Genomic DNA, 115343 nt, shown 5'->3' with positions numbered 1-115343 from the left:
CGGCGAAATTTTACTACAACTGCGCGCCGGCACACTCGACTTACCCAACTAAGAAAGTCACGCCTGCAGACGTTGCGCCAGTGACATTGGGCGATAACCTCACCAGCAATCGTCGCACCATCAACAAATACTTTGTGCCGGATGTTCTGGAAACCTGCCAGTTGAGCATGGGTCTGACTGAACTGGCACCGGGTAACCTGTGGAACACCATGCCGTGTCATACCCATGAACGTCGTATGGAAGTCTATTTCTACTTCAATATGGAAGAAGATACCTGCGTCTTCCACATGATGGGTCAGCCTCAGGAAACGCGTCATATTGTGATGCACAACGAGCAGGCGGTGATTTCTCCAAGCTGGTCTATTCACTCCGGTGTCGGCACAAAAGCTTATACGTTCATTTGGGGCATGGTCGGCGAAAACCAGGTCTTTGATGATATGGACCATGTTGCAGTAAAAGATCTGCGCTAGTTGCGGGCGACAGCCGTGCCTGCTGCGGTGGGCATTATAAAAAATTAAGGATTTACAATGATTTTGAATGCATTCTCTCTTGAAGGTAAAGTCGCCGTTGTGACCGGTTGTGACACAGGTTTGGGTCAGGGTATGGCGCTTGGTCTGGCTGAAGCAGGTTGCGATATCGTCGGTATCAACATTGTTGAACCGACAGAAACCATCGAACGCGTGACCGCACTGGGCCGCCGTTTTTTAAGCCTGACCGCCGATCTGCGTCAAATCGATGGTATTCCGGCGCTGCTGGAGCGCGCAGTGGCAGAATTCGGCCATATCGATATTCTGGTCAACAACGCGGGTCTTATCCGTCGTGACGATGCGATCGACTTCAGCGAAAAAGACTGGGATGACGTGATGAACCTGAACATTAAGAGCGTGTTCTTTATGTCTCAGGCCGCGGCGAAGCACTTTATCGCTCAGGGTAACGGCGGCAAAATTATCAACATCGCCTCTATGCTTTCCTTCCAGGGCGGGATCCGCGTGCCGTCTTACACCGCGTCTAAAAGCGGCGTAATGGGCGTTACCCGTCTGATGGCGAACGAGTGGGCAAAACATAACATCAACGTCAACGCGATTGCACCGGGTTACATGGCGACGAATAACACTCAACAGCTGCGTGCTGATGAGCAACGTAGCGCAGAAATCCTCGATCGTATTCCGGCGGGTCGTTGGGGTCTGCCGAGCGATCTTATGGGGCCTGTCGTGTTCCTGGCGTCCAGCGCATCTGACTATATCAACGGCTATACCGTTGCAGTAGATGGCGGCTGGCTGGCACGTTAATTCGCTTTCCAGAACCGTTAAACCCTGCCCTCTGGCAGGGTTTTTTTATATTCGGATCATTAAAATCCATATTGTGGTTATAAATTATTCCATATTAAATTTCATACGTATAAATTTATTGTTTTTAATATTCTTTAATATCAATTAGTTAAATTTAATTGAGTGATTGTCGGTAAATTTTAAAATTGGAATATCCATCACATAACCATGTGGTGTAGCTATTTAATCCATGTTTTTGCCGTTTCCCGCCTGACGCTTCCTGCAAGGGATCCCTTACTTTCAATGGCATGGTTACTCTGTATCTGGCAGGAAAAAATGGTCTCAATAAATAATGATGCTGCTTTAGCGCCGCGCCCAGTGCGCGATACGCGACGTATGAATATGTTTGTTTCTATCTCTGCGGCTGTCGCAGGGTTGTTATTCGGCCTGGATATTGGCGTGATTGCTGGCGCGTTGCCTTTTATCACCGATCACTTTGTGTTGACCAGCCGCCTGCAGGAGTGGGTGGTAAGCAGCATGATGCTGGGTGCGGCAATTGGTGCGCTTTTTAACGGTTGGTTGTCATTCCGCCTGGGGCGCAAATACAGCCTGATGGCGGGCGCGATCCTTTTCGTCGTCGGATCTCTGGGCTCGGCGTTTGCCTCCAGCGTAGAAATGCTCATTTTTGCCCGCGTGGTGCTGGGCGTAGCGGTGGGGATCGCGTCTTACACCGCACCGCTCTATCTCTCCGAAATGGCCAGCGAAAACGTGCGTGGCAAGATGATCAGTATGTATCAGCTGATGGTGACGCTGGGTATCGTTCTGGCCTTTTTGTCCGATACCGCGTTCAGCTACAGCGGTAACTGGCGCGCTATGCTTGGCGTGCTGGCGCTTCCGGCTGTATTGCTGATTATTCTGGTTGTTTTCTTGCCCAACAGCCCGCGCTGGCTGGCGGAGAAAGGTCGCCACATCGAAGCTGAAGAAGTACTGCGCATGTTGCGCGATACGTCAGAAAAAGCCCGCGATGAGCTGAACGAAATCCGTGAAAGCCTGAAGCTGAAGCAGGGTGGTTGGGCGCTGTTTAAAATTAACCGTAACGTGCGTCGCGCGGTTTTCCTCGGAATGTTACTGCAGGCGATGCAGCAGTTCACCGGGATGAACATCATCATGTATTACGCGCCGCGCATTTTTAAAATGGCGGGTTTTACCACCACAGAGCAGCAGATGATTGCCACGCTGGTAGTTGGCTTAACGTTTATGTTCGCCACCTTTATTGCCGTCTTCACGGTCGACAAAGCAGGACGTAAACCGGCGCTGAAAATTGGTTTCAGCGTAATGGCCATCGGGACACTGGTGCTTGGTTATTGTCTGATGCAGTTTGATAACGGCACGGCTTCCAGTGGGCTATCCTGGCTGTCAGTTGGCATGACGATGATGTGTATTGCAGGCTATGCGATGAGCGCCGCGCCGGTAGTGTGGATCCTGTGTTCGGAAATTCAGCCGCTGAAATGCCGTGATTTTGGTATTACCTGCTCCACCACCACCAACTGGGTGTCGAATATGATCATTGGCGCAACGTTCCTGACGCTGCTCGACAGCATTGGCGCCGCCGGTACGTTCTGGCTCTATACTGCGCTGAACGTCGTATTTATTGGTATTACGTTCTGGCTGATTCCAGAAACCAAAAACGTCACGCTGGAGCATATCGAACGTAAGCTGATGGCTGGCGAGAAGTTAAGAGATATTGGGGTGTAAGTCAGATAAGCATGCCGGATGGCGGTTCAGCCTTATCCGGCCTGCGAGTGGAGTCTCTTATAGGCCGGGAAAGCGTCAACGCGACCCGGTTTTTTTAATTAGCGCCTTACCCGTGCAGAAAATCTTCGCGAATTGGGGTAAAGGTATCCAGCAGCGTTCCCGGTTTTAAGCAGACGCAGCCATGCATAATGTTGGGCTGTTTATACAGGGTATCGCCCGCCCTAACGATATGTTTCTCTTCGCCAATGGTAAATTCAAACTCACCGGACAACACGTAAGTCAACTGCTCGTGCGGATGATTGTGCATCGGGCCGATTGCGCCTTGCTCGAAGTTCACCTCAACCGCCATCATGTTACCGCCGTGAGCAAGAATGCGCCGGGTAACGCTATTGCCCAGATCGTCAAGCGTGGTCTCTTTATGAAAAATAAACATCCGGCCTTCCTGTAATTAATTAAAACAACGTTTCATTAAAGCTATATCAGAAAATTAAAAAAAGAAATGCACGCCAACAGATGTGGAAAGTTGATCACATCTTTGGTTCACTGGAGAGACAACAACGAGTCAGGGGAAATGATGAAAACGATCGGTCTGTTAGGCGGTATGAGCTGGGAATCTACCATTCCTTATTATCGACTCATTAATGAAGGGGTAAAACAGCGTCTGGGTGGACTGCATTCGGCACAGATTCTGTTGCACAGCGTGGATTTTCACGAGATTGAAGCCTGTCAGTCAAGCGGTGACTGGCAGCGAGCCGGTGAGATCCTCGCGCAGGCCGCCACAGGGCTACAGCAAGCCGGGGCGCAAGGAATTGTGCTGTGTACCAACACCATGCACAAAGTTGCTGAGGCGATTGAAAGCGCCTGTGATGTGCCGTTTCTGCATATTGCCGACGCGACGGGGCGGGCGATACAAAAGCAGCAAATGAGCAACGTGGCGCTACTGGGTACGCGTTACACCATGGAGCAGGATTTTTACCGCGGGCGTTTACAGACTGAATTTGGCATTAGCACGCTGATCCCTGAAGCTGATGATCGTCAGAAAATAAACCAGATTATTTTCGACGAGCTGTGTCTCGGTGAATTCAGCGAGGCTTCCCGCGATTATTACCTGGGCGTCATCGACCAACTGGCGAAACAGGGGGCGCAAGGGGTGATCTTTGGCTGTACCGAGATTGGTCTGCTGGTTCACACCGAGCTAAGCCCACTACCGGTTTTCGACACCGCGGCAATCCATGCGCAAGATGCGGTGGCGTTTATGCTTTCGGCTGCGGATGCAAAATAGCCTCCAGCGGGTCAATAAGCCTCGGTAGATGGGCCTGCAGATGCGCCGTAAAAGCATCAACCAGCGCCGAGGCGGGGCGATGAAGCGGGTGAATCAGGCTGACTGTAAAGGGTACCGAAATACTGAAGCGGCGGATAACGACTCCGCTGCTGGCGTAATCCAGCGCGGTCAGTGGGTTCACCACCGAGATCCCCACGCCTGCCCGTACCATTGCACAAATTGAAGCGGCGCTATGGGTTTCAATCACCATGCGGCGCTTCACCTGGTGCTCATTAAACAGGGTATCCAGTAGCTGACGGTAGCTGTCGGTGCGCGACAGGCTGATGTAGTTTTCTCCCTGAAAATCCTGCGGCGTTAACACCGCTTTCTTAGTCAGCGGATGGCCCTGCGGCAGCACGCACACTTCATCCAGCGCCAGCAATTCGGTGCGTTTCGTTCCGGCAGGCGTATGCAGCGTTTCCGTTAACCCCAGATCGTGGCGCTGCGCCGACAACCACTCTTCCAGCAGCGGTGACTCCTGCGGCACTATCTGAATATTGACCTGTGGATAGCGTGCGAGGAATGGCTGCAGCAGCGGCGGTAAAAAAGACTGTGAGAATACCGGCAGGCAAACAATCGACAATTCGCCCTGGCGAAACTCGCGCAGGCTTTCGGCGGCGCTCACAATTCTATCCAGGCCATACCACGAACGTTGCACTTCTTCAAACAGACGTAACCCTTGCACGGTTGGGTGCAGTCGGCCACGCGTGCGTTCAAACAGCGTTAATCCCAGCACTTTCTCGAATCGGGCCAGTTCCCGGCTGACGGTGGGCTGCGAGGTATGTAGCATGCGCGCGGCTTCTGTCAGATTGCCTGCCGTCATGATGGCGTGAAAAATTTCGATGTGTCGCAGGTTAACGGCGGGCATGGGCAATCCTCGAATGAATCAATCCATATCATTTTTGCATAGACTCACAATAAAACGATATTTTTTATTCTTTTCGGGCTGTGGCGTAATCATAAAAAAGCCAATACCGGAGCACACCATGCCACGCCCACTCAATAGTACTGACACTGACCTGACCGCCGACAACCTGCTGCGCCTGCCTGCCGAATTCGGCTGCCCGGTGTGGGTCTATGATGCTCAGATTATCGGCGCGCAGATTGCCAAATTGAGTCAGTTTGACGTGGTGCGTTTCGCCCAAAAGGCATGTTCGAATATTCATATTTTGCGCCTGATGCGCGAGCAGGGCGTGAAGGTTGATTCCGTCTCGCTTGGCGAAATTGAACGTGCGCTGGCGGCAGGCTTCGTACCGGGGAAAGATGAAATCGTCTTTACCGCCGATATGATTGATGAAGCGACGCTCGCGCGGGTGCATGAATTGAGCATTCCGGTAAATGCCGGGTCGGTGGATATGCTGGAACAACTGGGCCAGGTCTCGCCGGGCCATCGCGTGTGGCTACGCGTAAACCCTGGCTTTGGACATGGGCACAGCCAGAAAACCAATACCGGCGGTGAAAACAGCAAGCACGGGATCTGGTATAGCGATCTTCCCGCGGCGCTGGAGGTGATTCAGCGCTATAAGCTGAAGCTGGTGGGGATTCATATGCATATCGGCTCCGGCGTAGACTACGGCCATCTGGAGCAGGTGTGCGGCGCAATGGTGCGCCAGGTGGTTGAATTTGGTCAGGATCTGGAGGCGATCTCCGCGGGCGGTGGTTTATCAATCCCGTATCGCGAAGGGGAAGAGGCGATCGATACCGATCATTACTTTGGATTGTGGAACGCTGCGCGTGAACAGATTGCTAAACACCTGGGCCACCCGGTCGCACTTGAGATAGAGCCAGGCCGTTTTCTGGTCGCGGAAGCCGGTGTGTTAGTGGCGCAGGTACGTAGCGTAAAAGAGATGGGTAGCCGCCACTTTGTGCTGATCGATGCGGGCTTCAACGATCTAATGCGCCCGGCCATGTACGGTAGTTATCACCATATCTCAGCGCTGGCAGGGGATGGTCGCTCTCTGGAACACACCCCGCAACGGGAAACCGTGGTAGCCGGGCCGCTGTGCGAATCTGGCGATGTGTTTACCCAGCAGGAGGGCGGAAATGTGGAAACCCGACTGTTGCCTGCGGTGGTGCCGGGCGATTATCTGGTGCTGCATGATACCGGGGCGTACGGCGCGTCAATGTCGTCAAATTACAATAGCCGCCCGCTGCTGCCGGAAGTTTTGTTCGATAACGGCGTGGCGCGGCTAATTCGCCGTCGCCAGACCATTGATGAGCTGTTAGCGCTGGAATTAATCTGATTACAGCGTTGTGAAATGCCGGATGGCGCTACGCTTATCCGGCCTACGAGATTAACTGCGGGGCCTGTAGGCCGGATAAGGCGCTTGCGCCGCCATCCGGCATTTGATTACTTAAAGTATGGCCCGAGCGTTACTGAGTCACGTAGTACCAGTTTGCCGGTAAACGGTGGGATTGGCTCGACGCTCTCGCCGTTGGCCAGCCGGATAGCCTGGTCGATTGCCGTGGTTATCATGGTATCAATCGGTAGATATACGGTAGACAGCCCTGGCTCCAGCCATTTGGCGCTGGGCGCATCATCAAAACCAAACAGTGAGACGTCCGTTGGGATCCTCAGCCCGGCCTGATGTAACGCTTTTGATGCGCCTAATGCCATGTCATCGTTACAGGCGAACAGGGCGCTAAATTTCACCCCTTCCTCCAGCAGTTCACGGCAGGCCTCATAGCCTCGCGTCATCGTGGAGTCGCCGTATTTGACCTTATCGGGATCCCAGGGAATACCGTTTTTTTCCAGCGCTTTACGATACCCCATCAGGCGTGATTTACCGGTAGGCGTATGGCCTGGCACAGTGATACAAGCAATATCGCTATGGCCCTGGGAGATCAGATAATTGACCGCCTGATAGGCCGCGTCTTCCTGTTCAAAGAAAATTGCGCGATCGCGGGCCTGGCTGACATCACGGTTGATGACCAGCAAGGGCATAGCAATGCTGTTCATCAACGACATAATCGCCTTTTCACTCATATAGCGGGTATAGAGAATAATGGCGTCGCACTGCCTGTCCGCCAGCATTTGCACGGCTTCCTGCTCACGCTCTGGTGTGTCGTGTCCGTCGGTGACGATCAACTGCTTGCCGTGAGATTCCGTCTGGCGTGAAGCCTGTTGCAGCAGGCGGCCAAAGTAGAATCCATCAAATGTGGAAACTACCAGACCAATGCTGTTGCTGGTGCGGTTTGCCAAAGAGCGCGCTAAAAAATTAGGCCGATAATCAAGTGCCTGCATGGCCTTAAACACTTTCTGGCGCGTGCTCTCTTTTACCTGACCCGTGCCATTCAGTACGCGCGAAACGGTCGCTTTTGAGACGCCTGCGTGTCGTGAAACGTCCAACATCGTAGTCATAACGCTATCCTGGTTATTCGTTTGACGATGAATTCCCCGGCTCTGTCAGCGTCGAAACGGAATGGCGACGCACCAGAGTTGGGTTAAAAACGTGGGTAATTTCAGGCACGGGACGCTTCTCCGCCAGCGCGAGCGCCAGTTCGGCAGCCTGGGTTGCCATCGTCACGATCGGGTAGCGCACCGTGGTCAAACGCGGGCGCACGTAGCGGGAAACCAGCACATCATCAAAACCAATCAGCGAGATTTCTCCCGGCACATCAATGCCGTTATCATTCAATACGCCCATGGCACCAGCCGCCATTGAGTCGTTGTAGCAGGCTACCGCAGTGAAGTTTTTGCCACGGCCAAGTAACTCGGTCATAGCCTGTTCACCGCCGCTTTCATCCGGTTCACCAAACGTTACCAGGCGATCGCTGACAGGAATATTGCTCTCTGCCAGCGCGTCGTAATAGCCTTGCAGACGATCTTCCGCATCTGAAATCGTGTGATTGGAGCACAGATAGCCAATGCGCGTATGGCCTTGTTGAATGAGGTGTCGGGTCGCGAGCCAGGCGCCGAAACGGTCATCAAGGGCAACGCAGCGTTGTTCGAATCCCGGCAGAATTCGGTTAATCAATACCATGCCGGGGATTTGCTTCATGAGTGATGCCAGCTCAGCATCCGGGATAATTTTTGCGTGGACAACAAGGGCTGCGCAGCGGTGGCGAATGAGCTGTTCAATCGCCTGTCGTTCCTTCTGTTCGTTATGGTAGCCGTTACCAATCAGTAAAAAATTACCGGTGTTATACGCCACCTGCTCGACAGCTTTAACCATTGCCCCAAAAAATGGATCGGACACATCACCTACCACCAGACCGATGGTTTCAGTGGATTGTTGTGCCAGCGCACGCGCATTGGCGTTGGGGTGGTAGCTGAGTGATTCCATTGCACTCGTTACGGCCAGGCGCGATGCTTCGCTGGCTTTAGGGGAATCATTAATCACTCGAGAAACGGTGGCGACTGATACACCAGCTAGTCGGGCTACATCCTTTATGGTCGCCATGATAGTACCTGTTGTGGGTAAACGCTTACATTCCGTCAGTGTTACGGAAAATGGCTGGCTGTTCAAGCAGATTGCCCGTCAGAACGTCGCAAATGTGAGCGCACACGAGCGAAGTAAGACAGAAAATAGAAAATGCTAATTTTTGCTTACACTTTGCGATGTGCTGTTGCGATTGTTCGCTGGTGAGGGAACTGAGCAGATTGCTAGAGTTGAGATCCCAGAGGTATTGATAGGTGAAATCAACTTTCGGGTTGATCACTAGAATTACACCAGCCTGCGCAGATGCGCAGGTTTTTTTTTACCTTCAGCCTATCTGTAACAGTAACCGATAATTTACACAACTCGTTGCATTTGGGTTCATTCCTTTGCGTTTTCGCACTGGCGTATCTGGCTGCTGACGACCACAATCAAGATCCCAGAGGTATTGATTGGTGAGATTATTCGGTACGCACTTCGTACCTGTCTCTTGCACCAACCTGCGCGGATGCGCAGGTTTTTTTTCGGATTGTATTTACCAGTTACCTGTCGCGCCCATTCCCCAACTCGTATACTCTCCCACCATTGATGTTTATATAATTAATGGCACAGGGAGTTGAGATGCTATTTGGCTTTTTTCGTAATCTGTTTCGCGTGCTTTTCCGCGTTCGCGTCACGGGCGATGTCAGCGCGCTACAGGGAGAACGCGTTCTAATCACTCCCAACCATGTCTCATTTATAGACGGCATCCTGTTGGCGCTCTTTTTACCGATTCGTCCCGTCTTCGCTGTTTACACCTCTATCAGCCAGCAATGGTATATGCGCTGGCTAACTCCGCTGATTGATTTCGTACCGTTAGATCCAACCAAACCGATGTCGATTAAACATCTGGTTCGTCTGGTCGAACAGGGCCGTCCGGTGGTTATTTTCCCGGAAGGGCGTATTTCGACGTCCGGTTCGTTAATGAAAATTTATGACGGCGCGGGGTTTGTCGCCGCAAAGTCTGGGGCGACGGTCGTTCCTGTGCGCATTGAAGGCGCGGAGCTTTCCCGCTTTAGCCGCCTGAAAGGTTTGGTTAAACAGCGATTCTTCCCGCGTATCCGCTTACACATCCTACCGCCGACACAACTGCCGATGCCGGAAGCACCGCGTGCTCGCGATCGCCGCAAAATCGCCGGAGAGATGCTGCATCAAATTATGATGGAAGCACGCATGGCGGTTCGCCCGCGTGAAACGCTATACGAGTCGCTGCTGGCGGCGAAATACCGTTTTGGCGCAGGCAAAAACTGCATTGAAGATGTTAACTTTACCCCGGACAGCTACCGCAAGCTGCTGACAAAGACGCTCTTTGTGGCCCGTATTCTGGAAAAATACAGTGTCGAAGGTGAAAAAATCGGCCTGATGCTGCCAAACGCGGGGATCAGCGCAGCGGTCATTTTTGGCGCCATTGCGCGCCGACGCATTCCGGCCATGATGAACTACACCGCGGGCGTGAAAGGATTAACCAGCGCCATCACTGCGTCTGAAATTAAAACAATCTTCACATCCCGACAGTTTCTCGATAAAGGCAAACTCTGGCATTTACCGGAACAGCTCACCCAGGTGCGTTGGGTTTATCTGGAAGACTTAAAAGCTGATGTGACCTTCAGCGATAAGCTGTGGATTTTCTCACATCTGCTGGCACCTCATCTGGCGCAGGTGAAGCAACAGCCGGAAGACGCTGCGGTGATCCTCTTTACTTCTGGTTCAGAAGGCCATCCGAAAGGCGTGGTTCACAGTCATAAAAGCATTCTGGCGAACGTTGAGCAGATCAAAACGATTGCCGATTTCACCGCCGATGACCGTTTTATGTCGGCGCTGCCGCTGTTCCACTCCTTTGGCCTGACGGTGGGATTATTCACGCCGCTACTGACTGGCGCAGAAGTGTTTCTTTATCCCAGCCCGCTGCATTACCGCATTGTGCCAGAGCTGGTATACGACCGGAACTGCACCGTGTTGTTTGGTACTTCAACGTTCCTCGGCAACTATGCGCGTTTTGCGCATCCGTACGATTTCCACCGCCTGCGCTATGTGGTGGCGGGAGCGGAAAAACTTCAGGACAGCACAAAGCAGCTGTGGCAGGAGAAATTTGGCCTGCGCGTTCTTGAAGGCTATGGCGTGACGGAATGTGCGCCGGTTGTGTCGATTAACGTACCAATGGCGGCAAAATCGGGAACGGTAGGGCGCATCTTGCCTGGTATGGATGCTCGACTGTTGGCCGTTCCGGGAATTGAGGACGGTGGGCGTTTACAGCTGAAAGGTCCTAATATTATGAGCGGTTATTTGCGCGTCGAAAAACCTGGCGTGCTGGAAGTGCCGACAGCAGAGAATGCGCAAGGTGAGATTGAGCGCGGCTGGTATGACACCGGAGACATCGTGCGCTTTGATGAAAACGGCTTTGTACAGATTCAGGGGCGCGCTAAGCGTTTCGCTAAAATTGCCGGAGAGATGGTTTCGCTGGAAATGGTTGAGCAACTTGCGTTGGCGGTATCTGCAGACAAAATGCACGCCACGGCGATCAAGAGTGATGCCAGCAAAGGTGAGGCGCTGGTGCTGTTCACTACCGATAGCGAACTTACGCGTGAAAAACTACAGCAGTATGCGCGGGCGCACGGCGTACCTGAACTCGCTGTACCGCGTGATATTCGCCACCTGAAGCAACTCCCATTACTCGGCAGCGGTAAGCCGGATTTTGTTACGCTGAAAAGCTGGGTCGATGAGCCGGAAAAACAACATGAGTGAGTCAGTGCACACTAACACTTCAATCTGGTCCAAAGGGATGATGTCCGTTATCGCCGCACAGTTTCTGTCGGCGTTTGGCGATAACGCGTTGCTGTTTGCTACGCTGGCGTTGCTGAAGGAGCAATTTTATCCGGACTGGAGTCAGCCGATCCTGCAAATGGTGTTTGTGGGCGCTTACATCCTTTTTGCCCCCTTTGTTGGACAGGTGGCGGATAGCTTTGCCAAAGGCAGAGTGATGATGTTCGCGAACGCTCTGAAATTGCTGGGCGCGGCGAGTATTTGCTTCGGCATTAATCCGTTTCTTGGGTATACGCTGGTGGGAATCGGCGCGGCGGCGTATTCACCAGCCAAGTATGGCATTCTCGGTGAACTGACTACCGGCGACAAACTGGTGAAGGCTAACGGCCTGATGGAAGCCTCCACCATTGCCGCGATTTTGCTCGGTTCTGTCGCCGGCGGCGTTCTGGCCGACTGGCACGTAATTGCCGCGCTTTCTGCCTGTGCCCTGGCCTATGCTGGCGCGGTGGTGGCTAACCTGTATATCCCGAAACTGGCCGCGGCTCGTCCTGGCCAGTCCTGGCATCTGGGGAAAATGACGCGCAGTTTCTTCTGTGCGGCTTCATCGTTGTGGCGCAACGGTGAAACACGCTTCTCGTTGGTGGGAACCAGCCTTTTTTGGGGCGCGGGCGTTACGCTGCGTTTTCTGCTGGTGCTGTGGGTCCCGGTGGCGCTCGGCATCACCGATAACGCCACGCCGACCTACCTCAATGCCATGGTAGCGATCGGGATTGTGGTCGGTGCGGGTGCGGCAGCGAAGCTGGTAACGCTGGAAACCGTTTCGCGCTGTATGCCTGCGGGGATCCTGATTGGCGTCGTGGTGCTGATTTTCTCTCTTCAACATTCGCTGCTTCCGGCCTACGCATTGCTGATGCTTATCGGCGTGTCGGGTGGCTTCTTTGTGGTGCCGCTGAATGCGTTGCTGCAGGAACGGGGTAAGAAAAGCGTCGGCGCAGGTAATGCGATAGCGGTACAAAACCTGGGTGAAAACAGCGCGATGCTGTTGATGCTCGGTATTTACTCACTGGCGGTGCTGGTGGGGATCCCGGCTGTTGCGATTGGTATTGGATTTGGTGCGCTGTTTGCGCTGGCGATTGCGGCGCTGTGGATTTGGCAGCGCCGCCATTAGTCTGTTGTATGCTGTTGCCGTATCAGGCCTACAGGGAAGTTGTCTGTAGGCCTGATAAGCGTAGCGCCATCAGGCGCTAACTGTTACGGTGCAGGATAGGTATACACCTGATGCACCGCTTCAATCTCTGCCAGTACTTCTTCGCTCAACTCCAGATGCAGACTTTCAACGTTGGTTTTTAGCTGCTCCATCGTCGTGGCGCCCAGCAAAGTGCTGGCGACAAACGGCTGACGACGCACGAATGCCAGCGCCATTTGCGCGGGATCCAGATTATGGCGTTTCGCGATATCCACATAGGCCGCAATGGCTTTCTGCATCTGCTCGCCGCTGTAGCGCGTGAAACGGCTAAACAACGTATTGCGTGCACCGGCAGGTTTCGCGCCGTTCAGATATTTCCCGGTTAACGTACCGAAGCCCAGGCAAGAGTAAGCCAGCAGCTCAACGCCTTCATACTGGCTCACTTCAGCCAGTCCAACCTCAAAGCTGCGGTTCAGCAGGCTGTAGGGGTTCTGGATGGTGGCGATGCGTGGCAGATCGTGTTTGTCCGCCAGGTGCAGATAGCGCATCACGCCAAACGCGGTTTCATTAGAAACGCCGATGTAGCGAATTTTCCCGGCGCGCTGAAACTCGGCCAGCGCGTCCAGGGTATCGAGAAGGGAAACGACTGGCGCGGAGTCTGTCCAGCTGTAGCCTAACTTACCAAAGCAGTTGGTCGGGCGCTGCGGCCAGTGAACCTGATACAGATCCAGATAATCGGTTTTTAGTCTTTTCAGGCTGTCGTGCAGCGCTTCACGGATATTTTTACGGTCCAGCGCCTGATTCGGTCGAATGCCGCTGTCGTTGTTACGTGATGGTCCGCTGACCTTAGAAGCAACGATCAGCTTTTCGCGGCTGCCGTGTTTGGCGAGCCAGTTACCTACGTAGGTTTCGGTGAGGCCCTGGGTTTCAGGACGCGGCGGTACCGGATACATCTCGGCAACGTCGATCAAGTTAATGCCCTGTGCTACGGCATAATCGAGCTGTGCATGTGCGTCGGCTTCGCTGTTTTGTTCACCAAACGTCATTGTGCCCAGCCCCAGTGTACTGACTTCCAGCGAGCTGTGGGGTATACGGTGATATTGCATAGCCGTTTCCTTTTTATAATCACGACATAAGGATTATAAAAATGGCTGAGGGAAGAGAAAAAGGGAAGTAAAATTGTTAAGGCCAGCGCGCTGCTGACCTCAACCATCAGCGTTCAATGATTTGAGACACATCATCGCGGTTAATCTGCATCGCATTGCCCTGCTGATCGTGATAGCTCACCAGACCGGTATCATCGTCAATTTCTGGTTTTCCATCGGTCAGGATCATTCGACCATCTTTTGTCGCCATTACATAATCGCTGCTGCATCCGGAAACGGCAAAAGCCAGTCCTACGGCGGAAATCAAAACTGCCCATTTTTTCATCTGCTTATCCTCACATGGCCTGCGTCTGACAATAGTTTAGTAATAACGCGAAGTTGTGCAGGGTGAAAGCAGTAAAATCTTAAACTGTGAGAAGGGGTAGGTGTGGCTGGCATTCGCTCCCCTTGCGGGGAGCGATGGATTTCATCAGAGCGGATTTTTTTTATTACGCCACAGGTTCAGGGTCTCTACCGCGATAGAGAAGAACATGGCGAAATAGATATATCCTTTCGGAACGTGGACGTCGAAACTTTCCAGAATCAGCGTAAAACCGACCAGAATCAGAAACGAGAGCGCCAGCATTTTTACCGAAGGGTGGCGATCGACAAACTCACCAATCGGGCGAGCAGCAAACATCATGACGCCTACGGCAATCACCACCGCCGCCATCATGATAAACAGATGATCGGACAAGCCTACCGCAGTAATCACGGAATCCAGACTGAAGATAATGTCTAACAACATGATCTGTACAATCGCACCCAGAAAAGAGGATACGCGAGTTTTCAGACCTTCTTCCTCACCTTCAATGGATTCGTGGATCTCTTTACTGGCTTTCCAGATCAGGAACAATCCCCCCAGCAGAAGGATCAGGTCGCGTGCTGATATCGCCTCGCCAAACAGCTCGAATAACGGGTTTGTCAGCCGCGTTACCCAGGCGATAGAAGCCAGCAGTGCCAGACGCATGATCATCGCCGCCGCCAGTCCAATACGTCGAGCATGATTGCGTTGCGCTGTCGGGAGTTTGGCTACAACCAGAGAAAGGAAAATAATATTGTCGATCCCAAGAACGATCTCCAGCAGCGTCAGCGTACCGAGCGCAAGCCAGGCGTTAGGATCGGTTATCCATGCAAATAACATCGAACAAAGTCCTGCCAAAAAAAAGAAGCGGTAATTATAGGCCCGTAACGCGGCGGGTGAAAGGCCGGACGGTGCCTATTGCGCCTGGAACAAGAAATGTCGCTCAAGCAATGCGCGGGTGAAGTTCTTTTTCAGGTAAAAGCCGCGTGGCAGGGTCAGGATGGGTTCGCCGTTGGCGCCAATGGCCTCGGTAAGCGCGCGGGCGTTGGCGGCTTTAGGACGCAGTTGCAGTACTTCCCCATGGCGAGCGGTGATGCGTTCGACATGACCTAACACAATCATGTCCATTAACTCCTCCCAGTCCAGACGCAATTGCCGGTCTTCTTCCTCATTCGGGCTCCACAGCAGGGGAGAGCCGACGCGGCGCTCAGCCAGAGGGATGCTGCGTTCGCCTTCTACCGGGATCCACAGAACACGTTTGAGTTTGTGCCGTACATGGCTGGTTTCCCAGGTGACGCCGGTATTGCCGGTTAACGGCGCCACGCACACAAAGGTGGTTTCCAGCGGTCTGCCAAGACTGTCCACAGGGATCGTTTTCAGCTCCACGCCCAGCGCCGCAAAATCCTGCTCTGGTTTACTGCCCGCACTGGCACCGAGCCAGATTTCCAGCAGGACGCCAATCCAGCCTTTATCGCGCTTAAGATCCTTCGGCGTAATGATTCCCGCCATTGCCGCTAATTCTCCTAACGCGTAGCCCGAAAGCTGCCGTGCCTGGCTCAGCAACTGGGCTTCAGATTCAGGGGGAGAAAGCAACGGACGGAGTTCTGGCATCGGGTTAACCCTTAGGTGAAAAAATGAGCAGTGATTTTATACCGTATGGACAGAGTTTATCTTTTTCCACATGCTTTATTCAATTCTATGATTTATATTGGTTTTTAGATTCACGTTCGCAGAGTTGCGCAACAGCGAAGCGGGTTTTCCAATTCTGGTCACTGACAATGAACAGGATCTTACACCATGTTATCCACAGAAAGATGGGATAACTGTGAAAAACCCCCACTACTGTTTCAATTTACAGCCTTGACGTGCGACGAAAATCGAATTTTCACACAAATTGTGCCTAACTTATTGGCATAATCTGTGGATAAAACCAACGCTGGTCGATCTTTCATCAGCGTGAAGATCGTATGCGTGATGCACATCACATTTCTGTGTGTTTATCTGCGTGGATCGGTTTTAACTTTATGAATGTATAAGAGTATTTTTGATATGTGACGAATGTCTTATTCGGACTGTTCTGGGTTTTCCCATAGTAATTCCGTACTTCTTCACAACTATATCCACAGAAAAGGTGAATAAAATCGCCTTGCTTGCCCTTCTTCTGTTTATAACTCGGCCTTTAACTGTGAGTTATTCAATTGTTATTAGAATATCGCACCCTTAACAGAGTGGTTTACCGCCCCTCAGGAGTGTGAAACAATCGTTTGTATATAAGGTTTATGTTGAGGTAGTCCGGTGATTGATGACGATGGCTACCGCCCGAATGTAGGGATAGTAATTTGTAACCGCCAGGGGCAGGTCATGTGGGCCCGGCGATTTGGTCAGCACTCCTGGCAATTCCCACAAGGTGGGATCAATGCAGGAGAGACAGCAGAGCAGGCGATGTACCGGGAACTCTTTGAAGAAGTGGGTCTCAGTCGTAAAGATGTACGGATCCTTGCTTCTACTCGTAACTGGTTGCGTTACAAGTTACCGAAACGTTTGGTGCGTTGGGACACGAAGCCGGTTTGTATCGGCCAGAAACAAAAATGGTTTCTTCTGCAATTGGTCAGTAGCGATGCTGAAATCAATATGCAAACCAGCAGTACACCTGAGTTCGACGGCTGGCGCTGGGTGAGTTACTGGTATCCGGTTCGACAGGTGGTGTCATTTAAACGCGATGTCTATCGCAGGGTGATGAAAGAATTCGCAAGTGTTGTCATGGCGCTTCAGGAGAGCACTCCTAAACCGCAAAGCGCACCTGCGTACAGACGTAAAAGAGGTTAAGCTACGCAAATTATGCTCACCCGCCTGCGCGAAATAGTCGAAAAGGTGGCCAGTGCTCCGCGTCTGAACGAAGCGCTGAATATACTGGTTACCGACATCTGTCTTGCGATGGATACCGAGGTCTGCTCGGTCTATCTGGCCGATCACGATCGACGTTGTTATTACCTCATGGCGACCCGGGGACTAAAAAAACCACGTGGTCGCACTGTCGCACTCGCGTTTGATGAAGGTATCGTTGGCCTGGTTGGCAGGCTGGCGGAACCTATCAACCTCGCCGATGCGCAAAAACATCCCAGCTTTAAATACATTCCTTCGGTAAAAGAAGAGCGTTTTCGTGCATTCTTAGGCGTACCGATCATTCAGCGTCGCCAGCTTTTAGGTGTGCTGGTGGTGCAGCAGCGTGAGCTGCGTCAGTACGATGAAAGTGAAGAGTCTTTCCTCGTCACGCTCGCCACGCAAATGGCGGCCATACTTTCGCAGTCGCAGCTAAACGCGCTGTTCGGTCAATACCGTCAAACACGTATCCGTGCGCTGCCTGCCGCTCCCGGTGTGGCAATAGCCGAAGGTTGGCAGGATGCGACGCTGCCGTTGATGGAACAGGTCTACCAGGCTTCAACGCTGGATCCAGTGCTTGAACGCGAGCGACTGACTGGTGCGCTGGAAGAGGCGGCGAACGAATTCCGCCGCTACAGCAAGCGTTTTACCGCTGGGGCGCAGAAAGAAACGGCGGCGATCTTTGATCTTTACTCGCACTTGCTTTCCGATACCCGTCTGCGCCGCGAGCTGTTTGCGGAAGTGGATAACGGTTCGGTGGCCGAGTGGGCGGTTAAAACGATCATCGAAAAGTTTGCCGAACAGTTCGCCGCGCTGAGCGATAACTACCTCAAAGAGCGGGCCGGAGATTTACGCGCGCTGGGCCAGCGTCTGCTGTTCCACCTTGATGACTCTATCCAGGGGCCGAATGCCTGGCCGGAACGCTTTGTGCTGGTGGCGGATGAACTTTCAGCAACCACGCTGGCGGAGCTTCCTCAGGACCGGTTAGTTGGCGTGGTTGTCCGGGACGGCGCAGCCAACTCTCATGCGGCAATTATGGTGCGTGCGCTGGGTATCCCTACCGTTATGGGGGCCGATATCCAGCCGTCGGTGCTGCATCGCCGTACGCTGGTGGTGGACGGTTATCGCGGTGAACTGCTGGTCGATCCGGAACCGGTATTGATCCAGGAATACCAGCGTCTTATCAGTGAAGAAATTGAGCTGAGCCGCCTGGCGGAAGACGACGTCAACCAGCCAGCACAGCTGAAAAGCGGCGAGCGCGTGAAGGTGATGCTCAATGCGGGTCTCAGCCCGGAACATGAAGAAAAGCTGGGTAGCCGAATCGACGGCATTGGCCTCTATCGCACCGAAATCCCGTTCATGCTGCAAAGCGGATTTCCTTCGGAAGAAGAACAGGTTGCGCAGTATCAGGGGATGCTGCAAATGTTTAACGACAAGCCGGTGACCCTGCGTACGCTGGATGTCGGCGCCGATAAACAGCTGCCCTATATGCCGATCAGTGAAGAGAACCCGTGCCTTGGCTGGCGAGGGATCCGCATAACGCTCGATCAGCCGGAGATCTTTTTGATCCAGGTTCGCGCTATGCTGCGTGCGAATGCGGCAACCGGAAACCTGAGCATTTTGCTGCCGATGGTAACCAGCATCGATGAAGTGGACGAAGCGCGACGTTTGATTGAACGCGCCGGACGCGAAGTGGAGGAGATGATCGGTTACGAGATCCCGAAACCGCGCATTGGCATCATGTTGGAAGTTCCGTCGATGGTGTTCATGCTGCCGCATCTGACAAACCGGATAGACTTTATATCGGTCGGAACCAACGACCTTACCCAGTACATACTGGCCGTCGATCGTAACAACACACGGGTAGCCAGCATTTATGACAGCCTGCATCCGGGGATGTTGCGTGCGCTGGCGATGATTGCGCAGGAAGCCGAAAGAAGCGGTATCGATTTGCGCCTGTGTGGTGAAATGGCGGGCGACCCGATGTGCGTGGCTATTCTGATCGGTCTCGGTTTCCGTCATTTGTCGATGAACGGTCGTTCTGTCGCTCGCGTAAAATATCTGCTGCGTCATATCGATTTTGATGAGGCGCAAACGCTGGCGCAGCGCAGCCTGGAGGCACAGATGGCAACAGAAGTACGCCATCAGGTAGCGGCCTTCATGGAGCGTCGTGGCATGGGGGGCTTGATTCGCGGGGGATTGTAGGTCTGACAAGCGTAGCGCTATCAGGTATTACGGGGGATAGAGATTACCTATACAGATCTTTTACATCTTCCCGGCATCCGCTTCTAACCCCTTGTGCTATCATTCGCACCTTTGGAGCGCCTGCATTATGCAGGCGCGCTTATCAATTGCTGTCTGACTTCAGCGAAATAACAAGAACTTGTGGTGACAGATGACCAGTAGCTATCTGCATTTTCCGGATTTCGATCCGGTCATTTTCTCAATCGGACCCGTCGCGCTTCACTGGTACGGCTTAATGTATTTGGTGGGGTTTATTTTCGCGATGTGGCTGGCGACGCGCCGCGCGAATCGTCCGGGCAGTGGCTGGACCAAAAATGAAGTAGAAAACTTACTGTATGCGGGCTTCCTCGGGGTTTTCCTCGGTGGGCGTATTGGTTACGTACTGTTCTATAACTTCCCGTTATTCCTCGATAATCCCCTGTATCTGTTCCGCGTCTGGGACGGCGGTATGTCCTTCCACGGTGGACTTATCGGTGTGATCCTGGTGATGATTATCTTCGCCAAACGCACTAAGCGTTCGTTCTTCCAGGTTTCTGATTTCATTGCCCCGCTGATTCCGTTTGGCCTGGGTGCTGGGCGTCTGGGCAACTTTATCAACGGTGAGCTGTGGGGACGCGTTGACCCGAACTTCAAGTACGCCATGCTGTTCCCGGGCTCCCGTACCGAAGATATTTTACTGCTGCAAACTAACCCGCAATGGCAGTCTATTTTTGATACCTACGGCTCGCTGCCACGCCACGCCTCACAGCTTTATGAGATGGCGCTGGAAGGCGTTGTGCTGTTTATCATTCTGAACTTGTACATTCGCAAACCACGCCCGATGGGTTCGGTATCCGGTCTGTTCCTGATTGGTTATGGCGCGTTTCGTATTATTGTTGAATTCTTCCGCCAGCCGGATGCGCAGTTTACCGGCACCTGGGTACAGTACATCAGCATGGGGCAGATCCTCTCTATCCCGATGATTGTCGCAGGCATTATTATGATGGTTTGGGCGTACCGCCGCAGCCCACAGCAACACGTTTCCTGAGGAACCATGAAACAGTATTTAGAACTGATGCAAAAAGTGCTGGATGAAGGCACACAGAAAAACGACCGCACCGGAACCGGAACGCTTTCCATTTTTGGTCATCAGATGCGTTTTAATCTGCAGGAAGGGTTCCCGCTGGTTACGACTAAACGCTGCCATTTACGCTCGATCATTCATGAGTTGCTGTGGTTCTTGCAGGGCGATACTAACGTTGCCTACCTGCATGAAAACAACGTCTCAATCTGGGACGAATGGGCGGATGAAAATGGTAATTTAGGCCCGGTTTATGGCAAACAATGGCGCGCGTGGCCTACGCCAGATGGTCGCCATATCGACCAGATCACCACCGTGCTAAACCAGCTGAAAAATGATCCGGACTCTCGCCGCATCATCGTTTCAGCATGGAACGTCGGTGAGCTGGATAAAATGGCGCTGGCACCGTGCCATGCGTTCTTCCAGTTCTACGTGGCGGATGGCAAGCTCTCCTGCCAGCTGTATCAGCGTTCGTGCGATGTGTTCCTCGGCCTGCCGTTTAACATTGCCAGCTACGCTTTGCTGGTACACATGATGGCGCAGCAGTGCGATCTGGAAGTGGGTGATTTTGTCTGGACCGGCGGCGACACGCACCTGTACAGCAACCATATGGATCAAACGCATCTGCAGCTTAGCCGTGAACCTCGCGCGCTGCCGAAACTGGTTATCAAACGTAAGCCTGAATCAATCTTTGACTATCGCTTCGAAGACTTCGAAATTGAAGGCTACGATCCGCACCCGGGTATTAAAGCACCGGTAGCTATCTAACCTGTTTCATGCTGTCACAACCGACGCCCATGTGCGTCGGTTTTTTTTGTCACAAATCGCGTTCTTCGGCGCGGATTCCTGAAATATTGCAACGGCCTGTAACGCGCTAAATATTCCCCATAGCTCGCCGTAGAAACCGAATTTCCCGCTCGTTATTCATTTTCCTCACGCCATACTGGCGACATGAAAAAACAACAAGGTTACACGCTTCTCGAAACCCTGATTGCGATGCTGATTGTCGCGGCGCTTGGTGCATCTGGGCTGTATGGTTGGCAGCGCTGGCAGCAGCAACAGCGGCTGTGGCAGACCGCCTGCCAGGTGCGGGACTACCTGCTGCAACTGCGTGAAGATGCTAACTGGCGTAACCGCGATCATGTGATAAGCGTGATTCGGGATGGCACATCATGGTGTTTTGTCAGCTCTGCTGCTTCGCAAACCACGTGTCGACCCGCTTCGTCTTTGGTTTTTACATCGCCCTGGGACGACGTCGAAATGGCAGAGATAACACCTTCACTGGCCTTTTTTGGACTGCGCAATACGGCATGGGCCGGACATATACGTCTGAAAAATACGGCAGGGGAATAGCGCGTGGTGGTGTCTGGCTGGGGACGAATCAGGCTTTGCGAGCGCGATGAGGCGAGATTATGTCAGTAAATGAACGGGGATTTTCACTGCTGGAGATGCTCATTGCCATGGCGATTAGCAGTATTTTATTGCTTAGCTCAGCACGATTTTTACCGGCGCTACAGCGAGAGATTCTGCGTAACACGCGCCAGTTAGTACTGGAAGATGAAATATGGCAGCGGGTCTACACCGTGGCGAAGCATCTTCAGCGGGCGGGGTATTGCCGGGGAAACTGTGTCGGAGAGGGACTGGTGATATCGGCTAAGGGAGACTGTGTTATTGCCCGCTGGGATGCCAACAGCAATGGCGTTTGGGAAAGCAGTCCCGTGAAAGAGGCTGATTCTATTGGGTTTCGTTTACAGGACAAGGTGTTGGAAACCGTGCGTGGAGCCACCGGCTGCACTGGCAAAGGATGGGAGAAAATGACCGATCCGGCCACGATGAAGATTGAGGCATTCCAGGTTGAAAGGCTGAATTTCAGCGGATATTCCCCGCTTCTTACGCTGCGTTTGCGTGGAGTGAGTAATGACCAACCACAAAAAGTTGTTGAAGCGATCTACAGCGTTACGGGATTCAACCTATGAACCGTGAGAGAGGCGTATCCTCTCTGACAATGGTCCTGTTGCTGCTGGTGCTCGGTAGTCTGCTGCTGCAAGGCGTTAGCAGACAGGAGGCCAGTTTTGCTGCGCGTGTGGTCACACAAAGTCAGGCGCTGCAGCGTCAGGCGGTAGTGCAATCCGCGATGGAATGGGGGCGTACGCAGCCCTGGCGCTTACAACCCGCCGTACAGTGTCGGCGCGTTCCTACGCAGGATGCCGCGGTTTGCCTGCGTCTGCTTACCAATAATTTTGTGCTGCTTATTGCCCACTATGAAGAGATATCGTTATGGCGTCAGGGGGCGGTTATTGATGGCAACATAGAATTCTCGGCGCGTGGCTGGAGCGATTTTTGTCCACTAAAGGAGCAGACGTTATGCCAGATCCCCTGAACAGACAGCGTGGCTTTAGTCTGCCGGAAGTGATGCTGGCAATGGTACTAATGGTAATGATTGTGACCGCGTTGTCAGGATATCAGCGGGTGCTAATGAACAGCTTTATCATCAGAAACCAGTATCAGCAACTCTGGCGCCACGCCTGGCAGCAAACCCAGCTGTACCCGTTTTCATCGCCTGTGAACTGGCAGGTTAACCGAATGCAGACAACGAGAGCGGGATGTGTCAGCATCAACGTTATAATTTCTTCACCCCTCGGCAGGCAGGGTCAGATGACGCGTCTGCATTGCCCGAATCGTCAGTAGTCAGGAGTCGCTATGTTAAGGGTCTACCACTCCAACCGTCTGGATGTGCTGGAAGCGTTAATGGAATTTATCGTTGAGCGCGAGCGGCTGGACGACCCCTTTGAGCCTGAGATGATCCTGGTTCAAAGTACCGGTATGGCGCAGTGGCTACAAATGACTCTTGCACAGAAGTTTAGTATTGCCGCCAATATCGATTTTCCGCTGCCCGCGAGTTTTATCTGGGATATGTTTGTGCGCGTGCTGCCGGATATCCCGAAAGAGAGTGCGTTCAGCAAACAGAGCATGAGCTGGAAGTTGATGACGTTGTTGCCACAATTGCTGGATAGCGATGACTTCGCATTGCTACGCCACTATCTGACGGACGACACTGATAAACGTAAGCTTTTTCAGCTTTCCTCGCGCGCGGCTGACCTTTTCGACCAGTATTTAGTCTACCGCCCTGACTGGTTGACCCAGTGGGAAGCGGGGCGACAGGTTGAGGGACTTGGCGAGTCTCAGGCCTGGCAGGCACCGTTGTGGAAAGCGCTGGTGGAATACACCGCGGAATTGGGCCAGCCGCGCTGGCATCGTGCCAATTTATACCAACGATTTATTCAGACGTTGGAAAACGCGTCCAAGTGCCCGCAGGGACTGCCTTCTCGCGTCTTTATTTGCGGTATTTCGGCGCTGCCGCCGGTTTATTTGCAGGCATTGCAGGCACTGGGTAAGCACATTGATATTCATCTGCTGTTTACCAACCCTTGTCGCTACTACTGGGGGGATATTAAAGATCCTGCCTGGCTGGCGAAGCTGATGGCACGTCAGCGTCGGCACAGCTTTGAAGAACGGCATCTGCCGCTGTTTCGTGATAATCAGAAAGCCGAAGGATTATTTAACAGCGATGGCGAACAGGATGTGGGCAACCCGATGCTGGCCTCGTGGGGCAAGCTGGGGCGTGATTACATTTATTTGCTTTCGGAGCTGGAAAACAGTCAGGAACTGGACGCGTTTGTCGACATTACGCCTGACAACCTTTTGCATAATATTCAATCGGATATTCTGGAACTTGAAAGTCATGCCGTGGCGGGCGTTACGCTGGAAGAATATTCCCGTAGCGACAATAAACGCCGGCTTGAGCTGAACGACACCAGCGTGACTTTCCATGTCTGCCATAGCCCACAGCGCGAGGTGGAAATTCTTCATGACCGGCTGTTGGCCATGCTGGAAGCGGACCCAACGCTGACACCGCGCGATATTATCGTGATGGTGGCGGACATCGACAGCTACAGCCCATTCATTCAGTCGGTCTTTGGTAGCGCGCCAGCCGAGCGTTACTTACCTTATGCGATATCTGACCGTCGGGCACGCCAGTCTCATCCCGTCTTACAGGCCTTTATCAGCCTGCTGTCGCTGCCGGATAGCCGTTTTGTCTCAGAGGATGTCCTGGCGTTACTGGATGTTCCCGTGCTGGCGGCGCGTTTCAACATTGATGAAGAAGGGTTGCGCTATCTTCGCTTATGGGTCAATGAATCCGGGATTCGTTGGGGAATTGACGACGATAACGTGCGTGAACTGGAACTTCCACCTACAGGTCAGCATACATGGCAATTTGGTTTAACGCGTATGCTGCTCGGCTACGCGATGGAAAGCTCGCAGGGCGAGTGGCAATCGGTATTGCCTTACGATGAGTCCAGCGGCCTGATTGCCGAGCTGGTAGGGCATCTGGCCTCGCTGCTGATGCAGCTTAATCTCTGGCGTAGGGGGCTAGCGCAGGAACGACCGCTGGAAGAGTGGCTACCCGTTTGTCGGGAAATGCTTAATGATTTCTTCCTACCGGACGCGGACACCGAAGCGGCGATGACGCTGATTGAACAGCAGTGGCAGGCCATTATTACCGAAGGTTTAGGGGCTGAGTACGGCGATGCTATACCGCTCTCTCTGTTGCGTGATGAGCTAGCCCAGCGCCTTGACCAGGAACGCATCAGCCAGCGCTTCCTGGCGGGGCCCGTTAACATTTGTACGCTGATGCCGATGCGCTCCATTCCGTTCAAAGTGGTGTGCCTGCTGGGTATGAACGATGGGGTTTATCCGCGTCAACTTGCGCCGCTGGGCTTTGATTTAATGAGCCAAAAACCGATGCGAGGTGACCGCAGTCGTCGCGATGATGACCGCTATTTGTTCCTCGAAGCATTAATCTCAGCACAGCAGACGCTCTACATCAGCTACATTGGCCGCTCTATTCAGGATAACAGCGAGCGCTTCCCGTCGGTGCTGGTGCAAGAACTGATGGACTACATTGGACAAAGCCATTATCTGCCGGGCGATGAATCGTTGACCTGCGTTCAAAGCGAGGCAAGGGTAAAAGCGCACATTACCCGTTTGCATACCCGTATGCCCTTTGATGCACAAAACTATTTGCCGGGCGAACAGCAAAGCTATGCCCGGGAATGGCTGCCTGCGGCGAGTCTGTCAGGAAAAGCGCACACGGATTTTGTGCAGCCTCTTCCCTTTGAAATGCCAGAAACGCTAACGCTGGAAACGCTGCAGCGGTTTTGGGCACATCCGGTACGCGCCTTTTTCCAGATGCGTTTAAGGGTCAACTTCCGCTCTGAAGAGAGTGAGATCCCGGATACGGAACCTTTCATTCTTGAAGGGTTGACCCGCTACCAGCTTAATCAGCAATTGCTTAATACGCTGGTTGAAGAGAACGATGCTGAACGACTGTTCCGCCGTTTTCGTGCGGCGGGCGCGCTACCCTATGGGCCGTTTGGCGAAATTCTGTGGGATACGCAACGTCAGGAAATGCAGTCGCTGGCTGAACGCATTATCGCCTGTCGTCAGTCCTGTCAGAGCATGGAAATCGATCTTAACTGTCACGGCGTGCAAATCACCGGCTGGCTGCCGCAGGTGCAAGAGGATGGTTTGTTGCGCTGGCGCCCATCTTTGATAAGCATTGCGCAGGGTGTGCAACTTTGGCTGGAACATCTTGTCTATTGTGCCAGTGGCGGTAGGGGAGAGAGCCGATTGTTCCTGCGTAAAGACGGAGAATGGCGTTTTCCGCCGCTGGATGCAGAACAGGCGTTGCTGTACCTGTCGCAACTCATTGAGGGGTATCGGGAAGGCATGTCGTCACCGTTGATGGTATTACCCGAAAGCGGTGGTGCATGGATAAAAACCTGTTATGACGCCGCAAATGATGCCATGTTAGATGACGATGCAACGTTGCAAAAAGCGCGCAGTAAGTTTCTGCAAGCCTATGAAGGCAACATGATGGTACGTGGCGAAGGTGATGATATCTGGTATCAGCGTCTTTGGCGTCAACTGGATGCTGATACTCAGGAGGCTATTGTTTTACAGTCTCAGCGCTACCTGTTACCGATTTTTCGCTTTAATCAGTCATGATGATTGTATAAAAATTGCGCAATTTGATGGCTTCCACTATGATGCGCATTCTGTCACGGACTGATTCTTACAAAGAGAAGATGCTGGCTCGTTCAGCACATAGTCTTGCCCTGTTCAGGTCATGTATTTATACGTGGTTTGTAGTGAACAGGTGAATTCGTTAATGATGAGGTTTGTGAATGCCCCGCAGCACCTGGTTCAGCGCATTACTGTTGTTCGTCGCCCTTTGGGTTCCCGTAAGTCAGGCAGATACCGGTTGGCAGCCTTTAGCTGAAACCATCCGTAAAAGCGATAAAGACACCCGTCAGTATCAGGCCGTGCGCCTTGATAACGGCATGGTTGTGCTGCTGGTATCCGATCCTCAGGCCGTGAAATCCCTTTCTGCACTGGTAGTCCCCGTGGGCTCGCTGGAAGATCCGGACGATCATCAGGGGCTGGCGCACTATCTCGAACACATGTGTCTGATGGGCTCGAAAAAATACCCACAGCCGGACAGCCTGGCTGAATTCCTGAAAATGCACGGCGGTAGCCACAATGCCAGTACTGCGCCTTATCGTACGGCCTTCTATCTTGAAGTCGAAAACGACGCGCTGGTGGGGGCGGTAGATCGCCTGGCGGATGCTATTGCCGATCCATTGCTGGATAAAAAATATGCCGACCGCGAGCGTAACGCGGTTAACTCCGAGCTGACGCTGGCGCGTACCCGAGACGGGATGCGTATGGCGCAGGTGAGCGCTGAGACGATCAACCCGGCGCACCCTGGCTCGCGTTTCTCTGGCGGGAATCTCGAGACATTAAGCGATAAACCGGGCAACCCGGTGGTGCAGGCATTACAAAAATTTCATGAAAAGTACTACTCTGCTAACCTGATGAAGGCGGTGATTTATAGCAATAAACCGCTGCCAGAGCTGGCGCGGATAGCGGCTGACACCTTTGGGCGCGTACCGAACAGGAATATCGCAAAGCCTGAAATTACCGTACCGGTCGTCACTGATGCGCAAAAGGGCATCATCATCCACTATGTTCCGGCAATGCCGCGTAAAGTATTGCGCGTCGAGTTTCGTATCGATAACAACAGCGCGCAGTTCCGCAGTAAAACCGATGAACTGGTGACCTACCTGATTGGCAATCGTAGCCCGGGCACGTTGTCTGACTGGCTGCAAAAGCAGGGCCTGGTTGAGGGTATTCGCGCGGACTCCGATCCGGTGGTCAACGGGAACAGCGGCGTATTAGCCATTTCCGCGACGTTAACCGACAAGGGGCTGGCGAACCGCGATGAAGTTGTCGCGGCAATCTTTAGCTACCTCAATTTGTTACGCGAGAAAGGTGTCGATAAACGCTATTTTGACGAGCTGGCGCACGTGCTGGATCTCGATTTCCGTTATCCCTCCATCACCCGTGATATGGACTACGTGGAATGGCTGGCTGATACCATGATCCGCGTTCCCGTCGAGCATACGCTGGATGCGGTGAATATTGCTGACCAGTACGATGCGAAAGGCGTTGAGCAACGTCTGGCAATGATGACGCCGCAGAATGCGCGTATCTGGTATATCAGCGCGAAAGAGCCGCATAATAAAACCGCTTATTTTGTCGATGCGCCTTACCAGGTGGATAAAATCAGCGACAAAACCTTTGACGACTGGCAGCAAAAAGCGCAGGGCATTGCGCTGTCGTTACCGGAGTTGAACCCCTACATTCCGGATGATTTCACGCTGATTAAGACGGATAAAAAATACGCTCATCCTGAGCTGATCGTTGATGAGCCGGATTTACGCGTGGTGTATGCCCCGAGCCAGTATTTTGCCAGCGAGCCAAAGGCTGACGTCAGCGTGATCCTGCGTAACCCGAAAGCCATGGACAGCGCCCGCAACCAGGTCTTATTCGCACTTAACGATTACCTGGCAGGGATTGCGCTCGATCAGTTAAGTAACCAGGCATCGGTAGGTGGAATTGGTTTCTCTACCAACGCTAACAATGGGTTGATGCTTAACGCCAACGGCTACACCCAACGTTTGCCGCAGCTTTTTCAGGCGCTGCTGAGCGGCTATTTCAGCTACACATCAACGGACGAACAGCTGGAACAGGCGAAATCCTGGTATGCCCAGATGATGGATTCCGCAGAAAAGGGTAAAGCTTACGATCAGGCTATTATGCCGGTGCAGATGCTTTCTCAGGTGCCGTACTTCTCCCGCGACGAGCGCCGTAAGCTGCTGCCTTCCATCACTCTGAAAGAGGTGATGACCTACCGTGATGCCTTAAAAACCGGTGCGCGACCTGAATTCCTGGTCATTGGCAATATGAGCGAAGCTCAGACGACGAGCATGGCGCGGGATATCCAAAAACAGCTAGGTGCGAACGGGTCACAGTGGTGTCGCAACAAAGATGTGGTTGTGGACAAAAAGCAGTCCGTCATCTTTGAAAAAGCAGGCAGCAGCACGGATTCAGCGCTGGCCGCGGTATTTGTGCCTACCGGATACGATGAATACGCCAGTTCAGCCTACAGCGCTATGTTAGGTCAGATTGTTCAGCCGTGGTTCTACAATCAGCTGCGTACTGAAGAACAGTTAGGCTACGCCGTATTTGCTTTCCCGATGAGCATTGGCCGTCAGTGGGGAATGGGGTTCCTGCTGCAAAGCAGTGATAAGCAGCCGTCTTACCTCTGGGAGCGTTATAAAGCGTTCTTCCCGACGGCGGAAGCGAAGCTGCGGGCGATGAAACCTGAAGAGTTTGCGCAAATTCAGCAGGCGATTATTGCGCAAATGCTGCAGGCGCCGCAAACGCTGGGGGCAGAAGCCTCACAGTTAAGCAAAGATTTTGATCGCGGCAATATGCGCTTCGATTCACGTGATAAAATAGTGGCTCAGATTAAACTGCTGACGCCGCAAAAACTTGCCGACTTCTTCCATCAGGCGGTGGTTGAGCCGCAAGGCATGGCGATATTGTCACAGGTTTCCGGCAGTCAGAATGGGAAAGCAGAATATGTGCACCCGGAAGGCTGGAAAGTGTGGCAGACCGTCAGCGCGTTGCAGCAAACCTTACCCCTGATGAGTGATAAGAATGAATGATGCCGCTGAGTCCCTTGATCCACTGTGCTTGCCCCTGACGGGCGAGCGTCTGATTGAAGCCTCTGCGGGCACCGGTAAAACCTTTACCATCGCCGCCCTGTATTTACGTTTACTGCTTGGACTGGGCGGCTCTGCCGCCTTTCCTCGTCCTCTGACCGTCGAAGAACTGCTGGTGGTCACCTTCACCGAGGCGGCTACCGAAGAGTTGCGCGGTCGAATTCGTAGCAATATTCATGAACTGCGAATTGCCTGCCTGCGTGAAACCACCGACAACCCGCTATATGCCCGTTTGTTAGATGAAATTGCCGATAAAAAACAGGCCGCGCAGTGGCTGCTATTGGCTGAAAGACAGATGGATGAAGCGGCGGTGTTTACCATCCACGGCTTTTGTCAGCGTATGCTCAGTCTCAACGCCTTTGAGTCAGGCATGCTGTTCGAACAGCAGCTGATAGAAGATGAATCGCTGCTGCGCTATCAGGCTTGCGCGGACTTCTGGCGTCGGCACTGCTACCCGCTGCCCCGCGACATTGCGCAGGTGGTTTTTGAAACGTGGAAAGGCCCGCAAGCGCTGCTGAGAGATATCGATCGCTATCTGCAGGGGGAAGCGCCGGTTATCAAGGCGCCACCGTCTGATGACGAAACGCTGGCCTCCCGGCATGAACAAATTCTCGCACGCATTAACCGGATCAAGCAGCAATGGCGTGATTGTGTTGATGAGCTGGATGGCCTGATGGAAGCCTCCGGAATTGACCGGCGTAAATTTAATCGCGGTAATCAGGGCAAGTGGATCGAAAAGATCAGCGCGTGGGCGGAGGAAGAAACACAAAGTTACCAGCTTCCTGACGCGCTGGAGAAATTCTCACAGCGTTTTCTGGAAGAGCGCACCAAAGCGGGTGGGATAACCCCTCAGCACCCGCTGTTTGTCGCTATTGATGAACTGCTTAGCGAACCGTTAACTCTCCGCGATCTGGTGATCACTCGTGCGCTGGCGGAGATCCGCTCGGCAGTTGCCGAGGAAAAACGTCGCCGCGGCGAGCTGGGTTTTGACGATATGCTCAGCCGTCTGGATGCGGCGTTGCGCAGTGAAAGCGGCGATGCGCTGGCGACGGCTATTCGTACTCGTTTTCCGGTCGCCATGATCGATGAATTCCAGGATACCGATCCACAGCAGTACCGTATTTTTCGTCGGATCTGGCAGCATCAGCCGGATACCGCACTGCTGCTAATTGGTGATCCGAAACAGGCAATTTACGCGTTTCGCGGCGCGGATATCTTCACCTATATGAAGGCGCGCAGCGAAGTCAGCGCACACTATACGCTCGATACCAACTGGCGTTCGGCCCCCGGCATGGTCAATAGCGTGAATACGCTTTTCAGCCAGATGGACGACGCCTTTATGTTCCGCGAAATCCCTTTCAGCCCGGTAAAATCCGCAGAAAAAAACCAGGGGTTACGGTTTGTTTTACGCGGCGAAACGCAGCCCGCTATGAGTATGTGGCTGATGGAAGGAGAAAGTTGCGGCGTAGGCGATTATCAGAGCTACATGGCGCAGGTGTGCGCCACGCAAATTCGCGACTGGCTTAAGGCCGGGCATTCTGGCGCAGCGCAACTGGTAAGTGGCAAAGCATCCAGCCCGGTACGCGCGTCGGACATTAGCGTATTGGTTCGTAGCCGCCAGGAGGCGGCGCTGGTCCGTGATTCACTGACGCAACTGGCCATTCCCTCTGTCTACCTCTCCAACCGTGACAGCGTATTTGAAACGCTGGAAGCACAGGAGTTGCTGTGGGTGCTGCAGGCGGTGATGACGCCGGAGCGTGAGAACACGCTGCGTAGCGCGCTGGCAACGTCAATGATGGGGCTGAATGCGCAGGATCTTGAAGCGTTAAATAACGACGAAAATGCCTGGGATGCGGTGGTCGAAGAGTTCGATGGCTATCGTCAGATCTGGCATAAACGCGGCGTGATGCCGATGCTGCGTGCGCTGATGACAGCTCGCCAGATTGCGGAGAACCTGCTGGCGACGGCGGGAGGCGAACGTCGACTGACCGACATTTTACATATCAGCGAACTGTTGCAGGAAGCGGGCTCGCAGCTGGAAAGCGAGCATGCGCTGGTGCGCTGGTTGTCTCAGCATATTCTTGAACCCGACAGCAACGCGTCAAGCCAGCAGCTCAGGCTGGAAAGCGACAAGCATCTGGTCAAAATCGTCACCATCCATAAATCGAAAGGGCTGGAATATCCGCTGGTCTGGCTGCCGTTTATCACCAATTTCCGCGCCCAGGATCAAGCTTTCTATCACGATCGCAGCTCTTTTGAAGCGGTGCTGGATCTCAGCGATGCCGAGGAGAGCGTTGAGCTAGCCGAAGCAGAGCGTCTGGCGGAAGACCTGCGTTTGCTGTATGTCGCGCTAACCCGTTCGGTATGGCACTGCAGCCTTGGCGTTGCGCCGTTGGTACGACGTCGGGGCGATAAAAAAGGGGATACCGATGTGCATCAGAGCGCCCTTGGTCGCCTGTTGCAAAAAGGCGAGCCGATGGATGCCGTGGGTCTGCGTAGCGCGATTGAAGCGCTTTGCAGCAACGATATTGCTTGCCAGACTCCCGCGCAGCCTGACGGTGAACCCTGGCAGGTTGCGCAGGCTGTTAGCAGCGAACTGAGTGCAAAAATACTGCAGCGTAAGCCCGGTGATAGCTGGCGCGTGACCAGTTATTCCGGTCTGCAACAGCATGGACAGGGTATCGCGCAGGATCTGATCCCACGACTGGATATCGATGCCGCAGGCGTCGGTGAGGTTATTGAAGAATCAGGACTTACACCGCATCAGTTCCCGCGCGGCGCTTCGCCAGGTACGTTCTTGCATAGCCTGTTTGAAGATCTCGATTTTACGCAACCGGTGGATCCGCATTGGGTCGAGGAGCAACTGGCGTTGGGCGGTTATGACGCACACTGGACGCCGGTTTTGACCGAATGGCTGGACGCCATTTTGCAGGCGCCTCTCAACGAGACGGGCGTGAGTTTGAGCCAGCTATCCGCGCGTGAAAAACAGGTGGAGATGGAGTTTTATCTGCCGATTTCGCAGCCGTTAATGGCCAACCAGCTTGATGCGTTAATTCGCCAATACGATCCGCTCTCGGCGGGGTGCCCTGCGTTGGACTTTATGCAGGTTCGCGGCATGCTGAAAGGCTTTATTGACCTGGTATTCCGCCACCAGGGGCGTTATTACCTGCTCGATTACAAATCGAACTGGCTGGGCGAAGACAGCTCTGCCTATACGCAGCAGGCGATGGCCTCTGCCATGCAGGCGCATCGCTACGACCTTCAATACCAACTTTATACCCTCGCGCTGCATCGCTACTTACGCCATCGCATTGCTGATTACGATTATGAACGCCATTTTGGCGGCGTTATCTATCTCTTCCTGCGCGGCGTTGACAGTGAAAATCCGCAGCAGGGAATTTACGCGACCCGACCTGACGGAGAGTTGATTGCATTGATGGACGAGATGTTTGCCGGTGCGGTGCAGGAGACGATGTTATGACAATCCAGAAACGATTTCTGGAGGCTGTTGAGCAAAAACAGCTCCGGCCTCTGGATGCTCAGTTCGCGCTGGCGGTTGCCGGAAGTGACAACCCTGCCGTTGCGCTGGCTGCGGCGTTGCTCAGCCGTGAAGCGGGAGAAGGGCACGTCTGCTTACCGCTTTCACGGTTATCTCTGAGCGAGGACGCGCATCCTCTGTTAAGCGCCTGGCTCGCTGAAACGGGCGAGCCAGAAGACTGGGCGGAATGTCTGCTGGCTTCCAGTGCGGTAAGCCGTGGCGAGCAACCCACGCCGCTGGTGCTATACGGCGATCGCCTGTATCTGAACCGGATGTGGCATAACGAACGTACGGTAGCTCGCTTTTTCAGTGAAGTGAACCACGCCATTGAAGTGGATGAACAACGGTTGACCCACACGCTGGCGGCGCTGTTTCCTCCATCGGAGGGGGTTAACTGGCAAAAAGTAGCCGCTGCTGTCGCGCTGACCCGCCGGATATCGGTGATCTCCGGTGGACCGGGGACGGGAAAAACGACAACGGTCGCAAGGCTGCTGGCGGCGTTGATTCAAATGGCAGACGGTGAGCGCTGTCGTATTCGACTGGCGGCGCCAACGGGAAAAGCGGCTGCGCGCCTGACCTCCTCACTAGGAGCGGCGCTACGAGAACTACCGCTAACCGATGAGCAAAAGAAACGCATCCCCGATGACGCCAGTACGCTGCATCGATTATTAGGCGCTCAGCCTGGCAGTCAGCGCCTGCGTCATCATGCCGGAAACCCGCTGCATTTGGATGTGCTGGTGGTGGATGAAGCCTCGATGATCGATTTGCCGATGATGTCGCGCCTTATCGATGCACTGCCGCCGCACGGACGGGTGATTTTTCTGGGCGATCGCGACCAGCTCGCTTCCGTCGAAGCGGGGGCCGTGCTGGGGGATATCTGTGCTTTCGTCGGTGACGGGTTTACCCCGGAACGCGCCCGCCAGCTCAGTCGCCTGACCGGAAGCGCTATTCCGACAGGTACGGGAACTCAGGCTGCTGCTCTGCGCGACAGTCTGTGCCTGCTGCAAAAGAGCTACCGTTTCGGCAGCGATTCCGGAATCGGTCAGTTGGCCGCTGCGATTAATTGCGGCGATAAATCTGCGATAAAAACGATTTTCCAGCAGGGATTTAGCGACATCGAAAAACGCACGCTACACAGCAGCGAGGATTACGCCGCGATGCTGGATGAGGCGCTGGCGGGTTATGGGCATTACCTGGATTTGCTGCGCGAGGGCGCAGAGCCAGGAGCTGTCATTCAGGCCTTCAATGAGTATCAACTGCTATGCGCCCTGCGGGAAGGTCCGTTTGGCGTTAGTGGTTTGAATGAACGCATTGAGCAGGTGATGGCGCAAAAACGTAAAATACATCGTTCGACGCATAGCCGCTGGTATGAGGGAAGGCCGGTGATGATCGCGCGCAATGACAGTTCGCTGGGATTATTTAACGGTGATATCGGCATTGCCCTCGACCGTGGACAGGGCCTGAGGGTGTGGTTTGCGTTGCCGGATGGTTCTATCAAATCGGTGCAGCCCAGCCGCTTGCCTGAACATGAAACCACCTGGGCGATGACGGTGCACAAATCGCAGGGATCTGAGTTTGACCACGCGGCGTTGATTTTACCCAGCCAGCATTCACCCGTGGTTACCCGCGAGCTGGTCTATACCGCCGTTACCCGCGCGCGTCGCCGCTTGTCGCTGTATGCCGATGAGCGGATATTGAGCCGCGCCATTACCACCCGCACTGAACGTCGCAGCGGACTGTCAGCATTATTTAATGACGGCATGATGTAGATGTAGGCCGGATAAGCGTCAGCGCCATCCGGCCTAAAAAAATGTGCCAGCGATGTAGGCCGGATAAGGCTGTTATGCCGCATCCGGCAACCACTCCTATGCCAAATCCGCCATTAGCACTTTTGACCGCCGCTGATAGTTGTACATCTCTTTCTTGCTTTCCGGCAGCAGGTCGATATCCACCGGCGTGAAGCCGCGCTCCTGGAACCAGTGGATGCTGCGTGTGGTTAACACAAACAGCTTGCTCAACCCCATTTGCCGGGCCTGCGCGGCGATTCGTTCCAGCAACACTTCCCCGCGTGACGAGCTACGGTAGTCCGGATGCACTGCCACGCACGCCATTTCGCCAATTCTCTCTTCCGGGAAAGGGTACAGAGCGGCACAGGCGATGGTCAGGTTATCACGCTGAATAATCGTGAATTTGTCGATCTCCATTTCCAACTGCTCGCGCGAGCGGCGAACCAGAATACCTTGTTGCTCCAGCGGGCGGATAAGCTCCAGAATCCCGCCGATATCGTTAATGGTAGCGCGACGGATCTGCTCGGCGCTTTCCATCACGATCTGCGTACCGATCCCGTCGCGGGAGAACAGTTCCTGCAGCAATGCACCATCTTCCTGATAGCTGATCAGATGGCAGCGGCGTACGCCACTGCGACAGGCCTTCACTGCCCCACGCAGGAAGCGCACCGTGCCGGAGCTGTAATCGCCTTTCTCTTCCTGCAACTCAACGCGAGCCTGAGCTTCGTTAGGAAACAGCTCGGAAATAATATCGCCGTCATCGTTGGTGACACCCTGAGAGGAGCAAAAGCCGATCATTTTCTCGGCCTTCAGTTTGATAGCCAACTGCGTGGCGACCTCTTCTGACGTCAGGTTAAAGCTCTCACCGGTGACGGAAACGGCAACCGGGCCCATCAGCACAATTGCGCCACTGTCTAACTGGCGGTGAATGGCATCTTCATCAATACGACGAATACGCCCGCTATGGCAGTAATCTACGCCGTCATCAACGCCCAGCGGCTGAGAGATAATAAAATTACCGCTGACCACATTGATGTGAGCACCCTGCAATGGCGTATTATTCAGGCTCATCGACAGGCGGGCGGTAATATCAAGCTGAAGTAAACCCGCAGCCTGTTTGACCAGCTCCAGCGTTTTAGCGTCGGTAACGCGCGTATTTTTGTGGTACACCGGCTCATGATGATGCGCCGCAAGATTGGCATCAATCTGCGGTCGTGCGCCATAGACCACGACCAGGCGGATGCCGAGGCTATGAAGAAGACCAATGTCATTGACGATACTGGAAAAGTTTTCATGCTCGATGGCTTCGCCGCCCAGCATAATGACAAACGTTTTTCCCCGATGGGTATTGATATAGGGAACAGAATGGCGGAATCCCTGTACCAGTTCGGTTCTACGCTCCTTCACCACGGCACACCCTCATTGCATGATTATTCGTAATTTGTGTATTTTTATTCTGTTTTTGCGCTGTGCGCAAGCGTAATTTTTACCCATGCCGAAGATTTTTCTCAGTAATGCCGTGAATATAAAAAGAATGTTTACCCTTTTATAGATGACAGATTATGCGTCATTCGCTAAAGTTTCCGGTCAATTCGGACGTTTTACGTATTACCTCTAAAAAAGATTTCTTTGCTCGGGAGAAGCATGTCGGGATCCAATTCAGCAATCAGTCGCCGCCGTTTATTGAAAGGTGCGGGTGCTATGTGGCTTTTGAGCGTCAGCCAGGTGGGTCTGGCGGCCGTGAGTCAGGTCGTTGCCGTCCGTATCTGGCCTGCGTCCAGCTACACTCGCGTCACGGTAGAATCTAACCGTCTGCTGAAATACAAACAGTTTGCCCTGAGTAATCCTGAGCGTGTGGTTGTGGATATTGAAGACGTTAATTTGAACTCGGTGCTCAAGGGCATTGGGACGCAGATTCGTCCTGACGATCCGTATATTAAGTCTGCGCGCGTTGGCCAGTTTGATCCAAAGACCGTGCGGATGGTGTTCGAGCTGAAACAGAATGTGAAGCCGCAACTTTTCGCGCTGGCTCCGGTGGCAGGCTTTAAAGAACGTCTGGTGATGGATCTCTATCCCGCGAATGCCCAGGACGTTCAGGACCCGCTGCTGGCATTGCTGGAAGATTACAACAAGGGCGATCTGGATAAACAGGTGCCACCTGCACAAAGTGGCCCACAGCCGGGTAAAGCGGGGCGCGATCGTCCCATTGTCATTATGCTGGATCCGGGCCACGGCGGAGAAGACTCCGGTGCGGTGGGGAAATACAAGACGCGTGAAAAGGATGTGGTGCTGCAGATTGCCCGCCGCCTGCGAGCCCTCATAGAGAAAGAGGGCAACATGAAGGTCTTTATGACACGAAATGAAGATATCTTCATTCCGCTTAAAGTCCGCGTGGCGAAAGCGCAGAAGCAGCGTGCTGACCTGTTTGTCTCTATTCACGCCGATGCCTTTACCAGTCGACAACCCAGCGGTTCGTCGGTGTTTGCGCTCTCGACCAAAGGCGCGACAAGTACCGCCGCGAAATATCTGGCGCAGACCCAGAACGCCTCGGATCTCATTGGTGGCGTCAGTAAGAGCGGTGACCGCTACGTCGACCACACCATGTTCGATATGGTGCAGTCGCTGACCATCGCCGACAGCCTGAAGTTTGGTAAAGCGGTATTGAACAAGCTTGGCAAAATCAACAATCTGCACAAGAATCAGGTTGAACAGGCCGGGTTTGCGGTACTAAAAGCGCCAGATATTCCGTCTATTCTGGTCGAAACGGCATTTATCAGTAACGTTGAGGAAGAGCGTAAACTCAAAACGGCGACCTTCCAGCAGGAAGTTGCAGAGTCGATTCTGGCAGGGATTAAAGCCTACTTTGCCGATGGGGCGACGCTGGCGAGAAGGGGATAACAAAAAAGCGCTGAAAAGCGCTTTTTTTATGGGCAACAGAAACAAAAAAACACCCGTTAAGGTGTTTAATGTGTTGGTTGCGGGGGCCGGATTTGAACCGACGACCTTCGGGTTATGAGCCCGACGAGCTACCAGGCTGCTCCACCCCGCGTCACCGTACTGCTTATATTTTATCAAATTTGATTGGTTGCGGGGGCCGGATTTGAACCGACGACCTTCGGGTTATGAGCCCGACGAGCTACCAGGCTGCTCCACCCCGCGTCACCGTACTGCTTATACTTCATCAAATTTTAATTGGTTGCGGGGGCCAGATTTGAACTGACGACCTTCGGGTTATGAGCCCGACGAGCTACCAGGCTGCTCCACCCCGCGTCCGTGGATGCGCACTATACTCTGCTCGCATTTTCATGCAACCCTTTTTTCACCTTGATCACGTTTTTAGGGTGAAAATGAACAAAAACAACGCATTCTGGATTATTTTTTGCTCAAAATTTGCGTTCGGGTATGTATACGCATTTCATTAGGTTCGGGGGTTTGTTATCTTCGTCTCGCATTCAGGCAACATAAGACGAGAACAATGAAAGGACGTTGGGCAAAATATCTTCTGGCGGGAGCTGTAGTCGCGATGCTCGCCGCGTGTTCCTCAAAACCCACCGATCGTGGGCAGCAGTATAAAGACGGGAAATTTACCCAGCCTTTCTCACTGGTGAACCAGCCTGATGCGGTTGGCGCGCCAATCAATGCCGGTGATTTCGCCGAGCAGGTTAATCAAATTCGCAGCGCTTCGCCACGTTTGTACGGCAACCAGAGCGACGTCTACAACGCTATCCAGCAATGGTTACGTGCGGGCGGTGATACGCGCAGTATGCGCCAGTTTGGTATTGATGCCTGGCAAATGGAAGGGGCGGACAACTACGGTAACGTCCAGTTTACCGGTTACTACACACCGGTTATCCAGGCGCGCCATACGCGCCAGGGCGAGTTTCAGTATCCTATCTATCGCATGCCGCCAAAACGTGGGCGCTTACCATCTCGTGCCGAGATCTACGCGGGCGCGCTAAGCGACAATTATATTCTGGCATACAGCAACTCCCTGATGGATAACTTCATTATGGATGTTCAGGGCAGTGGCTACATCGATTTTGGCGATGGCAGCCCGCTCAACTTCTTTAGCTATGCCGGGAAAAATGGCCACGCCTATCGCAGTATCGGTAAAGTGCTTATCGACCGTGGCGAAGTGAAAAAAGAAGATATGTCGATGCAGGCTATTCGCCACTGGGGTGAGACGCACAGCGAAGCCGAAGTGCGTGAGCTGCTGGAGCAGAACCCATCGTTTGTCTTCTTTAAACCGCAATCTTTTGCTCCGGTGAAAGGGGCCAGCGCGGTGCCGCTGATTGGCCGCGCGTCCGTAGCTTCTGACCGTAGTATCATTCCTGCGGGCACAACGTTACTGGCGGAAGTCCCGTTACTGGACAATAACGGCAAGTTTACCGGCCAGTACGAACTGCGCCTGATGGTGGCGTTAGATGTGGGTGGGGCTATTAAAGGGCAACACTTCGACATCTATCAGGGTATTGGCGCTGACGCCGGACACCGTGCCGGGTGGTATAATCACTACGGTCGCGTATGGGTACTAAAAACAGCGCCGGGTGCGGGTAACGTGTTCAGCGGTTAATTGCCGGATGGTTCTTCGCTTATCAAGCCTACATTATTGAGTAGGCCTGATAAGGCGTAGCCGACATCAGGTAGTCAGACTGCTCGGTATTAATGAATTTGAGGTTCTATGTCTGTGGTTATTAGCGATGCCTGGCGCCAACGTTTTGGTGGTACGGCACGTCTGTATGGCGAAAATGCGTTGCAGCTGTTTGCCCAATCGCACGTTTGCGTGGTTGGGATTGGCGGAGTAGGGTCATGGGCGGCGGAAGCGCTGGCGCGAACCGGTATTGGCGCTATCACACTCATTGATATGGATGATGTGTGCGTCACCAATACAAACCGCCAGATCCATGCGCTGCGTGATAACGTCGGTCTGGCAAAAGCTGAAGTGATGGCGGAGCGTATCCGACAAATTAACCCGGAGTGCCGGGTGAACGTGGTCGATGATTTTGTTACGCCAGATAACGTTGCTGAATATATGAATGCAGGATTTTCGTACGTCATCGATGCGATTGATAGCGTGCGCCCAAAAGCGGCACTGATCGCGTACTGTCGGCGTAACAAAATTCCGCTGGTGACCACCGGTGGTGCGGGCGGACAGATCGATCCTACGCAGATTCAGGTCGTTGATTTGGCAAAAACCATCCAGGATCCGCTGGCGGCCAAGCTGCGTGAGCGGCTGAAAAGCGATTTTGGCGTGGTGAAAAACAGCAAAGGCAAGCTGGGCGTGGACTGCGTGTTCTCGACCGAAGCGCTGGTTTACCCGCAGGCGGATGGCTCGGTATGTGCGATGAAAGCGACGGCGGAAGGGCCGAAGCGTATGGATTGCGCGTCCGGGTTTGGCGCGGCTACCATGGTGACAGCCACCTTTGGCTTTGTTGCTGTCTCCCATGCGCTGAAGAAGATGATGGCGAAGGCCGCGCGTCAGGCCTGATTGTGTCGGATGGCGCTATGCTTATCCGACCTACGGTTCGTGCAGTGTTGTAGGCCGGATAAGACGTATCTGCGTCGTCATCCGACTTTCTGGGCCGCCTCGAGAATCGCCTCGTTTAGAGCATGCAGCCCCTGGCTACGCGAGGCGCTGAGCTGCGCGCGTAAACCCAGTTCGTCAAATAACGCCATCGGCGAACGCGCCAGTAACTCGGCTGCGGTTTTACCTTCGACCGCCGTGAGTAATACCGCCAACAGCCCGCGTACTATTCGACCTTCGCTGTCGCCGAAGAAATGCAGAGTGCCATTCTCATGAAGAGTATGCCCCAGCCAGACGCGGTTTTCGCAGCCCGAAATTTCTTTGGCCTGCGCCTTTAGCTTATCCGGAAGCGCCGGCAACTGCTTACCCAGCAGAATCAGCTGGCGATATTTATCTTCCCACTGAGTAAGCGGGATAAAGGTATTGCGTAACGTCTCTTCGGTTACGGTTGTGCCAAACGGGTGTCCGGCGAACAGAGGGCTTGTCATTAATCCACCAATATTTCCAGCGCGCGGTCGACGGCTGCGACCAACGCATCCACATCGCTTTGGGTATTATAAGGGGCAAATGAGGCGCGTAGTGTTCCGGATACGCCAAGTTCCGCCAGCAGAGGCTGTGCACAGTGTTGCCCCGCGCGCAGCGCAATGCCATATTCGGCCAGCAGAGTGACCATATCGCTGTGATGAACACCCGCGAAATCAAAGGCTAACAGACTGGAGTCCTGGCAGCGGAAGGAACGAAAGCCAGGGCGTTTCGCCAGGGCATCTTCTGCCAGCGTCGCCAGACCCCGGCTCCAGTTTTCGGCCTGTGCAACGTCGACGTCCGCCAGCCATTCGAGCGCCGCGCTTAGCCCGATAACGCCTGCAACGTTAGGCGTACCGGCTTCCAGCTTCCATGGTGCGGGCTGAGTGGTGAAACCGTCAAAACTGACTTCGCTAATCATCTTACCGCCCCCAAGCCAGGGAGACATGGCTTCCAGCAGTTCCGGCTTACCGTACAGCACGCCAATACCGGTGGGGCCATATAGCTTGTGGCCTGAAAACGCATAGAAATCAATATCCAACTGCTGTACATCGGCAGGGTAATGCACAATTCCCTGGGCACCATCAACCATCACCACCATGCCAGCCGCATGGGCGAGCGTAATGGCGCGGGCCAGATCCGGGCAGCCACCAGTGACGTTCGACATTTGCCCGAGCGCCAGAATGCGGCTGCGCGGGGTAATGAGCTGCGTGAGGCGCTCAACGTCTGGCAATAAATGGGGGGTGAGTGGGAGTTTGACGACCTTAGCCCCCGTTTGCTCCGCGACCATCAGCCAGGGAACGAGGTTGGCGTGATGTTCCGCTGCGCTAACGATAATCTCATCACCCGGTTGAAGGCGTGGACGCGCATAGCTTTGGGCAACCATGTTGATCGCTTCCGTTGTGCCGCGGGTCCAGACGATGGTTTTGTCATCCGACGCATTAATCAGGTGTGCGACTTTTTCCCGCGCGGCTTCATAGCGAGCGGTCAGGCGCTGGGCTTCAGCAAACTGGCTGCGATGGACGTTCCCGGCACTCAGGCTATAAAACTGATGGGTTGCCTCAATGACCGCCTGCGGCTTCAGCGCCGTAGCAGCGCTGTCGAGATAAACGCCAGCATCGTTGAGTGCGGGAAATTGTGCGCGAAACTGCGCGGGGTTAAAAGCGTTCATGGTATTCCTCAGTTCAGTAAACCGATCGTGGCGCAAAAAGGGCATTGATACAAGGGTTGTGCTAACCATCGGAATACTCTGGATATCCTGGCAAAGCCCGTTCAGTGTCTTATGCTAAATAGCGTTAGGCGAACAATTTTGCCTGTTACGGAGTATGTTTTTAATAGCATAAATCGCTTTAAGGAGAAGAAGATGAAAAAGACTGCCGCCATAATTTCTGCCTGTATGCTGACTTTTGCCCTGAGCGCCTGTTCTGGTTCGAATTACGTGATGCACACCAATGATGGCCGATCAATCGTAGCTGATGGTAAACCACAGACCGATAATGAGACGGGGATGATTTCGTATAAAGACGCTAACGGCAACAAACAGCAGATTAACCGTACTGACGTGAAAGAGATGGTAGAACTGGAGCAATAATAGCAGGTCGGCCATCGACGAAACGTGGACAAAAAAAAGCACCGCAATTTGGCGGTGCTACATTAATCACTATGGACAGACAGGGTAAATGTACAGGAAGTGAAAAAGGGTAGCTTTGCTACCATGGTCTGAATCGCAGACCAATTGCAAACACAACAACACAACATCACAACCGTAAGCCAAAAGCCCACCAGAACACGCATTCCGATAAAACTTTTCGTTCCGGCTTCAGGAAGTGCCGCCACTATAGGTATTTGCTGGTAGAACCTCAACGGACAATTTATAATGGCTCAGATAAAAAAAACTAATAGGTTACAGCCTGTTAGCTAATTGTTAAATTCATTTAACATCAAAGCCTAAAAGTCATGTCAAAACGATTACCACCCTTAAATGCGTTACGTGTTTTTGATGCTGCCGCGCGTCATTTAAGCTTTACTCGCGCAGCAGAAGAGCTTTTTGTGACGCAGGCCGCAGTAAGTCACCAAATCAAGTCACTTGAGGATTTTTTGGGGCTAAAACTGTTTCGTCGACGCAATCGATCTTTGCTGTTAACGGAAGAAGGTCAAAGCTACTTTCTCGACATTAAAGAGATTTTTTCGCAATTAACCGACGCGACGCGTAAACTTCAGGCACGCAGTGCAAAAGGTGCGCTTACCGTGAGTTTATTGCCCAGTTTTGCGATCCAATGGCTGGTGCCCAGACTCTCTAGCTTTAACTCAGCTTATCCGGGAATCGATGTCAGGATCCAGGCGGTGGACCGTCAGGAAGACAAACTGGCTGATGATGTTGATGTGGCGATTTTCTACGGACGCGGCAACTGGCCGGGTCTGCGCGTGGAAAAATTGTACGCAGAATATTTATTGCCGGTCTGCTCTCCGCTGTTGCTTACCGGTGATAAACCGCTAAAGACACCGGACGACCTGGCAAAACACACTTTATTGCATGATGCGTCGCGACGAGACTGGCAAGCCTATACGCGCCAGCTTGGCCTGAATCATATCAACGTACAGCAAGGACCTATCTTCAGCCATAGCGCCATGGTGCTACAGGCTGCAATCCATGGACAGGGGATCGCGCTGGCTAACAATGTCATGGCGCAGTCCGAAATTGAAGCCGGACGTCTGGTCTGTCCGTTTAACGATGTTCTGGTCAGCAAAAACGCATTTTATCTGGTTTGTCATGACAGTCAGGCAGAACTGGGTAAAATAGCCGCCTTCCGTCAGTGGATTCTGGCGAAAGCGGCCACGGAACAAGAAAAATTCCGCTTTCGTTATGAACAATAATTTACGTAGGGTATTCAAATGACCAGCCGTTTTATGCTGATTTTTGCCGCCGTAAGTGGCTTTATTTTTGTGGCGTTGGGCGCCTTTGGGGCACATGTTCTGAGTAAAACCCTCGGTGTTGTTGAAATGGGGTGGATTCAGACCGGCCTTGAGTATCAGGCGTTTCATACGCTGGCTATCTTTGGCCTGGCCGTCGCCATGCAACGGCGCATTAGTATTTGGTTTTACTGGAGTAGCGTGTTTCTGGCATTAGGTACAGTGCTGTTTAGCGGCAGCCTGTATTGTCTCGCGCTCTCTCATTTACGCCTGTGGGCGTTTGTTACCCCTGTTGGCGGCTTCAGCTTCCTCGTAGGCTGGGCGCTGATGTTAGTGGGCGCTATTCGATTGAAACGTAAGGGCGTTAGCCATGAATAAGGTTGTATTGTTGTGTCGCCCAGGTTTTGAAAAAGAGTGCGCCGCAGAAATTACGGATAAAGCAGGACGCCGGGAAATCTTCGGTTTTGCCCGCGTGAAAGACAATGCGGGTTACGTCATCTTCGAATGCTATCAGCAGGACGATGCTGAAAAGTTAGTGAAAGAGCTGCCGTTTAGTTCGCTGATTTTTGCTCGTCAAATGTTTGTGGTGGGCGAGTTGCTGCAATACTTACCGCCGGAAGATCGCATTACGCCGATCGTTGGCATGTTGCAGGGCGTGGTGGAAAAGGGTGGCGATCTGCGAGTAGAAGTTGCCGACACCAATGAAAGCAAAGAGCTGGTTAAATTTTGCCGTAAATTTACCGTACCGTTGCGTGCAGCGCTGCGCGAAGCGGGCGTACTGGCAAAGTATGAAACGCCAAAGCGTCCGGTGGTTCACGTCTTCTTTATCGCCCCTGGCTGTTGTTATACCGGCTATTCCTGGCCTGACAATAACTCACCGTTTTACATGGGGATTCCGCGTCTGAAGTTTCCAGCCGATGCGCCGAGCCGTTCAACGCTCAAGCTGGAAGAAGCGCTGCACGTGTTTATCCCTGCCGATGAATGGGATGAGCGTCTGGCGAACGGGATGTATGCGGTGGATTTAGGCGCCTGCCCGGGCGGATGGACCTATCAGCTGGTTAAACGCAACATGTGGGTTTACTCCGTGGATAACGGCCCGATGGCGCAAAGCCTGATGGATACCGGACAGGTCACCTGGCTGCGTGAAGACGGATTTAAGTACCGTCCGAATCGCAACAACATTTCGTGGATGGTCTGTGACATGGTGGAGAAGCCGGCGAAGGTTGCCGCGCTGATGGCACAATGGCTGGTCAACGGCTGGTGTCGTGAGACGATCTTCAACCTCAAGCTGCCGATGAAAAAACGCTACGAAGAGGTATCGCAGAACCTGGCTTACATTCAGACCCAGCTTGATGAACATGGTGTAAATGCCCAGATTCAGGCGCGTCAGTTGTATCATGACCGTGAAGAAGTAACCGTTCACGTACGTCGTCTGTGGGCTGCCGTCGGCGGTCGTCGCGACGAGCGATAAGGCTACAACCCAGGTCGGATGGCGGCGTAATCGCCCTATTCGGCCTGGATTGCTTCAATCAGCTGTGTATCTGAAACAATATGCGTCACATCATCCAGATGCCCAATTCTGGCCTCTCCCGAACGATTAAATTTACTTTTATCGATCAGTAATAAAGACTGCGATGCACGCTTAAGCAGAATGGATTTGAAGTCTGCGTTGGTTGCATTTGAGTCCCAGAGCGCACCGTCGCTGTCGATCCCTTCGCAGGAAAAAATAAACAGGTCAATCTCGAGTGGTTTTAGCTGCGAGATAAGCGAGGGATTAACGTAGCAACCGTATTTGCGCTCAAGACGACCGCCGGAGCTGATAAGCTGAATGTGTTCACGTTTAGCCAATTCCTGGCAGATGGGCTGGCTGTTGGTAAAAACGTGAATGTTGATGTCCGGTAACTGTCGCGCCAGATACCAGCAGGTAGAGCTGGCGTCTAAGGCAATTACCATACCTTCTTCGATCCATGCCAACGCTTCACGGGCGATATCCGCTTTGTGTGCATAGTGGCTTTTGAGTCGAATATGAAATGGGTCACCGCTGTCCTGATTTTCCCGGTGAATAACTTTGGCCCGACCGTGGTTGCGTAACACTTTTCCCTGGGTCTGTAACTCGCTGAGATCGCGGCGGATGGTCTCTTTGCTGACGTTAAGCTGCAAAGCCAGGGCTTCGGTTGTCAGGCTTTTGTGGTTAGTAAGCAGATCTACGATTGCCTGCTGGCGCGCCGCTTTCATGTTCTGATCCTCATCTAATGATGAATGCCCGTACCTGACGGGCATTCTGACCAGAGATTACGGCGTTACCCCTTTTTTTAAAAGAATATTCCCGTACTTTGCCCGCTCTCCTGTGATAACGATCGCAAACGCCTTTTGTGCTCGTTCGTAAAAGGCATAGCGGTCAATACGCGTGATGTCCGGGCAGGGGGTCTGTAATGAAAGTGCCTGACGATAGCGAGCCTCAACGTCAGGATCGAGAGTGTCACCTTCAACCGCAGCCATCATCACCAGCGGTGGGGCGTAGCTGTCCAGTTCAAATAGCGGAATAAGCGCCCGCAGCAGATCGCTGACCAGCAGACCGTCAGCGCGGATGACCTGCGGCCCCATGCTGTTGGCCGGGAAGTGGGCATCGGAAAAGATAATCTCATCGCCGTGTCCCATTTCGGCCAGCACTTTCAGTAAGTCGGGGGAAATTAAGGGAGATATCGTTTTAAGCATGTTACTCGACTCCTGTGAGTTCGGATTCGGTTTGCGGATAGAAGTAACGGTACTGATAGCGCACCTGTTCGCGCGCCTGCTCCGGGGAGGTAAATTCCCCGATGCCTGACCAGGCAAACATTGCGGCGCCTGCCACGGTAGTTTCGGCATCATCCAGCACTTTGACAGGGATCCCGAGAACGTTCGCTTTGATTTGGTTCCACAAGATGTTGCGGCTGCCCCCGCCAACTAATAGCAGTTCAGTGGCCTGGAAATGGCCGATTTTTTCCAGCGTTTGCAGATTCCGCTGCAGCTGTTCTGTCAGTCCTTCCAGCGCGGCGCGATAAAAGTGCCCACGGGTAGTATTGAGGGTAACCCCTTGCCAGCCCGCATTCTGACAGGCCAGCAGGTCGCAGTGCATCTTCACCCCTTCGGCACCAGCGGGAATATCCCGAGCTTCATCAATCAACGTTTGCCAGGGCGTGTCCTTGGTCCATAACAGCTTTCGAACCCATTCAAGCACGCCGGAGGCCAGCCACTGCATTCCGGGATTGTTAAGCCCAGCCTGACTATCCAGCTCACAGGTGGAGCCCGCATAATGGCTGAGCAGGGAGGTGTTTACCTGCGCACTGCGCACCATCAGAATTTCCCATGTGCCGGAAGAGAGTACCGGTTCATCCTGTTGGGCGCCTGCGCCAAATAGCGCAAACTGTGTGTCGTGTCCGGCAGAGATGACCGGAATACCCTCTGGAAGTCCGAGCTGGTTGGCGGCCTCGCGTTGCAGTACTCCAATTTGTTCGCCTGCTTCAACCAGGCGCGGAAACAGGCGACGCGGTATGCCTGTTGCCTGCAAAATGTCCTGGCTGAAATCACGTTGCTGGATATCCAGCATCTGGCTGGTTCCCGCCATGGTGATGTCAGTTGTGAACTCGCCGGTTAAACGTTGGTTGATAAGCGACGAGATAAACAGCCAGGCGTGCGCCTGTTCCAGTAATTGCGGGTGGTTCTCTTTCAGCCATACCAGTTTGTACAGCGTATTGAAGCTAAACGCCCCAACGCCGGAGATTTCCTGCAGTTGCTGCGGTGACATGTAGCGATGGATATTCTCCATAACCGCTGCGGTACGTGGGCATTTCCAGCTGATCACCGGATACAGTTGTTTTCCGTTCTTATCCACCAGCGCGCCATCCACGCCGAAGGTGGTGACGGCGATCCCGCGAATTTGGCAGGCGGCCAGTTGTAAGGAAAGCCGCTGACAGCAGTCGGCAAAGCGTTGCAGAATGGCCTCCAGCGACCATTGGTGCCAGGCACTGTTTTCTGCGGCGATGTCACTGGCGTTCGGGGTCGCTGCGCGGGCGACAATCTTTCCCTGTCGGTCAACGGCAATGGCCCGCACGTTGGTCGCGCCACAGTCGAGAACCAGAATAACCTCTTGTTTCATAATTGCTCCTGGGAGATTACCTATTTCCGGATGGCGGCTTCGCCTTATCCGGCCTACAAAACCGTGTGCTTCGTAGGCCGCGCCGCCATCAGGCAATCGCTCGATGTTTAACGCTTATACAGCGGACCGTAGTTCTGACAAGCGCGGTAATCCTGACCTTCCGTATCCATACCGTGGGCGGCCCAGGAGGAAGGACGATAAATTTTCTCGTCTTCCACGTTGTGCATGCACACCGGGATACGCAGCATGGCAGCCAGAGTGATAAAGTCCGCACCTACGTGACCAATCGTCAGCACCCCGTGGTTAGCGCCCCAGTTAGCCATGACGGAATAGACGTCGCTGAACGGGCCCTTGCCGGTTAAGCGCGGAGCAAACCAGGTGGTTGGCCATGTGGAGTTGGTACGCGCATCAAGCTGGTCGTGCATATCTTTCGGCAGCTCCACGCTCCAGCCTTCCGCGATTTGCAGCACCGGCCCCAACCCTTTGATGATGTTGATACGGCTCATGGTGAACGGCACACCGCCTTCAGTCAGGAAGCGAGATGAGTAACCGCCCCCGCGGAAGTATTCGTGAATAGCCGGGCACCATTCGGTTGCCGCCAGGCATTCATCCGCCTCTTTCTGCGAGATTTCCCAGTGTGGTTTCATGGTCGGTTTACCTTCGCTGTCGCGCTGTTTGCAGGAACCGTCCAGTGCCGCAGAACCGGAGTTAATCAAGTGAATAATGCCGTGCTCAGCAAGACCGGTCAGTGGTTTACCCGTGACGCGTTCAACCGCCTCTGGCGACCAGTAGGTGCGCACATCGGCAAAGACCTGGGCCGTGCCGGTGAGTTGATGACCGAACAGCATCGCCACGCCGTTCAGGCTGTCGTTTTCTGTCGCGACAACGAACGGTTCACGAACGCCATTCCAGTCAAAGGAGCTGTTGAGCAACGCTTCGGCGGTATCGCCATTTGGGTATTGATCGGTCCAGTGACGCTGGCCCTGGAAGCCTGCGGCGATCGCGTTATAGCCCAGGGATTCTTCGACCAGACCTTTGTCTGCCAGCTTTTTGTTACCCTGCATCATGTCGCGAATGCACATAGCCATCAGCAGACTTTCTTTCAGCACCGCGCGGCTTTGTTCTGCGTTACGCTTATATTGTTGTGCGTTCTGATCTTCGCCGTAGCGGAAGTTTTTGTCCGCCCACGCCAGCGCCATTTCCAGCTCGGTTTCATCATAGATTTTCTGGTCAATGCGACGACGCAGCTCGGTCATATCAACCGCCTGCACCTTCATACCCAGCCAGGATTCAAAGAAGTTATGGTCGACGATAGAACCGGCGATGCCCATTGATACTCCACCGACAGACAGGTAGCTTTTCCCTTTCATACTGGCAACCGCTAAACCGGCACGGGCAAAACGCAGCAGTTTTTCTTCAACATCGGCAGGGATAGATGTGTCGTCTGCATCCTGTACGTCATGACCATAGATGGAGAAGGCAGGAAGGCCTTTTTGGCTGTGAGCTGCCAGTGCGGCGGCCAGGTAAACCGCCCCCGGACGTTCCGTGCCGTTGAAGCCCCAGATCGCTTTCGGGCGCATCGGATCCATGTCGATGGTTTCACTGCCGTAGCACCAACATGGGGTAACTGTAATCGTCACGCCAACATTCTGGCTGCTGAATTTTTCTTCACAGGCCGCGGATTCTGCCATGCCGGCGATACAGGTATCGGCAATCACACATTCAATTTGTGCGCCGCAGGCATGACGAAGTTTTTCAGTGATAAGCGCTGCGGCAGCTTTAGCCATATTCATGGTTTGCTCTTCGAGCGACTCACGTACACCCATACGACGTCCGTCAATAACCGGGCGAATACCAATTTTTGGTAAGCTGATTTTTTTCATCACAGATTCCTCACGTTATTCGGATAAATATTCAGTTGGCTGCCGTTTGTGAACGGAAGCGGGCAAAAATAAAGATGATGGCGAAGCAAAGCGCCGGGACCAGTTCAGCGGTCGGGATATTGCCAGCGGCATCGCTGACAAAGCCCATCACCGGGGTCACAATGCCGCCGCCAATGATGGTCATGACGATAAAAGACGAGCCATATTTGGTGTCTTGTCCCAGATTTTTGATCCCCAGAGAAAAAATGGTTGGGTACTGAATCGACATAAATGCGCTGCACAACGTCAGGGCCAGCAGGCCGATCTGGCCACCGGTGAAGGCGGAAATCAGGCACAGGATCATGGCAAGCAGGGCATATGCGGCCAGCACTTTATGCGGCGCAAAGCGACTGATAAGCCAGGTGCCGGAGAAACGACCGATAAAGAAGCACACCATGGTGCCGGTCAGGTAGTTGGCGGCGAAACCTGGCGTCATGCCTGGGATCTCTTCGATTGCGTAGCGAATCAGGTAGCTCCAGCAGGCAGTTTGTGCACCGACGTAGCAGAACTGCGCCAGTACCGCCCAACGCCAGTGGCGAATGCGCACCAGGCGGGAAAGGGACGCGGAGAATGAACTCTGAGCGTTGTCACTGTGATCGTCACTTTGCAGGGTCGGAAACTTGGTAAACATGATCAGCAGGGCGACCAGCAAAACGACCGCGACGATGATCATATAAGGGGTTTGAACCGATAACACCAGGCTGTGCTTGTAGGCGCTTAGCTGTTCTGGTGCCATCTTATCGAGTACGTCTTGAGATTGATGTGGCACATTAGACAAAATAAGACTTTGCCCAAAAACAACCGCAATAATGGCACCAAATGAGTTAAAAGTTTGCGCGAGATTTAATCGGAAGTGACCACCGCTTTCCGGGCCCAGTACGGTTACAAAGGGGTTGGCAGCCGTTTCCAGACAACCTAAGCCCGCCGCAATAATAAATAGGCCAATCAGGAATAAGGTGTAATTCATTACCTCAGCCGCTGGCCAGAATAATGCTGCACCGATGGCATATAAGAATAATCCGGTAATAATTCCTGCTTTATAACTTAGTTTTTTCATCAGGATCCCGGCTGGGATTGGAATGATGAAATAACCAAAATAAAAAGCAGATTGAATCAGACCAGCCTGAAAGTTTGTTAATGTAAATGCTTGCTGAAATTGTGGTAATAAAATGTCATTAAGATTATTGGCAACCGCCCAAAGAAAAAACAGTGAACAGAGTAACGCGAAGGGAATGACATAATTTTTTGTCTGCCCCCGCTCTACCGCATGAAAACTTTGTGTTTGTATTGATGTGTTTCCCATAGCATCCTCATCAGTTCATAAGCATGTTCAACAGCTTAAGAGTACGATTGGTGATTTTTACCAACCTGCTAATCCAGGTGAGTTCCGGTAACCTGCCAGATAAAATTGGCCTTCATGAATGAACTCATGAATTCATTTTCAAATAAAAACCGGCCATTAATATGATGGTGGTCACATTTATGCTCAGGGTGTGGGTTTATGTGATTATCATCACTTTAATTTCTTTAAAACAATGACCGTTTGAGGAAAATAAATTAAAAAGCCACAGGGATAATGCCCGAATTAATTAGTTAAGTGGAAAACGGGCAATAGTAATAATTTATTCGCAAATGACCGTTTTACAATGGTTTTATTAAGAACGGACATTTTGCAATTGTAATATTATGCTTGCATGTTTTTATTCATCGTTATTAGTTGATGAACATCACAAAATCCAGTGCTAAAAATTCCCTTCTCTTTATTCAGCATGATGATAGTTAGCAAATACCCGCTTAAATCAACAGAGCGTCGAGGTATTAGCAATGTTCTGTTGTCGCATTTTGACTCACTGAGAGAGGTAAGTAATGGAACGAAATACGCTGGCACGGCAGATTATCAATACCTGCCTGGAAATGACCCGTCTGGGGCTGAATCAGGGGACTGCGGGTAATGTAAGTGTGCGTTACCAGGACGGGATGTTAATTACCCCGACGGGTATTCCCTATGACAAACTCACCGAATCCCACATAGTGTACATCAATGCTGAGGGGCAGCACGAAGAAGGGAAATTACCTTCCAGCGAGTGGCGGTTCCATATGGCCGCTTATCAGACGCGTCCCGATGCTCAGGCGGTGGTCCATAATCATGCCGTGCATTGTACTGCTGTTTCTATTCTCAACCGGCCAATCCCGGCAATCCATTACATGATTGCGGCGGCTGGCGGTAACTCAATTCCCTGTGCGCCATATGCGACGTTTGGCACGCGTGAGCTTTCCGAGCACGTTGCGGTAGCGCTGAAAAACCGAAAAGCAACGCTGTTGCAGCATCATGGGCTGATCGCCTGCGAAGAAAATCTGGAAAAAGCCCTGTGGTTAGCGCATGAAGTGGAAGTGCTGGCGCAGCTTTATCTCAGCACGCTGGCGATTACCGATCCGGTTCCGGTACTGGATGATGAGGCTATCGCTATTGTGCTGGAAAAATTCAAAACATACGGATTGCGTATTGAGGAATAGGAGATAAAACGATGGCGAACAGAATGATTCTGAACGAAACGGCATGGTTTGGCCGGGGCGCTGTTGGCGCATTAACCGATGAAGTTATTCGTCGTGGTTATCGCAAAGCGTTGATTGTGACTGATAAAAATCTGGTGCAGTGCGGCGTTGTTGAGAAGGTGACTTCCCGAATGGATGCTGCAGGTCTGGCATGGGAAATCTATTCAGGCGTTATTCCTAATCCAACCATTGCGGTAGTGCAGGAAGGATTGAGTGTCTTTCAGCAAAGCGGCGCAGACTATCTGGTCGCCATTGGTGGAGGCTCCCCGCAGGATACCTGTAAAGCGATTGGCATTATTAACAATAACCCAGAGTTTGCGGATGTACGCAGCCTTGAAGGGTTATCGCCGACACGCTTCCCGAGCGTGCCAGTTATGGCTATCCCAACCACTGCGGGAACGGCGGCGGAAGTGACCATTAACTACGTGATCACTGACGAAGAGAATCGGCGTAAGTTTGTTTGTGTCGATCCACATGACATCCCGCAGGTGGCGTTCATTGATGCTGACATGATGGACGGCATGCCTGCTGCATTAAAAGCGGCTACTGGCGTAGATGCACTGACTCATGCCATTGAAGGCTACATCACGCGGGCTGCGTGGGCGCTTACCGATGCGCTGCACATTAAAGCCATCGAAATTATTGCCGGGTCATTACGTGGTTCCGTTGCGGGCGACAGCCAGACGGGGGAAGCGATGGCTCTGGGCCAGTACGTTGCCGGGATGGGTTTCTCCAACGTAGGTCTGGGATTAGTGCATGGTATGGCACACCCGTTAGGCGCGTTCTACAACACTCCGCACGGCGTCGCGAATGCCATTTTGCTGCCGCACGTGATGCACTATAACGCCGAATTCACCGGGGAAAAATTCCGCGATATCGCCCGGGCAATGGGGGTTAAGGTTGAAGGACTGACGCTGGCAGATGCACGCAAAGCGGCGGTGGATGCCGTCTTCGCCCTTAATCGCGATGTAGGTATCCCACTGCATCTACGCGATGTTGGCGTCCGTAAAGAGGATATTCCTGCGCTGGCGCAAGCCGCATTTGACGATGTTTGTACCGGGGGAAATCCGCGTGAAGCGAGCCTTGGGGATATCGTTGAGCTGTACCATACTGCCTGGTAATCACCTGGCGCTTATCCGGCCTACAGGGTTGTACGATAAGTAGGCCGGATAAGCGCAGCGCCATCCGGAAATAAGACTACCGCGCCAGCCGTAGCTGCTGTAGGTTTCCGTCGATATGTAAGTCCGTTTGCAGCCGCGCGATATCGCGGCACAAAAACGCCATCTCCCGATGTTCTTCGAGTTTCTTGCGCCATTTCTCCGGTACGTCATCCAGATGTTCATACAGCGCCTCCAGCGTTGGAAACTGTGCCAGCAGTTGTGTGGCGCTTTTAGGACCAATACCGGCAACCCCCGGTATTTTAGAACTGCTGATCCCGGCCAGTCCCCAATAATCTGGCAGCTGTTGCGGCAGTACGCCGAACTCTTTCTCGATAAACGGCGCATCCAGCCAGCGTTTCTGGAAATAATCGCGAATCCGCAGCGTTGGGGAGAGTAGCTGACAGTAGCCTTTATCGGTTGAGACGATGGTTGCCTGATGTCCCGCCTGGCTAACTTTCACCGCCAGAGTGGCGGCTAAATCATCGGCTTCATTCCCGCTGGATACCCAGCAGCAGACGCCGCGCTGTTCAAAAGCGGCGCGTAAGGCGGACATTTCCTGGTGTAAATCGTCAGGCATCGGCGGGCGACCGGCTTTGTAGTCAGGTAACCGTTGGTGACGCCAGCCGCTGTTACGCGCTTCGTCATCAAATACCGCCACGGCGTGCGTGGGTTGACTGTGCACAATCAGCTGATCGAGCGCGTGCTGGCATGTCTCCACGCAGGGGGAGCCCTGTACGGCGTGAATACGGCGGATGAGATTCAGTGCATCAACAATGAGCAGGTGGACGGCCACGGTGTTCTCCCTAACAAATTAGTCTGTAGGGTAACATTCACGACGAGTGGAGACGAGCATTGCGAAAGAGCGCTATCCGAAAGCCTGATAAGCGAAGTGCCAGCAGGCAATAAAAGCCGGATACGGCGAGCGCCTTATCCGGCCTACAGATACGAAAATGTGCTGAGAATTAATCGCAGGTGACAATCTTCATCGCCAGACCACCACGAGAGGTTTCGCGGTATTTGGCATTCATGTCTTTACCGGTTTCGTACATGGTCTCGATAACTTTATCGAGGCACACGCGTGGTTCACTGGTACGGCGCAGCGCCATACGTGCAGCGTTCACCGCTTTAACCGAAGCAATGGCATTACGCTCAATGCACGGTACCTGAACCTGGCCGGCAACCGGGTCGCAGGTCAGACCCAGGTTGTGTTCCATACCGATTTCTGCCGCGATGCACACCTGCATTGGGCTACCGCCCAGCAGTTCAGCCAGACCAGCCGCTGCCATGGAGCAGGCGACGCCAACTTCACCCTGACAGCCGACTTCGGCACCAGAGATAGAGGCGTTCATCTTGTACAGTGAACCAATGGCGCTCGCGACCAGCATGTAGCGTGCCAGCGAGTTAGCGTTCACTTCACGGATAAACTTGTCGTAATACGCCAGTACGGCAGGAACAATCCCGCATGCACCGTTGGTTGGTGCAGTCACCACGCGTCCACCGGCTGCGTTTTCTTCGTTCACGGCCAGCGCGAACATGTTGATCCAGTCAACAACCGCCATCGGGTCGGTGGTGGTTTTGTCGCTGCTGACCAGCATGCGACGCAGCGCAGCAGCACGACGCGGAACGCGCAGTTTGCCCGGCAATACACCTTCGGTGGTGATGCCGCGTTCAATCCCGCTACGCATCACTTCCCAGACGTTAGCAAAGTGCTGTTCCAGCTCTTCTTTGCTGTGCAGCGCCAGTTCGTTTTGCATCATCAGACCGGAAAGCGACAGGCCGGTTTCCTGGCAATGACGTTGCAAATCAGCTGCGGATTTATACGGATATGGCACGTTTACCGGAGAGTTGTTCGGTAAACCAAAATGTTCTTCATCAACGATGAACCCACCGCCAATGGAATAGTAAGTCTGGCTGTAAATGGCCTTTTCGCCCGCCAGTGCGGTAATGCGCATCCCGTTTTCGTGCAGGGACAGATTGTCCGTATGGAAATTCATGCACTTATCGACCGGGAACTCGACCTCATGTTGACCGTCTGCCAGCAGCAAACGCCCATGAGTATTCACATCCTGGATAAAGGACGGAATGGCATCAATGTCTACGGTATCCGGCAGATTACCCGCCAGGCCCATAATAATCGCGATGTCGGTATGGTGACCTTTCCCCGTCAGAGATAAAGAGCCATAGACATCAACCACTACGCGGGTTACGTCAGTGAGAATTCCGCGTGCAATCAGGTCATCCGTGAATTGTTTGCCTGCTTTCATCGGGCCAACAGTGTGGGAGCTGGAAGGGCCAATGCCGATTTTGAAAATATCGAATACGCTAATCATGAGGCGTCCATTGTGTATCGAGATGCGCCGCCCCGAGGAGCGGCGCAGGGGAATTAACTGAACAGAGAGTAGAAAATAGCGGAGATAGCGATCAGGCCCATAATCACAACGAAGACGTTGCTGATATGGCCGCTGTACTTACGCATTGCCGGTACTTTCTGAATGGCATACATCGGCATCAGGAACAGAATCATCGCGATGATTGGGCCACCCAGGGTCTCAATCATGCCGAGGATGCTTGGGTTCAGCGTCGCCACAATCCAGGTGGTTACCAGCATGAACAGCGCAGTGATTTTGTTCAGTTTGTTGATTTCGATGGATTTGCCTTTGCCGCGCAGAGACTTAATCACCATACCATTGAAGCCTTCACGTGCACCCAGGTAGTGGCCCAGGAAGGATTTGGTGATAGCGATAATCGCGATGATCGGTGCCATCCAGGCAATAATCGGCGCGTTAAAGTGGTTCGCCAGGTAAGACAGAATCGAGATGTTCTGCTCTTTCGCTGCTGCCAGGTCTGCCGGAGTCAGGCTGAATACGCAGCTGAAGACGAAGAACATAACGGTCAGTACCATCATGATGTGAGCGAATGCCAGAATCTTGGAGCATTTTTTCTCTGCTTCATCACCGTACTCTTCACGCTTCGCCACGGCGAAGGAGGATATGATCGGGGAGTGGTTGAAGGAGAACACCATTACCGGAATTGCCAGCCACAGGGTCAACAGCAGGCCGTTGCCGGTGGTTGCCGCAGAGTCAAAAGACATGGTTTCCAGAATCGCACCGCTCCACTGAGGGATCAGGTACAGCGCCAGCAGCATCAGCGCCGCAACGAACGGGAATACCAGGATGCTCATCGCCTTAACGATCATCTGCTCACCGAAGCGCACGATGGTCATCATGCCGACAATCAGGATCAGTGACAGGATTGCGCGCGGCGGCGGCGTAATCGCCAGCTGGTGGGTCAGGAAGCTTTCAACCGTGTTGGTGATGGCTACGCTGTAAACCAACAGAATCGGGTAGATAGCGAAGAAGTAGAGCAGGGTAATCAGTTTACCTGCACCAACACCAAAGTGTTCTTCTACAACTTCGGTGATGTCTTCACCCGGATTTTTACCGGACAGCACAAAGCGAGTCAGGCCACGGTGTGCAAAGAAGGTCATTGGGAAGGCAAGGATCGCCATGATGATCAGCGGGATCATACCGCCTACGCCTGCGTTAATCGGCAGGAACAATACACCCGCCCCAATCGCCGTGCCGTAAAGGCCCAGCATCCACATGGTGTCTGTTTTGCGCCATGCGCTGCGGGTCTGGCCCGTAACGATAGTGCTGGTTTGAGTGTTTTCCATCTATTTCTCCTGGAGGAAGCTTAAAAAGTCGGGTTTGGGGTCAATCCAATGAGAAAGTACCCGACTGTAAATCGAAATTCGTTGAGCGATTTTTATATAATTTTTCGCCGTAATAATTTTCGGGCGGAAAGATACATTTTAGTAATGAATGTATCAGTGATCGGGATCCCAAATGCAATAATCCACCTTTTATGTGGATAAATTTGGGCCATTAATCTGTTAAAAAATAGTCAAAGCGAATTTACGGGCGCGAAGGCTAACATTAACGACATATCTCATGAAAGCGAAGGCGCGAAGATAGGCGTGTTCAGCTGTAAAAACTGTTGTTTTTAGATGATTTCGGCGACTAATAATAATTTTCTAAGATAAATCACGGTTGGTTTTTCAAGGTAATCGTTTGCGTAGCTCCCTGTTTTTTATGAATCATCACTGGCATTTATATGATTGTCGGAGCTATGTGACTGGTATCACTAAAAAAAGCCGGGAGGCAAGTGCGCCAAACCCGGCTTTGATATGGACAAAACTGTCACCGCTATAGCGCTGCTAGCGGGTGTTGAAGGTTAGGCGCAGATCTCGTAACAAGGGATATACGCAGTGCCCGGTAACTTCATACGATGTTGTGCAACAAAGCCCTGCAGGAGATCGTCCATGCGGCGCATCATTTCGCGGTCACCGTGGATTTTGTACGGGCCAAACTCTTCAATAGCGCGGATCCCGACTTCCTTCACGTTACCTGCCACAATACCGGAGAATGCACGCCGTAAATCGGCGGCCAATACTTCAACGGGTTGATCCGGGTACAGCTTCAGGTTGGCCATGTTTTCATGGGACGGCTCGAACGGCATTTGCAGATCGGGCGCGATACGAATCGACCAGTTAAAGCTGTAAGCATCTCCTGTGTCGCGACGGTTTTCTTTCACCAGCGGCATCGCTTTTTTCATCAGACGCGCCACTTCTGCCGCATCGTCAATGATGATGCGATAGTGGCGACGCGCATCTTCCCCCAGCGTGTGCACGATAAATTCGTCCAGCACGCGGAAGTAATCCGCACTCTCTTTTGGTCCGGTCAGGATCAGCGGTAGAACCTGATCTTTGTTGGCAGGATTCATCAGGATCCCCAGCAGATACAGCAGCTCTTCTGCTGTCCCTACGCCACCCGGGAAGATGATAATACCGTGGGCGATACGCACGAACGCTTCCAGACGTTTTTCAATGTCCGGCATGATGATCAGTTCGTTTACCAGCGGGTTAGGCGGTTCAGCGGCGATGATTGACGGTTCGGTCATGCCAATAAAGCGGCTGTCTTTGTATCGCTGCTGGGCGTGGCCGACCGCAGCGCCTTTCATTGGCGCTTCCATCGCCCCCGGACCGCAGCCGGTACAGATGTTTAGTTCGCGCAGGCCCAGTTGGGTGCCGACGCGACGGGCGTACAGGTATTCATTCTCGTTGATTGAGTGACCGCCCCAGCAGACGACCATGTTCGGCGCTTCACCAACGTGCAGCGCCCGTGCATTACGCAGGATCGAGAATACGAGGTTGGTAATATGCACCGAGCTTTCGAGATCCAGATGCTGAAAACGACCAGCGTTATGGATCTGGCCATTGACGAACAGAATGTCACGCAGCACGGCAAACAGGTTTGCCTGTAGCGCACGAATAATGCGTCCGTCAACAAACGCATCTTCAGGTGGGTTGATCAGTTCCAGCTTCACGCCCCGTTCGCGGCGCAGTACGTTAATATCGAAACTTTCAAAGCGTGACAGCAGTTCTTTGCTGTTGTCGGTCAAACTGCCGGAGTTCAGAACGGCAAGCGAACAGTTACGAAACAGTTGATACAGGTCGCTGCTGGCCGTGCGTTTAAGCATATCGACTTCCAGCTGCGACAACATGTCCATTGAGCCAAGCGGGCTAATATGTGTAATCAAGTAAACTCCTTATGGGACGCAACACGTCATTCCCTATTGATTACAATAGCCCTGGCTTATGACCTTTCACAACCTTGCGCGCGGAATCCGACACGCAAAATTGAGAAAAAAGATTACTGACGTACCAGACGACCGGTTGCCGGAGTGAAATCGGTGTTGGTGCGCCATGGGTTAATGTCCAGGCCGCCACGTCGCGTGTAGCGTGCGTAGACGCTCAGTTTCTCTGGCTGGCAGAAGCGCAGAATGTCATTGAAAATACGTTCCACGCACTGCTCATGAAATTCATTATGGTGGCGGAAGGAGACCAGATAACGCAGCAGCTTCTCTCTGTCGATTTTCCGTCCACGATACTGAATTTGTATGGAGCCCCAGTCGGGTTGATGGGTAATCAGACAGTTGGATTTCAGCAGGTGGCTGACCAGCGTCTCTTCCACTGCTTTTTCACCGCTCACGGCATTTTCCAGATACGCAGTGCTGAACTGGTAGTTGTCGATGACGATATCCTGATTGTCGATACAGGTCCCATTAAAGTGGGCTATCGGCTGCCCTTCCAGTTCGTCAAGGCGGTACAGCGCCACGCTGACATCACCTTGAGCGCAGGCGCGAAGATCGTTTTCCAGTGTCTGGCGTACCGCGTCCCAGGAATCAAAACGCGTCTGGTTAAAACTGTTCAGGTAAAGCTTAAAGCTTTTCGACTCAATCAGATTTACGCTGGTGTAATCCAGTTCCACGTGACCGACCGCGACTTGCGGTAAGCCGTTGGCATTCAGCCACGACAGTTCATATAGCGTCCAGATATCCGCACCGTGAAAAGGCAAGTTATCGGCCTTTAAATCCAGCGGGTCGCGATTCAGGCTGCGCGGAACGCCCTGCAACAGACTTGCATCGTAATTGTCTCGGTAATCCGTTGATTTACCAAGAGTCAGGCCGTTAAGCGCCTGATGATTTTCATAAGAGGACATGTTTCACCGTCATAAACCAGATACACTATGCGACAAGTGTATCCTGGCTTTTGTGAAGAGAGAAATCAGTGGACGAATTGACAGCGCAGGCGTTGATAGCCTTTACGACGCGTTATTGCGACGCATGGCATGAAAAAAACAACAGTTGGCCGCTCAGCGAAGAGCTGTATGGCGTACCTTCTCCGTGTATCATTTCTTCCACAGACGATGCCGTATTTTGGCGGCCTCAACCTTTTGTCGGCGAAAATAACCTCAATGCGGTTGAACGGGCCTTTGATATTGTGGTACAACCTGCCGTTCACGCTTTTTACACCACCCAGTTTGCTGGTGATATGCACGCGCAGTTTGCGGATGAAAAGCTCACGCTGCTGCAAACCTGGAGTGAAGATGACTTCAGGCGCGTTCAGGAAAACCTGATTGGTCATCTGGTTACGCAAAAGCGCCTCAAGCTATCACCTACGCTTTTTATTGCCACACAAGATAATGAGCTTGACGTCATTTCGGTGTGCAATCTGTCCGGTGAAGTGTGCAAAGAAACGCTGGGAACCCGTAAACGAACGGTGCTGGCGGCCTCACTTGCGGAATTCCTCACTCAACTTAAGCCAGTTCTGTAATCCAGTTTGCCCTGAATCTTGTGAGAGATCTCTTACAAACCCTGTAGGACATTGCCAGGTGATAAGTAAAGACTTAATGAATTGATAAAATAATAATTTATTATTATTCAATTGGTTAGTGTCTTATTGTCAACTTTCATACGAAAATAATCGTAAGGGTAAGCCTGTAAGCATCTTGTAAGACAAAGCGAAACAGGCGATTCTATATCTGTCGACAAGGAGTCGCACAACGAAGAGAACATCAGGATGATGGCTCTTCGACAGGACACACCAGGACGGTGTTGCAAGGATAGGCTTCAGGACGAAGCAAAGAGGAAGACGCTGGATGCGTTAAAGGACACCTCCAGGATGGAGAATGAGAGCCGGTCAGGATGTTCGGCGGGTCTGGATGGCCAGGATACTTCAGGATGAAGTTTTCACATCGGGGTGATGTGAGCAGGATGCAAAAGTTCAGGATGAACACGGTCGTAAGACCACAGGAAAAGTTGTCACGGATGAGCAGGGAGCACTAAAAGTAGCTGGAATGCTGCGAAACGAACCGGGAGCACTGTTTTTACAGTGCTCCCTTTTTTTATTTCCCTTCACTAGTGCTATTCTTCGCGCCAGATTTTTTCATCATTGAGGTTAATTTCATGACGACTCATGACCGTGTGCGCCAGCAGTTACACGCACTTGAAGCGCTACTGCGTGAACATCATCACTGGCGGATGGATGAGCCAGCAGAGCATCTGTTTACCAGTACGCAGCCTTTTTGTATGGATACCATGGAGCCGGTCGAGTGGCTGCAGTGGGTGTTGATTCCCCGCATGCATACGTTGATTGATAACGCGCAGCCGCTTCCGCAGGCTTTTGCCGTCGCACCGTATTACGAAATGGCGCTGGCAGCCGATCACCCGCAGCGCGACATTCTCCTGGCTGCATTGCAGGAGCTGGATGCGCTGTTTACAAGTGATAACGCCTGATGCTGGAAATTCTTTATCAGGACGAATGGCTGGTCGCCGTCAATAAACCTTCGGGCTGGTTGGTTCACCGCAGTTGGCTCGACCGGGATGAGAAAGTGGTGGTGATGCAAACGGTGCGCGACCAAATTGGTCAGCACGTATTTACCGCCCATCGACTCGACAGACCAACCTCCGGCGTGCTGCTGATGGGACTGTCCAGCGAAGCCGGGCGTTTACTGTCCCAGCAGTTTGAACATCATCAAATTCAGAAACGCTATCATGCGATTGTGCGTGGCTGGCTGATGGATGATGCCGTGCTGGATTACCCGCTGGTCGAAGAGCTGGATAAGATTGCCGATAAGTTTGCCCGCGATGATAAAGGCCCGCAGCCTGCTGTCACCCATTATCGTGGCCTGGCAACGGTAGAAATGCCGGTAGCGACCGGGCGTTATCCGACTACCCGTTACGGGCTGGTGGAGCTGGACCCTAAAACCGGTCGCAAGCACCAGCTCAGACGCCATCTGGCGCACTTGCGCCATCCGATTATCGGCGACAGCAAGCATGGTGATTTGCGGCAAAACCGCAGCGCCGCGGAGCATTTCGGTTGCCAGAGATTGATGCTGCATGCCAGCCAGCTTGCGCTGACCCATCCTTTCACCGGCGAACCGCTGGTTATTCGCGCCGGGCTGGATGACGTCTGGATGCAGGCGTTATCACAGTTTGGCTGGCGTGGACTTCTCTCTGAGAATGAAAGGGTTGAGTTCAGCGGGCTGTCAGGTCAGGATGAGCAGATAGATTCTTAAGTCCCAGGAGATTACGGTTATGGCGGAAATTGGAATTTTTGTCGGCACGATGTACGGAAACGCGCTGCTGGTTGCCGAAGAGGCCGAAGCTATTTTGACGGCGCAGGGTCATAAAGCTACGGTGTTCGAAGATCCGGAGCTTAGCGACTGGCAGGCATATCAGGATAAATATGTACTGGTGGTGACTTCCACGACCGGGCAGGGCGATCTGCCGGATAGCATCGTGCCGCTGTTTCAAGGGATCAAAGATAATCTCGGTTTCCAGCCAAATCTGCATTACGGGGTAATTGGGCTGGGCGACAGTAGCTACGTTAATTTCTGCAATGGCGGCAAACAGTTCGATGCCTTGTTGCAGGAACAAAGCGCCCACCGTGTAGGAGAAATGCTGCTGATTGATGCCAGCGAGCATCCTGAACCGGAAAGCGAATCCAATCCCTGGGTAGAAAACTGGGGAACCTTGCTTAAGTAACTCCCTCGCCCGTACGGGCTGCAACCCCCATTTGAACCGCAAGCCGGGCCAGGCGAAGCCGCCACCCGGCAATAAAACCCCAATTACGTGAACTAACTTCCACTACTTTGGGCTTATGCCCCAAACAACTTCTCACTGCCTCCCTAATGTTGTGTTCATGCACGGTGAGGGCAAGTGGCACTCCTTCATATACTTTTCCCGTCAGTTCCCGGAATGGCAGCGAGTCAGAATAAAACGGCCCTGAGCTGTACCAACACTGCCACACACTAACCTCTCATTCTGATCACCCTACAGGTGCTGTACAGAATGAACTGGCGAAAGCCAGGATTCAGGAGTGCAACAATGAGTTCATTAAGTCAGGCGTCGAGCAGCGCGGAAAAACGCACTAACGCTCGCTACTGGATAGTGGTGATGCTGTTTATCGTCACATCCTTCAACTACGGCGATCGCGCCACCTTATCCATTGCCGGTTCGGAGATGGCCAAAGACATTGGTCTGGATGCGGTAGGGATGGGGTATGTATTCTCCGCTTTCTCATGGGCCTATGTTATCGGCCAGATTCCTGGCGGCTGGTTGCTCGACCGCTTTGGTTCAAAACGCGTTTATTTCTGGTCCATCTTTATTTGGTCCATGTTTACCCTGCTGCAGGGTTTTGTCGATATCTTCAGTGGTTTCGGCATTATCGTTGCGCTGTTTACCCTGCGTTTCCTCGTCGGTTTAGCTGAAGCGCCCTCCTTCCCCGGCAACAGTCGTATTGTGGCGGCGTGGTTCCCGGCACAGGAAAGGGGCACGGCGGTCGCTATCTTTAACTCTGCGCAATACTTTGCCACCGTTATCTTCGCGCCAATCATGGGTTGGCTGACCCATGAAGTGGGCTGGTCGCATGTGTTCTTTTTTATGGGCGGCCTCGGGATCATTATCAGCTTCGTCTGGCTGAAGGTGATTCATGAACCGAACCAGCACCCGGGCGTAAACCAAAAAGAGCTGGAGTACATTGCCGAAGGTGGGGCGCTGATCAACATGGATCAGGCGGCAGCCAAAACTAAAGTGCCGTTTAGCGTGAAGTGGGGGCAAATCAAACAGCTGCTGGGTTCACGGATGATGATCGGGATTTACATCGGCCAGTACTGCATTAACGCGCTGACCTACTTCTTTATCACCTGGTTCCCGGTTTATCTGGTGCAGGCTCGCGGTATGTCGATTTTGAAAGCTGGCTTTGTTGCTTCGGTTCCGGCCATTTGCGGATTCGCCGGCGGCGTGCTCGGCGGCATTATTTCCGACTGGTTGATGCGCCGTACCGGTTCGCTGAATATCGCCCGTAAAACGCCAATCGTACTCGGTATGCTGTTGTCGATGGTGATGGTGTTCTGTAACTACGTCAATGTGGAGTGGATGATCATCGGCTTTATGGCGCTGGCCTTCTTCGGCAAAGGTATCGGTGCGCTGGGCTGGGCGGTGATGGCTGATACCGCACCTAAAGAAATCAGCGGTCTGAGCGGCGGTTTGTTCAACATGTTTGGCAACATCTCCGGCATCGTCACGCCAATTGCTATCGGCTACATCGTCGGGACTACTGGCTCGTTTAACGGCGCGTTGATTTACGTCGGGGTACATGCGCTGATTGCGGTGGTGAGCTATCTGGTGCTGGTGGGCGATATTAAACGTATCGAACTGAAACCTGTCGCAGGACAATGATGATGACAACACAATCAAGTCCCGTTATTACCGATATGAAGGTCATCCCGGTGGCCGGTCATGACAGCATGCTGCTCAATATTGGCGGCGCGCATAACGCATACTTTACTCGTAATATCGTGGTGCTCACCGATAATGCCGGAAACACCGGTGTCGGTGAAGCGCCAGGTGGCGAAGTGATTTATCAGACGCTGGTGGATGCGATTCCGCAGGTGTTGGGCCAGGAAGTCGCGCGCCTGAATAAGGTGGTGCAGCAGGTGCATAAAGGCAACCAGGCCGCTGATTTTGACACCTTTGGCAAAGGCGCCTGGACCTTTGAACTACGGGTCAATGCGGTAGCGGCGCTGGAAGCCGCATTGCTCGACTTGCTGGGTAAGGCGCTGAACGTGCCGGTTTGTGAACTGTTAGGGCCGGGCAAGCAGCGCGATGCGGTCACCGTACTCGGCTATCTGTTCTACGTGGGCGATCGCACAAAGACCGATTTACCGTATCTGGAAAGCACGCCGGGAAACCATGAGTGGTATCACCTGCGTCATCAGCAAGCGATGAATAGTGAGGCTGTGGTACGTCTGGCTCAGGCTTCGCAGGATCGCTACGGCTTTAAAGATTTCAAACTCAAGGGTGGTGTACTGCCTGGCGAGCAGGAAATCGACACCGCTCGTGCGCTGAAAAAATGCTTCCCGGATGCACGTATTACGGTTGATCCCAACGGTGCCTGGCTGCTGGATGAAGCCATCTCCCTGTGTAAAGGGCTGAACGATGTTCTGACCTACGCCGAAGATCCATGCGGCGCCGAACAGGGTTTTTCTGGCCGCGAAGTGATGGCCGAGTTCCGCCGTGCAACCGGTCTGCCGGTAGCAACGAACATGATAGCCACCAACTGGCGTGAAATGGGCCATGCTGTGATGCTGAACTCAGTAGATATTCCGCTGGCCGATCCGCACTTCTGGACCCTTTCTGGCGCGGTACGCGTGGCACAGTTATGCGACGACTGGGGCCTGACCTGGGGCTGCCATTCTAACAATCATTTTGATATTTCCCTGGCGATGTTCACCCACGTTGGTGCGGCTGCACCGGGTAATCCAACGGCTATTGATACCCACTGGATCTGGCAGGAGGGCGATTGCCGCCTGACCAAAAATCCGCTGGAGATTAAAAACGGAAAAATTTCGGTACCCGATGCGCCCGGTCTGGGCGTGGAACTGGACTGGGATCAGGTACAGAAAGCGCATGAAGCCTATAAGGCGCTGCCCGGTGGCGCGCGTAATGACGCAGGCCCAATGCAGTATCTGATCCCCGGATGGACTTTTGACCGTAAACGTCCCGTTTTCGGCCGCCACTAATTTTGAATAAGGACTTAATTATGAGCGCACAATTTTCTACCCCATTGGTTGCCTCTATGCAGGTTATTCCGGTTGCGGGTCATGACAGCATGCTGATGAACCTGAGCGGCGCACATGCTCCGTTCTTCACGCGCAATATTGTGATTATTAAAGATAACTCCGGTCATACCGGCGTGGGTGAAATTCCCGGCGGCGAAAAAATCCGCAAAACGCTGGAAGATGCGATCCCGTTGGTGGTAGGTAAAACGTTAGGTGAATACAAAAACGTGCTGAATGCGGTACGCAATACTTTTGCCGATCGTGATGCGGGCGGTCGCGGTTTGCAGACCTTCGATTTACGTACCACTATTCATGTGGTTACTGGGATCGAAGCGGCCATGTTGGATCTGTTAGGTCAGCATTTGGGCGTAAACGTCGCCTCTTTGCTGGGGGATGGCCAGCAGCGTAGCGAAGTTGAAATGTTGGGTTACCTGTTCTTCGTGGGTAACCGTAAGGCAACGCCGCTGCCGTACCAGAGTCAGCCGGATGAGAAATGCGACTGGTATCGTCTGCGTCATGAAGAAGCGATGACCCCGGATGCGGTAGTGCGCCTGGCGGAAGCCGCATATGAGAAGTATGGTTTTAATGATTTTAAACTGAAAGGCGGCGTCCTGGCCGGGGAAGAGGAAGCAGAATCTATCGTTGCGCTGGCGAAGCGCTTCCCGCAGGCCCGCGTCACGCTGGATCCGAATGGCGCGTGGTCGCTAAATGAAGCGATTAAGATCGGCAAATATCTGAAGGGTTCTCTGGCCTATGCGGAAGATCCGTGCGGTGCCGAGCAGGGCTTCTCAGGTCGTGAAGTGATGGCGGAATTCCGTCGCGCCACCGGTCTGCCGACCGCCACCAACATGATCGCCACCGACTGGCGTCAGATGGGGCATACGCTGTCGTTGCAGTCTGTTGATATCCCACTGGCGGACCCGCACTTCTGGACCATGCAGGGTTCTGTCCGTGTGGCGCAGATGTGCCATGAGTTCGGGCTGACCTGGGGATCGCACTCTAACAACCACTTTGATATTTCGCTGGCGATGTTTACGCATGTTGCGGCGGCGGCTCCGGGTAAAATAACCGCTATCGATACCCACTGGATCTGGCAGGAAGGCAATCAGCGCTTGACCAAAGAGCCGTTTGAAATCAAAGGCGGCATGGTGCAGGTTCCGGCAAAACCGGGTCTGGGCGTGGAGCTGGATATGGATCAGGTCATGAAAGCGCATGAACTGTACCAGCAACATGGACTGGGTGCGCGTGATGATGCGATGGGTATGCAGTATCTTATCCCGAACTGGACGTTTGATAATAAGCGTCCGTGCATGGTTCGCTAAGTGATCCAGGACCGCTCCTATAGAGTGAGCGGTTTTGCTCCTGGTGTATGCTTAACATAGTCAACATGCGTAAGGATGCTTTATGAAAATAGTAATCGCACCAGATTCCTATAAGGAAAGTTTGTGTGCGCTTGAGGTGGCAACGGCTATAGAGCAGGGGTTTCGTGAGATCTGGCCCGATGCGGATTACGTGAAGATTCCGGTTGCAGATGGCGGTGAAGGAACGGTCGAAGCGATGGTTGCCGCAACGCAAGGTCACCTTGTGCATGTTGATGTTACCGGCCCTTTGGGCAACACAATTCAGGCATTTTATGGTTTATCTGGTGATGAGCGCTCGGCGTTTATCGAAATGGCGGCCGCCAGCGGACTGGAACAGGTTCCTGTGGGGTTACGCGATCCGCTGAAAACGACATCCTGGGGAACCGGGGAGTTAATCCGTCATGCGCTGGACGCTGGCGTTGAACATATCATCATTGGGATTGGCGGTAGCGCCACCAATGATGGCGGTGCCGGGATGGTGCAAGCGCTGGGAGCAAAACTGCTGGATGCGCAAAATAACGAAATTGCGCAAGGCGGAATCGGTCTGGAATCTCTGTCCCGGATTGATATTTCTCAGTTAGACAGCCGTCTTGCCGGGTGCCGTATTGAAGTTGCTTGCGATGTGACTAACCCGTTGACTGGAAAAAAGGGCGCATCTGCGGTTTTTGGTCCGCAAAAAGGGGCGACGCCGGAGATGATTACCCGCCTGGATCGGGCGCTCACGCACTATGCGCAACTCATTGCCCGCGATCTGGACGTCAACGTGCTGGATCTGGCCGGTGGTGGTGCGGCTGGTGGTATGGGGGCGGCGCTGTATGCGTTTTGCGGCGCAAAGTTACGCTGCGGTATTGAGATAGTGACCGATGCGTTACACCTTGATGCCTGCGTTGCGGATGCGGATTTAGTTGTCACGGGTGAAGGGCGCATTGATAGTCAGACTATTCACGGTAAGGTTCCGGTTGGCGTGGCGAAGGTCGCAAAGCGTTACAACAAGCCGGTTATCGGTATCGCAGGTAGCCTGACGGCCGATGTCGGTGTGGTCCATGAGCATGGGCTGGATGCGGTTTTCAGTGTCATCTACTCCATTTGTACCCTGGATGAGGCGCTGAAGAACGCGAGCGACAACGTACGAATGACGGCGCGAAACGTAGCCGCAACGCTTAAAGCAGGGCAGCAATTACGCTGAGTTGTAGGGCGTTTACGCCGCATTCGGCGATGTGCCCGATGCGCGACGCTTATCGGGCCTACGGTAAACAGCGAAACCTGTAGGCCGGATAAGGCGGTCACGCCGCCTTCCGGCAAATATTACCCCAACAGCTTCTTTGCTTCGCGTGCAACGTTGTCCATCTCATCCAGAAGCTCTAAAAACTCAGGTTCCAGCTCTTCTTCTTTGGTTCCACTGCGTAGCTGTTGTTCAATGAGCTGACACAGGTTTTTCATGCGGGGGACACCACTATAACCGCAACTGCCGTGCAGCTTGTGAATCATATCCACTAGCCCTTCGGGGTTCTCTCCGACCAGTTGCTCTTCGATTTTGTTACGCACCTCAGGCAGAAAATCGATCAGCATTTGCAGCATATCCCGCGCCAAATCGTTCTTACCCGCGGCTTGCCTTAATGCCAGTTGCCAGTCGAGCGTCGTGTTCGGATTGACGACTGGCTCAAGAGGTTCTGCGGTGAGTGCCCGCAGCGATGTGCTTGCACCCGGTTTGTAACGTAACAGCAGATTATGTAGCTTATCTTCCTCGATAGGCTTCGCCAGGTAATCGTTCATCCCGGCGCTGAGTAGCTTCTCTTTCTGCCCGGCCATGGCGTGTGCGGTGACCGCAATGACAGGTGTCTGCTGTTGATGAGGAAGCTGGTGGATAAGTTCACAAGCGCGAATGCCGTCCATATCAGGCATCTGAATATCCATCAGGATCAGATCAAATTGCATTTGTCTGGCGCGATCCACCGCCTGATGCCCGCTGTCGCAGAGCACGACGTGCTGTACCTTATCTTCCAGCAATGCGCCAATCAGCTTGAGGTTCGCCGGGTTGTCGTCTACCGCCATGACGGTCATCGCGATTTTGCTCTCGTCTACCAGCAGCGGATCCGCGCTGTGGTTCAGCTGACAATACTCTGTCAGCGCAGGCAGTAAGCGGGTTGAGGTGAGAGGTTTCAACAGACACGCCGCCGCGCCGCCCTGTTTTAACTTCTCGGCGTTAATCTGCGCATGGCAAGGGAGGGCCAGTAACAAAAAGTCGGTCATCGCCGCTGCGCTTGCCAGCCGCTCATGCTGCATGGTGAGCGGTTCGCGTAAAGTGACCGGAATGCCGAGCAGCAGAATATCGTAGTGATCCTTCGGCAGCCCGGAGAATGAAGGGCTGTAAATCACCTCCAGCGGTGTTTCACTCAATATATCTAACGTGCATTGTGCGGCGGTGGCGTTAGGTTCGACGTAGGCCAGTCGTTTACCGGCCAGGCAGAGTGTGGTTGAGCGGTCAACGAGAACATTAGGGTTAAGATCGAGGCTGATATGGAACCAGAACGTGGAGCCCCGGTTCGGCTGGCTGTGAAAGGAGATATCCCCACCCATTTCGTTGACCAGTTTTTGCGTAATGACCAGGCCTAGCCCGGTTCCGCCATGACGCCGGGAAATACTGGCATCCGCCTGGCGGAAGGCCTGGAACAGACGGGATTGATCGCGCTCAGGAATACCGATCCCGGTATCGCGGATTTGTACTTCAATTTGCACTTTCGTGTTACTAAGGGCTCGCTTCTCGACCAGGATGTCGATGTTGCCGCCTTCGGTAAATTTGATGGCATTGCCGACCAGATTGGTGATCACCTGCTGTAAACGCAACGGATCACCGATGACGTTGTCCGGTACGTCATTCTTAATATTCAGCGTCAGCTCAAGCCCTTTATCATGGGATGAATGTGCTAACAGCGTAACGACGTCATCCAGCGTGCTGCGCAGTGGGAATGGAATGCTTTCCAGAATCAGCTTGCCCGCCTCAAGTTTGGAGAAGTCGAGTACATCATTGATGATGGCCAGCAGATTGTTAGCTGAGCGTTCAATGGTATTCAGGTGATCGCGCTGTGTGGTGTTGAGTTCGGTTTTTAGCGTCAGACGGGTGAAGCCAATCACGCCATTCAGCGGTGTTCGCAGCTCGTGGGACATGTTTGCCAGAAACTCAGACTTAATACGTGCCGCTTCCTGGGCGCGTTTCTTCGCCAGATCCAGTTCGACGTTCTGGATTTCCATCTGCTCCAGCGTTTCGCGCAGGTCAGAGGTGGCCTGATCGATGTTGTGCTGCATTTCTTCATGGTAGGCCGCGAGAGACATCGCCATCGAGTTGATACCATTTTTGAGCATATCCAGCTCGCCCAGCATGAAACCTTCCACGCGGCTGTCGAGCTGCCCTCTACGTATTCGGTCAACGGTATTCACCATATTGCGAATCGGGCCGGTCACGTCGCGCATAAGACGCCAGCCGAAAATTAACGCGATACCAATACAAAACAGCATCATTACGCTGGAGATAAAGATCTCTTTGTACTGCTGCAATCGTACGGACTTAAGGTCCAGCTCAAGCGCCACATACCCCAGCATATTTTTGGTGTTTTTGGCGTCGCTTACGGCGGATTCATCCGGTGAATAGCTTTCCGATATAATAGGGGTTCGCAGGATCATGATATCCCCGTGCCGGGTGACGCTCAGCTTACGGGGAAACGGTGAACCGGTCGCCAACTGCATTTCAGACGGATCGAGATGAAAATTAGAGGTGACGAACAGTCGGTTATTTTCGTCATAAACAGAAATTGCCCGCACGATATCGGAATGGCGACGATGCAGCACGCTGATAAGCTGGCCGATGGATTCCCTGTTTTGCAGGTTCATGCCATATTCGCTGGAGACCGCGAGTGGTTCAATGATGCTGGCACCAGCATCTTCCAGTTGACGCTGCAAGTCGTTATAGCGATGCACAACAAAAAAGATACTGAGCAACAAACCTATCAGGACGGTCGGGGCCAGGATCAGAATCATCATGCGTGCGCGCAGGCTGTAGTTGGTCATGGAGTTCCGTTATGGGACAATTAGGGTCACACTGTTAAATAGAGAAATATCTCGTCGATGGCGCAATTCTACTCTGCAAAACGACGCGTGACGACGCGTCAGATCATAACCGTTACCGTCAATGACCTCGATCCTTTTGGTCAGGGCGTCGCTCGCCATAACGGAAAGGCGTTGTTTATACCGGAATTGCTACCCCAGGAAAGCGCCGAGGTGGTGATTACCGAAGATAAAAAACAGTTTGCCCGCGCGCAAGTAAAACGACGTTTAAACGACAGCCCACAGCGTGAAGTGCCACGTTGCCCGCATTTTGGCGTGTGCGGCGGTTGCCAGCAGCAGCATGCCAGCATCTCATTGCAGCAGCGTAGCAAAAGCGCGGCGTTGTCGCGTTTAATGAAATGTGAGGTGTCGGATGTTATAGCTGATGCCCCGTGGGGCTATCGTCGTCGCGCACGTTTGAGCCTGAACTATCGGCCAAAAGAACAAAAATTGCAGATGGGGTTTCGCAAATCCGGTTCCAGCGACATTATCGATGTCAAACAATGCCCTATTTTGGTGCCCCAGCTTGAGGCGTTATTGCCCCATCTCAGAGCGTGTCTGGAAAGTCTGCAAGGGTTACGCCATCTAGGCCATGTTGAGCTGGTACAGGCGGGAAGCGGAACCCTGATGATTTTGCGCCACACGGCGCCATTGAGTGCTGCGGATAAAGAAAAACTGGAATGCTTTTCGCATTCTCAGGGGCTGTCTTTGTTTCTGGCCCCGCAAAGCGAGATACTGGAATCAATATCAGAAGAATCGCCCTGGTATGACTCAAATGGACTACGGTTAACCTTCAGCCCGCGCGATTTTATTCAGGTCAATGAAGGGGTAAACCAACAAATGGTCGCCCGTGCGCTGGAATGGCTCGATGTACAACCTGAAGATCGTGTACTCGATTTGTTCTGTGGCATGGGCAATTTTACCCTACCGCTGGCAACTCGGGCAGCAAGCGTGGTTGGTGTGGAAGGTGTTCCTGCGTTGGTGGAAAAAGGCCGAGAAAACGCGCTGAATAACGGATTACACAATGTGACATTCTTTCATGAAAACCTTGAGGAAGATGTTACCCGACAGCCGTGGGCGAAAAACGGATTCGACAAAGTATTGCTCGATCCTGCGCGTGCGGGGGCTGCAGGTGTGATGCAACATATTATAAAATTAGAACCTATACGCGTTGTTTATGTATCCTGTAACCCAGCAACGCTGGCTCGTGACAGCGATGCTTTGCTCAACGCTGGATACGCCATACGGCGACTGGCGATGCTCGATATGTTTCCGCACACTGGACACCTGGAATCAATGGTCCTGTTTGAGCGTTTGTAATGAATTTTGTACCCATTGGATTTCGGGTTGTAATGCAGCATGAAAGACAATGGGTAGGGCTTGTCGACTTCGACAGGCCTGGCCCCTTAAGGAGAGGACAATGGTTGCGGTAAGAAGTGCACATATAAATAAAGCTGGTGAGTTTGATCCAAAGAAATGGATCGCGAGTCTGGGGATCTCCAGCCAGCAGTCGTGTGAACGCTTAGCCGAAACCTGGGCGTACTGCCTCCAGCAGACACAGGGGCATCCGGATGCGGATCTGCTGCTGTGGCGTGGCGTGGAGATGGTAGAAATTCTCTCTATGTTGAGCATGGATATCGACACGCTGCGTGCAGCAATGCTGTTCCCTCTGGCTGATGCCAACGTGGTCAGTGAAGACATCCTGCGCGAGAGCGTGGGCAAATCTATTGTTCATCTTATCCACGGTGTGCGTGATATGGCGGCGATACGCCAGCTTAAAGCCACGCATACCGATTCAGTTTCTTCCGAGCAGGTCGATAACGTCCGCCGCATGCTGCTGGCAATGGTAGATGACTTCCGCTGTGTGGTCATCAAGCTGGCAGAGCGGATTGCCCATCTGCGTGAAGTGAAAGACGCGCCGGAAGATGAACGCGTTCTGGCGGCAAAAGAGTGCACCAATATTTATGCGCCGCTGGCCAACCGTTTGGGAATCGGGCAATTAAAATGGGAGCTGGAAGATTATTGCTTCCGTTATCTGCACCCGGCTGAATACAAACGCATAGCCAAGCTGCTGCATGAACGACGTATTGACAGGGAACATTACATTGATGAGTTCGTCGGTCATTTGCGCTCAGAGATGAAAACGGAAGGCGTCAAAGCTGAAGTGTACGGACGTCCGAAGCATATCTACAGCATCTGGCGCAAAATGCAGAAAAAGCAGTTAGCCTTCGATGAATTGTTCGATGTACGCGCAGTGCGTATCGTGGCAGAGCGTTTACAGGACTGCTATGCCGCACTCGGGATAGTACATACTCACTATCGCCATCTGCCGGATGAGTTCGATGATTACGTTGCTAATCCGAAACCCAATGGCTACCAGTCAATCCATACGGTTGTGCTGGGGCCGGGCGGGAAAACCATCGAAATTCAGATCCGTACCAAACAGATGCACGAAGATGCCGAACTGGGCGTCGCGGCGCACTGGAAGTACAAAGAGGGCACCGCTTCAGGCGCGGCGCGTTCTGGTCATGAAGATCGCATTGCGTGGCTGCGTAAGCTGATTGCCTGGCAGGAAGAGATGGCGGATTCCGGTGAAATGCTGGATGAAGTCCGTAGCCAGGTCTTTGATGACCGCGTGTACGTCTTTACGCCAAAAGGCGACGTTGTAGACTTACCTGCGGGCTCCACGCCGCTCGATTTTGCTTACCACATTCATAGCGATGTGGGGCATCGATGCATTGGCGCGAAAATTGGTGGGCGCATTGTACCGTTTACCTACCAGCTGCAGATGGGCGATCAAATTGAAATTATCACCCAGAAACAGCCAAACCCAAGCCGCGACTGGTTGAACCCTAACCTTGGCTACGTAACCACCAGTCGTGGGCGTTCGAAGATCCACGCCTGGTTCCGTAAACAGGACCGCGATAAGAACATCCTTGCAGGTCGCCAGATCCTCGACGATGAGCTGGCGCATTTAGGCATCAGCCTGAAAGAGGCGGAAAAACACCTGCTACCGCGCTACAGCTTCAATGAGCTGGACGAGTTGCTGGCGGCGATTGGTGGGGGAGACATCCGCCTCAACCAAATGGTGAACTTCCTGCAGGCGCAGTTTAATAAGCCAAGCGCTGCCGAACAGGATGCCGCCGCACTGAAACAGCTTCAGCAGAAAACGCAGGCACCGCAGAGTCGTCGTAAAGACGATGGTCGTGTGGTGGTGGAAGGGGTAGGTAACCTGATGCACCACATCGCCCGCTGCTGCCAGCCGATTCCAGGCGATGAGATTGTCGGGTTTATTACCCAGGGACGCGGTATTTCCGTGCACCGGGCGGATTGTGAACAGCTGGCTGAGCTGCGCTCCCATGCGCCGGAACGTATTGTTGATGCGGTCTGGGGCGAAAGCTACTCGGCAGGGTATTCGCTGGTGGTTCGCGTCCAGGCCAACGATCGCAGCGGCTTGTTACGTGATATCACCACGATCCTCGCCAACGAGAAGGTGAACGTGCTGGGAGTTGCCAGCCGAAGTGATACCAAACAACAGCTGGCCACCATCGATATGACCATCGAAATTTATAACCTGCAGGTGCTCGGGCGCGTGCTCGGCAAGCTGAACCAGGTACCGGATGTGATCGACGCACGTCGCTTGCACGGTAATTAATGATTTTGTAGGCCGGATAACCTTGTAGGCCTGATAAGACGCGTTAGCGTTGCCATCAGGCATTGCTATGTTGCTGGATGTCGGTTGTCGCGTTATCCGGTCTACTATATTGAAATTTCAGGACATTCCAATGAATCAAATCGACCGACTGCTCGGTATTATGCAGCGCCTGCGCGACCCGGAAAACGGCTGTCCGTGGGACAAAGAGCAGACATTCTCCACTATTGCTCCTTACACTCTCGAAGAAACCTATGAAGTGCTGGACGCGATTGCGCGTGAAGACTTTGACGACCTGCGCGGAGAGCTGGGCGACCTGCTGTTCCAGGTGGTGTTTTACGCCCAGATGGCGCAGGAAGAAGGACGCTTCAACTTTGATGATATTTGTGCTGCGATAAGCGATAAGCTTGAACGCCGTCATCCACATGTTTTTGCTGATGTTTCTGCCAGTAACAGTACTGAGGTTTTGACCCGCTGGGAAAAAATCAAAAGTGAAGAACGCGCCCAGAAGGCACAGCATTCCGCACTCGACGATATTCCCCGCAGTTTACCGGCATTAATGCGCGCCCAAAAAATCCAGAAACGCTGCTCACATGTTGGCTTCGACTGGAAAACATTAGGACCGGTTGTCGACAAGGTTTACGAAGAGATCGACGAAGTCATGTTTGAGGCTAAGCAGGCTGTTGTCGACCAGGCTAAACTGGAGGAGGAAATGGGCGATCTGCTGTTTGCTACGGTCAATATGGCCCGGCATTTAGGCACTAAAGCAGAGACCGCATTGCAGAAAGCGAACGAGAAGTTTGAGCGGCGTTTTCGTGAAGTTGAGCGAATTGTGGCTTCGCGCGGTCTGGAAATGACTGGTGTTGATCTGGAAACTATGGAAGAAGTCTGGCAACAGGTAAAACGGCAGGAAATTGATCTCTAAGGGATTTCGTCGGTCAAGGGCGATTTGTGTGATTTTTTAAATAACAAGCGCTTGATTTACGTCAAAAACATTTACCCCAAAGGGGCTATTTTCTCACTCCCGATGTTAATGTGAGCCTGGTGAAGAGGAGGAATAATGAAAGTTTGTGGCGCTCGTCATGTTCGGGTATACTACTTTCCCGTCTTGGTAATTCCATCGTTTCACCCTAACTTCTCAGGTCCAGCATGACAACGAACTATATTTTTGTGACCGGCGGGGTCGTATCCTCTCTGGGAAAAGGCATTGCCGCAGCCTCCCTGGCAGCCATTCTTGAAGCCCGTGGCCTCAATGTAACCATGATGAAACTGGATCCGTACATCAACGTCGATCCAGGTACTATGAGCCCAATCCAACACGGGGAAGTGTTCGTTACCGAAGACGGCGCTGAAACCGACCTGGACCTGGGTCACTATGAGCGTTTCATTCGTACCAAAATGAGCCGCCGCAACAACTTCACTACGGGTCGTATCTACTCCGACGTTCTGCGTAAAGAACGCCGTGGTGACTACCTGGGCGCAACAGTTCAGGTTATCCCGCACATCACGAATGCCATTAAAGAGCGCGTTCTGGAAGGCGGTGAAGGTCATGATGTTGTTCTGGTCGAAATCGGCGGAACCGTTGGGGATATCGAATCTCTGCCGTTCCTTGAAGCGATTCGCCAGATGGCCGTAGAAATTGGCCGTGAGCACACGCTGTTTATGCATCTGACGCTGGTTCCGTACATGGCGGCGGCAGGTGAAGTCAAAACTAAACCGACTCAGCACTCTGTAAAAGAGCTGCTTTCTATCGGTATTCAGCCAGATATCCTGATTTGCCGCTCCGATCGCGCAGTTCCGGCTAATGAACGTGCAAAAATTGCATTGTTCTGTAACGTTCCGGAAAAAGCGGTGATTTCTCTGAAAGATGTCGATTCCATCTATAAAATCCCGGGCCTGTTGAAATCTCAGGGCCTTGACGATTATATTTGTAAACGATTCAGCTTGAACTGTCCGGAAGCTAATCTGTCAGAATGGGAACAGGTTATCTACGAAGAAGCGAATCCGGCAGGCGAAGTGACTATCGGTATGGTCGGCAAGTACATTGAACTGCCGGATGCCTATAAGTCAGTTATCGAAGCGCTGAAGCACGGTGGTCTGAAGAATCGTGTCACCGTCAACATCAAGCTGATCGATTCGCAAGATGTCGAAACGCGTGGCGTTGAGATCCTGAAAGGTCTTGATGCAATCCTGATCCCTGGCGGCTTCGGCTACCGCGGTGTTGAAGGTAAAATCGCGACGGCGCGTTTTGCGCGTGAGAACAATATTCCTTATCTGGGCATTTGCCTGGGTATGCAGGTTGCGTTGATTGAGTTTGCACGTAACGTAGTGGGTATGGACAACGCCAACTCCACGGAATTTGTGCCAGACTGTAAGTACCCGGTGGTGGCCCTGATTACCGAATGGCGCGATGAAGACGGCAACGTCGAAGTCCGTACAGAGAAGAGCGATCTGGGCGGCACAATGCGCCTTGGCGCGCAGCAGTGTCAGTTGAGCGACGATAGCCTGGTTCGTCAACTGTACGGCGCGCCGACAATTGTTGAACGCCATCGCCACCGTTATGAAGTCAACAATATGCTGTTGAAACAGATTGAAGCTGCGGGTCTGCGTATTGCAGGCCGTTCCGGTGATGATCAGTTGGTCGAGATCATTGAGGTACCGAATCATCCGTGGTTCGTGGCCTGTCAGTTCCACCCGGAATTTACTTCCACGCCACGTGATGGGCACCCGCTGTTTGCCGGCTTTGTGAAAGCCGCCAGTGAACATCAGAAGCGTCAGGCGAAGTAAGAAGTAAATAAGTTAGAACGGCAATGCACCCATCAGGGTGCATTGTTTGTCTGGAGTTTTAGTTTAACTTGTACTGAGGAAAATCTAATGTCCAAAATCGTTAAAATCATCGGTCGTGAAATCATCGACTCCCGTGGTAACCCGACTGTTGAAGCCGAAGTACACCTGGAAGGTGGTTTCGTTGGTATGGCAGCAGCTCCGTCAGGTGCTTCTACTGGTTCCCGCGAAGCACTGGAACTGCGCGATGGCGACAAATCCCGTTTCATGGGTAAAGGCGTACTGAAAGCTGTTGCAGCTGTTAACGGCCCAATTGCTCAGGCTCTGCTGGGTAAAGATGCTAAAGATCAGGCTGGCATCGACAAGATCATGATCGATCTGGACGGTACTGAAAACAAATCCAACTTCGGTGCAAACGCCATCCTGGCTGTGTCCCTGGCGAACGCCAAAGCAGCAGCAGCTGCAAAAGGCCTGCCGCTGTATGCACACATCGCTGAACTGAACGGTACTCCGGGTAAATACTCCATGCCGGTTCCGATGATGAACATCATCAACGGTGGTGAGCACGCTGACAACAACGTCGACATCCAGGAATTCATGATTCAGCCGGTTGGTGCTAAGACTCTGAAAGAAGCCGTTCGTATGGGTTCTGAAGTGTTCCACAACCTGGCTAAAGTTCTGAAAGCTAAAGGTATGAACACTGCAGTTGGTGACGAAGGTGGCTACGCGCCGAACCTGGGTTCCAACGCTGAAGCTCTGGCTGTAATCGCTGAAGCGGTTAAAGCAGCTGGCTACGAGCTGGGCAAAGACATCACCCTGGCGATGGACTGTGCAGCTTCTGAATTCTACAAAGACGGTAAATACGTTCTGGCTGGCGAAGGCAACAAAGCATTCACCTCCGAAGAATTCACTCACTTCCTGGAAGAACTGACCAAACAGTACCCGATCGTGTCCATCGAAGATGGTCTGGACGAGTCTGACTGGGACGGTTTCGCATACCAGACTAAAGTACTGGGCGACAAAATCCAGCTGGTTGGTGACGATCTGTTCGTAACTAACACCAAGATCCTGAAAGAAGGCATCGAAAAAGGCATCGTTAACTCCATCCTGATCAAATTCAACCAGATCGGTTCTCTGACCGAAACTCTGGCTGCGATCAAAATGGCGAAAGACGCTGGCTACACCGCTGTCATCTCTCACCGTTCTGGCGAAACTGAAGACGCTACCATCGCTGACCTGGCTGTTGGTACCGCTGCAGGCCAGATCAAAACTGGTTCTATGAGCCGTTCTGACCGCGTTGCTAAGTACAACCAGCTGATTCGTATCGAAGAAGCTCTGGGTGAACAAGCACCGTACAACGGTCGTAAAGAGATCAAAGGTCAGGCGTAATCCTGTTCTTTAACTCTTAACGTAAAAACCCGCTGCGGCGGGTTTTTTTATGCCCTTAAAGCAGTAGAGGAAGGGTTGCGCTGGCGGTTTGCTGGCTCACATCACTGTACTTTTCATCCAGAGCAATCAGCGACGTAGTCAGTAGTTCTACCAACAGCATCACTCCCACCTTGGCGTTTAGCGCGCCAGCACTCAACGGACCTTCTGGTTTGGCTGCGACCAGTTGAATATCGCTCAGCGAAGCCAACGGGCTGCGCGGCGTATTACTTAACGCCAGTACGCGCACGCCTTGCTTACGCGCCAGTTTAACGACATGCAGTAGATCGCGCGTCGAACCTGAACTGGAAATCGCTACCACCAGCGTGTCTTTGTTAAGCGTTGTGGCGTTCATGGCGGCACGATGCATGTCACTGAACAATTGTGCAGGTTTGCCGAGGCGCAGGAGTTTGTAATGTAAATACTCCCCCAGAATAGCGCTGGCCGCTACGCCATAAATCTGTACCGACTGGGCCTGATGCAGTGCCAAAGCGGCGGATTCCAGTAATGTCCTGTCGAGTAATTTTGCTGTGTCCTGCAACGCTTGTACGGATTCATTGACCACATTGTCAATTTCATCCCCGCTGTGCTCTACCGGCTGTCCTTGCTGGAGATCGAGTGCCAGCGCCATTTTGAATTCGTTATAACCCTTACACCCAAGTGCGCGGCACAGACGTGTGACGCTCGCCTCGCTGGTGTCGCTTTCACGCGCCAGTTCGGTAATCGTCAGGTAGACAACTTTTGCCGGATCGCTGAGCACAAACTCTCCCAGCTTCTGCTGTGTTCGGCTATATCCGTCAACGCCCTGGCGCAATCTCAGCAGCAGGTTTTCATTTTCTGACATGCAAAATCCTTAATGCGTTTCTCTGTTGATAGTGTGGCGGAAAGCAGGGGAGAGATGCCAGTCATTTTAAAAAAGTATGATCGGCTTCCTGGATTTTGATGATAATTTTCATTATCTATATTAAATGTGATAAAAATTTTCATCATTAATCGGAGAGATGAAAAAATGATGCAAATGTTTAGCGGCGCTTCATCGGGCGCATGGTTCGAAAAGGCACAGCGGTTCGGCAAATCGTTCATGCTGCCGATTGCGGTACTGCCTGCTGCGGGGCTGTTGTTAGGGATTGGCGGCGCGCTGTCGAATCCAAACACATTGACTGCTTATCCATTTTTGGACGTTGACTGGTTACAGGCAATTTTCACGATCATGACTAGCGCAGGTTCTATTGTGTTTGCCAACCTGTCGGTGCTTTTTGCGGTAGGTGTCGCAGTAGGACTGGCGAAAACGGATAAAGGCACCGCCGGGCTTGCGGCATTGCTGGCATTTCTGGTGATGAACGCCACCATCAACGCTTTATTGACGCTCAACGGAACGCTGGCGCACGAGAATCCCGGTGCCGTAGGCCAGGGGATGACGCTGGGTATTCAGACACTGGAAACGGGTGTGTTCGGTGGGGTGGTGATTGGGCTTGTCACCTGCGCGCTGCATAGCCGTTTCAATAAAGTCTCATTACCTCAGTTCCTTGGTTTCTTCAGCGGTTCGCGCTTTGTACCGATTATTAGCTCCCTTGCCGCGATTGTCGTGGGTGCGGTCATGACGGTGGTTTGGCCGCATTTCCAGAAACTCATTTTTGGACTGGGTGGTCTGGTGGATGCGACAGGCTATCTGGGGACGCTGTTGTATGGCTTCATCCTGCGTATGCTTGGCCCACTGGGTTTACACCATATCTTTTATTTGCCGTTTTGGACGACAGCGCTTGGCGGAAGTGAAATCGTCAACGGCCAGTTAGTTGAAGGTACTCAGCGTATTTTCTTCGCGCAACTTGCCGATCCGAATACGCAGCAGTTCTATGCGGGCACCTCGCGCTTTATGTCCGGGCGCTTCATCACCATGATGTTTGGCCTGCTTGGCGCATGTCTGGCGATGTACCACACCGCCAGGCCTGAGAACAGAAAACTTGTCGCTGGTCTGCTGTTGTCAGCGGCCCTGACCTCTTTCCTGACAGGTATCACTGAGCCTATCGAGTTCTCCTTCCTGTTTGTCGCACCCGTGTTATACGTCATTCACGCCTTCTTCGATGGTCTGGCGTTTATGATGGCGCATATTTTACATATCACCATCGGGCAAACCTTTTCGGGTGGGCTTATCGATTTCCTCCTTTTCGGCGTGCTACAGGGGGAAGCTAAAACCAACTGGACGTACGTCCCCATGGTGGGGATCCCGTGGTTCTTCCTTTACTACTTCACCTTCCGCTATTTGATTAACCGCTTTAACTGGTTGACACCAGGTCGTGAAAACGCAGCGCCGACTGAATCCGGCCTGCCGCAGAGTGAGCGAGCTGCGGCAGTGATCGCCGGGCTGGGAGGCAAAGAGAATCTGGAAGAGGTGGATTGTTGCGCCACACGCCTGCGCGTGACGGTGAAAGAGAGCAGCAAGGTCGATGAAGCGGCGCTGAAAGCGACCGGAGCCCGTGGCGTCATTATTCGCGGCAACGGGGTTCAGGTGATTTATGGCCCGCATGTCACCATCATTAAAAACGAAGTCGAAGAGATCTTATCGTAATGAAAACTGTACTGGATTCCCTGAAAGGTAAATTAATTGTCTCCTGTCAGGCGCTGGAAAATGAGCCCCTGCACAGCCCGTTTATTATGTCACGTATGGCGCTGGCGGCAGCGCAGGGCGGTGCGGTAGGTATTCGTGCGAACAGCGTGGTGGACATTCGCGCGATCAAAGAGAGCGTCTCCCTGCCGGTGATTGGGATTATCAAGCGTGATTATCCGGGTAGCGATGTGTTTATCACGGCCACTTTACAGGAAGTCGATGAACTGATGACCGTTGAGCCGGAAATTATTGCTCTGGATGCGACAGCGCGCCCGCGCCCCGGTGGGCAATCGCTGGAAGAACTGGTCACGCAAATCCGCGCTCGCTATCCGTCCGTACTGCTGATGGCGGATATTGCCACCGTAGACGAAGCGGCGACCGCCGAGCGCCTGGGTTTTGACTGTGTGGGCACCACGCTCTACGGGTATACCGCTGACACTGCCGGGCATGTGCTGGCGGAAAACGACTGCGGTTTTTTACGTGATGTGTTGGCTGCGGTCAGCGTCCCGGTTGTGGCGGAAGGGAACGTTGATACCCCTGAACGTGCTGCACGATGCCTGGCATTAGGCGCTCATACCGTGGTGGTTGGTGGAGCTATCACGCGCCCGCAGCAGATAACGGCACGCTTTGTCGCGGCGATCGCCTCGTAAAGCATCGATGGGGCATGATACTTTGGCGGGGATCTGCGATAATTATCGTTTATCCCCATATTGAGAGCGCTATGCAGTACCCGATTAACGAGATGTTCCAGACCCTGCAAGGTGAGGGTTACTTTACCGGCGTCCCCGCCATTTTTATTCGTTTACAGGGATGCCCGGTTGGCTGTGCCTGGTGCGATACCAAACACACCTGGGATAAGCTTGAGGATCGGGAAGTCTCCCTGTACAGCATCCTGGCCAAGACCAAAGAAAGCGATAAATGGGGCGCTGCGAGCAGCGAAGATCTGCTGGCGGTCATTTCGCGTCAGGGCTATACCGCCCGTCACGTGGTGATCACTGGTGGTGAGCCCTGCATTCATGACCTGATGCCGCTGACTGACCTGCTGGAAAAGAACGGCTTTAGCTGCCAGATTGAGACCAGCGGCACGCACGAAGTACGCTGTACGCCGAATACCTGGGTGACCGTATCGCCGAAGGTGAATATGCGCGGTGGCTATGATGTGCTGTCACAGGCACTGGAGCGCGCGAATGAAATCAAGCATCCGGTTGGCCGTGTCCGCGATATTGAAGCGCTGGATGAACTGCTGGCGACGTTGAGTGACGATAAACCGCGAATCATCGCCTTACAGCCAATCAGCCAGAAAGAGGATGCGACGCGTTTGTGCATTGATACCTGTATTGCGCGAAACTGGCGTCTGTCGATGCAAACCCATAAGTATCTGAATATTGCCTGATAACTGTGCCGGGGGCGTTTCGCTTACCCGGCCATAGTTTATTGCTCAATGCAGGCCGGAGAAGATGCTTTGCCATCCGGCAAGCCTACAATCACTCGCCGCGATAAACGCAGCCCGCTGTGCAGGTCTCTTTCACCATTACAGCACTCAGCAGAGGGACCACAGGTTTAACCTGATCCCAAATCCATTTGGCCAGCACTTCGCTGGTTGGATTTTCTAAGCCAGGAATATCGTTCAAATAGTAGTGATCGAGTCTGTCGTAAGTCGGCTTAAACGCGGCTTTTAACTCAGCAAAATCCATGATCCAACCGGTATGCGGATCGACTTCACCGGTAATTTCAAGACGCACCATAAATGAGTGACCATGCAGGCGGCCACACTTATGCCCTTCCGGTACATGCGGCAGGTGGTGAGCGGCTTCGAAGGTGAAATCTTTAAACAAGGTGGTGGACATTATTTACTCTCAAGAATGCGAAAAACCGCGGTAGGGTACCGTAAAGAGGAAATTTTATCATTATTTAAAAGGGTGCTGAGTATCAGAACGATTCGTTCATGACGTTAATATTTGGTAATTTTTTATATATCAAATGCTTATATAATCTGTTTTGCAGTTAATAACTATAACTAAAACAGGTTAGTCCATTTGGTTATTTGTTATTTCCATCCCTTCTTTAGTTGTTACTATCCCCGCCGTTAACCTTATCTTCAGTTTGGGTTTTATTGCTGAAATCCGCTTTGCTTACTGGAACATGACAACGCATGACGACACAGGCCCCACCTTCTGCTTTGCTACCGCTAAACCCGGAGCAACTGGCACGCCTTCAGGCGGCCACGACCGATTTCACTCCCGCACAGCTTGCGTGGGTTTCTGGCTATTTTTGGGGCGTGCTGAATCAGCAGCCTGGCAGCAACGCGGTGGCGCCTGCGCCTGTCGCTGAAATGCCAGGCATTACGCTTATCTCCGCCTCACAAACCGGTAATGCGCGCCGAGTGGCGGAAGCCCTGCGCGATGATCTGATCGCCGCGAAGCTCAACGTCACTCTCATCAACGCTGGCGACTATAAATTCAAACAAATCGCCAATGAAAAACTGCTGATCGTGGTGGCGTCAACGCAAGGGGAAGGTGAGCCGGCGGAAGAAGCCGTGGCGTTGCATAAATTCCTGTTCTCGAAAAAAGCGCCAAAGCTTGATAACACTGCTTTTGCCGTGTTTGGTCTTGGCGACACCTCTTATGAGTTTTTCTGCCAGGCAGGAAAAGACTTCGATACCAAATTGGCTGAGCTGGGTGGTGAACGTCTGCTCGATCGTGTAGATGCCGACGTCGAATACCAGGCCGCCGCTGCGCAGTGGCGTGCTCGCCTCGTTGATGTCCTGAAAGCGCGTGCGCCTGCGGCACCGTCTGTGCAAGTTGCCGCGAGCGGTGCAGTAAATGAAGTACACACCAGCCCATACACCAAAGAAGCGCCGCTGACGGCGTCGCTTGCGGTGAATCAGAAAATTACCGGCCGCGACTCTGAAAAAGACGTGCGCCATATTGAGATTGATTTAGGCGATTCCGGCCTGCGTTATCAACCGGGCGATGCGCTGGGCGTCTGGTATCAGAATGACCCGGCTCTGGTTAAAGAACTGGTTGAACTGCTGTGGCTGAAAGGTGATGAGCCGGTCACGGTTGAAGGCAAAACCCTGTCGCTTGCTGAAGCGTTGCAGTGGCATTTCGAGCTGACGGTTAACACCGGCAATATCGTAGAAAACTATGCCACCTTAACCCGCAGCGAAACTTTGCTGCCGTTAGTGGGTGACAAAGCACAGTTGCAGCATTACGCCGCAACCACGCCCATCGTCGATATGGTGCGCTTCTCTCCGGCGCAACTGGATGCTCAGGCGTTAGTTGATCTTCTGCGTCCGCTGACGCCGCGTTTGTACTCCATTGCTTCTTCCCAGGCGGAAGTGGAAAGCGAAGTGCACGTTACCGTGGGTGTGGTGCGTTATGAGATAGAAGGTCGCGCCCGTGCTGGTGGTGCTTCCAGTTTCCTTGCCGACCGCGTGGAAGAAGAAGGTGAAGTTCGTGTGTTCATTGAACACAACGACAACTTCCGTCTGCCGGCGAACCCGCAGACGCCGGTAATTATGATTGGACCGGGTACGGGGATTGCGCCGTTCCGTGCATTCATGCAGCAACGTGCGGCTGACGGAGCCGAAGGCAAAAACTGGCTGTTTTTTGGTAACCCACACTTTACCGAAGATTTCCTGTATCAGGTGGAATGGCAGCGTTACGTCAAAGAGGGCGTACTGAGCCGTATCGATCTCGCCTGGTCCCGCGATCAAAAAGAAAAAGTCTACGTACAAGATAAACTGCGCCAACAGGGCGCGGAACTGTGGCGCTGGATTAACGACGGTGCGCACATTTATGTCTGCGGCGACGCCAATCGCATGGCGAAAGACGTTGAGCAGGCGTTGTTGGAAGTGATTGCCGAATTCGGTGGTATGGATATCGAAGCGGCGGATGAATTTTTAAGTGAGCTGCGCATTGAGCGCCGTTATCAGCGAGATGTCTACTAATGAGCGAAAAACATCCAGGACCATTGGTGGTCGAAGGCAAACTGTCCGACGCTGAGCGTATGAAGCTGGAAAGCAACTATCTGCGCGGTACCATTGCCGAAGATTTAAACGACGGCCTGACCGGCGGGTTTAAAGGCGACAACTTCCTGCTGATCCGTTTTCACGGTATGTACCAGCAGGATGACCGTGATATCCGCGCCGAACGTGCCGAGCAAAAGCTGGAGCCGCGTCACGCGATGCTGCTGCGCTGTCGTCTGCCGGGGGGGGTGATCACCACCAAGCAGTGGCAGGCGATCGATAAGTTCGCCCATGACAACACCATTTACGGCAGCATTCGTCTGACCAACCGTCAGACCTTCCAGTTTCACGGCATTCTGAAGAAGAACGTTAAGCCGGTACACCAGATGCTGCATTCCGTCGGGCTTGACGCTTTGGCGACCGCCAACGACATGAACCGTAACGTGCTGTGCACCTCCAACCCGTATGAATCTGAGCTGCACGCGGAAGCCTACGAGTGGGCGAAAAAGATCTCCGAACATCTGCTGCCGCGAACCCGCGCCTATGCAGAGATCTGGCTGGATCAGGAAAAAGTCGCGACCACCGACGAAGAGCCGATCCTCGGTCAAACCTATCTGCCGCGTAAGTTTAAAACCACGGTCGTGATCCCACCGCAGAACGATATCGATCTGCACGCCAACGACATGAACTTCGTGGCGATTGCGGAAAACGGCAAGCTGGTGGGCTTTAATCTGCTGGTGGGCGGTGGATTGTCGATTGAGCACGGCAATAAGAAAACCTATGCCCGTACGGCAAGCGAGTTTGGTTATCTGCCGCTTGAGCATACGCTGGCCGTGGCTGAGGCGGTGGTGACCACGCAGCGTGACTGGGGTAACCGTACCGATCGTAAAAACGCGAAAACCAAATACACGCTGGAACGCGTAGGCATTGAGACCTTTAAAGCTGAAGTTGAGCGCCGCGCGGGGATCAAATTTGAGCCGATCCGCCCGTACGAGTTTACCGGTCGCGGCGATCGTATCGGCTGGGTGAAAGGGATCGACAATAAATGGCACCTGACGTTGTTTATTGAAAACGGCCGTATCCTCGATTATCCGGGCCGACCGCTGAAAACCGGTCTGCTTGAGATCGCGAAGATCCACAAAGGTGAGTTCCGCATTACCGCGAACCAGAACCTGATCATTGCCGGTGTTCCTGAGAGTGAAAAGGCGAAGATCGAAAAGATTGCGCAGAAGAGTGGCTTAATGAACGCGGTCACTCCGCAGCGTGAAAACTCGATGGCCTGCGTCTCGTTCCCGACCTGTCCGCTGGCGATGGCGGAAGCTGAGCGTTTCCTGCCAACGTTTATCGACAACATCGACACGCTGATGGCGAAGCACAGCCTGAGTGATGAAAACATTGTCATGCGTGTGACCGGCTGCCCGAACGGTTGTGGTCGTGCGATGCTGGCGGAAGTTGGTCTGGTGGGTAAAGCTCCCGGGCGTTATAACCTCCATTTAGGGGGCAACCGTATCGGAACCCGAATTCCCCGGATGTTTAAAGAGAACATCACCGAGCCGGAAATTCTGGCATCGCTGGATGAACTGATTGGGCGCTGGGCGAAAGAGCGCGAAGCGGGTGAAGGCTTCGGCGACTTTACGGTGCGTGCGGGCATCATTCGCCCGGTGCTCGATCCAGCGCGTGATTTCTGGGAATAACCTGAATTGCCGGATGGCGGCATAAATGCCTTATCCGGCCTACAGCCTGCGTAGGCCTGATAAGCGAAGCGCCATCAGGCAAGGCATACAGTGAGGAACTTATGTCCCAACTCGATCTAAACAAGCTAAACGAACTGCCAAAAGTGGATCGCGTATTAGCGCTGGCCGAAACCAACGCCCAGCTGGAAAAACTGAGCGCCGAGGATCGCGTCGCGTGGGCGCTGGAAAACCTGCCTGGTGAATATGTACTGTCATCAAGTTTTGGTATCCAGGCGGCAGTGAGCCTGCATCTGGTAAATCAGATTCGCCCGGATATCCCGGTGATCCTCACCGATACTGGCTACCTGTTCCCGGAAACCTATCAGTTTATTGATGAGTTAACGGACAAGCTTAAGCTTAATCTGCAAGTCTACCGGGCGAAGGAAAGTGCGGCCTGGCAGGAAGCGCGCTACGGCAAACTGTGGGAGCAGGGCGTTGAAGGTATTGAAAAATACAATGACATCAACAAAGTCGAGCCGATGAACCGGGCGCTGCAGGAGCTGAACGCGCAAACCTGGTTTGCCGGTCTGCGTCGAGAGCAATCGGGCAGTCGTGCGCATTTGCCGGTGCTGGCTATCCAGCGCGGTGTGTTTAAAGTTCTGCCGATCATCGACTGGGATAACCGTACGGTTTACCAGTATCTGCAAAAACACGGTTTGAAATACCATCCGTTGTGGGATCAGGGCTATCTGTCGGTAGGCGATACCCACACCACCCGCAAATGGGAGCCGGGTATGGCGGAAGAAGAGACGCGTTTCTTCGGATTGAAGCGTGAGTGCGGACTGCACGAAGGATAACAGGAAAGGGGGCCGGTAAGATTTACATCCTACCGGATCCCTTCTTCAGGATTTACCCGCTTTTGCCAGTTCTTTTACCAGTGGCAGCATAATGCGTACCACGTCGCGGCTACGGTGCTCTATCCGGCCCGGTAACGCTTTATCGATATGCTGCTGGTTATCCAGTCGCACATCGTGCCAGCTGTTGCCTGCCGGGAATGAGGCGCTTTTGGCGCGCTGCTGATAGCCATCTTTCTTGCCCAGGTTCCAGTTGGTCGCTTCAACGGAGAGAACGGCAATCCCCGCGTTGTCGAAGACCTCTGCATCGTTACAACATCCAGTGCCTTTCGGATAGTCTTTGTTCAGACCTGGATTGGTGCTGGCAACGATACCGCGGCTGTGCGCGATAGCCAGTGCCCGGTCGCGCGTCAGTTTTCGCACCGCTTCCGGGGTTTTCTTACCGCTATTGAAATAGAGCTTATCGCCGACGATCAGATTATCGAGGTTGATAACCAGCAGCGTGTTTTTCTTCTCGGCGGCGCTCATTCGCTTCAGGATGTTCTCCGCGCCCAGTTTGCCTTCTTCCTCGCCGCTGGTGGCGATAAATCGAATACCGTACTGCGTCGGCACGTTTTTGAGTTTTTCTGCCAGTTCCAGCATTACGCCAACACCTGCGGCGTTGTCATCGATACCTTGCAGGGTTAACCCACCCAGATTGGCATCGGAATCGGCGTCGCTTTGTGCGGCGTAGGTGTCGAGGTGCGCCATAATAATAATCTGCTGCGGCGCTTTACCTTCATGTGCTGCAATAACGGTGCTTCCCGTTACGTTATGCCAGTTTTTACGGTTATCTTTGGCGGTATAAACATAACGGCTATTAAACGTCCGAATATCGCTGCTATAGCCCATCTGCTGAAATTGTTGACGTATATAATCAGCAGACAACATTTCAGCCGGAGATCCCGTCACGCGGCCAGGGAAAAACGTTGCGATATATCGAGCCTGGGTATTTGCGATATCTCCGGGCTGCGAAGATGTTGCCTGTGCGGGAAGGATGAAACACGCGCCGAGCGCCAGGGCGGTAGTCAGGTGGCGCGATGCGAGAAACATAATGAGTCCTTAAGAGCCTATCCCATTTGGCTATTTTATTTGTCATTTTGAATCCGGGCAGTGCTCACAATCCTCACGTACTGCATGTACGCTCCGGTTGTTCCGCGCTGTCCGTATCCAAACTGACAGCAACAATGTACGCCTAATGGGATAGGCTCTGAATACCAAGCAGAAATTTTTAGCCGCTAGTATGAAACCGTGATCGAGGTAAAACAATTTCATTTGCTCCTAAATGCCCGAATTCCGGTAGCTTAAGCACTTTTTGATATTTGCTTTTCCGGATCGTTATTCCTTTGAGGAACTACTCATTCCAATTCGTAATTTCATTCGCCCCCTTGCCCTCCCTATAGTCAGGTTATCTGAGCATCGTTAGCAAAATAACGGCATTACATAGGAACGGTTATGGATCAAAAACGACTTACCCACCTGCGGCAACTGGAAGCGGAGAGCATCCATATCATTCGTGAGGTGGCCGCCGAGTTTTCTAATCCGGTGATGATGTATTCCATCGGCAAAGATTCCAGCGTAATGCTGCATCTGGCGCGTAAAGCGTTTTATCCGGGCACGCTGCCGTTCCCATTGCTGCACGTTGATACCGGCTGGAAATTCAGCGAAATGTACGAGTTTCGTGACCGCACGGCGAAAGCCTACGGCTGTGAATTGCTGGTGCATAAAAACCCGGAAGGGGTGGCGATGGGCATCAATCCGTTCGTCCACGGCAGCGCCAAGCATACCGACATTATGAAAACCGAAGGGCTGAAGCAGGCACTGAATAAATACGGTTTCGATGCCGCGTTTGGTGGCGCTCGTCGTGACGAAGAGAAATCACGTGCCAAAGAGCGCATTTACTCTTTCCGCGATCGTTTTCATCGCTGGGACCCGAAAAACCAACGCCCGGAGCTGTGGCATAACTACAACGGGCAGATTAACAAAGGCGAAAGCATTCGCGTCTTCCCGCTCTCTAACTGGACTGAACAGGATATCTGGCAATACATCTGGCTGGAAAATATCGACATCGTGCCGCTGTATCTGGCGGCGGAGCGTCCGGTGCTGGAACGCGACGGCATGCTGATGATGATTGATGACGACAGAATCGATCTGCAACCTGGGGAAGTGATTAAAAAGCGCATGGTGCGTTTCCGTACGCTCGGTTGCTGGCCGCTGACAGGCGCGGTGGAGTCGAATGCGCAGACGCTGCCGGAAATTATCGAAGAGATGCTGGTCTCAACCACCAGTGAACGTCAGGGCCGCGTGATTGACCGCGACCAGGCGGGCTCCATGGAGCTGAAGAAACGTCAGGGGTATTTCTAAGGAGCCGCCATGAACACGACACTTGCACAACAAATTGCTAATGAAGGCGGCGTTGAAGCCTGGATGGTTGCCCAGCAACACAAAAGTCTGCTGCGTTTTTTAACCTGCGGTAGCGTGGATGACGGGAAAAGTACCCTGATTGGCCGTCTGCTGCACGACACGCGTCAGATTTATGAAGACCAGCTTTCATCGCTGCACAATGACAGTAAACGTCACGGCACTCAGGGCGAAAAGCTCGATCTGGCGTTATTGGTTGACGGCTTGCAGGCCGAGCGCGAGCAGGGCATCACCATCGACGTGGCGTACCGTTATTTCTCTACCGAGAAGCGTAAATTTATTATTGCGGACACTCCCGGACATGAGCAGTACACTCGTAACATGGCGACCGGTGCGTCGACCTGCGATCTGGCGATCCTATTGATCGATGCGCGTAAAGGCGTGCTGGATCAGACTCGTCGTCACAGCTTTATCTCCACGCTGCTTGGGATCAAACACCTGGTGGTGGCGATCAACAAAATGGATCTGGTGGACTTTAGCGAAGAGACATTTAACCGCATTCGCGAAGACTATCTTACTTTTGCTGAACAACTGCCGGGCAGTCTGGATATCCGGTTTGTGCCGCTCTCTGCGCTGGAAGGCGATAACGTGGCTTCGCAAAGCGCCAGTATGCCGTGGTACAGCGGTCCGACGTTGCTGGAAGTGCTGGAAACCGTTGAGATCCAGCGCATTGTTGATACTCAGCCGATGCGCTTCCCGGTGCAGTATGTGAACCGACCGAATCTGGATTTCCGTGGTTATGCCGGAACGCTGGCCTCCGGTAGCGTGAAGGTCGGGCAGCGCGTCAAAGTGCTGCCGTCCGGTGTTGAGTCGAGCGTGGCGCGGATCGTAACCTTTGATGGCGATTTACAGGAAGCGCATGCGGGTGAAGCGATCACCCTGGTGCTGAAAGATGAGATCGATATCAGCCGGGGCGACCTGCTGCTTGATGCCGGTGAAACGCTGCCGGCAGTACAAAGCGCAGCTGTTGATGTGGTGTGGATGGCGGAACAACCGTTGTCGCCCGGGCAGAGCTACGACATAAAAGTCGCAGGCAAGAAGACCCGCGCACGCGTAGATAGCGTGCAGTATCAGGTCGATATAAACAACCTGACCCAACGTGACGTTGAAGCGCTGCCACTGAATGGCATCGGTCTGGTTAATCTGACTTTTGATGAGCCGCTGGTGCTGGATACCTATCAGCAGAATCCGGTTACGGGTGGGCTGATTATCATTGATCGCCTGACTAACGTTACCGTTGGCGCGGGGCTGGTGCGTGAGCCAATCGTCCAGGAGCTTGCCACAGCTTCTCAGTTCAGCGCGTTTGAGCTGGAGCTTAATGCACTGGTGCGTCGCCACTTCCCACACTGGGGTGCGCGCGATCTGCTGGGAGGAAAATAATGGCGCTGCATGACGAAAACGTCGTCTGGCATGCCCATCCTGTTACACCGCAACAGCGGGAACAACGCCACGGTCATCGTGGTGTTGTGCTGTGGTTTACCGGGCTGTCAGGTTCTGGTAAATCCACGGTAGCAGGAGCGCTGGAAGAGGCGCTGCATAAGCTAGGGGTGAGCACCTATCTGCTGGATGGCGATAACGTGCGTCACGGTCTGTGCAGCGATCTTGGGTTTAGCGATGCCGATCGCAAGGAGAATATTCGTCGGGTTGGTGAAGTGGCTAATCTAATGGTAGACGCCGGCCTGGTGGTGTTGACTGCGTTTATCTCTCCACATCGCGCCGAGCGAAAAATGGTTCGCGAGCGCGTGGGCGAAGGGCGTTTTATTGAGGTTTTTGTCGATACGCCATTAGCAACGTGTGAAGCACGCGATCCAAAAGGGCTGTATAAAAAAGCGCGAGCGGGGGAATTGCGCAATTTCACCGGAATTGACTCGGTTTACGAAGCGCCTGAATCGCCAGAGATTCATCTTGATGGTGAACAATTGGTAACAAATTTGGTTCCTCAATTATTAGACCTGCTGAGGCAGGAAGATATTATCAGATCCTGAGACACCCGAGCTTGCATGCCCGGTCAGTCACAGTCACAGGATTAGATATGCGTAACAGCCATAACATTACTATTACAGAATCAGATACCTTCGCTGCCGACGACGAAACTACCTGGTCACTCCCAGGAGCCGTGGTCGGTTTTGTCGCGTGGTTGCTGGCGCTGGGATTCCCGTGTCTGATGTATGGCCCTAACACACTGTTTTTCTTCCTCTATACCTGGCCTTTTTTCCTCGCGTTGTTGCCCGTGGCGATTGTGGCGGGTATTGCCCTGCATTCGCTATTGAAGGGGAGATTGCTGCTGAGTATTGCCTGTACCCTGCTGGTGGTTGGCGCAATGTTTGGCGCACTGTTTCTGTGGCTACTGGGTTAGGCATACGTCCTTTCACGCGATCGCCGCTGTTGTTCACTGTCTGGCCATAATTCAAACCGTAACCAACAATGAGATTATGTTCTCCTTACACGGGGTATACGTAACAACGAGCAAATGTGGTACATTTGCCCGCGTTGTCGCGGCATTCCCGTCCGTTGATGTAAAGTTGTCAGCGGAGTTTATGGGATGTTGATGCCGTTTTTCAGGGGGCAGGATGGGTAAACTTACGTTGCTGTTGCTGGCTTTATTAGTCTGGCTACAGTATTCGCTGTGGTTCGGTAAGAACGGCATACATGACTATAGTCGCGTCAACGATGATGTTGCGGCGCAGCAAGCTACAAACGCGAAACTGAAAGCGCGTAACGATCAGCTTTTTGCCGAAATTGACGATCTCAATGGCGGGCAAGAGGCTATCGAAGAGCGCGCGCGTAACGAACTCAGTATGACTAAGCCAGGCGAAACCTTTTATCGTCTGGTGCCTGACGCGTCTAAACGCGCTCAGACTGCAGGGCAAAACAATCGATAAACCGTCCAGGGATTTAACATGGCAGCCACTTTAATGGACGTTTGCGCCGTGGTGCCGGCTGCCGGGTTTGGCCGCCGAATGCAAACAGAGTGTCCTAAGCAGTACCTCTCTATTGGCAATAAAACCATTCTCGAACACTCGGTTGATGCGCTGCTGGCTCATCCCCGGGTGACGCGAGTCGTCATCGCTATTAGCCCAGGCGACAGTCGCTTTGCCCAACTTCCACTCGCAGCGCACCCGCAAATTACCGTGGTGGATGGTGGCAACGAGCGTGCCGATTCTGTCCTGGCCGGTTTGCAAGCCGCAGGTGAGGCCAGTTGGGTACTGGTGCATGATGCCGCGCGTCCGTGTCTGCATCAGGAAGATTTATCTCGTTTGCTGGCAATAAGTGAAACCAGCCGCATCGGCGGGATCCTTGCCGCGCCGGTGCGCGACACGATGAAACGCGCGGAGCCGGGCCGAACAGACATCGCCCATACGGTCGATCGCACCGATTTATGGCATGCGTTGACGCCGCAGTTTTTCCCTCGCGAGCTGTTGCATGACTGTCTGACCCGTGCGCTAAACGAAGGCGCAACCATTACGGACGAAGCCTCGGCGCTGGAATATTGCGGTTTTCATCCGCTGCTGGTCGAAGGACGCGCTGACAACATCAAAGTCACCCGCCCGGAAGACCTGGCGCTGGCGGAATTTTATCTGACCCGAACTATCTAGATACATCATTCTTCAGGCTGCCTGGAGGATGTTGTGTATATCAGGAGAAGGCATAATGCGAATTGGACACGGTTTCGACGTACACGCTTTTGGCGGAGTTGGCCCAATTATCATTGGTGGTGTGCGCATCCCGTATGAAAAAGGATTGCTGGCGCATTCTGATGGCGACGTGGCGTTACACGCGTTAACCGATGCTCTGCTGGGCGCGGCTGCGCTGGGGGATATCGGTAAACTCTTCCCGGACACCGACCCGGCCTTTAAAGGTGCAGATAGTCGTGAATTATTGCGTGAAGCCTGGCGGCGTATTCAGGCCAAAGGCTATACGCTTGGTAATGTGGATGTGACGATTATTGCTCAGGCGCCGAAGATGCTGCCGCACATTCCGCAAATGCGCGTGTTTATTGCCGAAGATCTCGGCTGCCATATGGATGATGTTAACGTGAAAGCGACCACCACGGAAAAACTCGGTTTTACCGGGCGTGGGGAAGGGATTGCCTGTGAAGCGGTGGCGTTACTCATTAAGGCAACGAAATGACTGCGTTTGAAGATCTGACGTATCTCCATGGCAAACCACAAGGCCATGGCGTTCTGAAAGCGAATCCGGAAGACTTTGTCGTCGTCGAAGATTTAGGCTTCGAACCGGATGGCGAAGGCGAGCACATTTTGGTGCGTATCCTGAAAAACGGCTGTAATACCCGTTTTGTGGCTGACGCGCTGGCGAAGTTCCTGAAAATTCACGCCCGTGAAGTGAGCTTTGCTGGCCAGAAAGACAAGCATGCAGTCACGGAACAGTGGCTGTGCGCGCGCGTGCCGGGCAATGCAATGCCTGATTTAAGCAAATTTGAACTCGAAGGCTGTAAAGTGCTGGAGTACGCGCGCCACAAGCGTAAGCTGCGTTTAGGGGCGTTGAAAGGTAACGAATTTACGCTGGTGCTGCGTGAAGTGAGCCAGCGAGAGGACGTTGAAGCGCGTTTGCAGGCGATTAGCGAGCGCGGCGTACCGAACTATTTTGGCGCTCAGCGTTTTGGTATTGGCGGCAGCAACCTGCAAGGGGCGCTGCGTTGGGCGCAAAGCGATGCGCCGGTGCGCGATCGCAATAAGCGCAGTTTTTGGTTGTCGGCGGCCCGTAGTGCGTTGTTTAATCAGATAGTCAGTGAACGCTTGAAAAAAACAGACTTTAATCAAGTTGTTGACGGCGATGCGCTACAATTGTCGGGACGCGGAAGTTGGTTTGTCGCCACGCAGGAAGAACAGACCGAATTACAGCGTCGCGTCGATGATAAAGAATTGATGATTACAGCGGCATTACCGGGCAGCGGTGAGTGGGGAACTCAGCGCGACGCGCTGGCGTTTGAAGAAGCCGCTATTGCTGATGAAACCGCGCTGCAGTCGCTGTTGTTGCGCGAGAAAGTCGACGCATCGCGTCGTGCTATGTTGCTGTATCCACAACAATTAAGCTGGAACTGGTGGGATGACGTAACCGTTGAGTTACGTTTCTGGCTACCGGCAGGTAGCTTCGCCACCAGTGTTGTAAGGGAACTTATTAACACAATGGGTGATTATGCGTATATTGCTGAGTAACGATGATGGGGTCCACGCACCCGGTATACAAACGCTGGCGAAAGCGCTGCGTGAGTTTGCTGACGTACAGGTGGTTGCCCCGGATCGTAACCGCAGTGGCGCGTCTAACTCGCTGACGCTGGAATCCTCACTTCGCACGTTCACCTATGATAACGGTGATATCGCCGTACAAATGGGTACACCTACCGATTGCGTCTATCTGGGCGTGAACGCATTAATGCGTCCGCGTCCGGACATTGTCGTGTCTGGTATTAACGCAGGTCCTAATCTGGGCGATGATGTTATCTATTCCGGTACCGTTGCGGCGGCGATGGAAGGTCGTCACCTGGGCTTTCCTGCGCTGGCGGTCTCACTTGATGGGCATAAACACTACGATACTGCTGCCGCAGTAACCTGCCGTATCTTACGGGCGCTGAGTCGCGAACCGCTGCGCACCGGGCGCATTTTGAATATCAACGTGCCGGATTTACCGCTGGATCAGATTAAAGGTATCCGCGTCACCCGCTGCGGTAGCCGCCATCCTGCGGATCAGGTGATCCCACAGCAGGACCCGCGCGGTAATACGCTGTACTGGATCGGGCCGCCGGGCGAAAAGTGCGACGCCGGACCGGATACAGATTTTGCCGCCGTCGATGAAGGCTATGTTTCCATTACGCCGCTGCATGTCGATTTAACCGCCTACGGCGCGCATGAAGTTGTTTCTGACTGGTTAGACAGCGTGGGAGCCGACACGCAATGGTAAGCAGACGCGTACACACTCTTCTTGAACAATTACGTGCGCAGGGCATCAGAGATGAGCTTGTTCTCGATGCACTTGCCGCCGTGCCGCGTGAAAAATTCATTGATGAGGCGTTTGAACATAAGGCCTGGGACAATATTGCTCTGCCGATTGGTCAGGGGCAGACGATTTCGCAGCCCTATATGGTTGCGCGGATGACCGAGCTGCTTGAGTTAACGCCGCAGTCCCGGGTGCTGGAAATTGGTACCGGCTCTGGCTACCAAACAGCGATTCTGGCACACCTGGTGCACCATGTATGCTCTGTTGAGCGCATTAAAGGTTTGCAGTGGCAGGCGCGTCGTCGACTTAAACAGCTTGATTTACATAATGTTTCTACCCGTCATGGTGATGGATGGCAGGGCTGGCAAGCGCGAGCCCCGTTTGACGCTATCATTGTTACGGCAGCGCCGCCTGAGATCCCAACCGCATTGATGATGCAGTTGGATGAAGGCGGTATTCTCGTCTTACCCGTGGGCGACGAGCACCAGTTTCTGAAACGGGTGCGTCGTCGGGGAGGCGAATTTATTATCGATACCGTGGAGGCCGTACGTTTCGTTCCCTTAGTAAAAGGGGAGCTTGCGTAGATACAGGCTCTGAATACCTGGAGTTTTCCTGGATATTCTGGAATTAGTAAGCGTATCGTGGTCACGTTTCCAGTGCCCAGTCCGATGCCTTGCACGGTGATTACGTCACTGGTTTTAACCAAATTTTCCTGGGGGATAAATGAGCGCGGGAAGCCACAAATTTACCGTTCGCCGCATTGCGGCATTGTCACTGGTTTCATTATGGCTGGCAGGTTGTTCAAATACCTCGAATCCACCAGCGCCGGTCAACTCGGTTGGTGGCAGTGCATCAACGAACACCAATTCCGGCATGCTGATTACGCCTCCACCAAAAATGGGCTCGACGTCGACAGTACAGCAAACGCCACAGATCCAGCCGGTGCAGCGTCCGACCACACAGTCAACACAGATCCAGCCTGTCGCGGAACAGCCTGTGCAGATGGAAAACGGTCGTATTGTGTACAACCGTAAGTATGGGAACATTCCGAAAGGTAGCTATACGGGCGGCAGTACCTATACTGTTAAGAAAGGCGATACCCTTTTCTATATTGCCTGGATTACCGGGAACGATTTCCGTGATCTCGCACAACGCAATAACGTTCCGGCCCCGTATGGCCTGAATGTCGGTCAAACTCTGCAAGTGGGCAACGCGTCGGGTACACCGATTACTGGTGGTAATGCTATTACCCAGGCGGATGCAGCACAGCAAGGAGTTGTGACCAACCCTGCACAAAATTCCACCGTTGCTGTTGCTTCGAAACCAACAATTACGTATTCTGAGGATTCAGGTGAACAAAGTGCTAATAAAATGTTGCCGAACAACAAGCCTGCTGGGACCGTTGTCACAGCGCCTGTAACGGCTCCAGCAGTTAGCGCAACCGAATCAACTGCAAGCTCAACGTCAACCAGCTCGCCAATCTCTACCTGGCGCTGGCCGACTGACGGCAAAGTAATCGAAAACTTTGCGGCTACTGAAGGTGGCAATAAAGGGATCGATATTGCAGGCAGTAAAGGACAGGCTATTGTCGCGACCGCAGATGGACGCGTCGTATATGCCGGTAACGCACTGCGCGGTTACGGTAATCTTATTATCATCAAACATAACGATGATTACCTGAGTGCCTACGCCCATAACGATACAATGCTGGTCCGGGAACAACAAGAAATCAAGGCGGGGCAGAAAATAGCTACCATGGGTAGCACCGGAACCAGTTCAACACGCTTGCATTTTGAAATTCGTTACAAGGGGAAATCCGTAAACCCGCTGCGCTATTTACCGCAGCGATAATTCGGCGGAACCAGGCTTTCACGTGCTAGTTCCGTTAGGGATCACGGGTAGGAGCCACCTTTATGAGTCAGAATACGCTGAAAGTTCATGATTTAAATGAAGATGCGGAATTTGATGAGAACGGAGTAGAGGCTTTTGATGAAAAAGCCTTGAGTGAAGAGGAACCCAGTGATAACGACCTGGCTGAAGAAGAGCTGTTATCGCAGGGGGCCACACAGCGTGTGTTGGACGCGACTCAGCTTTACCTTGGTGAGATTGGTTATTCACCACTGTTAACAGCCGAAGAAGAAGTTTATTTTGCGCGTCGCGCACTGCGTGGGGATGTCGCATCCCGCCGTCGCATGATTGAAAGTAACCTGCGTCTGGTGGTGAAAATTGCTCGTCGTTATGGCAATCGTGGTCTGGCATTGCTGGACCTGATTGAAGAGGGCAATCTGGGACTGATCCGTGCAGTCGAGAAGTTTGACCCGGAACGCGGGTTCCGCTTCTCAACATACGCAACCTGGTGGATCCGCCAGACGATCGAACGGGCGATTATGAACCAAACCCGTACGATCCGACTGCCAATTCACATTGTAAAAGAGCTGAACGTCTATCTGCGTACCGCGCGTGAGTTGTCGCATAAACTGGACCACGAACCGAGCGCAGAAGAGATTGCTGAACAACTGGATAAACCGGTTGATGACGTCAGCCGTATGCTCCGACTCAACGAGCGTATTACCTCGGTAGACACCCCGCTGGGTGGCGATTCCGAAAAAGCGTTGCTGGATATTCTGGCCGATGAAAAGGAAAACGGCCCGGAAGACACCACGCAAGACGATGATATGAAACAGAGCATCGTCAAATGGCTGTTCGAACTGAACGCCAAACAGCGTGAAGTGCTGGCACGTCGTTTTGGTCTGCTGGGGTACGAAGCTGCGACACTGGAAGATGTGGGCCGTGAAATTGGTCTCACCCGTGAACGTGTTCGCCAGATTCAGGTTGAAGGTCTGCGTCGTCTGCGTGAAATTCTGCAGACTCAGGGACTGAATATCGAAGCGCTTTTCCGCGAGTAAGCACAAGTTCTATCAAGAAAGGCCAGTCTCATTGAGACTGGCCTTTTTCTATGTTTGTTGCCTGATGGCACTGCGTTTATCAGGTCTACGGGGAGCAGGACTTTGTAGGCCGGATAAGACATTTATGTCGCCATCCGGCAGATTAGTTCATCATCTTACGCACCAGACGTGTGAACTGCTCACGTTCTTCATCAGATAATCGCCCCAGAAACTCATCATCCACGCTATCGCCTAACGGAGTTGCGCTGGCCAGTAATTCTTCTCCTTGTGCGGTCAAATAAACAAACCGCCGACGCTTATCTGCCGGGTCATGTTCACGCCTGACCAGCTCCCGTTTTTCCATTCGGCTTAGCATTTCCGCAAGGGTTGCCTTGGTACAGACTGCGGCTTCGGTCAGGTCAACCTGCTCAATGCCGGGACGTTCAGCAATGGCACGCATTACCGCATACTGTGGTTTGGTCAGGTCCGGTAATTCATGTTGCCAGCGGGACGTATGCTGCTGGAAGAGCTGACGTAAAAGGTGAAATGCTTTATTTCGTAACGGCATGAGCGCTCCGGAATTCCTGTCAGTCTCTATCATAGCGGGTTACGCATCTTTTTTTAACAATTGCGGCTTTAGCGATCTGTGCGCGATGGCCTTGCCCGAAATGTTATGTGAGAGTATTTTAATCAAAACGTTCGTACACGAACAAAAATTGAGAAACTAAATGAGATTAATTGTCGGAATGACCGGGGCAACCGGCGCACCGCTTGGCGTGTCGCTATTGCAGGCGTTGCGGGAAATGCCCGAAGTGGAAACCCATCTGGTGCTGTCAAAGTGGGCCAAAACCACTATTGAACTGGAAACGCCGCACAGCGTCCGTGATGTGTCTGCGTTGGCCGATTATTGCCACAACCCGGCGGATCAGGCGGCGACCATCTCCTCTGGATCGTTTCGCACTGACGGCATGATCATTATCCCCTGCAGTATGAAAACCCTGGCCGGTATTCGTGCAGGCTACGCGGAAGGGCTGGTGGGTCGGGCTGCTGATGTGGTGCTGAAAGAAGGGCGCAAGCTGGTTCTGGTACCGCGTGAAATGCCGCTTAGCACGATTCATCTGGAAAACATGCTCGCGCTTTCCCGCATGGGCGTGGCGATGGTCCCGCCGATGCCCGCGTATTACAACCACCCGCAAACGGTCGATGACATTACGCAGCATATCGTTGCGCGTGTGCTCGATCAGTTTGGTCTGGAACACCCCAACGCCCGTCGCTGGCAGGGTTTACGGCAGGCGCAGAATTTTTCACAGGAGAATGAATAATGGCATTTGATGATTTGCGCAGCTTTTTACAAGCGCTGGATGACCAGGGGCAATTGCTGAAAATCAGTGAAGAAGTTAACGCCGAGCCGGATCTGGCTGCGGCAGCCAATGCGACCGGACGCATTGGTGATGGTGCGCCAGCGCTGTGGTTTGACAATATTCGTGGTTTTACCGATGCCCGCGTGGCGATGAACACTATTGGTTCGTGGCAGAATCACGCCATCTCTTTAGGCCTGCCGCCAAATACCCCGGTGAAAAAACAGATTGATGAGTTTATTCGCCGTTGGGATAAATTTCCGGTTACGCCGGAGCGTCGCGCCAATCCGGCATGGGCTGAAAACTGTGTTGATGGTGATGAGATCAACCTGTTTGATATTCTGCCGCTGTTTCGCCTGAACGATGGCGACGGCGGTTTCTATCTTGATAAAGCCTGCGTGGTGTCGCGCGATCCGCTGGATCCGGACAACTTCGGTAAACAGAATGTCGGCATTTATCGTATGGAAGTGAAGGGCAAACGCAAGCTTGGCCTGCAGCCGGTACCGATGCATGATATCGCGCTGCACCTGCATAAAGCCGAAGAGCGCGGTGAAGATCTGCCGATTGCCATCACGCTGGGTAACGATCCGATCATTACCCTCATGGGGGCCACGCCGCTGAAGTATGATCAGTCGGAATACGAAATGGCGGGAGCGCTGCGTGAAAGTCCGTATCCGATCGCTACCGCGCCGCTCACCGGCTTTGACGTGCCATGGGGTTCAGAAGTGATCCTCGAAGGGGTAATTGAAAGCCGTAAGCGTGAAATCGAAGGGCCGTTTGGCGAGTTTACCGGGCACTATTCCGGTGGACGTAATATGACGGTCGTGCGTATCGATAAAGTCTCTTATCGCACCAAACCGATTTTTGAATCGTTATATTTGGGGATGCCGTGGACGGAGATTGACTACCTGATGGGTCCGGCAACCTGCGTACCGCTTTATCAACAGCTGAAAGCTGAATTCCCGGAAGTGCAGGCGGTGAATGCCATGTATACCCACGGTTTGCTGGCGATTATCTCCACCAAAAAACGCTACGGTGGCTTTGCCCGTGCGGTAGGGTTGCGCGCAATGACGACGCCGCATGGCCTGGGTTACGTGAAAATGGTGATTATGGTTGATGAGGATGTTGATCCGTTCAACCTGCCGCAGGTGATGTGGGCGCTGTCTTCGAAGGTCAATCCGGCGGGCGATCTGGTGCAATTGCCGAATATGTCGGTGCTGGAGCTTGATCCGGGTTCCAGTCCGGCGGGGATTACCGACAAGTTAATTATTGATGCGACTACGCCGGTTGCGCCGGATAACCGTGGGCACTACAGCCAGCCGGTATGCGATTTACCAGAAACGAAAGCCTGGGCAGAAAAACTGACCGCCATGCTGGCCAACCGTAAATAAGGAGTAGCAGATGATTTGTCCACGCTGTGCCGATGAACATATTGAAGTGATGGCAAACTCGCCGGTAAAAGATGTCTGGACGGTATATCAGTGCCAGCATTGTCTATACACCTGGCGTGATACTGAGCCTCTACGCCGTACCTGCCGCGAGCACTACCCGCAAGCGTTTCGCATGACGCAGAAGGATATTGATAACGCACCGATGGTGCCGAGTATTCCACCGCTGCTGGCAGAAGATAAGCGCTAATCAACACGCCGGGTGCGGCTTAGCCTTACCCGGCCTACATATAGCGATATTTTGCAGGCCCGATAAGCGTATCACTATCGGGCATTACGGCGTTACACCAGACTCTTCAACCGGTAGATCCACTCCAGCGCCTGACGAGGCGTTAGCGAATCCGGGTCGAGGTTTTCCAGGGCTTCAACGGCGGGCGACGTTTCTTCCGGAGCTGACAGGAGCGACATCTGTGTGCCGTCGACCTGAGTTGCAGCAACATTCGGCGCGATGCTTTCCAGTTCGCGCAGTTTTTGCCGCGCGCGTTTAATAACCTCTTTTGGTACACCTGCCAGGGCAGCTACCGCCAGACCATAGCTCTTGCTCGCCGCACCATCTTGTACGCTGTGCATGAAGGCGATGGTATCGCCGTGCTCTAACGCATCAAGATGCACATTTGCTACGCCTTCCATTTTCTCCGGTAACTGAGTCAGTTCGAAGTAGTGGGTGGCAAACAACGTTAATGCTTTGATTTTATTGGCCAGATTTTCCGCGCACGCCCACGCCAGCGACAGGCCGTCGTAGGTGGAGGTGCCGCGTCCAATCTCATCCATCAGCACCAGGCTGTTCTCGGTGGCGTTATGCAGAATGTTGGCGGTTTCGGTCATTTCTACCATGAAGGTGGAACGGCCGGATGCCAGATCATCCGCCGCGCCCACGCGGGTAAAGATGCGGTCGATAGGCCCAATCTCTACTTTCTGCGCCGGAACGTAGCTGCCGATGTAGGCCAGCAGCGCAATTAACGCAGTCTGGCGCATATAGGTACTTTTACCCCCCATGTTCGGGCCGGTGATGATCAGCATCCGTCGCTGAGGCGAGAGGTTAAGTGGGTTGGCGATAAACGGCTCGGTCAGCACCTGTTCAACCACCGGATGACGTCCCTCGGTAATACGAATACCAGGCTTGTCGGTGAAGGTCGGGCAGGTGTAATTCAGGGTATAAGCGCGTTCCGCAAGGTTGACCAGTACGTCCAGTTCTGCCAGCGCGCTGGCGCTTTGTTGCAAATCAGCCAGGTGCGGCAGCAGCATGTCGAACAGCTCATCGTACAGCTGTTTTTCCAGCGCCAGCGCTTTGCCTTTTGATGTCAGAACTTTGTCTTCGTACTCTTTCAGCTCCGGAATAATGTAGCGTTCGGCGTTTTTCAGCGTCTGGCGACGCACATAGTTAATCGGCGCCAGATGACTTTGCCCGCGACTGATCTGAATGTAGTAGCCGTGAACGGCGTTAAATCCAACCTTCAGCGTATCAAGGCCGGTGCGCTCGCGCTCACGGATTTCCAGTCTGTCCAGATAGTCAGTTGCGCCATCAGCCAGCGCTCGCCACTCGTCCAGTTCTTCGTTATAGCCCGGGGCGATGACGCCACCGTCGCGAACCAGCACAGGTGGAGCTTCCACTACGGCACGTTCCAGCAGTTCACGCAGGTCAGCAAACTCACCCATTTTCTCGCGCAGCATCTGTACGGGGGCACTGTCTACGCTTTCCAGTTGCGCGCGCAGTTCCGGTAATTGCTGGAAGGCATGACGCATACGGGCCAGATCGCGCGGGCGCGCAGTACGCAGGGCCAGGCGCGCCAGGATACGTTCAAGATCGCCGACCTGACGCAGCACGGGTTGCAATTCACTGGTGGAATCCTGTAGCGCGCCGATGGTCTGTTGGCGCTCAGTGAGGACTTTGGTGTCGCGGACCGGCATATGCAGCCAGCGCTTGAGCATACGGCTGCCCATCGGCGTCACGGTGCAGTCGAGTACCGAAGCCAGCGTGTTTTCAAAGCCGCCTGCCAGGTTCTGGGTAATTTCCAGATTGCGGCGCGTGGCGGCATCCATAATGATGCTGTCCTGCTGACGTTCCATGGTGATGGAACGAATATGCGGCAGCGAGGTACGCTGGGTATCTTTTACGTATTGCAGCAGGCAGCCAGCCGCGCATAATCCACGCGGGGCGTTTTCCACGCCAAAACCAATCAGATCCCGCGTGCCAAACTGCAGGTTTAGCTGCTGGCGAGCAGTATCGATTTCAAATTCCCATAGTGGACGACGACGTAATCCGCGACGTCCCTCAATCAGTGAGGTTTCAGCGAAATCTTCGGCATACAGCAGTTCAGCGGGATTGGTGCGCTGCAATTCTGCAGCCATCGTCTCGCGGTCGGCAGGTTCGCTGACGCGAAAACGCCCGGAGCTGATATCCAGTGTGGCGTAGCCGTAACCTTTACTGTCCTGCCAGATAGCGGCCAGCAGGTTGTCCTGGCGTTCCTGCAACAGCGCTTCATCACTGATGGTACCTGGCGTGACGATACGCACTACTTTGCGCTCAACCGGACCTTTGCTGGTCGCCGGATCGCCAATCTGCTCACAAATAGCAACGGACTCACCCTGGTTGACCAGCTTAGCGAGGTAGTTTTCTACCGCATGGTGAGGAATGCCCGCCATCGGGATAGGCTCGCCCGCAGACGCGCCGCGTTTGGTCAGGGAGATATCAAGCAACTGAGACGCACGTTTCGCATCGTCATAAAACAGTTCGTAAAAGTCGCCCATGCGGTAAAACAACAGTATCTCCGGATGCTGGGCTTTCAGCTTGAGATACTGCTGCATCATTGGGGTGTGGTTCGTGAAGTCCGTATCAAGTGACTCTTTCATATCGCTTTTGCTCTTTTTTTAATCTTTTTGGGGACCAGGGCAGTCTCACGTGAGCCCCTGGAAACTCACATAAACCCACAAATTTGTCATTCGAAAGCCGCCTGATGGGCAGTAACGACGAGCGTTGGCTCGACCTGAATGGTCTATCTTATCACCGACAACGACTGAGATTCATCCGTAGGTTTTGCCGCCAGAACGCTTATTGATTATTCATTTTCCGGCAAAGCATAATTCTGGCAGTACAGATAGGGGATCCCCTCTTTGGTAATCAGGTATGTCGCGCTGTTCAGCGCAAAAAAATCGACGTTGGATACGCTGGTGTTGGTCAGGAAAAAGTCGGGTAGGAGTTCCTGAATAAGGCTGGCGGGAGCCGTTTCGCGATTGGAAATTTGGATTTTCTGTGAAATCCAAACCGGGCTTGAGCCGTAGCTGGATTGTGTAAAAAGTACCATGCGTTGCACGGTTTGCTCATTATTTTCGGCATCTTTGATAATACCATCAATATTCACAATACCTTTACTGCCCCCGGTTTTAATATCAATAATCCCGCGGAACGAGCTTGTATTGCGTACAATTTCGATGGCAGAGCGGCAAGTGAGATCATGTAACTCGCCATTGTTCTTACTGTACCGATAGACGACAGTAAGAATAAGCGCAGCAAAACAAAGCAGCAGGATAATACCTGTCTGGATGCGGGACGTTCGGGGATATAAGTTCATTAGCTATCATACCGTGGATAATATACCGACTGACAGGCATTTTCTTGCCTGGCTTTTATCGGTGAGCGACACACCAGCACGGACAGTTTCTTAGACTCAGGATAGGTCGTGATATAGATAAATTTATGGCTCTGACACAGTCCTGGGTTTTTGTCGATAAACGCGGTATGCCGGGAGAAATTACTGGCATCGTTATTGAAATAATACTGACAGTCAGTGGGTGCTTTATCCGCAGTGATATAGCCGGAGAAATAATCATCGCTGGCTTGCCACGGATATAATATAAGCACACAAATTATCAGGGTAAGTGCCAACATTACTGTTTCTGCAGCCGTTATCAAAGGTTGACGCGGTGTGTCAGCCAAAAATTCCTCAATGGTGGCATCTGGCGCTAAGGATTCTTCCGCAGAAGCAGAGTTCTCCTCCGGTGTTTCAATGACCTGAATATCAAACTCTTCTTGAATGATCAGCCCTTTGCGGGGGATCGTTGTGATCAGCGGTTGTTCAAGCTCCAGCTGCTGCAAGCTTTTACGCAACGAGAGAATGCTTTGATAAAAGGCGTTGAAACTCACCTGGCGGTGATTTTTACCCCAACCGAATTCCAGTAATTCGTTTTGAGAAACCACTTGCCCGCGATGTTGAATAAGTAATAAAAGACATAACGACGCTGAGTGTTTGAGTTTTATCCGCTGATTGGGGTGATCTACCCGCGCCAGACATTGTGTGGCTGGCGTAAATATTATTCTATTTTCAATCAGATAACTGACATTGCCAGTCTCAGACATATTGTCTCTACTCTTGATGATGCGTCTGGTGGTTGTTTAGTCATGATACCACTGAGCCTATAAAGACCACCAGCATGGACCTGATCCCACAGCGAGAACCGCGAAGTGTTGCAATTTGGTATCATGATATAACAAGAATGATAACTTTTTAATGAAAATAAAACCCATTAAAATCAATTAATTGTATCTTTTTGGCTACTCTGCAAAGAACAGAAAGATGAAAAAATGTCGACAAAGATGATTGCCATTAATTCTTTATGGACAGCGCCATATACTGCCTGGCACCACCACGCGAAAACAGCATGAACCTTAACGCGTCAATGGCACCAGGGAATGCCGGTGGTAGATGTAGATGGGAATAAATGTCAGCTTGTTTGCGAGCTGACATTTATTTTTAGTGCTGAGTAAATTTAACCATCTTTTTGACTAAGCCATAATTTGCGGTAGAGAGTCCCATGTTCCAGAAAGAAATTGAAAATGCTGTAGTGCTCGTTGGCGATGAAATGAAGAAGTCGGATAATGCCTGGCTATCGTTACGTAAAAAACGTCAGCGTATTGATTTGAAGACCGATGGACATATTCTATTTCTGGAGAAAGGGACTGTCTCTGTTTATCGTGTGGAAAACGATTTAGTGACCGTGAGTATTTCTGCACCTGCTATTCTCGGCCTGCCACAAATGCGTACGGAAGTGGCTGGTCACTATTTACGTTGTGATACTGATTGTGAAATGTGGGCGATGAGCGTCCAAAATGCCGATCACCTGTTTACGACCAAAAACTTATGGAAGCAGGCGTTTGATATCTTAACGCATCATCTTCAACGTTATTTCCAGCGTGAGGCGTTGCAGTCGCACCGCACTATACGTGAGCAGATTATTGAACACGTGAAATATATCTGGGCAATGGAGCCAGGGGTTCGTGAGAAAACGTCCGTGTATACTTTTATTTTGACCCGTAACCATATCTCGCGTAGCGCCATCCATAAGGTGTTACAGGAGCTGGTTAATGACGGGAAAATCATCCTGAATCGTGGAAAGCTCTCTTTTTGCACGCCGTTATAAACTCATGCGCTCCCCGGCAAAAATGTAAGGGAGCGCAACCTATCAACGTTCTCTGAGTGCTTCCGCGCGTGCGCGAATAATCGGTTTTAACAGGTAGCTCAGAATCGTTTTCTTGCCGGTGAGAATATCGACGCTCGCCACCATGCCGGGAATGATCAGCATCGGATGCTCTTTTGTTCCCAGATAATTTTTATCCGTCTGCAAACGCACAATATAAAAGCTGCGGCCCTGCTTATCGGTAACGGTGTCCGGGCTTATCTGCACTACTTCGCCTTGCAGACCGCCATAGATGGTGTAATCGTAAGCGGTAAATTTCACCATCGCATGTTGACCCGGATGGAGGAAGGCGATATCGCGCGGCTGGATTTTGGCTTCGATTAACAGTTTGTCATCCAGCGGAACGATTTCCACTAGATCGCTGCCCGGTTGAATGACGCCGCCGATAGTATTCACCATCACCTGCTGGACGATACCCCGCACCGGTGAGGTGACCATGGTACGGTTCACCCGATCCTCCAGTGCTTTAACGCTTGCCTGGGTTTTACTCAGATTGGTGCGAGCTTCATTGAGTTGGGCCAGCGCATCGCTCTGGAAACGGCCACGGCTTTCACCGATTTTATTCTCAATCTCTTTAATTTCTGACGTGGCCTTGGGCAGCGACAGGCTAATAGAATTGAGCTGCCCGGCGGTTTCCACTTCGGTACGACGCAGGCGCAGCAGTTCGACTTTTGAAATGGCACCTGAAGCGAGCAGCGGCTCGGACATTTTGATTTCCTGACGGATTAACCCGAGGCTGTGCTTAAACTGATCCTCCTTTGACTCAAAGTCGCGCAACTCCTGTTTTTTCTGCACCAGTTGTTCTTCAAGCCCGGAAATTTCGTTGTGAAATTGTTCCCGGCGGCTGTTGTACAGCTCGGTTTCTCCCCGGGCGACATCCGGCGCCTGGCTGGCTATCTCGGGTGAAATCACAAAGTCCCGGTTTTCAACTTCCGCCGTCAGGCGTTCTACCTTGGCGCGCAGACCGAGTTTGTCGGCTTCAGTTTCGCCAACGTTGGAGGCGAAACGCGTGTCATCGAGGTGCAGTAATGGGGTTCCGGCGTTAACGATTTGCCCTTCATGCACATATAGCTCGGTAACAATCCCCCCTTCCAGGTTCTGGATTTTTTGCAGTTTTGATGAAGGGATCGCTTTGCCTTCACCGCGTGTCACTTCATCAATTTTTGCAAAACCAGCCCAGATGAAGGACAGCACCACCAGCGTGAGGATCACCCACAGCGTCAGTCGTATCACTCTTGGGGCGTCATCAATTATGGCCTGGCTAACCTCATTAATACTGTCAGTTTGATTTTCATCACGACCGCGAAAATAGTGCTGCATATAGCTGCGGGCACGAGTCAGGAGATCAGCGAGACGCATTAATTTGCCCCTTTTTCAACGCATCCATCACTACCCCTTTCGGACCGTCTGCGATGATGCGACCTTTATCAACAATAATCAGACGGTCAACCAGCGACAGCATGGAAGCGCGGTGCGTGACCAGTAATAACGTTTTTCCCGCAATGCAGGGGGCCAGTGCGTGTTTGATCTTCTCTTCGCTGGTGTTGTCCATCGAACTGGTGGGTTCATCCAGTAGCAGGAGAGGGGGATCAAGCAACAGTGCGCGCGCTAGCGCCACCGCCTGCCGTTGCCCACCGGAAAGCTGGGAGCCGCGTTCGCCGACCTGCAGGTTATAGCCGTCGGGATGCAGGCGTGCGAATTCGTTGACGCCCGCCAGTTCTGCCGCTCGCAGCATGGTTTCGTCATCGACATAGCGCGCTCCGCACAGCAGGTTATCGCGCAGCGTGCCGTTGAATAGCTGGATGTCCTGCGGCACGTAGCCGATGCTGTGGCGCAGATCGTTCACATCCAGCTGACGAGAGTCGATACCATCGATCAGCAGGTTCCCGGCGCTCGGCTGGTATAAATTGACGATTAGTTTACTCAGCGAACTTTTACCGGAACCGCTGCGCCCGATAATGCCGATGCGCTCACCGGGCTGAATGGTCAGGTTAATTTTGTGCAGCGACAGGTTTTGTTGCTCCGGGTAGCTGAAATCCACATCGCGAAATTCAATGCTGCCCTGTAACTGTTCACGCTTGAGCGGGTTTTCATCCGCACGGCGCTCCTGCGTCAGCGACATCATTTTCTCAGTGTTTTTGATGGTCAGCTTCGCCTGCTGATAGCGGGCGATAAGGCCGGTGAGCTGACCCAGCGGCATGAGTGCCCGACCGTTAAGCATGTAGCAGGCGATCAAGCCACCCATACTCAGTTTGCCGTCGATAATCATGTACACCCCGACGATGATCATCACCACGCCTGAAATTTGCTGGAACCAGCCGGTGAGATTGCTCGCCAGGCTGGACAAGGTTTTCACCCGCAGTTCGAGACGGCTCAGGCTACCCAGCGTTTGTTCCCACTGGAACTGGCGTTCGCTCTGGGCATTATTCACTTTGATGGCATCCAGACTGCTCAGGGTTTCAATCAGTAGCGCCTGGCGTTCGCTGGCGAGGCTCATGGTTTTTGCCACAGCAGCGTTGACCGGTTTTTGTAGTGCCCAACTGCACAACAGGGCAATCGGTAATGTCAGTACCGGGATCCATGCCAGCGCGCCGCCGATAATGCCAATAACAATCAGCAGTAACAGGGTGAAGGGCAAATCAATAATTGTCGTCAGAGTGAGTGATGAGAGGAAATCACGCAGCGACTGAAACTCGTGAATGTTTTGCGCAAAGCTGCCCACGCGCGCCGGGCGCTCTTTCATCTCCATGCCGATAATGCGCTCAAACAGGGTCGAAGAGATGATGAGATCGCTTTTCTTACCTGCAATATCAAGGCAGATACCGCGCAGCATTTTTAAGATCAGATCAAAGACAAAAGCCAGGCAGATGCCGACTGCCAGCACCCATAATGTGACCGTTGCCTGGTTTGGCACGACGCGGTCATACACATTCATGGTAAAGAGCGGTGTGCCGAGCGCAATCAGGTTGATTAACAGACTGGCCAATACCGCATCCATATACAGAAAACGCGACAGCTTCAGCGTGTCTTTAAACCAGGATTTGGTGCGCGGCAGAAAGGCCTCAGCCTGCAAATCGAATTCGTGGCGCGGATGCGCAAAAATGACTTTACCCGCATAGTTTTGCTCAAGCGTGGCGGCATCAACGCAAATTTCTCCACCTTCGCTTTCGCTGGGCATAAAGCGGGCGCTACCGTCATCGTTCCAGGCCAGCAACACCCCGGTTCCCCCAGAGTTCAATAACAAGACCGCTGGCAGAGACATCGCTGGAATTTTATCGAGTGAGCGCGTGACGACTCGCGCCTTTAAACCGGCCCTTGCCGCCGCGCGTGGAAATATATTCAGCGTGAGCCGATCGTTTTCTAATGGCAGGCCACTGCTTAATGTTGAACGACTCGCCGGTTTTCCGTGCAGAGAACACAGAATTAGTAAGCTATCTAATAACGGGTCGTCATTATGGCTACGTGGGTCGTGATGTTGAGAATTAGGACGAGCGTGATTCTCAGGGACGTCATTTAATAATTCGGCTTGTGCACTCATTTTCGCAACCATTCTGACCGTGCACGGTTAAATAATAGCAAGCTAATTATAAGCGTGCAGGTCAGGGATTTATTGGGGATTAATAATTATTAATGAAGTTCCGGTAAGCTATTTTCTTCTGCTGAATCTACCGGTTGCCCCGAAGGCGGCGGTGTGATTTTTAGAATATTCATTAATTCCCCGGTGCGTTCGCTAATACGATAGCCACTGGTCATGGCCAGATAACGTAATTCAACAAGACGGCGTTTAGAGGAGAACACTTCATTTTCACTATCGAGTAAATCCAGCAGTGTACGCTCGCCAAGACTAAATTGATCCTGATAAGCCGTGCGCACTTTGACGCTGCGGTCGGCATATTCTTCCGCCGAAGGAAGCTGAGCGCGTGCGTTTTGCAGTGCGGTCCAGGCCAGGCGTAGCTCCTGATTCAGCTGGCGCAGCGTGTTATTACGTACATCCTGGGCCTGCTTGTGCAGATAAGCACGGGAGTTCATGTTGGCTTTGTCGCTGCCACCCTGGTACAGGTTGTAATGCAGTTTGACCATCGCCTCCCACTCTTCGGTGTGCGCGCGAGTGGTATCGGTGTTGTTGCTAATCCCGCGGGAAAGCTCAACGTCCACACGTGGATAGAAGGTGGATTTCGACGCTTCGTACTGCTGGTGCGCAGCTTCGATATCCGCATTGGCAGACTTCAGTAATGGATTATTTTTTTCCATCCGACTTTTGGCATCTTCCAGCGAGGTGGGCAGTTGAGAGTCAATGCTCTCTGGCTGGCTTAAACCCTGCGGGTCCATGCCCGTCACGCTGACAAAGGTGGTTTTCGCGTCTTCAAGGTTAGTCTGCTCGGTCAGCAGGTTGTTTCGCGCCTGCGCCAGACGCGCTTCGGCCTGCATAAAATCCCCGGAGCGCCCAACGCCCTGATCGGTACGCAGTTTTATCTGGTCGTAAATGCGCTCGTGGTTCGCCAGATCGTCTTCAGCAAGGCGCACAAACTCTTCGCGTTGCAGCACGTCGAAATAGGCCTGAATCACCGCATAAGCGGTGCTTTCGCTGGTGTTCATCACGCTGTAAGCGCGTGAGTCTACGGTCGCTTTTTGTCGTGCCACTTCGCTGTTGGTCGCAAAGCCGTTAAACACATTTTGCTCAAGGCTGATAGTCGCCTCGTTAGGGGACTGAGTCAGGCCGTTATTGCGACCAGTCGCGCGGGTAGTTGCATCATCAACATTTTTGCGCCCGGCCTCTGCGTTTAAATTTAGTGATGGTAAATAACCACCTTGTGCGGCCCGCAGATCTTGCTCTGAGGAATAACGGCTATTAATTGCAGCATTAACTTCAGGATGATTGGCTAATGCATCTTTAACTGTATTTTGTAAGTCTTCTGCATTTACTGCATTTATTGAAAAACATGAAAGCAGAAAAACTAAAAGCTTCTTCATGACATGAATGCCCTATATCTCACGGTTATGACATCCAGTTGTCATCGCTATCATCCATTTTTACAAACACGTTATATTAATTAACAAATGTGAATTATCTTAATTGAAGCCTGTAATCAGCTATTCAGCGACATGTTTTGTCACATCGTGTTTTATTTTTGGTTATTTTTTATTATATTCATTTGCCAGTCAAGTCTCATGTAATTGCATTCTATAAAATGTGTTTTTTTCTACATTGAGATATTAATGTTTACATTAATTGAATGTGATATTTGTTCGTTAATATATTAACGAGTTTATAAAAATAATGATGGTAATTAAGTGAGGTTACGGTGAGCAAATTACTCGGTGTGATCAAAGCAATTATTGGACAGGTTTACGTAGTTGATGCCAATGGTGCACAACGACTGGTTCATGAAGGCGACAGGGTATATAGCGGTGAAGAAATTGTTACCGGTGCCAGCGGCGCGGTAAGTATCTCTTTACCAGACGGAAAAACGCTGGATATAGGCCGTAATAGCCATTGGGGTGAGCATGGGCTACAGGTTAGCCATCATCCGGAAAGTAGTGCTCAGGATATTGCCGCCGCACAAAAGGCCATTGCCGATGGCGCTGACCCGACGCAGGTGCTGGAAGCCACCGCGGCGGGTAATGAAGCACCGGTAACCTTAGAAGGCGGCGGTGGGGGGCACACTCTGGTTCAGCTTGAACTGACCGGGCAGGTGGTTGATCCGACAGCAGGTTTTAACACCAAAGGTCTGGGAAGCCCGAACTGGGATATCAACTTGCCAATTGGGGGAATTGATGCAGGTTCCGCGAGTGTTTTCCCGCCTGAGGTGCAAATTACCGAGTTTGCCGGCAACGACGGTTTCATTAACAAAAGCGAATTCCACCAGACCCATTTAAGCGGCACCAGTAATCAAAATCACATCACACTCACCTTCACCGATAGCCAAAAAAACACATTTACCGTTACTGTTCCGGTGAGCAACGGGCACTGGAATATTGATACCGATCTGGGGGGACTGGTTCCGGGAAATGTAACAGTGGTGGCAATCGCGACAGATGTGACGGGACGAACGGCAGAAAGTTTTGACCATGCACTGATTGATATTACCGGACCAAACATCGACATTACCGTTGATAACGTCACGCCGGATAACATCATTAATTACGAAGAGTCACGTCAGCCGCAAACGCTGATCCACGGGTTGGTCGGCGGCGATGCTAAACCCGGCGATATCGTTACTTTATTGGTTGATGGTAACGAATATACCGGCGTTGTTACCGACCCCGGTAATGGGACTCTGACTTATACCATCCCGGTACTGACTCAGGGGTTACTGAATGACCCGAATATTCACGCCACATTAACTTCTACTGACGACGCAGGAAACACCACCATTGTTTCCACGGATCATCATGTCGATAACGACCTGTATGCGCAAAATGCCGTGACTATTGAAACGGTGGCGAATGATGATGTCGTCAACGCTAATGAGTCTCGTATGCCGACCACTATTTCTGGCGTTGCCAGCGGTGATGCGAAAGTGGGTGATCCGGTCACGTTGACCATTCAGGGCAAAGCGTTTCAAGGCACGGTTTTCGACGATCATGGCCAGCTACGCTATGAAATCGTTGTGCCTTCCGCAACCCTCAAAGAGGGGGCTAACGATGTGCAGGTGACGCTGGTCAGCCACGATGCGGCGGGCAACGAAGTGACTGCGTTCGCGCACCATACAGTGGTGCTGGATACCCAGGCACATAACGCCCTCACGATTGATGATGTCACGACAGATAACACCCTGAATCGTGCTGAGCTGTATATGCGTAACCAGGTGATTTCCGGAACCGTCAGCGGAGAAGACGCGAAAGCGGGCGACCCGGTACTGGTAGAGATCAATGGCCACCAGTATAACGGTCAGATCATCGATCTCGGCAATAGCACGCTGGGCTATCGTATTGCGGTGAACGCAGCCGATTTTGCCAACAACGTTGCAAAAGTCGATGGTTATATGGACGTGAAGGTAACGGTCACCTCTCACGATGCGGTGGGCAATCTGGCGATTGCCACCGACACCCACAGCGTGCATGTCGACAACTTCGCGGAAAACACGGTACATATCGATACCGTGGCGAACGACAATGTGGTCAACGCTATTGAAAACCGAATGACCACGCTGATAAGCGGCGTGGCAGGCGGCGATGCCAAAGCGGGGGATACCGTTACCGTCAGCGTGCAGGGGCAGAATTTTACCGGAACGGTGGTCGATGATAACGGCGAACTGCGCTACGAAGTGGCGGTGCCGGTCGGCACGCTGA

95 protein-coding genes, 3 tRNA genes and 1 pseudogene (1 of these 99 cut by a window edge) are annotated in these 115343 nt (G+C 52.8%); 64 read left to right on the top strand and 35 right to left on the bottom strand.

What is annotated here, in order from left to right:
* The 3 genes from kduI to araE all read left to right on the top strand — a co-directional run.
* Window positions 1-470: the 3' portion of a 5-dehydro-4-deoxy-D-glucuronate isomerase gene (gene kduI, locus OGY06_RS19595; protein WP_003825578.1), read on the top strand. 367 nt of this gene lie to the left of the window's left edge; 470 of the gene's 837 nt are visible here — the last part of the coding sequence; the start codon falls outside the window, past its left edge; the stop codon is at window positions 468-470.
* Between the two features lie 57 nt (window positions 471-527).
* Window positions 528-1289: a 2-dehydro-3-deoxy-D-gluconate 5-dehydrogenase KduD gene (kduD, locus tag OGY06_RS19590; protein ID WP_003033923.1), complete on the top strand. Its 762-nt coding sequence runs from the start codon at window positions 528-530 to the stop codon at window positions 1287-1289.
* A 315-nt stretch (window positions 1290-1604) separates the two neighbouring features.
* The gene (araE, locus tag OGY06_RS19585; RefSeq protein WP_003033926.1) at window positions 1605-3023 is read left to right on the top strand and encodes an arabinose-proton symporter AraE; all 1419 of its coding nucleotides are present in this window, start codon (window positions 1605-1607) and stop codon (window positions 3021-3023) included.
* A 106-nt stretch (window positions 3024-3129) separates the two neighbouring features.
* Here araE and OGY06_RS19580 read toward each other — a convergent pair whose 3' ends face one another.
* Window positions 3130-3456: a cupin domain-containing protein gene (locus OGY06_RS19580; RefSeq protein WP_286605891.1), complete on the bottom strand. Its 327-nt coding sequence runs from the start codon at window positions 3454-3456 to the stop codon at window positions 3130-3132.
* Window positions 3457-3597: 141 nt separating this feature from the next.
* Here OGY06_RS19580 and OGY06_RS19575 point away from each other — a divergent pair, with 141 nt between their 5' ends.
* On the top strand, window positions 3598-4305 hold the full coding sequence (locus OGY06_RS19575; protein ID WP_286605890.1) for an aspartate/glutamate racemase: 708 nt from the start codon (window positions 3598-3600) through the stop codon (window positions 4303-4305).
* Here the strand turns inward: OGY06_RS19575 and OGY06_RS19570 are convergent.
* Window positions 4277-5212, bottom strand: a complete 936-nt coding sequence (locus OGY06_RS19570; protein WP_008785717.1) for a LysR family transcriptional regulator — start codon at window positions 5210-5212, stop codon at window positions 4277-4279. The two genes, OGY06_RS19575 and OGY06_RS19570, sit on opposite strands and share 29 nt — an antisense overlap.
* Window positions 5213-5330: 118 nt before the next feature.
* On the opposite strand from OGY06_RS19570, the gene lysA reads away from it, so the two are divergent.
* Window positions 5331-6587 carry a diaminopimelate decarboxylase gene (lysA, locus tag OGY06_RS19565; protein WP_063940933.1) on the top strand — a complete coding sequence of 419 codons (1257 nt, stop codon included), beginning with the start codon at window positions 5331-5333 and terminating at the stop codon, window positions 6585-6587.
* A gap of 107 nt (window positions 6588-6694) precedes the next feature.
* On the opposite strand, the gene OGY06_RS19560 is transcribed toward lysA, so the two are convergent.
* Entirely contained in the window at window positions 6695-7705 is a 1011-nt protein-coding gene (locus tag OGY06_RS19560; protein ID WP_008785715.1) for a LacI family DNA-binding transcriptional regulator, read from the bottom strand.
* A gap of 13 nt (window positions 7706-7718) precedes the next feature.
* Window positions 7719-8747 (bottom strand): HTH-type transcriptional regulator GalR, encoded by a 1029-nt coding sequence (galR, locus tag OGY06_RS19555; protein WP_048215625.1) that lies wholly within the window; start codon window positions 8745-8747, stop codon window positions 7719-7721.
* 597 nt (window positions 8748-9344) lie between these two features.
* On the opposite strand from galR, the gene aas reads away from it, so the two are divergent.
* The gene (gene aas / locus OGY06_RS19550) at window positions 9345-11504 is read left to right on the top strand and encodes a bifunctional acyl-ACP--phospholipid O-acyltransferase/long-chain-fatty-acid--ACP ligase (RefSeq protein ID WP_003825593.1); all 2160 of its coding nucleotides are present in this window, start codon (window positions 9345-9347) and stop codon (window positions 11502-11504) included.
* Entirely contained in the window at window positions 11497-12690 is a 1194-nt protein-coding gene (gene lplT / locus OGY06_RS19545) for a lysophospholipid transporter LplT (RefSeq protein ID WP_008785713.1), read from the top strand. Before aas ends, lplT begins: the two co-directional genes overlap by 8 nt.
* 83 nt (window positions 12691-12773) lie before the next feature.
* On the opposite strand, the gene OGY06_RS19540 is transcribed toward lplT, so the two are convergent.
* The 4 genes from OGY06_RS19540 to mutH all read right to left on the bottom strand — a co-directional run bounded on the left by OGY06_RS19540 (window position 12774) and on the right by mutH (window position 15768).
* Entirely contained in the window at window positions 12774-13814 is a 1041-nt protein-coding gene (locus OGY06_RS19540; protein WP_286605889.1) for an NADP(H)-dependent aldo-keto reductase, read from the bottom strand.
* A gap of 106 nt (window positions 13815-13920) precedes the next feature.
* On the bottom strand, window positions 13921-14139 hold the full coding sequence (ygdR, locus tag OGY06_RS19535; protein ID WP_000758660.1) for a lipoprotein YgdR: 219 nt from the start codon (window positions 14137-14139) through the stop codon (window positions 13921-13923).
* Between the two features lie 144 nt (window positions 14140-14283).
* Entirely contained in the window at window positions 14284-14997 is a 714-nt protein-coding gene (locus OGY06_RS19530) for a TerC family protein (protein WP_003033961.1), read from the bottom strand.
* Between the two features lie 75 nt (window positions 14998-15072).
* Window positions 15073-15768 (bottom strand): DNA mismatch repair endonuclease MutH, encoded by a 696-nt coding sequence (mutH, locus tag OGY06_RS19525; protein ID WP_003825600.1) that lies wholly within the window; start codon window positions 15766-15768, stop codon window positions 15073-15075.
* Window positions 15769-16452: 684 nt separating this feature from the next.
* Here mutH and rppH point away from each other — a divergent pair.
* From rppH to recD, 12 genes and pseudogenes are all read left to right on the top strand, one after another.
* Complete coding sequence (gene rppH / locus OGY06_RS19520; protein ID WP_003825602.1) at window positions 16453-16983, top strand: RNA pyrophosphohydrolase; 531 nt, start codon at window positions 16453-16455, stop codon at window positions 16981-16983.
* Window positions 16984-16995: 12 nt separating this feature from the next.
* The gene (gene ptsP, locus OGY06_RS19515; protein ID WP_003825604.1) at window positions 16996-19242 is read left to right on the top strand and encodes a phosphoenolpyruvate--protein phosphotransferase; all 2247 of its coding nucleotides are present in this window, start codon (window positions 16996-16998) and stop codon (window positions 19240-19242) included.
* A 190-nt stretch (window positions 19243-19432) separates the two neighbouring features.
* Window positions 19433-20308 carry a prolipoprotein diacylglyceryl transferase gene (lgt, locus tag OGY06_RS19510; protein ID WP_003825606.1) on the top strand — a complete coding sequence of 292 codons (876 nt, stop codon included), beginning with the start codon at window positions 19433-19435 and terminating at the stop codon, window positions 20306-20308.
* Between the two features lie 6 nt (window positions 20309-20314).
* Window positions 20315-21109, top strand: coding sequence for a thymidylate synthase (gene thyA, locus OGY06_RS19505; RefSeq protein WP_003033990.1), 795 nt, complete (start codon window positions 20315-20317; stop codon window positions 21107-21109).
* A gap of 183 nt (window positions 21110-21292) precedes the next feature.
* Window positions 21293-21763 (top strand): annotated as a pseudogene (locus tag OGY06_RS19500) (prepilin peptidase-dependent protein).
* Entirely contained in the window at window positions 21754-22317 is a 564-nt protein-coding gene (locus OGY06_RS19495; protein WP_003825611.1) for a prepilin peptidase-dependent protein, read from the top strand. Before OGY06_RS19500 ends, OGY06_RS19495 begins: the two are co-directional and overlap by 10 nt.
* Window positions 22314-22721 (top strand): DUF2509 family protein, encoded by a 408-nt coding sequence (locus OGY06_RS19490; RefSeq protein WP_003825615.1) that lies wholly within the window; start codon window positions 22314-22316, stop codon window positions 22719-22721. Before OGY06_RS19495 ends, OGY06_RS19490 begins: the two co-directional genes overlap by 4 nt.
* Window positions 22706-23029, top strand: coding sequence for a prepilin-type N-terminal cleavage/methylation domain-containing protein (locus OGY06_RS19485; RefSeq protein ID WP_003825617.1), 324 nt, complete (start codon window positions 22706-22708; stop codon window positions 23027-23029). Before OGY06_RS19490 ends, OGY06_RS19485 begins: the two co-directional genes overlap by 16 nt.
* A 12-nt stretch (window positions 23030-23041) precedes the next feature.
* Window positions 23042-26410: an exodeoxyribonuclease V subunit gamma gene (gene recC, locus OGY06_RS19480; protein WP_286605888.1), complete on the top strand. Its 3369-nt coding sequence runs from the start codon at window positions 23042-23044 to the stop codon at window positions 26408-26410.
* 179 nt (window positions 26411-26589) lie between these two features.
* Complete coding sequence (ptrA, locus tag OGY06_RS19475; protein ID WP_286605887.1) at window positions 26590-29478, top strand: pitrilysin; 2889 nt, start codon at window positions 26590-26592, stop codon at window positions 29476-29478.
* A complete protein-coding gene (recB, locus tag OGY06_RS19470) occupies window positions 29471-33016 on the top strand; it encodes an exodeoxyribonuclease V subunit beta (RefSeq protein ID WP_286605886.1) in 3546 nt (1181 codons plus the stop codon). The genes ptrA and recB overlap by 8 nt, the downstream gene beginning before the upstream one ends.
* Window positions 33013-34842 carry an exodeoxyribonuclease V subunit alpha gene (gene recD, locus OGY06_RS19465; protein WP_286605885.1) on the top strand — a complete coding sequence of 610 codons (1830 nt, stop codon included), beginning with the start codon at window positions 33013-33015 and terminating at the stop codon, window positions 34840-34842. The genes recB and recD overlap by 4 nt, the downstream gene beginning before the upstream one ends.
* 96 nt (window positions 34843-34938) lie before the next feature.
* Here the strand turns inward: recD and argA are convergent, their stop codons facing one another.
* Entirely contained in the window at window positions 34939-36270 is a 1332-nt protein-coding gene (gene argA / locus OGY06_RS19460; protein WP_003034012.1) for an amino-acid N-acetyltransferase, read from the bottom strand.
* A gap of 234 nt (window positions 36271-36504) precedes the next feature.
* On the opposite strand from argA, the gene amiC reads away from it, so the two are divergent.
* Entirely contained in the window at window positions 36505-37758 is a 1254-nt protein-coding gene (amiC, locus tag OGY06_RS19455; protein WP_003034016.1) for an N-acetylmuramoyl-L-alanine amidase AmiC, read from the top strand.
* Between the two features lie 74 nt (window positions 37759-37832).
* Here amiC and OGY06_RS19450 read toward each other — a convergent pair.
* From OGY06_RS19450 to OGY06_RS19440, 3 genes are all read right to left on the bottom strand, one after another.
* A tRNA-Met gene (locus OGY06_RS19450) sits at window positions 37833-37909 on the bottom strand.
* 33 nt (window positions 37910-37942) lie between these two features.
* A tRNA-Met gene (locus tag OGY06_RS19445) sits at window positions 37943-38019 on the bottom strand.
* 34 nt (window positions 38020-38053) lie between these two features.
* Window positions 38054-38130 (bottom strand) — tRNA-Met (locus OGY06_RS19440).
* Window positions 38131-38335: 205 nt separating this feature from the next.
* On the opposite strand from OGY06_RS19440, the gene mltA reads away from it, so the two are divergent.
* Both mltA and tcdA read left to right on the top strand, forming a co-directional pair.
* Entirely contained in the window at window positions 38336-39433 is a 1098-nt protein-coding gene (gene mltA / locus OGY06_RS19435; protein ID WP_008785702.1) for a murein transglycosylase A, read from the top strand.
* A gap of 108 nt (window positions 39434-39541) precedes the next feature.
* Complete coding sequence (tcdA, locus tag OGY06_RS19430) at window positions 39542-40348, top strand: tRNA cyclic N6-threonylcarbamoyladenosine(37) synthase TcdA (RefSeq protein ID WP_003825630.1); 807 nt, start codon at window positions 39542-39544, stop codon at window positions 40346-40348.
* A 77-nt stretch (window positions 40349-40425) separates the two neighbouring features.
* Here the strand turns inward: tcdA and csdE are convergent, their stop codons facing one another.
* Window positions 40426-40872, bottom strand: coding sequence for a cysteine desulfurase sulfur acceptor subunit CsdE (csdE, locus tag OGY06_RS19425; RefSeq protein WP_063940939.1), 447 nt, complete (start codon window positions 40870-40872; stop codon window positions 40426-40428).
* Complete coding sequence (gene csdA, locus OGY06_RS19420) at window positions 40872-42077, bottom strand: cysteine desulfurase CsdA (protein ID WP_063940940.1); 1206 nt, start codon at window positions 42075-42077, stop codon at window positions 40872-40874. Before csdA ends, csdE begins: the two co-directional genes overlap by 1 nt.
* A gap of 192 nt (window positions 42078-42269) precedes the next feature.
* On the opposite strand from csdA, the gene OGY06_RS19415 reads away from it, so the two are divergent.
* The 4 genes from OGY06_RS19415 (at window position 42270) to rlmM (ending at window position 45287) form a co-directional block, all read left to right on the top strand.
* Window positions 42270-42497 (top strand): YgdI/YgdR family lipoprotein, encoded by a 228-nt coding sequence (locus OGY06_RS19415; RefSeq protein WP_003825635.1) that lies wholly within the window; start codon window positions 42270-42272, stop codon window positions 42495-42497.
* A gap of 365 nt (window positions 42498-42862) precedes the next feature.
* The gene (gene gcvA / locus OGY06_RS19410; protein WP_003034035.1) at window positions 42863-43780 is read left to right on the top strand and encodes a glycine cleavage system transcriptional regulator GcvA; all 918 of its coding nucleotides are present in this window, start codon (window positions 42863-42865) and stop codon (window positions 43778-43780) included.
* An 18-nt stretch (window positions 43781-43798) separates the two neighbouring features.
* Window positions 43799-44194 (top strand): DUF423 domain-containing protein, encoded by a 396-nt coding sequence (locus OGY06_RS19405; RefSeq protein ID WP_003034037.1) that lies wholly within the window; start codon window positions 43799-43801, stop codon window positions 44192-44194.
* The gene (gene rlmM, locus OGY06_RS19400) at window positions 44187-45287 is read left to right on the top strand and encodes a 23S rRNA (cytidine(2498)-2'-O)-methyltransferase RlmM (RefSeq protein ID WP_063940941.1); all 1101 of its coding nucleotides are present in this window, start codon (window positions 44187-44189) and stop codon (window positions 45285-45287) included. Before OGY06_RS19405 ends, rlmM begins: the two co-directional genes overlap by 8 nt.
* Before the next feature lie 35 nt (window positions 45288-45322).
* On the opposite strand, the gene fucR is transcribed toward rlmM, so the two are convergent.
* The 5 genes from fucR to fucP all read right to left on the bottom strand — a co-directional run bounded on the left by fucR (window position 45323) and on the right by fucP (window position 51176).
* Entirely contained in the window at window positions 45323-46051 is a 729-nt protein-coding gene (gene fucR, locus OGY06_RS19395; protein WP_003825642.1) for an L-fucose operon activator, read from the bottom strand.
* Window positions 46052-46108: 57 nt separating this feature from the next.
* Window positions 46109-46531 carry an L-fucose mutarotase gene (fucU, locus tag OGY06_RS19390; protein ID WP_048215640.1) on the bottom strand — a complete coding sequence of 141 codons (423 nt, stop codon included), beginning with the start codon at window positions 46529-46531 and terminating at the stop codon, window positions 46109-46111.
* A gap of 1 nt (window position 46532) precedes the next feature.
* A complete protein-coding gene (gene fucK, locus OGY06_RS19385) occupies window positions 46533-47951 on the bottom strand; it encodes an L-fuculokinase (RefSeq protein WP_003825646.1) in 1419 nt (472 codons plus the stop codon).
* Window positions 47952-48058: 107 nt separating this feature from the next.
* Window positions 48059-49834, bottom strand: a complete 1776-nt coding sequence (gene fucI / locus OGY06_RS19380) for an L-fucose isomerase (protein ID WP_286605884.1) — start codon at window positions 49832-49834, stop codon at window positions 48059-48061.
* A 31-nt stretch (window positions 49835-49865) separates the two neighbouring features.
* A complete protein-coding gene (gene fucP / locus OGY06_RS19375) occupies window positions 49866-51176 on the bottom strand; it encodes an L-fucose:H+ symporter permease (protein WP_003825652.1) in 1311 nt (436 codons plus the stop codon).
* A 563-nt stretch (window positions 51177-51739) separates the two neighbouring features.
* On the opposite strand from fucP, the gene fucA reads away from it, so the two are divergent.
* Both fucA and fucO read left to right on the top strand, forming a co-directional pair.
* Complete coding sequence (fucA, locus tag OGY06_RS19370) at window positions 51740-52387, top strand: L-fuculose-phosphate aldolase (protein WP_003825656.1); 648 nt, start codon at window positions 51740-51742, stop codon at window positions 52385-52387.
* Window positions 52388-52398: 11 nt separating this feature from the next.
* The gene (gene fucO / locus OGY06_RS19365; RefSeq protein WP_218667202.1) at window positions 52399-53547 is read left to right on the top strand and encodes a lactaldehyde reductase; all 1149 of its coding nucleotides are present in this window, start codon (window positions 52399-52401) and stop codon (window positions 53545-53547) included.
* A gap of 76 nt (window positions 53548-53623) precedes the next feature.
* Here the strand turns inward: fucO and xni are convergent, their stop codons facing one another.
* The 5 genes from xni to queF form a co-directional block, all read right to left on the bottom strand.
* Window positions 53624-54379, bottom strand: a complete 756-nt coding sequence (gene xni / locus OGY06_RS19360; RefSeq protein WP_063940943.1) for a flap endonuclease Xni — start codon at window positions 54377-54379, stop codon at window positions 53624-53626.
* A gap of 169 nt (window positions 54380-54548) precedes the next feature.
* Complete coding sequence (locus tag OGY06_RS19355; protein WP_003825661.1) at window positions 54549-55916, bottom strand: L-serine ammonia-lyase; 1368 nt, start codon at window positions 55914-55916, stop codon at window positions 54549-54551.
* 53 nt (window positions 55917-55969) lie between these two features.
* A complete protein-coding gene (locus OGY06_RS19350; RefSeq protein ID WP_003034073.1) occupies window positions 55970-57259 on the bottom strand; it encodes an HAAAP family serine/threonine permease in 1290 nt (429 codons plus the stop codon).
* Between the two features lie 560 nt (window positions 57260-57819).
* Complete coding sequence (gene ppnN, locus OGY06_RS19345) at window positions 57820-59184, bottom strand: nucleotide 5'-monophosphate nucleosidase PpnN (RefSeq protein ID WP_003034076.1); 1365 nt, start codon at window positions 59182-59184, stop codon at window positions 57820-57822.
* A 113-nt stretch (window positions 59185-59297) separates the two neighbouring features.
* Entirely contained in the window at window positions 59298-60146 is an 849-nt protein-coding gene (queF, locus tag OGY06_RS19340; protein ID WP_003825665.1) for an NADPH-dependent 7-cyano-7-deazaguanine reductase QueF, read from the bottom strand.
* A 68-nt stretch (window positions 60147-60214) separates the two neighbouring features.
* Here queF and syd point away from each other — a divergent pair, with 68 nt between their 5' ends.
* The 8 genes from syd to OGY06_RS19300 all read left to right on the top strand — a co-directional run bounded on the left by syd (window position 60215) and on the right by OGY06_RS19300 (window position 68597).
* A complete protein-coding gene (syd, locus tag OGY06_RS19335) occupies window positions 60215-60760 on the top strand; it encodes a SecY-interacting protein (RefSeq protein WP_003825668.1) in 546 nt (181 codons plus the stop codon).
* Between the two features lie 632 nt (window positions 60761-61392).
* Window positions 61393-61722, top strand: a complete 330-nt coding sequence (locus OGY06_RS19330; protein ID WP_003825670.1) for a YqcC family protein — start codon at window positions 61393-61395, stop codon at window positions 61720-61722.
* A complete protein-coding gene (gene truC / locus OGY06_RS19325) occupies window positions 61722-62504 on the top strand; it encodes a tRNA pseudouridine(65) synthase TruC (RefSeq protein WP_126317471.1) in 783 nt (260 codons plus the stop codon). The genes OGY06_RS19330 and truC overlap by 1 nt, the downstream gene beginning before the upstream one ends.
* A 19-nt stretch (window positions 62505-62523) precedes the next feature.
* Window positions 62524-62973, top strand: a complete 450-nt coding sequence (locus tag OGY06_RS19320; RefSeq protein ID WP_003825676.1) for a flavodoxin — start codon at window positions 62524-62526, stop codon at window positions 62971-62973.
* Window positions 62974-63315: 342 nt separating this feature from the next.
* Window positions 63316-64668, top strand: coding sequence for a galactarate/glucarate/glycerate transporter GudP (gene gudP / locus OGY06_RS19315; protein WP_200921230.1), 1353 nt, complete (start codon window positions 63316-63318; stop codon window positions 64666-64668).
* Window positions 64669-64670: 2 nt separating this feature from the next.
* Window positions 64671-66011, top strand: a complete 1341-nt coding sequence (locus OGY06_RS19310) for an enolase C-terminal domain-like protein (RefSeq protein WP_032934086.1) — start codon at window positions 64671-64673, stop codon at window positions 66009-66011.
* A 20-nt stretch (window positions 66012-66031) separates the two neighbouring features.
* Window positions 66032-67372 (top strand): glucarate dehydratase, encoded by a 1341-nt coding sequence (gene gudD / locus OGY06_RS19305; protein WP_003825684.1) that lies wholly within the window; start codon window positions 66032-66034, stop codon window positions 67370-67372.
* Between the two features lie 82 nt (window positions 67373-67454).
* Window positions 67455-68597 (top strand): glycerate kinase, encoded by a 1143-nt coding sequence (locus OGY06_RS19300; RefSeq protein ID WP_286605883.1) that lies wholly within the window; start codon window positions 67455-67457, stop codon window positions 68595-68597.
* 119 nt (window positions 68598-68716) lie between these two features.
* Here OGY06_RS19300 and barA read toward each other — a convergent pair whose 3' ends face one another.
* Complete coding sequence (gene barA / locus OGY06_RS19295; RefSeq protein WP_003825687.1) at window positions 68717-71473, bottom strand: two-component sensor histidine kinase BarA; 2757 nt, start codon at window positions 71471-71473, stop codon at window positions 68717-68719.
* Between the two features lie 57 nt (window positions 71474-71530).
* Between barA and rlmD the strand changes: the two genes are divergently transcribed.
* The 5 genes from rlmD to eno all read left to right on the top strand — a co-directional run bounded on the left by rlmD (window position 71531) and on the right by eno (window position 79334).
* Complete coding sequence (gene rlmD, locus OGY06_RS19290) at window positions 71531-72829, top strand: 23S rRNA (uracil(1939)-C(5))-methyltransferase RlmD (protein ID WP_008785684.1); 1299 nt, start codon at window positions 71531-71533, stop codon at window positions 72827-72829.
* A 100-nt stretch (window positions 72830-72929) separates the two neighbouring features.
* The gene (relA, locus tag OGY06_RS19285) at window positions 72930-75164 is read left to right on the top strand and encodes a GTP diphosphokinase (protein WP_003825690.1); all 2235 of its coding nucleotides are present in this window, start codon (window positions 72930-72932) and stop codon (window positions 75162-75164) included.
* A 130-nt stretch (window positions 75165-75294) separates the two neighbouring features.
* A complete protein-coding gene (gene mazG / locus OGY06_RS19280) occupies window positions 75295-76086 on the top strand; it encodes a nucleoside triphosphate pyrophosphohydrolase (RefSeq protein WP_286605882.1) in 792 nt (263 codons plus the stop codon).
* A 224-nt stretch (window positions 76087-76310) separates the two neighbouring features.
* A complete protein-coding gene (gene pyrG, locus OGY06_RS19275) occupies window positions 76311-77948 on the top strand; it encodes a glutamine hydrolyzing CTP synthase (RefSeq protein ID WP_003034127.1) in 1638 nt (545 codons plus the stop codon).
* Between the two features lie 87 nt (window positions 77949-78035).
* Complete coding sequence (gene eno, locus OGY06_RS19270; RefSeq protein ID WP_003034129.1) at window positions 78036-79334, top strand: phosphopyruvate hydratase; 1299 nt, start codon at window positions 78036-78038, stop codon at window positions 79332-79334.
* 55 nt (window positions 79335-79389) lie between these two features.
* Here eno and OGY06_RS19265 read toward each other — a convergent pair whose 3' ends face one another.
* The gene (locus OGY06_RS19265) at window positions 79390-80214 is read right to left on the bottom strand and encodes a MurR/RpiR family transcriptional regulator (protein WP_063940947.1); all 825 of its coding nucleotides are present in this window, start codon (window positions 80212-80214) and stop codon (window positions 79390-79392) included.
* Between the two features lie 165 nt (window positions 80215-80379).
* Here OGY06_RS19265 and OGY06_RS19260 point away from each other — a divergent pair, with 165 nt between their 5' ends.
* From OGY06_RS19260 to queE, 3 genes are all read left to right on the top strand, one after another.
* Window positions 80380-81936, top strand: a complete 1557-nt coding sequence (locus OGY06_RS19260; protein ID WP_164562510.1) for a maltose/glucose-specific PTS transporter subunit IIC — start codon at window positions 80380-80382, stop codon at window positions 81934-81936.
* Window positions 81936-82625, top strand: coding sequence for an N-acetylmannosamine-6-phosphate 2-epimerase (locus OGY06_RS19255; RefSeq protein ID WP_126317481.1), 690 nt, complete (start codon window positions 81936-81938; stop codon window positions 82623-82625). The genes OGY06_RS19260 and OGY06_RS19255 overlap by 1 nt, the downstream gene beginning before the upstream one ends.
* A 71-nt stretch (window positions 82626-82696) precedes the next feature.
* Window positions 82697-83368, top strand: a complete 672-nt coding sequence (gene queE / locus OGY06_RS19250; RefSeq protein ID WP_003034139.1) for a 7-carboxy-7-deazaguanine synthase QueE — start codon at window positions 82697-82699, stop codon at window positions 83366-83368.
* Between the two features lie 91 nt (window positions 83369-83459).
* Here queE and queD read toward each other — a convergent pair whose 3' ends face one another.
* Window positions 83460-83822, bottom strand: a complete 363-nt coding sequence (gene queD, locus OGY06_RS19245) for a 6-carboxytetrahydropterin synthase QueD (protein WP_003825707.1) — start codon at window positions 83820-83822, stop codon at window positions 83460-83462.
* 305 nt (window positions 83823-84127) lie between these two features.
* Here queD and cysJ point away from each other — a divergent pair, with 305 nt between their 5' ends.
* From cysJ to cysH, 3 genes are all read left to right on the top strand, one after another.
* Window positions 84128-85927 carry an NADPH-dependent assimilatory sulfite reductase flavoprotein subunit gene (cysJ, locus tag OGY06_RS19240; RefSeq protein WP_148361526.1) on the top strand — a complete coding sequence of 600 codons (1800 nt, stop codon included), beginning with the start codon at window positions 84128-84130 and terminating at the stop codon, window positions 85925-85927.
* Window positions 85927-87639, top strand: a complete 1713-nt coding sequence (gene cysI / locus OGY06_RS19235; RefSeq protein WP_003825711.1) for an assimilatory sulfite reductase (NADPH) hemoprotein subunit — start codon at window positions 85927-85929, stop codon at window positions 87637-87639. The genes cysJ and cysI overlap by 1 nt, the downstream gene beginning before the upstream one ends.
* 101 nt (window positions 87640-87740) lie before the next feature.
* Window positions 87741-88475 (top strand): phosphoadenosine phosphosulfate reductase, encoded by a 735-nt coding sequence (gene cysH, locus OGY06_RS19230; protein ID WP_003825712.1) that lies wholly within the window; start codon window positions 87741-87743, stop codon window positions 88473-88475.
* A 45-nt stretch (window positions 88476-88520) separates the two neighbouring features.
* Here cysH and OGY06_RS19225 read toward each other — a convergent pair whose 3' ends face one another.
* Window positions 88521-89564: an aminopeptidase gene (locus tag OGY06_RS19225; protein ID WP_126317484.1), complete on the bottom strand. Its 1044-nt coding sequence runs from the start codon at window positions 89562-89564 to the stop codon at window positions 88521-88523.
* Between the two features lie 402 nt (window positions 89565-89966).
* Here OGY06_RS19225 and cysD point away from each other — a divergent pair, with 402 nt between their 5' ends.
* From cysD to rpoS, 12 genes are all read left to right on the top strand, one after another.
* Window positions 89967-90875 carry a sulfate adenylyltransferase subunit CysD gene (gene cysD, locus OGY06_RS19220; protein WP_003034152.1) on the top strand — a complete coding sequence of 303 codons (909 nt, stop codon included), beginning with the start codon at window positions 89967-89969 and terminating at the stop codon, window positions 90873-90875.
* A 9-nt stretch (window positions 90876-90884) separates the two neighbouring features.
* Window positions 90885-92312 carry a sulfate adenylyltransferase subunit CysN gene (gene cysN / locus OGY06_RS19215; RefSeq protein WP_126956668.1) on the top strand — a complete coding sequence of 476 codons (1428 nt, stop codon included), beginning with the start codon at window positions 90885-90887 and terminating at the stop codon, window positions 92310-92312.
* Window positions 92312-92917 carry an adenylyl-sulfate kinase gene (gene cysC / locus OGY06_RS19210; RefSeq protein WP_003034157.1) on the top strand — a complete coding sequence of 202 codons (606 nt, stop codon included), beginning with the start codon at window positions 92312-92314 and terminating at the stop codon, window positions 92915-92917. Before cysN ends, cysC begins: the two co-directional genes overlap by 1 nt.
* Before the next feature lie 47 nt (window positions 92918-92964).
* Window positions 92965-93288: a DUF3561 family protein gene (locus tag OGY06_RS19205; RefSeq protein ID WP_020996298.1), complete on the top strand. Its 324-nt coding sequence runs from the start codon at window positions 92965-92967 to the stop codon at window positions 93286-93288.
* A gap of 214 nt (window positions 93289-93502) precedes the next feature.
* A complete protein-coding gene (gene ftsB / locus OGY06_RS19200) occupies window positions 93503-93814 on the top strand; it encodes a cell division protein FtsB (protein ID WP_003034163.1) in 312 nt (103 codons plus the stop codon).
* An 18-nt stretch (window positions 93815-93832) separates the two neighbouring features.
* Complete coding sequence (ispD, locus tag OGY06_RS19195; RefSeq protein WP_003825722.1) at window positions 93833-94528, top strand: 2-C-methyl-D-erythritol 4-phosphate cytidylyltransferase; 696 nt, start codon at window positions 93833-93835, stop codon at window positions 94526-94528.
* A gap of 55 nt (window positions 94529-94583) precedes the next feature.
* A complete protein-coding gene (gene ispF, locus OGY06_RS19190; protein WP_003034167.1) occupies window positions 94584-95063 on the top strand; it encodes a 2-C-methyl-D-erythritol 2,4-cyclodiphosphate synthase in 480 nt (159 codons plus the stop codon).
* Window positions 95060-96109, top strand: a complete 1050-nt coding sequence (truD, locus tag OGY06_RS19185) for a tRNA pseudouridine(13) synthase TruD (protein WP_003825726.1) — start codon at window positions 95060-95062, stop codon at window positions 96107-96109. The genes ispF and truD overlap by 4 nt, the downstream gene beginning before the upstream one ends.
* Window positions 96090-96851 carry a 5'/3'-nucleotidase SurE gene (surE, locus tag OGY06_RS19180; protein WP_003825728.1) on the top strand — a complete coding sequence of 254 codons (762 nt, stop codon included), beginning with the start codon at window positions 96090-96092 and terminating at the stop codon, window positions 96849-96851. Before truD ends, surE begins: the two co-directional genes overlap by 20 nt.
* Entirely contained in the window at window positions 96845-97471 is a 627-nt protein-coding gene (locus OGY06_RS19175) for a protein-L-isoaspartate(D-aspartate) O-methyltransferase (protein WP_003034172.1), read from the top strand. Before surE ends, OGY06_RS19175 begins: the two co-directional genes overlap by 7 nt.
* A 184-nt stretch (window positions 97472-97655) precedes the next feature.
* On the top strand, window positions 97656-98738 hold the full coding sequence (gene nlpD, locus OGY06_RS19170; protein ID WP_223240872.1) for a murein hydrolase activator NlpD: 1083 nt from the start codon (window positions 97656-97658) through the stop codon (window positions 98736-98738).
* A gap of 62 nt (window positions 98739-98800) precedes the next feature.
* On the top strand, window positions 98801-99793 hold the full coding sequence (gene rpoS / locus OGY06_RS19165) for an RNA polymerase sigma factor RpoS (RefSeq protein ID WP_000081498.1): 993 nt from the start codon (window positions 98801-98803) through the stop codon (window positions 99791-99793).
* Between the two features lie 142 nt (window positions 99794-99935).
* On the opposite strand, the gene OGY06_RS19160 is transcribed toward rpoS, so the two are convergent.
* Window positions 99936-100340 (bottom strand): MarR family winged helix-turn-helix transcriptional regulator, encoded by a 405-nt coding sequence (locus OGY06_RS19160; protein ID WP_003825812.1) that lies wholly within the window; start codon window positions 100338-100340, stop codon window positions 99936-99938.
* A gap of 160 nt (window positions 100341-100500) precedes the next feature.
* Between OGY06_RS19160 and OGY06_RS19155 the strand changes: the two genes are divergently transcribed.
* From OGY06_RS19155 to OGY06_RS19145, 3 genes are read left to right on the top strand one after another with little or no spacing between them, the layout of a single operon-like run.
* A complete protein-coding gene (locus tag OGY06_RS19155; protein WP_063940954.1) occupies window positions 100501-101094 on the top strand; it encodes a non-oxidative hydroxyarylic acid decarboxylases subunit B in 594 nt (197 codons plus the stop codon).
* Window positions 101094-102521 carry a non-oxidative hydroxyarylic acid decarboxylases subunit C gene (locus OGY06_RS19150; protein ID WP_003825816.1) on the top strand — a complete coding sequence of 476 codons (1428 nt, stop codon included), beginning with the start codon at window positions 101094-101096 and terminating at the stop codon, window positions 102519-102521. The genes OGY06_RS19155 and OGY06_RS19150 overlap by 1 nt, the downstream gene beginning before the upstream one ends.
* Before the next feature lie 10 nt (window positions 102522-102531).
* Window positions 102532-102768 carry a non-oxidative hydroxyarylic acid decarboxylases subunit D gene (locus OGY06_RS19145; RefSeq protein WP_200921233.1) on the top strand — a complete coding sequence of 79 codons (237 nt, stop codon included), beginning with the start codon at window positions 102532-102534 and terminating at the stop codon, window positions 102766-102768.
* A gap of 92 nt (window positions 102769-102860) precedes the next feature.
* Here OGY06_RS19145 and mutS read toward each other — a convergent pair whose 3' ends face one another.
* From mutS to OGY06_RS19130, 3 genes are all read right to left on the bottom strand, one after another.
* Window positions 102861-105428 carry a DNA mismatch repair protein MutS gene (mutS, locus tag OGY06_RS19140; RefSeq protein ID WP_148361533.1) on the bottom strand — a complete coding sequence of 856 codons (2568 nt, stop codon included), beginning with the start codon at window positions 105426-105428 and terminating at the stop codon, window positions 102861-102863.
* 206 nt (window positions 105429-105634) lie between these two features.
* Complete coding sequence (locus OGY06_RS19135; protein WP_003825820.1) at window positions 105635-106147, bottom strand: YqeJ family protein; 513 nt, start codon at window positions 106145-106147, stop codon at window positions 105635-105637.
* Entirely contained in the window at window positions 106147-106932 is a 786-nt protein-coding gene (locus tag OGY06_RS19130; RefSeq protein ID WP_003825821.1) for a winged helix-turn-helix domain-containing protein, read from the bottom strand. Before OGY06_RS19130 ends, OGY06_RS19135 begins: the two co-directional genes overlap by 1 nt.
* Before the next feature lie 455 nt (window positions 106933-107387).
* Between OGY06_RS19130 and OGY06_RS19125 the strand changes: the two genes are divergently transcribed.
* On the top strand, window positions 107388-107993 hold the full coding sequence (locus OGY06_RS19125) for a helix-turn-helix domain-containing protein (protein WP_003825823.1): 606 nt from the start codon (window positions 107388-107390) through the stop codon (window positions 107991-107993).
* A gap of 42 nt (window positions 107994-108035) precedes the next feature.
* On the opposite strand, the gene OGY06_RS19120 is transcribed toward OGY06_RS19125, so the two are convergent.
* The 3 genes from OGY06_RS19120 to OGY06_RS19110 all read right to left on the bottom strand — a co-directional run bounded on the left by OGY06_RS19120 (window position 108036) and on the right by OGY06_RS19110 (window position 113021).
* Window positions 108036-109409 carry an HlyD family type I secretion periplasmic adaptor subunit gene (locus OGY06_RS19120; RefSeq protein ID WP_286605881.1) on the bottom strand — a complete coding sequence of 458 codons (1374 nt, stop codon included), beginning with the start codon at window positions 109407-109409 and terminating at the stop codon, window positions 108036-108038.
* The gene (locus OGY06_RS19115; protein WP_050542078.1) at window positions 109396-111588 is read right to left on the bottom strand and encodes a type I secretion system permease/ATPase; all 2193 of its coding nucleotides are present in this window, start codon (window positions 111586-111588) and stop codon (window positions 109396-109398) included. Before OGY06_RS19115 ends, OGY06_RS19120 begins: the two co-directional genes overlap by 14 nt.
* An 89-nt stretch (window positions 111589-111677) precedes the next feature.
* Complete coding sequence (locus tag OGY06_RS19110; RefSeq protein ID WP_286605880.1) at window positions 111678-113021, bottom strand: TolC family outer membrane protein; 1344 nt, start codon at window positions 113019-113021, stop codon at window positions 111678-111680.
* A 332-nt stretch (window positions 113022-113353) separates the two neighbouring features.
* Between OGY06_RS19110 and OGY06_RS19105 the strand changes: the two genes are divergently transcribed.
* Window positions 113354-115343: retention module-containing protein (locus OGY06_RS19105; RefSeq protein ID WP_286605879.1), on the top strand; the 1990-nt coding region annotated here is incomplete at its 3' end.

It is taken from the genome of Citrobacter sp. Cpo147, assembly GCF_030332405.1.
GTDB classification, from domain to species: Bacteria; Pseudomonadota; Gammaproteobacteria; order Enterobacterales; family Enterobacteriaceae; genus Citrobacter; species Citrobacter portucalensis.
This window is presented reverse-complemented; position numbering and strand designations above follow the sequence as displayed.

Excerpts from the sequence above, each read along its gene's own strand:
- araE (WP_003033926.1), top strand. The coding sequence starts at position 1,605 with ATGGTCTCAATAAATAATGATGCTGCTTTAGCGCCGCGCCCAGTGCGC.
- mutS (WP_148361533.1), bottom strand. The coding sequence starts at position 105,428 with ATGAAAGAGTCACTTGATACGGACTTCACGAACCACACCCCAATGATG.
- OGY06_RS19300 (WP_286605883.1), top strand. The coding sequence starts at position 67,455 with ATGAAAATAGTAATCGCACCAGATTCCTATAAGGAAAGTTTGTGTGCG.
- OGY06_RS19125 (WP_003825823.1), top strand. The coding sequence starts at position 107,388 with ATGTTCCAGAAAGAAATTGAAAATGCTGTAGTGCTCGTTGGCGATGAA.
- OGY06_RS19415 (WP_003825635.1), top strand. The coding sequence starts at position 42,270 with ATGAAAAAGACTGCCGCCATAATTTCTGCCTGTATGCTGACTTTTGCC.
- OGY06_RS19310 (WP_032934086.1), top strand. The coding sequence starts at position 64,671 with ATGACAACACAATCAAGTCCCGTTATTACCGATATGAAGGTCATCCCG.
- OGY06_RS19110 (WP_286605880.1), bottom strand. The coding sequence starts at position 113,021 with ATGAAGAAGCTTTTAGTTTTTCTGCTTTCATGTTTTTCAATAAATGCA.
- fucR (WP_003825642.1), bottom strand. The coding sequence starts at position 46,051 with ATGAAAGCGGCGCGCCAGCAGGCAATCGTAGATCTGCTTACTAACCAC.
- OGY06_RS19490 (WP_003825615.1), top strand. The coding sequence starts at position 22,314 with ATGAACCGTGAGAGAGGCGTATCCTCTCTGACAATGGTCCTGTTGCTG.
- OGY06_RS19265 (WP_063940947.1), bottom strand. The coding sequence starts at position 80,214 with ATGTCAGAAAATGAAAACCTGCTGCTGAGATTGCGCCAGGGCGTTGAC.
- truD (WP_003825726.1), top strand. The coding sequence starts at position 95,060 with ATGACTGCGTTTGAAGATCTGACGTATCTCCATGGCAAACCACAAGGC.
- OGY06_RS19255 (WP_126317481.1), top strand. The coding sequence starts at position 81,936 with ATGAAAACTGTACTGGATTCCCTGAAAGGTAAATTAATTGTCTCCTGT.
- OGY06_RS19160 (WP_003825812.1), bottom strand. The coding sequence starts at position 100,340 with ATGCCGTTACGAAATAAAGCATTTCACCTTTTACGTCAGCTCTTCCAG.
- OGY06_RS19350 (WP_003034073.1), bottom strand. The coding sequence starts at position 57,259 with ATGGAAAACACTCAAACCAGCACTATCGTTACGGGCCAGACCCGCAGC.
- ygdR (WP_000758660.1), bottom strand. The coding sequence starts at position 14,139 with ATGAAAAAATGGGCAGTTTTGATTTCCGCCGTAGGACTGGCTTTTGCC.
- OGY06_RS19575 (WP_286605890.1), top strand. The coding sequence starts at position 3,598 with ATGAAAACGATCGGTCTGTTAGGCGGTATGAGCTGGGAATCTACCATT.
- fucP (WP_003825652.1), bottom strand. The coding sequence starts at position 51,176 with ATGGGAAACACATCAATACAAACACAAAGTTTTCATGCGGTAGAGCGG.
- OGY06_RS19405 (WP_003034037.1), top strand. The coding sequence starts at position 43,799 with ATGACCAGCCGTTTTATGCTGATTTTTGCCGCCGTAAGTGGCTTTATT.
- lgt (WP_003825606.1), top strand. The coding sequence starts at position 19,433 with ATGACCAGTAGCTATCTGCATTTTCCGGATTTCGATCCGGTCATTTTC.
- ptsP (WP_003825604.1), top strand. The coding sequence starts at position 16,996 with ATGCTCACCCGCCTGCGCGAAATAGTCGAAAAGGTGGCCAGTGCTCCG.
- fucU (WP_048215640.1), bottom strand. The coding sequence starts at position 46,531 with ATGCTTAAAACGATATCTCCCTTAATTTCCCCCGACTTACTGAAAGTG.
- OGY06_RS19120 (WP_286605881.1), bottom strand. The coding sequence starts at position 109,409 with ATGCGTCTCGCTGATCTCCTGACTCGTGCCCGCAGCTATATGCAGCAC.
- csdE (WP_063940939.1), bottom strand. The coding sequence starts at position 40,872 with ATGACAAGCCCTCTGTTCGCCGGACACCCGTTTGGCACAACCGTAACC.
- OGY06_RS19330 (WP_003825670.1), top strand. The coding sequence starts at position 61,393 with ATGACGACTCATGACCGTGTGCGCCAGCAGTTACACGCACTTGAAGCG.
- OGY06_RS19495 (WP_003825611.1), top strand. The coding sequence starts at position 21,754 with ATGTCAGTAAATGAACGGGGATTTTCACTGCTGGAGATGCTCATTGCC.
- lplT (WP_008785713.1), top strand. The coding sequence starts at position 11,497 with ATGAGTGAGTCAGTGCACACTAACACTTCAATCTGGTCCAAAGGGATG.
- cysN (WP_126956668.1), top strand. The coding sequence starts at position 90,885 with ATGAACACGACACTTGCACAACAAATTGCTAATGAAGGCGGCGTTGAA.
- mltA (WP_008785702.1), top strand. The coding sequence starts at position 38,336 with ATGAAAGGACGTTGGGCAAAATATCTTCTGGCGGGAGCTGTAGTCGCG.
- OGY06_RS19150 (WP_003825816.1), top strand. The coding sequence starts at position 101,094 with ATGGCATTTGATGATTTGCGCAGCTTTTTACAAGCGCTGGATGACCAG.
- recD (WP_286605885.1), top strand. The coding sequence starts at position 33,013 with ATGACAATCCAGAAACGATTTCTGGAGGCTGTTGAGCAAAAACAGCTC.
- truC (WP_126317471.1), top strand. The coding sequence starts at position 61,722 with ATGCTGGAAATTCTTTATCAGGACGAATGGCTGGTCGCCGTCAATAAA.
- ispD (WP_003825722.1), top strand. The coding sequence starts at position 93,833 with ATGGCAGCCACTTTAATGGACGTTTGCGCCGTGGTGCCGGCTGCCGGG.
- queE (WP_003034139.1), top strand. The coding sequence starts at position 82,697 with ATGCAGTACCCGATTAACGAGATGTTCCAGACCCTGCAAGGTGAGGGT.
- cysJ (WP_148361526.1), top strand. The coding sequence starts at position 84,128 with ATGACGACACAGGCCCCACCTTCTGCTTTGCTACCGCTAAACCCGGAG.
- fucO (WP_218667202.1), top strand. The coding sequence starts at position 52,399 with ATGGCGAACAGAATGATTCTGAACGAAACGGCATGGTTTGGCCGGGGC.
- gudP (WP_200921230.1), top strand. The coding sequence starts at position 63,316 with ATGAGTTCATTAAGTCAGGCGTCGAGCAGCGCGGAAAAACGCACTAAC.
- mutH (WP_003825600.1), bottom strand. The coding sequence starts at position 15,768 with ATGCCAGAACTCCGTCCGTTGCTTTCTCCCCCTGAATCTGAAGCCCAG.
- fucK (WP_003825646.1), bottom strand. The coding sequence starts at position 47,951 with ATGAAACAAGAGGTTATTCTGGTTCTCGACTGTGGCGCGACCAACGTG.
- OGY06_RS19260 (WP_164562510.1), top strand. The coding sequence starts at position 80,380 with ATGATGCAAATGTTTAGCGGCGCTTCATCGGGCGCATGGTTCGAAAAG.
- OGY06_RS19530 (WP_003033961.1), bottom strand. The coding sequence starts at position 14,997 with ATGTTATTTGCATGGATAACCGATCCTAACGCCTGGCTTGCGCTCGGT.
- lysA (WP_063940933.1), top strand. The coding sequence starts at position 5,331 with ATGCCACGCCCACTCAATAGTACTGACACTGACCTGACCGCCGACAAC.
- cysH (WP_003825712.1), top strand. The coding sequence starts at position 87,741 with ATGTCCCAACTCGATCTAAACAAGCTAAACGAACTGCCAAAAGTGGAT.
- OGY06_RS19145 (WP_200921233.1), top strand. The coding sequence starts at position 102,532 with ATGATTTGTCCACGCTGTGCCGATGAACATATTGAAGTGATGGCAAAC.
- cysC (WP_003034157.1), top strand. The coding sequence starts at position 92,312 with ATGGCGCTGCATGACGAAAACGTCGTCTGGCATGCCCATCCTGTTACA.
- OGY06_RS19205 (WP_020996298.1), top strand. The coding sequence starts at position 92,965 with ATGCGTAACAGCCATAACATTACTATTACAGAATCAGATACCTTCGCT.
- queF (WP_003825665.1), bottom strand. The coding sequence starts at position 60,146 with ATGTCCTCTTATGAAAATCATCAGGCGCTTAACGGCCTGACTCTTGGT.
- recB (WP_286605886.1), top strand. The coding sequence starts at position 29,471 with ATGAATGATGCCGCTGAGTCCCTTGATCCACTGTGCTTGCCCCTGACG.
- queD (WP_003825707.1), bottom strand. The coding sequence starts at position 83,822 with ATGTCCACCACCTTGTTTAAAGATTTCACCTTCGAAGCCGCTCACCAC.
- relA (WP_003825690.1), top strand. The coding sequence starts at position 72,930 with ATGGTTGCGGTAAGAAGTGCACATATAAATAAAGCTGGTGAGTTTGAT.
- OGY06_RS19540 (WP_286605889.1), bottom strand. The coding sequence starts at position 13,814 with ATGCAATATCACCGTATACCCCACAGCTCGCTGGAAGTCAGTACACTG.
- OGY06_RS19485 (WP_003825617.1), top strand. The coding sequence starts at position 22,706 with ATGCCAGATCCCCTGAACAGACAGCGTGGCTTTAGTCTGCCGGAAGTG.
- OGY06_RS19175 (WP_003034172.1), top strand. The coding sequence starts at position 96,845 with ATGGTAAGCAGACGCGTACACACTCTTCTTGAACAATTACGTGCGCAG.
- rlmM (WP_063940941.1), top strand. The coding sequence starts at position 44,187 with ATGAATAAGGTTGTATTGTTGTGTCGCCCAGGTTTTGAAAAAGAGTGC.
- OGY06_RS19560 (WP_008785715.1), bottom strand. The coding sequence starts at position 7,705 with ATGACTACGATGTTGGACGTTTCACGACACGCAGGCGTCTCAAAAGCG.
- surE (WP_003825728.1), top strand. The coding sequence starts at position 96,090 with ATGCGTATATTGCTGAGTAACGATGATGGGGTCCACGCACCCGGTATA.
- fucI (WP_286605884.1), bottom strand. The coding sequence starts at position 49,834 with ATGAAAAAAATCAGCTTACCAAAAATTGGTATTCGCCCGGTTATTGAC.
- amiC (WP_003034016.1), top strand. The coding sequence starts at position 36,505 with ATGTCGGGATCCAATTCAGCAATCAGTCGCCGCCGTTTATTGAAAGGT.
- OGY06_RS19580 (WP_286605891.1), bottom strand. The coding sequence starts at position 3,456 with ATGTTTATTTTTCATAAAGAGACCACGCTTGACGATCTGGGCAATAGC.
- OGY06_RS19225 (WP_126317484.1), bottom strand. The coding sequence starts at position 89,564 with ATGTTTCTCGCATCGCGCCACCTGACTACCGCCCTGGCGCTCGGCGCG.
- rlmD (WP_008785684.1), top strand. The coding sequence starts at position 71,531 with ATGGCGCAATTCTACTCTGCAAAACGACGCGTGACGACGCGTCAGATC.
- OGY06_RS19570 (WP_008785717.1), bottom strand. The coding sequence starts at position 5,212 with ATGCCCGCCGTTAACCTGCGACACATCGAAATTTTTCACGCCATCATG.
- gudD (WP_003825684.1), top strand. The coding sequence starts at position 66,032 with ATGAGCGCACAATTTTCTACCCCATTGGTTGCCTCTATGCAGGTTATT.
- kduD (WP_003033923.1), top strand. The coding sequence starts at position 528 with ATGATTTTGAATGCATTCTCTCTTGAAGGTAAAGTCGCCGTTGTGACC.
- tcdA (WP_003825630.1), top strand. The coding sequence starts at position 39,542 with ATGTCTGTGGTTATTAGCGATGCCTGGCGCCAACGTTTTGGTGGTACG.
- barA (WP_003825687.1), bottom strand. The coding sequence starts at position 71,473 with ATGACCAACTACAGCCTGCGCGCACGCATGATGATTCTGATCCTGGCC.
- OGY06_RS19320 (WP_003825676.1), top strand. The coding sequence starts at position 62,524 with ATGGCGGAAATTGGAATTTTTGTCGGCACGATGTACGGAAACGCGCTG.
- recC (WP_286605888.1), top strand. The coding sequence starts at position 23,042 with ATGTTAAGGGTCTACCACTCCAACCGTCTGGATGTGCTGGAAGCGTTA.
- ispF (WP_003034167.1), top strand. The coding sequence starts at position 94,584 with ATGCGAATTGGACACGGTTTCGACGTACACGCTTTTGGCGGAGTTGGC.
- OGY06_RS19130 (WP_003825821.1), bottom strand. The coding sequence starts at position 106,932 with ATGTCTGAGACTGGCAATGTCAGTTATCTGATTGAAAATAGAATAATA.
- cysI (WP_003825711.1), top strand. The coding sequence starts at position 85,927 with ATGAGCGAAAAACATCCAGGACCATTGGTGGTCGAAGGCAAACTGTCC.
- mazG (WP_286605882.1), top strand. The coding sequence starts at position 75,295 with ATGAATCAAATCGACCGACTGCTCGGTATTATGCAGCGCCTGCGCGAC.
- csdA (WP_063940940.1), bottom strand. The coding sequence starts at position 42,077 with ATGAACGCTTTTAACCCCGCGCAGTTTCGCGCACAATTTCCCGCACTC.
- OGY06_RS19155 (WP_063940954.1), top strand. The coding sequence starts at position 100,501 with ATGAGATTAATTGTCGGAATGACCGGGGCAACCGGCGCACCGCTTGGC.
- ftsB (WP_003034163.1), top strand. The coding sequence starts at position 93,503 with ATGGGTAAACTTACGTTGCTGTTGCTGGCTTTATTAGTCTGGCTACAG.
- cysD (WP_003034152.1), top strand. The coding sequence starts at position 89,967 with ATGGATCAAAAACGACTTACCCACCTGCGGCAACTGGAAGCGGAGAGC.
- aas (WP_003825593.1), top strand. The coding sequence starts at position 9,345 with ATGCTATTTGGCTTTTTTCGTAATCTGTTTCGCGTGCTTTTCCGCGTT.
- ptrA (WP_286605887.1), top strand. The coding sequence starts at position 26,590 with ATGCCCCGCAGCACCTGGTTCAGCGCATTACTGTTGTTCGTCGCCCTT.
- galR (WP_048215625.1), bottom strand. The coding sequence starts at position 8,747 with ATGGCGACCATAAAGGATGTAGCCCGACTAGCTGGTGTATCAGTCGCC.
- OGY06_RS19135 (WP_003825820.1), bottom strand. The coding sequence starts at position 106,147 with ATGAACTTATATCCCCGAACGTCCCGCATCCAGACAGGTATTATCCTG.
- eno (WP_003034129.1), top strand. The coding sequence starts at position 78,036 with ATGTCCAAAATCGTTAAAATCATCGGTCGTGAAATCATCGACTCCCGT.
- OGY06_RS19355 (WP_003825661.1), bottom strand. The coding sequence starts at position 55,916 with ATGATTAGCGTATTCGATATTTTCAAAATCGGCATTGGCCCTTCCAGC.
- fucA (WP_003825656.1), top strand. The coding sequence starts at position 51,740 with ATGGAACGAAATACGCTGGCACGGCAGATTATCAATACCTGCCTGGAA.
- rpoS (WP_000081498.1), top strand. The coding sequence starts at position 98,801 with ATGAGTCAGAATACGCTGAAAGTTCATGATTTAAATGAAGATGCGGAA.
- gcvA (WP_003034035.1), top strand. The coding sequence starts at position 42,863 with ATGTCAAAACGATTACCACCCTTAAATGCGTTACGTGTTTTTGATGCT.
- OGY06_RS19115 (WP_050542078.1), bottom strand. The coding sequence starts at position 111,588 with ATGAGTGCACAAGCCGAATTATTAAATGACGTCCCTGAGAATCACGCT.
- pyrG (WP_003034127.1), top strand. The coding sequence starts at position 76,311 with ATGACAACGAACTATATTTTTGTGACCGGCGGGGTCGTATCCTCTCTG.
- thyA (WP_003033990.1), top strand. The coding sequence starts at position 20,315 with ATGAAACAGTATTTAGAACTGATGCAAAAAGTGCTGGATGAAGGCACA.